This is a genomic window from Arthrobacter sp. FW305-BF8 (genome assembly GCF_021789315.1).
Classification (GTDB): domain Bacteria; phylum Actinomycetota; class Actinomycetes; order Actinomycetales; family Micrococcaceae; genus Arthrobacter.
The window spans coordinates 3208688-3324030 of the sequence record NZ_CP084561.1; the positions used below are offsets into that span (position 1 = coordinate 3208688).

Annotated in this window: 92 protein-coding genes and 2 tRNA genes (2 of these 94 running past the window's edge); 31 read left to right on the plus strand and 63 right to left on the minus strand. The window is 65.8% G+C overall.

All coding sequences use genetic code 11. The annotated features are described in order from the left end of the window. Nucleotides 1–1051: the final stretch of a GH25 family lysozyme gene (locus LFT45_RS14435; RefSeq protein WP_236804072.1), read on the plus strand. Its footprint begins 1418 nt before the window's first position; 1051 of the gene's 2469 nt are visible here — the last part of the coding sequence; the start codon falls outside the window, past its left edge; it ends in the stop codon at nt 1049–1051. 25 nt (nt 1052–1076) lie between these two features. Here the strand turns inward: LFT45_RS14435 and LFT45_RS14440 are convergent, their stop codons facing one another. The 8 genes from LFT45_RS14440 to LFT45_RS14475 all read right to left on the minus strand — a co-directional run bounded on the left by LFT45_RS14440 (nt 1077) and on the right by LFT45_RS14475 (nt 9936). Further along, the gene (locus LFT45_RS14440; protein ID WP_236804074.1) at nt 1077–2315 is read right to left on the minus strand and encodes a hypothetical protein; all 1239 of its coding nucleotides are present in this window, start codon (nt 2313–2315) and stop codon (nt 1077–1079) included. After that, nucleotides 2312–3778 carry a lipopolysaccharide biosynthesis protein gene (locus LFT45_RS14445; RefSeq protein WP_236804076.1) on the minus strand — a complete coding sequence of 489 codons (1467 nt, stop codon included), beginning with the start codon at nt 3776–3778 and terminating at the stop codon, nt 2312–2314. Before LFT45_RS14445 ends, LFT45_RS14440 begins: the two co-directional genes overlap by 4 nt. 4 nt (nt 3779–3782) lie before the next feature. Then, complete coding sequence (locus tag LFT45_RS14450) at nt 3783–4934, minus strand: aminotransferase class I/II-fold pyridoxal phosphate-dependent enzyme (protein ID WP_236804078.1); 1152 nt, start codon at nt 4932–4934, stop codon at nt 3783–3785. A 21-nt stretch (nt 4935–4955) separates the two neighbouring features. Next, nucleotides 4956–5963 (minus strand): SDR family NAD(P)-dependent oxidoreductase, encoded by a 1008-nt coding sequence (locus tag LFT45_RS14455; protein ID WP_236804079.1) that lies wholly within the window; start codon nt 5961–5963, stop codon nt 4956–4958. 5 nt (nt 5964–5968) lie between these two features. After that, nucleotides 5969–7027 carry a nucleotidyltransferase family protein gene (locus tag LFT45_RS14460; RefSeq protein ID WP_236804081.1) on the minus strand — a complete coding sequence of 353 codons (1059 nt, stop codon included), beginning with the start codon at nt 7025–7027 and terminating at the stop codon, nt 5969–5971. Continuing rightward, complete coding sequence (gene neuC, locus LFT45_RS14465) at nt 7017–8192, minus strand: UDP-N-acetylglucosamine 2-epimerase (RefSeq protein ID WP_236804083.1); 1176 nt, start codon at nt 8190–8192, stop codon at nt 7017–7019. The genes LFT45_RS14460 and neuC overlap by 11 nt, the downstream gene beginning before the upstream one ends. Before the next feature lie 2 nt (nt 8193–8194). Then, nucleotides 8195–9133, minus strand: coding sequence for an N-acetylneuraminate synthase family protein (locus LFT45_RS14470; RefSeq protein ID WP_236804085.1), 939 nt, complete (start codon nt 9131–9133; stop codon nt 8195–8197). Nucleotides 9134–9243: 110 nt separating this feature from the next. After that, nucleotides 9244–9936 (minus strand): acetyltransferase, encoded by a 693-nt coding sequence (locus LFT45_RS14475; protein ID WP_236804087.1) that lies wholly within the window; start codon nt 9934–9936, stop codon nt 9244–9246. A gap of 279 nt (nt 9937–10215) precedes the next feature. Between LFT45_RS14475 and LFT45_RS14480 the strand changes: the two genes are divergently transcribed. Further along, nucleotides 10216–10986: an acylneuraminate cytidylyltransferase family protein gene (locus LFT45_RS14480; protein WP_236804089.1), complete on the plus strand. Its 771-nt coding sequence runs from the start codon at nt 10216–10218 to the stop codon at nt 10984–10986. Between the two features lie 95 nt (nt 10987–11081). Here LFT45_RS14480 and LFT45_RS14485 read toward each other — a convergent pair whose 3' ends face one another. The 4 genes from LFT45_RS14485 to LFT45_RS14500 form a co-directional block, all read right to left on the minus strand. Beyond that, nucleotides 11082–12113, minus strand: a complete 1032-nt coding sequence (locus LFT45_RS14485; protein ID WP_236804091.1) for a hypothetical protein — start codon at nt 12111–12113, stop codon at nt 11082–11084. 66 nt (nt 12114–12179) lie between these two features. Then, complete coding sequence (locus LFT45_RS14490) at nt 12180–13076, minus strand: glycosyltransferase family 2 protein (protein ID WP_236804093.1); 897 nt, start codon at nt 13074–13076, stop codon at nt 12180–12182. Beyond that, entirely contained in the window at nt 13076–13486 is a 411-nt protein-coding gene (locus tag LFT45_RS14495) for a DUF2304 domain-containing protein (protein ID WP_236804094.1), read from the minus strand. The genes LFT45_RS14490 and LFT45_RS14495 overlap by 1 nt, the downstream gene beginning before the upstream one ends. 3 nt (nt 13487–13489) lie before the next feature. Continuing rightward, entirely contained in the window at nt 13490–14263 is a 774-nt protein-coding gene (locus tag LFT45_RS14500) for a glycosyltransferase family 2 protein (protein WP_236804096.1), read from the minus strand. Nucleotides 14264–14474: 211 nt separating this feature from the next. Between LFT45_RS14500 and LFT45_RS14505 the strand changes: the two genes are divergently transcribed. Further along, the gene (locus LFT45_RS14505; RefSeq protein ID WP_236804098.1) at nt 14475–16538 is read left to right on the plus strand and encodes a DUF6541 family protein; all 2064 of its coding nucleotides are present in this window, start codon (nt 14475–14477) and stop codon (nt 16536–16538) included. A 70-nt stretch (nt 16539–16608) separates the two neighbouring features. Here the strand turns inward: LFT45_RS14505 and LFT45_RS14510 are convergent, their stop codons facing one another. From LFT45_RS14510 to glf, 5 genes are all read right to left on the minus strand, one after another. Beyond that, complete coding sequence (locus LFT45_RS14510) at nt 16609–17661, minus strand: ABC transporter substrate-binding protein (protein WP_236804100.1); 1053 nt, start codon at nt 17659–17661, stop codon at nt 16609–16611. 71 nt (nt 17662–17732) lie between these two features. Beyond that, nucleotides 17733–18494 (minus strand): ABC transporter ATP-binding protein, encoded by a 762-nt coding sequence (locus tag LFT45_RS14515; RefSeq protein WP_236804102.1) that lies wholly within the window; start codon nt 18492–18494, stop codon nt 17733–17735. Between the two features lies 1 nt (nt 18495). Then, nucleotides 18496–19365, minus strand: a complete 870-nt coding sequence (locus tag LFT45_RS14520) for an ABC transporter permease (protein WP_236804104.1) — start codon at nt 19363–19365, stop codon at nt 18496–18498. Continuing rightward, nucleotides 19366–21354, minus strand: a complete 1989-nt coding sequence (locus LFT45_RS14525) for a glycosyltransferase (RefSeq protein WP_236804106.1) — start codon at nt 21352–21354, stop codon at nt 19366–19368. After that, the gene (gene glf, locus LFT45_RS14530; RefSeq protein WP_236804108.1) at nt 21351–22538 is read right to left on the minus strand and encodes a UDP-galactopyranose mutase; all 1188 of its coding nucleotides are present in this window, start codon (nt 22536–22538) and stop codon (nt 21351–21353) included. The genes LFT45_RS14525 and glf overlap by 4 nt, the downstream gene beginning before the upstream one ends. A 401-nt stretch (nt 22539–22939) precedes the next feature. On the opposite strand from glf, the gene LFT45_RS14535 reads away from it, so the two are divergent. Then, entirely contained in the window at nt 22940–26965 is a 4026-nt protein-coding gene (locus LFT45_RS14535) for an FtsK/SpoIIIE domain-containing protein (RefSeq protein WP_236804110.1), read from the plus strand. Here the strand turns inward: LFT45_RS14535 and LFT45_RS14540 are convergent. Continuing rightward, entirely contained in the window at nt 26962–27459 is a 498-nt protein-coding gene (locus LFT45_RS14540) for a hypothetical protein (RefSeq protein WP_440155269.1), read from the minus strand. The genes LFT45_RS14535 and LFT45_RS14540 overlap by 4 nt on opposite strands. Before the next feature lie 232 nt (nt 27460–27691). On the opposite strand from LFT45_RS14540, the gene LFT45_RS14545 reads away from it, so the two are divergent. After that, the gene (locus LFT45_RS14545; protein WP_003804966.1) at nt 27692–27940 is read left to right on the plus strand and encodes a WhiB family transcriptional regulator; all 249 of its coding nucleotides are present in this window, start codon (nt 27692–27694) and stop codon (nt 27938–27940) included. 95 nt (nt 27941–28035) lie between these two features. On the opposite strand, the gene LFT45_RS14550 is transcribed toward LFT45_RS14545, so the two are convergent. The 4 genes from LFT45_RS14550 to LFT45_RS14565 are packed head-to-tail and all read right to left on the minus strand — an operon-like array spanning nt 28036 to nt 36421. After that, on the minus strand, nt 28036–29505 hold the full coding sequence (locus LFT45_RS14550; protein WP_236804112.1) for a sensor histidine kinase: 1470 nt from the start codon (nt 29503–29505) through the stop codon (nt 28036–28038). 34 nt (nt 29506–29539) lie between these two features. After that, nucleotides 29540–34393 carry an NAD-glutamate dehydrogenase gene (locus LFT45_RS14555; protein ID WP_236804114.1) on the minus strand — a complete coding sequence of 1618 codons (4854 nt, stop codon included), beginning with the start codon at nt 34391–34393 and terminating at the stop codon, nt 29540–29542. Nucleotides 34394–34451: 58 nt separating this feature from the next. Further along, nucleotides 34452–35780, minus strand: a complete 1329-nt coding sequence (locus tag LFT45_RS14560) for an AAA family ATPase (protein ID WP_236804116.1) — start codon at nt 35778–35780, stop codon at nt 34452–34454. Beyond that, entirely contained in the window at nt 35777–36421 is a 645-nt protein-coding gene (locus tag LFT45_RS14565; RefSeq protein WP_236804118.1) for an SAF domain-containing protein, read from the minus strand. The genes LFT45_RS14560 and LFT45_RS14565 overlap by 4 nt, the downstream gene beginning before the upstream one ends. 153 nt (nt 36422–36574) lie before the next feature. Between LFT45_RS14565 and LFT45_RS14570 the strand changes: the two genes are divergently transcribed. After that, entirely contained in the window at nt 36575–36790 is a 216-nt protein-coding gene (locus LFT45_RS14570) for a helix-turn-helix domain-containing protein (protein ID WP_043419585.1), read from the plus strand. A gap of 47 nt (nt 36791–36837) precedes the next feature. Here the strand turns inward: LFT45_RS14570 and LFT45_RS14575 are convergent, their stop codons facing one another. Continuing rightward, nucleotides 36838–37407, minus strand: coding sequence for a hypothetical protein (locus LFT45_RS14575; RefSeq protein ID WP_236804120.1), 570 nt, complete (start codon nt 37405–37407; stop codon nt 36838–36840). Between the two features lie 137 nt (nt 37408–37544). Between LFT45_RS14575 and LFT45_RS14580 the strand changes: the two genes are divergently transcribed. Together LFT45_RS14580 and LFT45_RS14585 are read left to right on the plus strand one after the other, a co-directional pair. Continuing rightward, nucleotides 37545–38360, plus strand: coding sequence for a LysM peptidoglycan-binding domain-containing protein (locus tag LFT45_RS14580; protein WP_236804122.1), 816 nt, complete (start codon nt 37545–37547; stop codon nt 38358–38360). Nucleotides 38361–38453: 93 nt separating this feature from the next. Beyond that, the gene (locus LFT45_RS14585) at nt 38454–38882 is read left to right on the plus strand and encodes an Rv3235 family protein (RefSeq protein ID WP_236804124.1); all 429 of its coding nucleotides are present in this window, start codon (nt 38454–38456) and stop codon (nt 38880–38882) included. A gap of 57 nt (nt 38883–38939) precedes the next feature. Here the strand turns inward: LFT45_RS14585 and secA are convergent, their stop codons facing one another. The 7 genes from secA to mtrA form a co-directional block, all read right to left on the minus strand. Further along, entirely contained in the window at nt 38940–41672 is a 2733-nt protein-coding gene (secA, locus tag LFT45_RS14590; RefSeq protein WP_236804126.1) for a preprotein translocase subunit SecA, read from the minus strand. Between the two features lie 84 nt (nt 41673–41756). Next, complete coding sequence (locus LFT45_RS14595) at nt 41757–42971, minus strand: winged helix-turn-helix domain-containing protein (protein ID WP_236804128.1); 1215 nt, start codon at nt 42969–42971, stop codon at nt 41757–41759. 29 nt (nt 42972–43000) lie between these two features. Then, nucleotides 43001–43726 (minus strand): ribosome hibernation-promoting factor, HPF/YfiA family, encoded by a 726-nt coding sequence (gene hpf / locus LFT45_RS14600; RefSeq protein ID WP_102971985.1) that lies wholly within the window; start codon nt 43724–43726, stop codon nt 43001–43003. A 179-nt stretch (nt 43727–43905) separates the two neighbouring features. Beyond that, complete coding sequence (locus LFT45_RS14605; RefSeq protein WP_236804130.1) at nt 43906–44808, minus strand: ComF family protein; 903 nt, start codon at nt 44806–44808, stop codon at nt 43906–43908. Between the two features lie 103 nt (nt 44809–44911). After that, nucleotides 44912–46621, minus strand: coding sequence for an LpqB family beta-propeller domain-containing protein (locus LFT45_RS14610; protein WP_236809361.1), 1710 nt, complete (start codon nt 46619–46621; stop codon nt 44912–44914). A 5-nt stretch (nt 46622–46626) separates the two neighbouring features. Beyond that, nucleotides 46627–48450: an MtrAB system histidine kinase MtrB gene (gene mtrB, locus LFT45_RS14615; RefSeq protein WP_442863630.1), complete on the minus strand. Its 1824-nt coding sequence runs from the start codon at nt 48448–48450 to the stop codon at nt 46627–46629. A gap of 160 nt (nt 48451–48610) precedes the next feature. Continuing rightward, nucleotides 48611–49285, minus strand: a complete 675-nt coding sequence (gene mtrA / locus LFT45_RS14620; RefSeq protein WP_003804986.1) for an MtrAB system response regulator MtrA — start codon at nt 49283–49285, stop codon at nt 48611–48613. A gap of 194 nt (nt 49286–49479) precedes the next feature. On the opposite strand from mtrA, the gene LFT45_RS14625 reads away from it, so the two are divergent. The 6 genes from LFT45_RS14625 (at nt 49480) to LFT45_RS14650 (ending at nt 55845) form a co-directional block, all read left to right on the plus strand. Beyond that, nucleotides 49480–50820, plus strand: a complete 1341-nt coding sequence (locus tag LFT45_RS14625; protein ID WP_236804134.1) for a DUF7847 domain-containing protein — start codon at nt 49480–49482, stop codon at nt 50818–50820. Continuing rightward, complete coding sequence (locus tag LFT45_RS14630) at nt 50817–51524, plus strand: DUF4129 domain-containing protein (RefSeq protein WP_236804136.1); 708 nt, start codon at nt 50817–50819, stop codon at nt 51522–51524. The genes LFT45_RS14625 and LFT45_RS14630 overlap by 4 nt, the downstream gene beginning before the upstream one ends. Continuing rightward, nucleotides 51521–52708, plus strand: coding sequence for a DUF4350 domain-containing protein (locus tag LFT45_RS14635; protein WP_236804138.1), 1188 nt, complete (start codon nt 51521–51523; stop codon nt 52706–52708). The genes LFT45_RS14630 and LFT45_RS14635 overlap by 4 nt, the downstream gene beginning before the upstream one ends. 86 nt (nt 52709–52794) lie before the next feature. Then, nucleotides 52795–53775 carry an AAA family ATPase gene (locus LFT45_RS14640; protein ID WP_236809362.1) on the plus strand — a complete coding sequence of 327 codons (981 nt, stop codon included), beginning with the start codon at nt 52795–52797 and terminating at the stop codon, nt 53773–53775. A 4-nt stretch (nt 53776–53779) separates the two neighbouring features. Beyond that, nucleotides 53780–55072, plus strand: coding sequence for a DUF58 domain-containing protein (locus LFT45_RS14645; protein ID WP_236804140.1), 1293 nt, complete (start codon nt 53780–53782; stop codon nt 55070–55072). A gap of 53 nt (nt 55073–55125) precedes the next feature. Next, complete coding sequence (locus LFT45_RS14650) at nt 55126–55845, plus strand: DUF4166 domain-containing protein (protein ID WP_236804141.1); 720 nt, start codon at nt 55126–55128, stop codon at nt 55843–55845. 31 nt (nt 55846–55876) lie between these two features. Here LFT45_RS14650 and LFT45_RS14655 read toward each other — a convergent pair whose 3' ends face one another. Together LFT45_RS14655 and LFT45_RS14660 are read right to left on the minus strand one after the other, a co-directional pair. Continuing rightward, a complete protein-coding gene (locus tag LFT45_RS14655; RefSeq protein ID WP_236804143.1) occupies nt 55877–56917 on the minus strand; it encodes a hypothetical protein in 1041 nt (346 codons plus the stop codon). Nucleotides 56918–56920: 3 nt separating this feature from the next. After that, nucleotides 56921–57343: a chorismate mutase gene (locus LFT45_RS14660; protein WP_236804145.1), complete on the minus strand. Its 423-nt coding sequence runs from the start codon at nt 57341–57343 to the stop codon at nt 56921–56923. Nucleotides 57344–57439: 96 nt separating this feature from the next. Between LFT45_RS14660 and LFT45_RS14665 the strand changes: the two genes are divergently transcribed. Continuing rightward, nucleotides 57440–58096, plus strand: coding sequence for an NADPH-dependent F420 reductase (locus LFT45_RS14665; RefSeq protein ID WP_236804147.1), 657 nt, complete (start codon nt 57440–57442; stop codon nt 58094–58096). An 81-nt stretch (nt 58097–58177) separates the two neighbouring features. On the opposite strand, the gene LFT45_RS14670 is transcribed toward LFT45_RS14665, so the two are convergent. The 5 genes from LFT45_RS14670 to mnmA all read right to left on the minus strand — a co-directional run bounded on the left by LFT45_RS14670 (nt 58178) and on the right by mnmA (nt 65137). Further along, the gene (locus LFT45_RS14670) at nt 58178–59893 is read right to left on the minus strand and encodes an ABC transporter ATP-binding protein (protein WP_236804149.1); all 1716 of its coding nucleotides are present in this window, start codon (nt 59891–59893) and stop codon (nt 58178–58180) included. Then, on the minus strand, nt 59890–60912 hold the full coding sequence (locus LFT45_RS14675; protein WP_236804151.1) for an ABC transporter permease: 1023 nt from the start codon (nt 60910–60912) through the stop codon (nt 59890–59892). Before LFT45_RS14675 ends, LFT45_RS14670 begins: the two co-directional genes overlap by 4 nt. Before the next feature lies 1 nt (nt 60913). After that, complete coding sequence (locus LFT45_RS14680; RefSeq protein WP_236804153.1) at nt 60914–62005, minus strand: ABC transporter permease; 1092 nt, start codon at nt 62003–62005, stop codon at nt 60914–60916. A gap of 129 nt (nt 62006–62134) precedes the next feature. Further along, nucleotides 62135–63769: an ABC transporter substrate-binding protein gene (locus LFT45_RS14685; RefSeq protein ID WP_236804155.1), complete on the minus strand. Its 1635-nt coding sequence runs from the start codon at nt 63767–63769 to the stop codon at nt 62135–62137. 246 nt (nt 63770–64015) lie between these two features. Then, nucleotides 64016–65137 carry a tRNA 2-thiouridine(34) synthase MnmA gene (gene mnmA, locus LFT45_RS14690; protein WP_236809364.1) on the minus strand — a complete coding sequence of 374 codons (1122 nt, stop codon included), beginning with the start codon at nt 65135–65137 and terminating at the stop codon, nt 64016–64018. A 187-nt stretch (nt 65138–65324) separates the two neighbouring features. On the opposite strand from mnmA, the gene LFT45_RS14695 reads away from it, so the two are divergent. Next, entirely contained in the window at nt 65325–66581 is a 1257-nt protein-coding gene (locus tag LFT45_RS14695) for an NAD(P)/FAD-dependent oxidoreductase (RefSeq protein ID WP_236804157.1), read from the plus strand. Between the two features lie 9 nt (nt 66582–66590). Here LFT45_RS14695 and LFT45_RS14700 read toward each other — a convergent pair whose 3' ends face one another. Together LFT45_RS14700 and LFT45_RS14705 are read right to left on the minus strand one after the other, a co-directional pair. Further along, nucleotides 66591–67820, minus strand: a complete 1230-nt coding sequence (locus tag LFT45_RS14700) for a cysteine desulfurase family protein (RefSeq protein WP_236804159.1) — start codon at nt 67818–67820, stop codon at nt 66591–66593. A gap of 49 nt (nt 67821–67869) precedes the next feature. Further along, nucleotides 67870–68559 carry a helix-turn-helix transcriptional regulator gene (locus LFT45_RS14705; protein ID WP_236804161.1) on the minus strand — a complete coding sequence of 230 codons (690 nt, stop codon included), beginning with the start codon at nt 68557–68559 and terminating at the stop codon, nt 67870–67872. A gap of 92 nt (nt 68560–68651) precedes the next feature. Here LFT45_RS14705 and LFT45_RS14710 point away from each other — a divergent pair, with 92 nt between their 5' ends. Beyond that, on the plus strand, nt 68652–69098 hold the full coding sequence (locus LFT45_RS14710) for a hypothetical protein (protein ID WP_236804163.1): 447 nt from the start codon (nt 68652–68654) through the stop codon (nt 69096–69098). On the opposite strand, the gene LFT45_RS14715 is transcribed toward LFT45_RS14710, so the two are convergent. Next, complete coding sequence (locus LFT45_RS14715) at nt 69068–69715, minus strand: hypothetical protein (protein WP_336885576.1); 648 nt, start codon at nt 69713–69715, stop codon at nt 69068–69070. The two genes, LFT45_RS14710 and LFT45_RS14715, sit on opposite strands and share 31 nt — an antisense overlap. A gap of 208 nt (nt 69716–69923) precedes the next feature. On the opposite strand from LFT45_RS14715, the gene LFT45_RS14720 reads away from it, so the two are divergent. From LFT45_RS14720 to LFT45_RS14740, 5 genes are all read left to right on the plus strand, one after another. Beyond that, nucleotides 69924–70868, plus strand: a complete 945-nt coding sequence (locus tag LFT45_RS14720; protein ID WP_236804167.1) for a J domain-containing protein — start codon at nt 69924–69926, stop codon at nt 70866–70868. A gap of 59 nt (nt 70869–70927) precedes the next feature. Further along, entirely contained in the window at nt 70928–71395 is a 468-nt protein-coding gene (locus LFT45_RS14725) for a tRNA (cytidine(34)-2'-O)-methyltransferase (protein ID WP_236804169.1), read from the plus strand. A gap of 215 nt (nt 71396–71610) precedes the next feature. Further along, complete coding sequence (locus tag LFT45_RS14730) at nt 71611–72216, plus strand: sigma-70 family RNA polymerase sigma factor (RefSeq protein WP_236804171.1); 606 nt, start codon at nt 71611–71613, stop codon at nt 72214–72216. 2 nt (nt 72217–72218) lie between these two features. Continuing rightward, the gene (locus LFT45_RS14735; protein ID WP_442863560.1) at nt 72219–73067 is read left to right on the plus strand and encodes an anti-sigma factor; all 849 of its coding nucleotides are present in this window, start codon (nt 72219–72221) and stop codon (nt 73065–73067) included. Between the two features lie 78 nt (nt 73068–73145). Next, nucleotides 73146–73919, plus strand: a complete 774-nt coding sequence (locus tag LFT45_RS14740) for a MerR family transcriptional regulator (RefSeq protein ID WP_236804176.1) — start codon at nt 73146–73148, stop codon at nt 73917–73919. Nucleotides 73920–73938: 19 nt separating this feature from the next. Here LFT45_RS14740 and LFT45_RS14745 read toward each other — a convergent pair whose 3' ends face one another. From LFT45_RS14745 to LFT45_RS14760, 4 genes are all read right to left on the minus strand, one after another. Further along, entirely contained in the window at nt 73939–74718 is a 780-nt protein-coding gene (locus LFT45_RS14745) for a PIG-L deacetylase family protein (protein ID WP_236804178.1), read from the minus strand. Between the two features lie 4 nt (nt 74719–74722). Further along, the gene (locus LFT45_RS14750) at nt 74723–75676 is read right to left on the minus strand and encodes an electron transfer flavoprotein subunit alpha/FixB family protein (protein WP_236804182.1); all 954 of its coding nucleotides are present in this window, start codon (nt 75674–75676) and stop codon (nt 74723–74725) included. A gap of 14 nt (nt 75677–75690) precedes the next feature. Further along, a complete protein-coding gene (locus LFT45_RS14755) occupies nt 75691–76491 on the minus strand; it encodes an electron transfer flavoprotein subunit beta/FixA family protein (RefSeq protein ID WP_236809365.1) in 801 nt (266 codons plus the stop codon). A 249-nt stretch (nt 76492–76740) separates the two neighbouring features. Next, on the minus strand, nt 76741–78324 hold the full coding sequence (locus LFT45_RS14760) for a S1C family serine protease (RefSeq protein ID WP_236804185.1): 1584 nt from the start codon (nt 78322–78324) through the stop codon (nt 76741–76743). Nucleotides 78325–78633: 309 nt separating this feature from the next. Here LFT45_RS14760 and LFT45_RS14765 point away from each other — a divergent pair, with 309 nt between their 5' ends. From LFT45_RS14765 to LFT45_RS14775, 3 genes are all read left to right on the plus strand, one after another. Next, entirely contained in the window at nt 78634–80685 is a 2052-nt protein-coding gene (locus LFT45_RS14765) for a TPM domain-containing protein (protein WP_236804187.1), read from the plus strand. A 108-nt stretch (nt 80686–80793) separates the two neighbouring features. Next, nucleotides 80794–81588 (plus strand): PspA/IM30 family protein, encoded by a 795-nt coding sequence (locus tag LFT45_RS14770; protein ID WP_236804189.1) that lies wholly within the window; start codon nt 80794–80796, stop codon nt 81586–81588. Nucleotides 81589–81676: 88 nt separating this feature from the next. After that, a complete protein-coding gene (locus LFT45_RS14775; RefSeq protein ID WP_236804191.1) occupies nt 81677–83101 on the plus strand; it encodes a cryptochrome/photolyase family protein in 1425 nt (474 codons plus the stop codon). A gap of 53 nt (nt 83102–83154) precedes the next feature. Here the strand turns inward: LFT45_RS14775 and LFT45_RS14780 are convergent, their stop codons facing one another. From LFT45_RS14780 to LFT45_RS14800, 5 genes are all read right to left on the minus strand, one after another. Continuing rightward, nucleotides 83155–84090: a cytochrome b/b6 domain-containing protein gene (locus LFT45_RS14780; protein ID WP_236804193.1), complete on the minus strand. Its 936-nt coding sequence runs from the start codon at nt 84088–84090 to the stop codon at nt 83155–83157. Between the two features lie 162 nt (nt 84091–84252). Then, nucleotides 84253–84329, minus strand: a tRNA-Met gene (locus LFT45_RS14785). Nucleotides 84330–84545: 216 nt separating this feature from the next. After that, a tRNA-Met gene (locus LFT45_RS14790) sits at nt 84546–84619 on the minus strand. A 208-nt stretch (nt 84620–84827) separates the two neighbouring features. Continuing rightward, entirely contained in the window at nt 84828–87758 is a 2931-nt protein-coding gene (locus LFT45_RS14795) for a UPF0182 family membrane protein (RefSeq protein WP_236804195.1), read from the minus strand. Nucleotides 87759–87945: 187 nt separating this feature from the next. Further along, nucleotides 87946–89106, minus strand: a complete 1161-nt coding sequence (locus tag LFT45_RS14800) for a YlbL family protein (protein ID WP_236804196.1) — start codon at nt 89104–89106, stop codon at nt 87946–87948. 222 nt (nt 89107–89328) lie between these two features. Here LFT45_RS14800 and LFT45_RS14805 point away from each other — a divergent pair, with 222 nt between their 5' ends. After that, nucleotides 89329–90759, plus strand: a complete 1431-nt coding sequence (locus LFT45_RS14805; RefSeq protein WP_236804198.1) for a zinc-dependent metalloprotease — start codon at nt 89329–89331, stop codon at nt 90757–90759. Between the two features lie 114 nt (nt 90760–90873). Here LFT45_RS14805 and LFT45_RS14810 read toward each other — a convergent pair whose 3' ends face one another. The 3 genes from LFT45_RS14810 to nudC form a co-directional block, all read right to left on the minus strand. Beyond that, nucleotides 90874–91482, minus strand: a complete 609-nt coding sequence (locus LFT45_RS14810; protein WP_236804200.1) for a M48 metallopeptidase family protein — start codon at nt 91480–91482, stop codon at nt 90874–90876. Beyond that, entirely contained in the window at nt 91482–93614 is a 2133-nt protein-coding gene (locus tag LFT45_RS14815; RefSeq protein WP_236804202.1) for an ATP-dependent DNA helicase UvrD2, read from the minus strand. The genes LFT45_RS14810 and LFT45_RS14815 overlap by 1 nt, the downstream gene beginning before the upstream one ends. A gap of 85 nt (nt 93615–93699) precedes the next feature. Next, on the minus strand, nt 93700–94752 hold the full coding sequence (nudC, locus tag LFT45_RS14820; RefSeq protein WP_236804204.1) for an NAD(+) diphosphatase: 1053 nt from the start codon (nt 94750–94752) through the stop codon (nt 93700–93702). A 164-nt stretch (nt 94753–94916) separates the two neighbouring features. Between nudC and LFT45_RS14825 the strand changes: the two genes are divergently transcribed. Continuing rightward, entirely contained in the window at nt 94917–96281 is a 1365-nt protein-coding gene (locus tag LFT45_RS14825; protein WP_236804205.1) for a macrolide 2'-phosphotransferase, read from the plus strand. On the opposite strand, the gene LFT45_RS14830 is transcribed toward LFT45_RS14825, so the two are convergent. From LFT45_RS14830 to LFT45_RS14840, 3 genes are all read right to left on the minus strand, one after another. Next, a complete protein-coding gene (locus tag LFT45_RS14830) occupies nt 96278–99745 on the minus strand; it encodes an ATP-dependent helicase (protein WP_236804207.1) in 3468 nt (1155 codons plus the stop codon). The genes LFT45_RS14825 and LFT45_RS14830 overlap by 4 nt on opposite strands. Beyond that, nucleotides 99742–102990, minus strand: coding sequence for an ATP-dependent helicase (locus LFT45_RS14835; protein ID WP_236809366.1), 3249 nt, complete (start codon nt 102988–102990; stop codon nt 99742–99744). Before LFT45_RS14835 ends, LFT45_RS14830 begins: the two co-directional genes overlap by 4 nt. A gap of 140 nt (nt 102991–103130) precedes the next feature. Then, a complete protein-coding gene (locus tag LFT45_RS14840; protein ID WP_236804209.1) occupies nt 103131–103547 on the minus strand; it encodes an MGMT family protein in 417 nt (138 codons plus the stop codon). A 144-nt stretch (nt 103548–103691) separates the two neighbouring features. On the opposite strand from LFT45_RS14840, the gene LFT45_RS14845 reads away from it, so the two are divergent. The 4 genes from LFT45_RS14845 to LFT45_RS14860 all read left to right on the plus strand — a co-directional run bounded on the left by LFT45_RS14845 (nt 103692) and on the right by LFT45_RS14860 (nt 107380). Further along, nucleotides 103692–104402, plus strand: coding sequence for a 3'-5' exonuclease (locus LFT45_RS14845; RefSeq protein ID WP_236804211.1), 711 nt, complete (start codon nt 103692–103694; stop codon nt 104400–104402). A 296-nt stretch (nt 104403–104698) separates the two neighbouring features. Continuing rightward, entirely contained in the window at nt 104699–105769 is a 1071-nt protein-coding gene (locus LFT45_RS14850) for a methionine ABC transporter ATP-binding protein (RefSeq protein WP_236804212.1), read from the plus strand. Beyond that, the gene (locus tag LFT45_RS14855; RefSeq protein ID WP_236804214.1) at nt 105766–106437 is read left to right on the plus strand and encodes a methionine ABC transporter permease; all 672 of its coding nucleotides are present in this window, start codon (nt 105766–105768) and stop codon (nt 106435–106437) included. Before LFT45_RS14850 ends, LFT45_RS14855 begins: the two co-directional genes overlap by 4 nt. A 97-nt stretch (nt 106438–106534) precedes the next feature. Then, nucleotides 106535–107380, plus strand: a complete 846-nt coding sequence (locus LFT45_RS14860; protein ID WP_236804216.1) for a MetQ/NlpA family ABC transporter substrate-binding protein — start codon at nt 106535–106537, stop codon at nt 107378–107380. A 90-nt stretch (nt 107381–107470) separates the two neighbouring features. Here the strand turns inward: LFT45_RS14860 and hemL are convergent, their stop codons facing one another. The 8 genes from hemL to LFT45_RS14900 form a co-directional block, all read right to left on the minus strand. Then, complete coding sequence (gene hemL / locus LFT45_RS14865; RefSeq protein WP_236804218.1) at nt 107471–108802, minus strand: glutamate-1-semialdehyde 2,1-aminomutase; 1332 nt, start codon at nt 108800–108802, stop codon at nt 107471–107473. 13 nt (nt 108803–108815) lie between these two features. Beyond that, on the minus strand, nt 108816–109928 hold the full coding sequence (locus LFT45_RS14870; protein WP_236804220.1) for an LLM class flavin-dependent oxidoreductase: 1113 nt from the start codon (nt 109926–109928) through the stop codon (nt 108816–108818). Next, nucleotides 109928–110908, minus strand: a complete 981-nt coding sequence (gene hemB / locus LFT45_RS14875) for a porphobilinogen synthase (RefSeq protein WP_236804222.1) — start codon at nt 110906–110908, stop codon at nt 109928–109930. The genes LFT45_RS14870 and hemB overlap by 1 nt, the downstream gene beginning before the upstream one ends. Nucleotides 110909–110918: 10 nt before the next feature. Next, complete coding sequence (locus LFT45_RS14880; RefSeq protein ID WP_236804224.1) at nt 110919–111848, minus strand: uroporphyrinogen-III synthase; 930 nt, start codon at nt 111846–111848, stop codon at nt 110919–110921. A 17-nt stretch (nt 111849–111865) separates the two neighbouring features. Next, on the minus strand, nt 111866–112864 hold the full coding sequence (gene hemC, locus LFT45_RS14885; RefSeq protein ID WP_236804226.1) for a hydroxymethylbilane synthase: 999 nt from the start codon (nt 112862–112864) through the stop codon (nt 111866–111868). Then, complete coding sequence (locus LFT45_RS14890; protein WP_236804228.1) at nt 112861–114093, minus strand: ferrochelatase; 1233 nt, start codon at nt 114091–114093, stop codon at nt 112861–112863. Before LFT45_RS14890 ends, hemC begins: the two co-directional genes overlap by 4 nt. After that, nucleotides 114090–114791 (minus strand): hydrogen peroxide-dependent heme synthase, encoded by a 702-nt coding sequence (gene hemQ, locus LFT45_RS14895; protein ID WP_111905764.1) that lies wholly within the window; start codon nt 114789–114791, stop codon nt 114090–114092. The genes LFT45_RS14890 and hemQ overlap by 4 nt, the downstream gene beginning before the upstream one ends. Nucleotides 114792–114865: 74 nt before the next feature. Further along, on the minus strand, nt 114866–115343 hold the 3' portion of the coding sequence (locus LFT45_RS14900) for a hypothetical protein (protein ID WP_236804229.1). It continues 656 nt past the right edge of the window; the window shows 478 of its 1134 coding nt (coding positions 657–1134); its start codon lies beyond the right edge, outside the window; its stop codon occupies nt 114866–114868.

Sequence of the window (115343 nt, forward strand, 5' to 3'; positions counted from 1 at the left end):
TACGGCTCCTGTTACGTGCGGACTGTATGGCAACGGCTGCTACCAGCCCTTCACCAAGGGCAACCTCTACTGGACCGCCGCCACCGGAGCGCACGCTGTAACGGGAGCCTACTGGACCGGATGGAAGGACGCCGGCTGGCAGCAGGGACTCGGGTACCCCACCGGCCCTGTCACCTGCGGACTCTACGGCAACGGCTGCTACCAGCCCTTCGCCAAAGGCAACCTCTACTGGTCCGAGGCCAACGGAGCCTACGCCGTAACGGGAGCCTACTGGACCGGATGGAAGGACGCCGGCTGGCAGGAAGGTCTCGGCTACCCCACGGGCCCTGTCACCTGCGGGCTCTATGGCAACGGCTGCTACCAGCCCTTCACCAAAGGCAACATCTACTGGTCCCCCACCACCGGAGCCCACGCCGTCACCGGCGCCTACTGGATCGGCTGGCAAGAAGCCGGCTTCCAACCCGCCATCGGCTACCCCACCGGCCCCGTGACCTGCGGGCTCTATGGCAACGGCTGCTACCAGCCCTTCACCAAAGGCAACATCTACTGGTCCCCCACCACCGGAGCCCACGCCGTCACCGGCGCCTACTGGACCGGCTGGCAAGAAGCCGGCTTCCAACCCGCCATCGGCTACCCCACCGGCCCCGTGACCTGCGGGCTCTATGGCAACGGCTGCTACCAGCCCTTCGCCAAAGGCAACGTCTATTGGTCCGCCACCACCGGAGCCCACGCCGTCACCGGCGCCTACTGGACCGGATGGCAAGAAGCCGGCTTCCAACCCGCCATCGGCTACCCCACCGGCCCCGTGACCTGCGGGCTCTATGGCAACGGCTGCTACCAGCCCTTCGCCAAAGGCAACATCTATTGGTCCGCCACCACCGGAGCCCACGCCGTCACCGAACCGTACATGAGTGCGTGGCGGTCTGCGGGCTGGCAAAAGGGTAATCTCGGGTACCCGACCAGCGCTGCCGTCGCCTACCGCGGATATCGCACCGTCTATTTCCAAGGCGGATCGATGACGTGGACGACGTCGGGAGTCACCGTCCGGTGACAATGGACCGGCCGCCTGTATTGCGCTAGAGCGAGTCGGTAGCCGGCACGTCAACGGAAGCTGCCTGCCTCGCCTTCCGGCGCGAACGGACCTCCGCCAAAAGGAGCCCCAGTCCCAAGGACGCTCCAACCCACAGGCTTGAGCCCAGCCGTTCCGCCTGGGAGTAGACAGGATGGGCCACAACGCTCAGGACGCCGTAGAGGGACAGGCCCGCCAGCACCCAGGCTTCCGGGCCGATCGCTTTGGCGCGCAGCGCCAGCACGTAGCCAGTCACGGCAGCGGCAAACACAAGCACATAGAGTGCATTAGCCGGGAGCGCCAAGATGAATTTCCACAGGAAATCTCCCTCAAGCATGAGGAGACGGAGATAGGGGTCGTCCACGGGCGGAAGCCTGAAGTGGTCCGTGAAGGTGTCCTGCAAACTGTGGCTAAGGCCCGGAAACCCGAAGAGCCGATTCACGCCCAGACTCACCACTGCGCAGGCGGCGGTGACAAAGACAGCCAAGCGGACCTGGCGTCGCTGGCGGTAGCTCTTGACCAGGACAAGGCCGAGGCAGACAGCCAGGAAGCTGACGCTGAGGAGAAGCGTGGATGAGTACTTGAAGAAGAATACAAGTGCAAGGCCGGCGCTCACCAGGATTGTTCCGCGAATCGTCGACCCTTTGAATACGTGGACCAGTCCAAGAGCCATGACCAAAGCCGATGTCAGGGTTGCAGCCTCCGCCAGCAATGCCACACCGTGAGGCAGGCTGACAGGCAAGACGTAAAACGCCACTTGGACTGCCGTTGCGGAAAACAGGCCCAGTCCCACAAGTCGCGCTATTCTTGCCATGATCAGACCGCCGATCGCGGTGGCGGCTACTGACACAATCCACAGCCCCTCGCGGTCGCCGAAGAGCGCCATCAATGGAATGGACAGCAGCGGGTACCCGATTCGCGGAGAAAAGATCTCCTGGTATTGCGCATTTCTGTCGATCCAGCCAATGATGGGGCCCCGTCCCGCCATGGTCGTCGAGATACAGTTATCGAGAGTTCCTGTGTACGGGCGCGACGGGTGCTGGCACCATAGCGTGTACGCATCCAGCCATGATTGCTCGACCGGCACGCCTTGGAGGGTATATGCGATGCGGAGATACTGGACCGTGTCGGCCCACACCACCCCTGGACCGAGTACTACAGCTACGACGACGAAGATCAGGCCGGCGAGCGCAGTAATCGCCGGCCCCGACTTCGGGGATGACGCAGCCAATCGGATCAGGCTCACTTCACCACACTCCTATGACTGTCCTTTGTCCCGTCCCCTTTTTTCGTCCCGACGGGCCGTGGCCGACGACGGGACAGGAGCCGCCACGTCAGGCCACCGCCGGCCAGCGCCGTAGCCACAACTGCGACGGTTAGCACACCGGTGAAGATGTTGCGGGGAAGAAGTGTCAGGACAACTACGTATGCGGCAGCGGCGAAGGTGCACGCACCGTAAATCTTAAGCGCCCAGCCGCCTGCCGCGCGCCGTCGGACGATCACAAAATATGCGACACCCAACACCATGAACGTCAGGACGGAGGTGACCGCCATTCCGACAAGGTTCCCCTCAAGCGCCGGCACGAGGGCAAGGGCAGCCCCCACCACCAGAACCAAAGGCGTCACAACGGATAGCCACCATGTGGTGTTGTCTGCGAATAGCAGGGTTGACGCGTTCAGGTAGAGCAGATAGCCCATGGCCACGAGTGGCATTACCTGCGCTACCGGGATCAGGCTCTCCTTGCCCCCGGCCATGATGTGCGTGACGAGGTTTGCCCCTGCCGAAGCGACGACGACGATTCCCAACCCGGCCAAGCTCGCCGTCCGCATCGTGGAGCGTAACCGGGCAACCCGTTCAGCGCCCTTCACGGCCATCAGGGCCGGCACCCAGGCATTGTTCAGCGCACCTAGGAGCGTAATCGTGCCGAGGACGAAGACCTGCACCTTGCCATAGTCGCCAGACACGCCTTCAGCCGCCGTGACAGCCAAGAGGAAAACAGCACCCTGGGTCAGGAGCATGAGGGCTCCTGTGTGGGGAAGCACGGGCAACCCGATGGCGATGCCCTCCCTCACGGCGCCCTGGTAGCTCAGGGGCCAGCTCGGCTTTGTTGTCCACGCGGCGACAAGTGCGCTGACCAGAACCATGAGGCCGTAGCCGGTCATGAAGATGTTGGCTTCCGCACCGTAGAGAAGCATCGCGGTGAGCCCGGCAATGTAGGCCGCCATCGACGAAATCAGGCTGAGAACCACGAACATGGCTGCCCGCCCCTGAGCCCGCAAAATCGCTTGGGCAGCCAGGACACCGGCTTGCAGCCCCATAGCGAGAAGCGCAATGGAAAAACTGGTGGAAGCGCCACCGCCACCGCTGGCGAACTGGCATATTCCGGCTGCCAGTACCCCCAGAACGAGACCGCCCAGTGTCATGAAGCCGCTGATCGCGCGCGCTTTAGCCGGACCGCCGGCGTCGAACCAGGCCTTAGTAATTGCCAGCGGCAGCCCCGCCGCCGCCAGCACGACTCCCACCTGGATGATGGATACTGACAGGAACAGCTCCTGCCATTTCGCATCGCTTTGAAGAAGCTGGAGGGCAAAGGGCTGAACAAGGAAGATACCGAGCCCCTGAAGGAGCGCGCCGGCCAGGTAAAGCAAAGAATTTCGTCCTGTGCGGAGAGCCGCAGGTGCGGCTTCAGCGGGGCCGTTCTCTGGCACGGGGTTACTCACTGCCGAGTTGGAGCCATTCATGGACGCGATCGATAACCCGCTTCTGATCCACTGCCGTCAGGTCGGTGGAGCATGGCAGGGACAATCCTCTCGCGAAGAGGGACTCCCCGACGCTGCCTCCAACGAGAGCCTCATTTGTCAGCGGCGGCTGCATGTGAAGCGGGCGCCACAGCGAACGGGACTCAATACCCACCTCAGCGAGGAAATCCTGCAACTGGTCCCTGGCTCCCGGTCCGCGGTCAGCAGGCACCTGAATCGAGTAGAGCCAGTATGTGGAGTGCTGGCCCGGCAGGTCCGGCGGCGTCTGGATGGCTGTCCCGGCAAAGGCATCGTTGTAGCGCTTGGCAATTTCGCGCTTGGTGGAGACGAAGTCGTCCAGCCGTTCAAGTTGGGCCACACCCAGCGCAGCGGCAATGTTGGTCAGCCGGTAGTTGAACCCGATCTCGTCGTGCAGGTAACCGCGGTCGGGCAAGCGGGCCTGGGTGGACAGGTGTTTCGCCCTGCGGGCGAGCTCCTCGTCGTTGGTGGTGAACATGCCGCCGCCGCCAGTAGTCATGATCTTGTTGCCGTTGAAGGAAAACGCCCCCATGTGGCCCACAGTTCCGACGTGCTTTCCAGCCAAAGGACCTGACGTCCACGTTGCCCCAAGCGCCTCGGCCGCGTCTTCAATAACCGTAATGCCGTAATCCCGGGCGACTTCCATGACGGCTACGGCATCTGCCGGCTGTCCCAGGATGTGCACGATCTCGATTACCTTGGGCAGCTTCTCCCCCGCTGCCTGACGCCGTTCCAGCTCCGAGCGAAGGAGGTCGACGTCCATGCACCAAGAATTCTCCTCTGCGTCAACGAGGAGAAGCTCGGCGAACTGGTACGAGGCGGCATTGGAACTGGCCATGAAGGTGAAATCAGAAACCGCAACCAGGTCCCCCGGCTGTACACCGGCCAGTCGCATGGCGATGTGGAGTGCCGCTGTGCCGGAAGCACAGGCCACTGCATACTTGGCACCCACATACTGCGCGAACCGGTCTTCGAACTCACTGACGAACCGCCCCACGGACGAGACGAAGCCGCTGCTGATGGCTTCGTTCACCAGTTCCGCTTCACGGGCACCAATGTTGGGAATAGCAAGGGGGACGCGGGTCACAATAAGCCTTTCGAGCGGGCGTTAGCGGGAGTATTTAGCGGCCGCAGACGCATCAACGCCCCGGGCCTTGATCCACTCGGCCGTCTGGCGAAGTCCTTCTTCAAGGCCCACCTGCGGGGCCCAGCCGAGTTCCGCCAGAGCCTGGGACGGGTCCGAGAGCAGGTGCATGACTTCGCTGGCCTCCGGGCGGACACGCTCCTCCTGGGTGATGATCTCAGCCGTCGACCCTGTCACCTTGGCGGACATTTCCACTAGGTCGCCGATCGTGACGTCGTAGCCCGTGCCAAGCTGGATTACCTGTCCCTTGAGCGGGATTTCGGCGGTGGCTGCTTTGACGAATCCGTCGGCAGTGTCAGAAACAAAGGTGAAGTCGCGGCGCGGGCTGAGGGATCCGAGGTGGATCTTCTCGGCGCCAGCCACCATCTGCTGCAGAACCGTGGGGATGACTGCGCGGGCGGATTGCCGCGGACCGTAGGTGTTGAAAGGTCGCAGGACTACTACGGGGGTCTCAAAGGAGCTCGCCCAGGCCTCGCACAGCTTGTCAGCGGCGATCTTGGTGGCACTGTACGGCGACTGGCCACGCAGCTCATTGTCGATCGTGATCGGCACGGTCTTCGGGGTGCCGTAGACCTCGGATGTCGACGTGTTCACCAGACGGCCGACGCCGTGGCGGCGCACGCCTTCGAGAACATTCAGAGTACCGACAACATTCGTTTCAACGTATGACCGGGGTGCCTGGTATGAGTAGGGAATGGCGATCAAAGCCGCCAGGTGCAGCACAACGTCAGAGCCCTTGACCAGGTCCGAGACGAACTCTGAATCCCGGATGTCGCCGAGTTGAAGGTCAACCGCGTCACGCTCGGCCGGCGTCAGGTCATCGAGCCAGCCGTAGGAGCCGTTGGAGTTGTAGACGCAGAGCGCGCGCACGTTAGCGCCCTCTGCAATCAGCCGCTGCGTGACGTGGCTGCCGATAAACCCGTCGGCGCCCGTGACGACTACTGTCTTGCCTTTTATGTCTTCGTAGTTCACAGCTGTTACTGGCCTTTCGCTGTTGCTAGGTCTTTGGGAGTACCGACGTCGATCCAGTCGGACTCTATGGGCCACGCGGCCACATTCTTGGAATTGTCGATGCAAGCCTTGACCAGCTCCGGCATGGAGAAGGGCTCCATGTAAGGCACCATCGCCAGGGCTTCAGGTGACACCGCATAAATGCCGGTACTGATTTCGAACTCCACCGTCGGCTTCTCGACCACCGAAGTGATGGAACGCCCGTCGCCTATTTCCAGTACGCCGAAGGGTACCTGGTGAGTGTAGGGGCGGGCCGCCACGGTCACCGCAGCCTTCTTCGAGCTGTGGAACGCCAGCAGGTCGGCGGCAGAATAGCGGACCATGAGGTCAGCGTTAGTAACAATGACCGGCTCGCTGATTTCCGGGACCTGGCGGGAGAGGAGCCCGAGAGCGCCGGCGGTGTTTAGCGGCTTTTCGGGGTCTTCGTGCAAGTAATTGATCTTGCACCCCAGCTTCGAGCCGTCGCCCAGATGGTTCTCGATCTTCTCAGCCAGATATGCCACGGAAATGTAGATGTTGGTAATTCCCGACTCCACCAGGCCAAGGATGATCCACTCAATGATGGTCCGGTCTGCCACTTTCATCAGCGGCTTGGGCGTGTCCTTGGTGAGCGCGCCAAGCCGGGTACCCTTACCACCGGCCATGATGACGGCTATGTTGCTCAGCGGCCTGTGGCCGACAATGTCCGTCAGTGTATGCAGTCCAACCAACGTCCCGGCCTCATCCACCACCGGAACTTCGCTGATCCTCAAGCTGCGCATGAGGTCGAGGACGGCGGCCCGAGTGACGTCCGGAGTGACTACGTGCGGCTGGTCATTGGCGAACTCCAGGATCGAGGATTCAAGGCCAGCGCCACGCAGGAGTCCCCGGCGAATGTCGCCGTCAGTGATCACACCGTGAAGCCGCCCGTCATTGCCCGTCACGAGCGCGATGGCGGAGGCCCCACGGTCGATGGCCTCAAGGGCCTGGCGGACGGTAGCTTCTGGGCCGATGCAAACGTTTCTCAGCGGTCCGTCAATGCTCATAGATTCGGTTCTCCAGCGGTAGGTCAATGAAGGCCTTGGTCAGTCCCGTTGCCGGGCTATCGACGACAACCCGTTCGATCAGAGCGGCAGAACGCGAATTTCCGTAGGGGTTGACGACGCCGCGGCAAATCAAAGCAAAGTCCGGGCTCAGGGCCTTCTCAATACTAGCGCGAATCTCTTCTCGCTCATCCCGGCACTGGATGACATTGGCTCCGTACTCCCGTCCGCGCTGCCTGTCGCCGATGTTCACGACCGGTACGTGGAAGGACGCAGCTTCAAGGATCCCTGAGGACGAGTTTCCCACCAGGGCCCGAACGGTGGCCATCACACGGGGGTACAGCGGACCGAGGCTTTCCCGTACGATCACGCCGGGCAACCCCTGGTCTTCAATGTCCTGCAGCACCTTGACGATGTCCTCGCGGCCGGCGTCGAAACCTGGATACGTGAGAATAGCGGTCCCGGCCTGCGCCAAGGTTTCCTCGAAAACCTGCCGGGCCAGCGGTCCTGCGTTGGTGCCCATTTCGGCTGTGGGCGGATGATAGGTGGCCATCAGCAAGGGCTGAACCAGGGGAATGCCGAACTCCGCCAGGAACTCCTCTGCGCTGAGCGGCACGGGGCTGGCGAAGCGGTCCAGCCCGGGGGCGCCGGTCTGGTGGATGCGGTGATCGGATTCGCCCAGCTGGGCGATGCGCCGAGCAGCACCGGCAGTGCTCACACAATGCTGGTCTGCCAGCTTGGTAACGGCATGGCGCACCCTTTCATCCAGTGCTCCCTCCGTCACCTCGCCTCCATGCAGGTGAACGAGCCGTATGCCGCTAACCACCACGGGCGGAAGCACATAAAGCAGCTCCCACCGGTCACCGAGAACCACCACCGCATCGGGTTGAACCGCAGGAAGGAGCTCAGCCGTGGCCGAGGACAGGCTGGCTCCGGCCTGCGTCTGTCCTGCAGCGGTTGCCTCAGCCAAATAGAGCCCCAGCTCATGATGCATGAAACTGCCCGGCCTGAGTCCTGCCTCCAGCAGTCTGTCCAGCGCTGTGCCGTCTGGAAACCCGATCGCCGTAGCCACGTGCAGGTCCACGCCCGGGTTTTCGGATAGGGCGACGAGGACCGGCCCGAGGGGGAAGAGGTCCGCCCTCGTACCGGCAAACGCGAGAACCCGCATGCCTAATCCAGGTCCTCAGCCGTCAGCGGAGACCCCGCGCTGACTGCCCGGGAGGTCTTTTGGCCAATTACCAGCGAAGACGGGGTCAGCCCGCCTTCGGGACGAAGGATGGCGACATCGGCGGCACTAACCACGGAACCGGCGGCCATGTCGCGGACAGCGTGGTAGGAGCGGCGAACCAGTGCAGCATTGGCTTCTTCACTAGGCATGCGGCGCTTCCTTCCGTCACCGAGGGAAGCGTGGGCATCCCGAACGGCACGCACATAATCAGCGAATTCTGCCTTCTCCAACGAAGCTGAGTGGTCCGGCCCGTTTCTGGTCTTGTCAGTCGTGATGTGTTTCTCGAGCAGCGTTGAGCCGAGTGCAGTTGCGGCGACGGCAGTCACAGATCCGGGAGTATGGTCCGACCAGCCCACCTCGACTCCGAACTCATTGCGCAGGGCCGGGATGGCCCGAAGGTTGGCTTCTTCAAGGGGCGCCGGGTAAGCCGAGACACAGTGCAGCAGGACGGTGGCCGGCGCAGCAGCCGTCGCTTCGAGCGCTGCAGCGATTTCCGAAAGCGTACCCATGCCGGTTGAAACGATCATGGGGATACCAAATTCAGCGATTGCCGAAAGGTAGGGGGTGTTGGTGAGCTCACCCGACCCGATCTTGAGCCCTGGCACGCCCAACTCGGCAAGCATCTTGGCGCTGTCGTAGTCGAACGGAGTCGAAAGGAAGGTGATGCCACGATCTGTGCAATGATCGCGCAGCTCGGACCAAGCGCTTTCCGGAAGTGTAAGGCGGGCGAGCATCTCAGACTGCGACTCCGCGAAGCCGGCCTTCTTCTGATAGGGAGTGGTGTCAGCCGAACCGGTGACTAGCGCCTCAGGTTTGAACGTTTGAAACTTGACCGCGTTTGCGCCAGTGTCGGCCGCCAGATCGATGAGTTCATGTGCCACGGCGACGTCACCGTCGTGATTTACGCCCGCCTCCGCGATGATAAAGATATCTTCTTCCGGTCCTATGCGGTGGCTTCCAAACGTAACCGGGGCGGAATTAGGGTCATGAGTCAATGGGCTGGACCTTTCTTAGAGACGAGTGGCTGCGCGGGCACTCCCACATATGTTGCCATACCGGCCAGCGGCCGCGTTGCCACTGCCCCGGCGCCCAGGACCGCGAAGTCCCCCACCACGACGCCGGGGAGCAGCCGGGCTCCGGAACCCACAAACACCTGCTCGCCCACTTCCGTTGCGCCGAGCAACACAGCCCCCGGAGCGATGTGGGCGCCATTTCCAACAACTGAATCGTGCTCGACGACGGCGCTGGTGTTAACTATCGCGCCGTCGCCGACTGTGGCCAGCGGGCCTACGTGAGCGTGTTCGCAAATCTGGCTCAGTGGGCCGAGGGCAGCAGTCCGATCCACGGTGGCCGTTCGGGCCACCAATGGATCGGCCCGGAGAGCCAAGCGGGTCTCGGCAAGGATACCCGCAGCGATTCTTGATCGCAGGGCGTTATCGCCGATTCCTATGGCGATTGACAGCGCATGCTCAGCGGCGAATGCAAAGGCGTCTGAGTCCTCGCCAAAACAACGCGGAGTTGAGCCGGAGTCACCGCGGAAAGGAGCAAGATCGGGCCCGGCACCGGTGGACAGGTCACCGAACCGACTGTCGCTTAGCGCGGCAACGTCTTCGCCGCGTCCTCGGATAATGGCAGCCAGGCTCTTGCCGTGACCTGACGCTCCCACAATCAGCCAACGCGTCATTGGACCACCAACCGGTTCAGCATGCCGTTAAAGCTTCCGTCTTGCTGTGGCGGGTGCGGGCACCGGGAAGGCGCCGCTGGCTGGTTCCGAACCGGATCTTCATTTGCAGCTGCAGCACCCCAATGGTCTCTTTCCCTGATAACAGTTGAAATCATACGCGCCAGCATTATTGAGCATGTGCCAGCATCCCCGGCCGGGCGGCATGCTCGCGACGGTAGTGTAGTAGTACTGCTTCCGGCGACCTCCGATCGCCACCAGACTATGAGGTTGATACTAACGATGAACGAGAACTCGTCTGCGCCCAAGATACTGGCCGTCATTCCCGCACGAGGCGGCTCAAAGGGACTGCCCGGCAAGAACATTCGCCCTCTTCTGGGCAAGCCGCTTATCGCGCATACAATCACGCTGGCTTCCCAGCTCAGCACAAACGTTCGCTTCATTGTGTCAACGGACGATCCGTCAATCGCAGAAGTTGCCCGGGACGCAGGAGCGGACGTCCCCTTCATCCGTCCGGCTGAGTTGGCCAACGACACAGCCCCCATGAGCGTAGTGCTCCGCCATGCACTCCAAACCATGGAGGAGATTGATGGCGTCACCTACGACATGGTCCTGTTGTTGGACCCAACCAGCCCGACCAGGCTGGCAACCGACATCGAGGAAGCCATCGATTTGCTTGGCAAGAGCCAGGAACTCGACGGCGTCATCGCCGTTTCTGAACCCTCCTTCAACCCGATCTGGGTGGGTGTCAAGCCGCAGGCTCAAGACAGTTCCACGCTCGAACGCTACTTTACGGAAGGCACCGGCGTCATCAGGCGCCAGGACGTCCCCCGATTCCTGAGGATCAACGGCAGCTTCTACGTGTGGTGGGCCGATTACATCCGGCGCCTTGAGAACAGCTGGTTCGACGAAGGACGCCACGGCTACGTTGAGATCCCGGAATCACGGTCCTTCAGCATCGATGACGAGACCGAGTTCCGTCTGCTCGAGGCCGCCGTCAAGAGTGGCATCGCCCCGTTGCCCGGCTACCATCAACCGGCCGGCACGCAGTGACGGACGCAGAGCTTCGGTCAGCTTAACTGGATGTGGCCCCAACGGCATGCTGTTGGGGCCACATCTCTTGGTCCCGAGAACCAGATCTGGGTCCGTCAGGCGTGAAGTGGCTCTACCGGCACCATGGCAGGAAGCTGTGGCAATGGGGACGGCAGGTGCTTCAACGGATGCCGGATCCAGTGCCAGGGCGAAAGGCCCTTTTCAGTCGCGTGAGCCCCCTCCGGGACCTTCTTCAGCCCGAGAACAGTCTGAACCTTGGTGAGTGGTCCGCTCGCCCAGTACTCCAGGAACGGAACCACGGTGTGGGAATCCCACCCGAGCAGGTGCGACAGTTCCTGCGGGGAACGCATGTCTCCGCGCCCCAACTCCGCTTCCGCCAGCTTGGTCAGCACGTCCTGTGGAGTCGACTCGTCGTAAAACTCCGGCCACAGGTCACGCATCAGCAGACCCGGATCCGCTGCCGCGTTATGACCCAGCTTGAAATCAGGGCCGTAAATAGCAACGTCAGCGCCACTAACGGCGGCGTACATGAGCGACGTGGAGAGCCGGTTGGAAACGACTCTATCGGCCTCCAACATCATGCAGAGAATCCGTCCTATAAACTGCGGGTCCCTGCGGTCACCGGCACTGACAACCTCGTGTCCGGCCGACTTCCACGCCGTCAGTATCTCGTCGTTATGCAGGTCGTCAACATGCAGACACACGACTGCCGGGCCCTCCCGGTCCCTGACCATGCGGGCAAAGGCGGCATGGTCGCCGTCGACCTTCAACAAGGCTGTACCGTGAAGCGGCAAGACAAGAGCCCGGTTCCCCCGGTGGGGAACAGTGCCTTCTTTCATGGCGGCGTCCAGAAGATACAGATAAGGGGCGCCGACAGCCGTGAGCATCGGAGTGCCGTCCTCAAAGAAGTTGCCGGCGTCCTCCGGGCTCCAGGCCCTCGACGTACTTGTCCAGGAAAGCCTGCGCCGGCTAGGGCCCCAGCTCGCGAAGTCGCCGAACTGGGCTGTGACGGGGCTGCTAACGGTCCATCCATGCTGGATCAGACCGGACACGTGCCGCAGCCGCTCCAAACCGCAATAGCGGGCAAAAACCGCCGAGTGACCGTAGTAGTGGTTCTGGATGTCCATATTAACTCAGTGGCACCTTTTGTTGCAGGCTTGAAGTTTGGGTTCTATCCGTGAGCGGCTGCCGGATCAAGGACGCACAGCGTGTGTAACGAGCTTGCGCAGCCCGGGCCACATGCGCTTTGAGACCACCTTGGGGGTGAGGGAAACGGCATTCAGACGCGACGTCAGGTGCCAGCGCGCCGATCGTGCAGCGTTGTTCCAGCCCCTGACGGAGAAGTCGCGAACGCACTCATCAAAGAAGGCCCGTTCCTCAGCGAAACGGCGTCCATCCAGAGCCCGGACGGAGGAGTCCGACTCCCGGTGCCTGCGGTACTGGAAGCATACGGTGTCGACGACGGCCATCTTGCCGCCAGTCAGGATGATGTCGATTGCGAGAGCCAGATCCTGAACGACGTCATACTGGGGCCGGAAATCATGCTTCTTGATGGCTTCCGCACGCCACGCTACCGACGGAAAATACAGCCAGTCTCCAACCAGGAGGCTTTCGGCCACCGCCTCGTCGGAGACGATTGCCTCAGAGGCCTTGCCTACCAGCCTGTGCCGCAGGTACTGCTTAACGTTGTCGCCGAGCGGCGTGTACACAGCACCGTTCTCGTCGATGACCTCGACTCCGGGCTGGACGATGGAAACAGCCGGATCCCGGAAGGCTTTCCGGACAGTGCCAATGTAGTTCGGAAGCATGATGTCGTCGGCGCCCATGATGACGACAATGTCGTGCTCCACGAGGCCAACACACTTCTTGTAATTTCCGTTGGCGCCAAGGTTCACGTCGTTGCGGAAGTACCGCACCCGGTCGTCGCCTTCAACCAGGCCACGGAAGTACTCCGGAAGGCTTTCATCAGGGTAGCCGTCATCAACGATCGTGAGGCGGAAGTCCGTGTCGTCCTGTGCAAGGACTGAGGCAACCGCGGCCTTCATCATCGCCACGTCGCCGTAGTACGGGAACATCACGTCAATTGTCATTATCTTCTCTCGGTAGGCGGCGTCGGGGAATCTGTTTGACCGTCGTCGGTCGATGGTTGTGACGGGGTGAGCTGGCTCTGCAACTGGTCCACACCTGCCCGCAGAATGGCCACTTCCTCGGCAAGGATCCGCGTTTCATCCTCCAGGATGGTCAATTCGCGCGAGACGTGCAGGCTTACACCGACCAGCAAGAGGATGGAAAGCGAAAAGAGCAGGTTGGCCGGGACAACGATACCCACAACGGAAGCCGCCCAATTGAGGAGCCTCGGAAAGAGGCCGAGAATGATCGTCAACCCGCCGATGACCAGCCAAAGAATGGCGTACTTTTCCCGGAGCCGGCCGTTCCGGAGCATAACCAGAACAACCAAGACCATAACAATGGCCAGAATTAATGAACCTGCGACGTTCATTCCTTAGGCACTTCCCTCTCCGGCAATGTCGCCGGACAACGGCGTATGTAGTTCAGCGGCACGCGGCGTTCGCCGGCGCGCAAGGGCAAAGCAGAGGACGAGGCCGGACCTGGCCAGGTAAATGGACGCCTTGATTGGCCCCTGGCTTGGAGTCCCCGCCTGCCTGGCTTTCATGTCCACGGGTATCTGCGTAACAGTGCAACCGGACTTGATCGCCACGACCAGTGAGTCAATGGTGTCGCCCAAGTATTCGGCTGGAAAGTGAGAGATGTACTGGCGGATTGCACGTGAGTTTGCCGCACGGAACCCCGACGTCACATCCGTCAGACGCGTTCCCGCGATGCCTGAGATCACTCTGGCAAGGAAGAACATGGCCCAGCGCCGCGGCCCCTTCGCCCCGTAACTTCCCCTGCCGGCGAACCGGGCACCAATGGAAATGTCAGCATGCTCCAGGCCAGCCAGCACGCGGTCAATATCGTGCGGATCGTGCTGCCCGTCGGCATCCACCTGGATCACAGAGGTGTACTTATTCCGTAGTGCGTACTTGAATCCCGCTCGCATGGCTCCGCCGACACCGAGGTTGAACGGTAGCCTCAGCACGGTCGCACCAGCCTCCGCGGCGATCCTGGGAGTATCGTCCTTGGATCCGTCGTCCACGACAAGAACGTGGTGTTGGGGGGTTACGGAGAGCACATCACGGATGGTCTGGCCAATCGCTTCTGCTTCGTTCCAGGCCGGCATGATTATGAGCACGCCAGACCGCTGTGAGTTACCCATGGTTGGCAAGTATACCAACGGTAACGGACCCGGATTACGGTGCACCTCCGCTTCGGAGACTCAAGGTCTCCTTCAAAAACGGCGGGTCACAGGCCCGTGTGCACTTGGTCCTGCACCCGTCGCGCGGTGGCCGGCCAACGCCGGTCACCCGAATACCGAGGGCGATGGTCCTACTTGTAAGGTGGGGTGTGACTTCTGAGGAGCTTGATAGATGACTTGGTGGGAAACTTTCCCTACGTTCGCCGCAACAATTCTGGTGTATTTCCTGCCCGGCTTGTTGATACTTGCAGCCGCCGGCGTCAGGGGGCTAAGCCTCGCAGCGCTTTCAGCGCCGGTATCAGCGTCCGTAGCCGGATCGGTGGCCGTGATTCTGCCTTACCTGCGCCTGCCCTTCAACCCGGCCGTCTATTTCATCGTCTCGGCTCTGGCCGCCGCCGCCATCCTGGCTGCCCGCGGACTGCTGCAACGGCGCCGCAGCCTCACGGGAGCCGGCAAGAAGTGGCGCCTTGATGCCAGTGAGTCGCTGCCGGCCACGTCGCTGGGCATCAGACTGACACAATTTCTGATCCCGCTCGCCGTACTCTTTCCCGCCATAATCATCGCGGCCCGGTACATCTCAGGTTTTGGTTCGCCCGAAAGTTTCTCAGAGTCTTTTGACAACATCTATCACCTCAATGCTGTTCGGCACATCGCGGAAACGCAGAACGGCTCGACCCTGACTTTGGGGAACCTGACGGATGCCTCGCAGGCACTCTATCCCGCCGCCATGCACGACGCGATGGCGCTTGTCGTCATGCTTGGTGCACCGTCGGTAATGGTCGCAGTCAACGTGGGCACCATCGTCACGGGAGCAATCGTCTGGCCCCTGTCGTGCATCTTCCTAATCAGCAGGGTCGCAGGATACCGTCCGGCGCCCTTGCTTGCCGCCGGTGTTCTATCGGCCGGGTTCAGCGCTTTCCCCTATCTCATGGTCGCCTACGGCGTTCTCTATCCGAACCACGCAGCGATTGCGCTCCTGCCTGCTGTTTTGGGTCTCGCTATCGAGGCACTGGGCATGTCACGCGCATCCCATGGTGTGACCGACAAAAACTGGATACCCGCCACTCTTGCCCTGGCAGCTACCCTTCCCGGCCTGGCTCTGTCGCACCCGAGCGCTGCCGTGGCGCTCCTGGCCTTTGCAGGACCGGCAGTAATCGCTGCGTGTATCAAGTCTTGGCAGGCCAATAGTGGGGACTCTGACCATCGAGCGGCTCGCCGCTGGGTGATCTTCGCAACAGGTTATGTATTGCTTACCCTCGTAGTCTGGGTGGCTATCCGACCGAGCTTGGCGTCATCGGGCTGGCTTGCATTCCAAAGTAATGCCCGGGCCATAGGCGAAATTTTGGGAAGCGCCCCAATGGGAACTACCACTGCCTGGGTCTTGCTGGTTCTGACGGTCATCGGACTCTACGTTATTGTCCGGCACCTGCAACGAATGTGGTGGATTGCCGGAATGTATCTCGTCGGCGCCCTCCTGTACCTGGTCGCTTCAAGCTGGATCGACGGCGACTTCCGGAATTTCCTGACCGGAGTTTGGTACCGTGACAGCAATCGCCTGGCCGCCCTGCTGCCAACGGTCACGTTGCCTGTAGTCGTCATCGGCAGTGAATGGATTATCCTGCGCGTGCGGCACGTCGTAGGGTCACTCGCACGGGCGGATTCGAGCCGTTCCCGGGGACAGCGCATCCTGAGCCGGCTCGTAAAACGGCTCCCTGGCAACCCGGGTGTGGCAGCTACATGTGTTGTTCTGCTGGCCCTTGGAGCGGGGGTTCAGGGCGGTTCCCTTTATGCCGTCCAAGACCGGCTGGCAACTGTTTTCTCAACGACGGAGAATTCGAAGCCGCTCACCAGGAACCAAGTCGACCTGTTCTCGGAATTGGCGAATATCGTCCCGAGCACGGATGTGATAGTTGCGAACCCGCGAACGGGCGCGTCGCTTGCCTACGCTTTCAGTGGCCGCCGCGTCCTTGCACCCCACATCTTCGGCACGCGGACGGAGCAGGAACAATTGCTTCTTGACCACTGGGCTGAAGCGTCCTACAACCCCAGAGTTTGCCCGGCTATCCGGGACTTGAAGGCGTATTGGGCCTTGGACTTCGGCGCCCAGGAAATTTTCACGCCACGGGGGGAAACACTGCTGGGGCTCCGTGATCTTGTCGATGATTCTGCGCCAGGTGTTGAGTTGGTGAAAGCTGTCGGTGACGCGAGACTGTTCCGCGTAACTGCCTGCGGCTAAAGCGGAACGGTTGTTGCAGAGCCTTGAGCTTGCAACAACCGTTCGTTTTTTGGGGGGGTATTTCAGACGCCTATTTTTGACCGGAGAGGTAGGCGGCCTTCGCCAGTTCCGGCACAAGATTTCGGCTGGCCCATGCCATGCTGAGAGGTGTGCCGCTTTCCATCGCCAGCGTTTCATTTCCCGTGATGAAGTACGGTTGTCCGTTGCCAAAACGCGGAAGCCCAGGGACCTTACCGGTCGCCCTATAGTCCGTCATATCAACGGCACCGAGAGCAATCACCATGATATCGGCGCTGAGCTCAAGGGCGCGCTCGTGCGGCCATATGAATGAAGGCTGCGCCGTGGGATCTGTATAGCTCTTCCCTTCTGCCTTGACTACTTGCAAGCAAGGGGCAGCGACCGATCCAAACTCTTCGGCCAGCTGCATGGGATTCGAAGCCTGCGCGAACACTCGCACATCTGCACCGGCCACTGAAGATGCCCGCAGGTAGATAACACTTGTCCCCTTCAACGCGGCATAGTCCCGGACAGCGTCTTTCATGGACGTCTCGGTCTTTCGCACAAGCTCCGTTGCAGCGTCCTGCCTGCCCAAGGCCCGGCCAATAACTGTGACAGCACTACGCCAGTCGCCGTCCTCAGCGGTCGCTTCAGGCACGACGACGGGAGCAAGGCCTGAGAGGGCATCATAGTTTGCTTTGGACAGCGTGTTGGTCAGGGAAAGGATGAGATCGGGCTCAAGCTTCTCGATCTCGGAAACGGGAACCCCGCGGCCGTCATTGAAATAGCTTGGAGCTGGAGCGCTGATGTCATTCAACGCCACCTGCAGCCAGGGAGACTGGTCTCCCTGTGGCATCCCTACCGGGCCCAACCCGAGCGCTGCACACGTGTCTGCCTCGAGGGCTCCAAGCACCACAACGCGTGTCGGCGGGGCATCGATGGTGGTCGACCCAAAGGCATGGCGCATCGTCACCGGGAAGGCGTCCGCTCTGGGCGTGACTGCGGGTACGGCTTGCTCATCACCCGAGCAGGCCGCCAATGCAAGCGGCAACGCACCGACGGCCGCCAGGAAGCTACGGCGTCCGATTGCACGCACGGTGTGTCCACTGTCCTTGGTCCTGGCCATCTATATGTTCCTCAGTACTAGTTCGGTTCGTTTCCCGGCGGCACCGGATGTTGAGTCGGGCGCTTCCATCCTTAGGCAGCAGAGCGCCGGCGAAGTTCTGCCACCACATCGCGGACAGGGCCGTCCATCTTTACCTCGCCGTGTTCCAGCAGGACGCCCCGCTCACAGACGGTTGCCACAAGGTCCAGGTCATGGCTCACGACGAAAAGGGTCTTGCCCTTGGCGGACAGCTCCTTGATCTTGGCAATGCATTTCCGTTGGAAAGGCTCATCCCCCACCGCCAGGATCTCGTCGATGAGGAACACTTCCGGGTCGGTATGAACGGCAATCGAAAAGGCCAGCTTCAAGTACATCCCCGAGGAGTAGAACTTCACTTCGGTGTCGATGAACTCCCCGATCTCGGCAAATTCGACAATCGAATCGAACATATCGGTGATCTGCCGCTCGGTCATTCCCAGGATCGCGCCATTCAGATAAACGTTATCCCGTCCGCTCAAGTCGTGGTGGAATCCGGCACCGACCTCGATCAGGCCCGCCACCCGGCCACGGGTGTGAACAGTTCCCTCATCCGGCTGCAGAACCCCGGAGATGAGTTTCAAGAGTGTTGACTTCCCGGATCCGTTGAGGCCAAGGAGCGCCACTGTCTCCCCTTGTTCAACGTCCAATGAGACATTCTTCAGAGCGTCAAACTTCTTGGACAGGTCGCCCTTGCGGCCCGTAAGCAGCCAAACAATGGCTTCCTTCATGCTCCGGGTATGCCTCAGGACAAACTTCTTCCGGAGATTCCGGCAGGTTATAGCGACGGTATCGGATGTGACTGCAGGCACAGTCATACTAAAGCTCCTGGGCAAAGTGGACGGAAAGCTTCATAAAGACAACCTGGCCAATCGCAAGGACCAATGCCGCCACGCCGAACGACGCCGGGAACCACACTGACAGGAGGTCAGGCGGCATAGCGACGGCGGCAGACTGTTCGGCGCTGAGCGTCGGCGACCAGAAGGCCCAGTGGAAGATCTCCACGGCCACCGTCACCGGGTTCAGCATGTAGACAAAGAACCAGCCGCGCATGACCTCCTCCACCATTGTCCAGAGGTACAGAACTGGCGAGGCCCAGGTGACTACCATCAGAATCATGTCGACAATGTTCTCGGAGTCGCGAAAATAGACATTGGCGGCACCGAAAAGCAGCCCCAGGCCAGTGGACAGGATGGCAACGAGCAGCAGCGCAGCAATGACCGCAAGAAGCTGCAGGATCGAGGGGCGCCATCCGCCAAGGAGGCATGCCCCCATGAGGACAACCAGTTGCGGGAAGAGGTGCACTGCCGACACCCATACGGTGGATACCGGAAAGAGTTCCCTGGGCAGGTAGATTTTCCGGATCAGGTCCCGGTTGTCCACGATGGAACGGGTCGCGTTGCCAAGCGATTCCGTGAAGAAGTTGACCAGCACAATGCCGGAAAAAAGGTATATCGCATAGTTTGGCGTGCCGCGTTGCATCCCGAGAAAGATGCCGAGCGCGACGAAATAGATCGAGAACTGCATCAGGGGCTTGACGTAGGACCAAAGAAGTCCCAGCACTGAGCCGCGGTAGCGGATCTTGATTTCCTTGCGAACCAGCAGTTGAAGCAGGAACCTATGTTGGAAGACGTCGACGATCCCGCGGCCGCGCCCGGGCCGCGTCAGTTCATCCGGGCCAGCAGACACTCAGCTGTCCTCCCCGGCACTGATCCCGAACGTCTTCCGCCATGCATCGAACGAGGTGATCTGCGGTAGCGCGCTGCGGTACTGCTCGCCGAGCTCTTCCCAGCGCCGGTACAGGCGGGCATGCTGCTGGCCTGCTTCGACCAGCATCTTCTTGAACTTCTGGGGGTTTCTCCGGTACCAGGAGGCAGCAGTTCCATCCGCGTTGGACACCACCACGCTGTCGTAGTGGGCCAACCTGAACCACCGGTTGTCGCGGTGGGCCAGGAAGCCCTGCGGCCGCTCCGCGGCCTCCGCATCCGGCCTCTTGACCAGTTGCCGGGCTACGGTCCTGACGCCCCACTTAACCAGGTCCTTCCGGTTGGGAAGGCCAATCGGTTTCACCCCGGACGGCCCGCGGCCCGCGGCCGGTGCGGGGAAATCGTCGATATCCTCCAGCATCTGCGCATCGGAATAGAGCTCACGCCGTTTGTTGATCTCCGCCAGCTTTGTGGCGAGGTTCTCATGCAGCCCCGCTGGCCCTTCAAACAGGTCTTCCAGAGCATCCAGCCGCCCGTGCTCCGTGAAGTACTGCATGGACACGAGGTGTTTAACATCGGACTGGAATGACTCACGGATCATGCGGCCGCCCTTGGCGTGCGTGCTGTACATGAGCCCCACCATGAGGCGGTTACGGCCGTGGAAGTAGGCCTGCCACCCCACGAGATCGTCTTTGTCCACCCATGAAACGTGCCACACGGCCGCCCCGGGGAGCGAGACCGTAGCGAAGCCTGCCTCGCGGGCTCTCAGCCCGAACTCGATGTCGTCCCACTTGATAAAAATGGGAAGCGGCAATCCGATGCTACGGATCACCGAGGTGGGGATCATGCACATCCACCACCCGTTGAAGTCCACGTCCACCCTGCGGTGCAGCCAGGGCGTCTGGCGGAGATTGGCGAGACTGAAGTCGTGCCGCATCTCCATATCATCGTGCGGATGGGCAGGCAGGAACCGGTATGAATCCACGACTTCACCGTAGGAATGCAGGACGGTGCGGCTGTGCAGGTCAAACATGTGTGCGCCGACAATTGTGGGCCGCTTGCAGTAGTCAGCAAACGTCAGCATCCGAATGATGCTTTCCGGCTCGATCACTACATCGTCGTCCAACAGCAGGGCGTAGTCGCTGCCGTTTTCTACGGCTTCAAACATTCCCCGTGCGAAGCCGCCGGATCCGCCCAGGTTGTCCTGGTCGATAATGCGGAGCTTGCCGCCCAACTCTGCAGCAACCTCAGCAAACCCTGGCTGGTCCGCGACCTTTTGCGTTCCCTGATCCACGATCAGGACTTCCCGCACATGCTTCAGCGCGTCAGTATTCTCCGCCAGGATTCGGGCGTTGTTCAGGCAGAAGTCAGGCTTGTTCATGGTGGTGATCTCAAGGGTCACCGCGCCGGGCTCGCGGCCGTGATCCTCACCCAGCCATTCCGCGGATTCCAGCGTGAGGTCTTTGCGACTGGAGGCCAGGTCGAACCAGAACCATCCGCCGTCTCCAAACGGCTTTAGCGAAAGATCAAAAACGGTGACGGCGTCGCCGTCAACACGCGCTCCGTCCACACGCTGCAGCGTCCCCCGCGCATTCGACTTATTGACCGTGATGGTTCCGTGGCCGCTGGTTCGCACGACGAGCCGCACGGACCGCAAGGGGGTCCAGCGCCGCCAGTAACTGGCCGGGAAGGCGTTAAAGTACGTTCCGAATGAAAGCTGCTCCCCCGCCCGGACTTTCAGCGAATGCCGCGAGAGTATGTCTTCGAAGTGGACTTCGCGGCCGCCCGAGCTCACCAGGTGGAGCTTCTCATCCAGTGCTTTTGGGTTTCGCGCGAACTCATCTGTTTCGCTGAGCCGTATTCCGCTGGCTGGGCCGGCATCCACGTACAGCGAAAGAGTGTCCGTCTGGGACTCAGGCGGAAGAATCACCCGCTGCAGCATCATCCACTGTTGGTCAGCGGCTGCGCTCATGCGTCAACGCCCCCGCTTTCAAGGTTGGCTCCGCTTTCGAAATGGGGCCGAATCTGGTTGTCGAACATTGTTAGCGCCGACCCGATGGCCATGTGCATGTCAAGGTACTTGTACGTACCGAGCCGGCCGCCGAAAAGAACGTTCTTTTCGTCTGCAGCGAGATCGCGGTATTTGAGCAAACGCTCGCGGTCTGCGCTCGTGTTGATCGGGTAGTAGGGTTCATCGCCCTTTTCCGCGAAACGTGAGAACTCGCGCATGATGACGGTCTTCTCGGCCTGGTAGTCGCGTTCCGGGTGGAAGTGGCGGGGCTCGATGATGCGGGTGTAGGGCACATCGGCATCGTTGTAGTTGACCACTGAAGTGCCTTGGAAATCACCTACGTCGAGCACTTCTTCCTCGAAGTCAATGGTGCGCCAGGACAGGTCGCCCTCAGCGTAGTCGAAGTAGCGGTCCACGGGTCCGGTGTAGACCACCGGGATGCTGCCGACCACTTTGCCTTTGCTGTACTCGTGCGACTCGTCGAAGAAGTCCGTGTTGAGCCGGACCTCGATATTCGGGTGTTCGGCCATCTTTTCGATCCAGGCCGTGTAGCCGTTGGTCGGCAGACCCTCGTACTTGTCGTTGAAGTACCGGTTGTCGTAGTTGTACCGGACGGGAAGGCGGGAAATGATGCCCGCCGGCAGGTCCTTGGGATCCGTCTGCCACTGCTTGCCGGTGTAGTGCTTGATGAAGGCTTCGTAAAGCGGACGCCCAATGAGCTGAATGCCCTTGTCGTTCAGGTTCTGGGGATCGGTGCCGGCAAGTTCCCCGGCCTGTTCCTGGATGAGTTCCTTCGCCTCGCCCGGCGTCATGTTGGCGCGGAAGAACTGGTTGATCGTGGCCAGGTTGATTGGCAGGGAGAAAACCTCCCCGCCGTGCACGCCATAGACCTTGTGCACGTAGTTCGTGAAGGCGGTGAAGCGGTTGACGTACTCCCAGACGCGCTCGTTCGACGTGTGGAACAGGTGCGCACCGTAGCGGTGAACCTCGATCCCGGTCTGCTCTTCCTTCTCGCTGTAGGCATTGCCTCCGATGTGGTGGCGGCGGTCGAGGACGACTACCTTCAAGCCCAGCTCACTGGCGGCCTGTTCTGCGATCGTCAGGCCAAAGAAGCCTGATCCTACGATGACGAGGTCAGCAGTCACTAAATCTCCTGTTTCGAATTCGGGCAGCCCAACGTTGTGCATTGTCTGCTGACCTAGCCTACCCGAGTCTCCCCCGGCGGCAGTGACCGCAGTCCGGCGGGGGTTTGTCCACATACCCGGAAATGCAGGATCGGCTCGCATGTGAAGAGGACTAGCGTTTCCACCAAAAGGGCCCGGGAAGGAGGATACGCATGGAACTGCAGTGCACTCTGGTACGCGCTCCCGGGTCCCTATCCCCAGGCGGACCGGTCGAGCTGACGGTCTCGGCTCCGGACGGGTGCCCAGGGTCCGATCTGGAAACCGAACTCTCGCGCCGGTTCCAGACCGGCAGGCTGTCAGTGGAGGGCAGGCGCCTGGGTCTGTTAACAGTCGGCAGAAGCCCCTTGGTCGACGGGGCTGTTGTGGTTGACGGTGCTTCCACCGGTGGCGGGTCCGACGCCGCCGTGTCCGAGGCCGGAGCGGACGGCGAGCTTCCCGCTGCCGTGCTTCTCGTGGTGGACAGCGGTCCCGCCGCAGGCTCTGTTCTTCCGCTGCGACGGGGAAGCTACAGAATCGGCCGGACCAACGCCGAACTGACGATTCCGGATGCCGATCTCTCCCGCGAGCACGCCAGACTCGAGGTTACGGACAAGTCACTAACCCTGGTAGACCTTGGCAGCATTAACGGAACCGAGGTCGACGGCAAACGGGTGTCAAAATCAGCCGTCGCGATCGGTTCCCGTATTCGCTGCGGCAATTCGTCCATGTCGGTCGTGCTGGCGGCGCCGTCAGGGGCACGGGGCGCCGAGCTTGGGTTCGCCGGAAGCTCTGTGGCGGAGCCGCTGACCGTGTCACACCCGGCTGTGCCGGCGGGCCGGTCCATGCTGCTCCTCGGGGCGGTTCTCCCGGTGATCATAGGGATGGGGCTCGTGCTGGTGACCGGGTCGTGGATGTTCCTGGCCTTCACCGCTGTGTCGGCAGTGTCACTACTTGTCCCGGTGTTCTCGGGCGCCCGGCAGCGCCGCGAGCTCAGATCGGCTGTCGCGGCAGCAGTTGCGCAGGATCTGGATCGACGACGGCGGTCCGCACCGTCCGCTGCTGATCTTGCGCTGAGCGCTGCGGTTCCCGCGCGGAGCCCCGCCGGCGCCGGCCGGAGTACAGAACGGGAGACGTCAAAGCACAAGGAAGCGCCAAGGCCTGCACCGGGCGTCTGGCTGAGACTCGGCCTGGCTGAACAACTGGCCAATGTACGCCTGGAGCCAAACCCGCCGGGCTTCAAACCCCCTGGGCTCGGCCCAGTGCCGCTGCTCCTTGATCCTGACCTTGGGGTCCTTTCCGTCCGGGGGCCAGAGCCGGAGGTACGCGGTCTGGTCCATTCGTTCCTGATGCAGCTCACTGGATATCCGCTGGCCAGGGGCACCCGGATCGCGATTCACGGACCGGCTTCCGCCCTGCCGCTCGCGGCGCGGTTCCTTCCCGGGGTCTCACTCCATTCAAGGATTCCCGACACCCTGGCGGCCGTAACGGACGCGTCCGGCGGACAGGATGCGTCCCGCATCCTCCTGCTCTTCGGCGAAGCAGCAGACGGCACCCCGGAGGCAGGCATCATCGCAACTGCCCGCGGTCTCGGATGGCGGGTGGTCCATCTGCCGGGCCGCGGACAGCAGCCGGCGGAAACCGACATTGAACTCGGCGAGCGCGGAGCCATGCTTCGGGCGCGGGCAAGGCACCACCGCTTCGTTGCAGACCTGGTGCCCTCCGCCGTTTTCGACCGCTACTGCCGGACATACCGCCGGTCCCACCCAGAGTCGCCGGCCGGCGGGCACCCCCTCCCTGCGAGCTGCGGGCTGAGCGATGTCCTTGACATGTCGGCTGCTGCGACCGCCAGACGCTGGGCGGCAGGCAGACTGGAACCGGGACTCACCATCCCCCTGGGCCGAGCCGACCGGGGAGCGCGTGTCCTGGATCTTGAGGCGGATGGCCCGCATGTCCTCGTTGCGGGCACCACCGGCGCCGGGAAATCGGAACTCCTTCGCACTATTACCGCCGGGCTCGCCCTGTGCTACCCGCCGGACCGCGTCAATGTTCTTTTCTTCGACTTCAAGGGCGGGTCCGGACTCAGTCCTCTGACCGGCATCCCCCACTGCGTCGGCATGCTGACAGACTTGGCCAGCAACCAGCTGGACCGCACGATTATGTCACTGCGGGCGGAAGTCCGCAGGCGTGAGCAGGTGCTTGCCGCAGCTGGCGCCCCGGACCTGGCCGCCTATCGCATGGCGCCTGCGGACGGACCGCCCCTCCCCCAGCTGATCCTCATCATCGACGAGTTCCGGATGCTCGTCGAGGACGCTCCGGAGACCCTGACCGAGCTAATGAGGATCGCTGCCATTGGCCGCTCCCTGGGCGTCCACCTGATCATGGCGACCCAGCGTCCGCAGGGGGCTCTTACAGCGGATATCCGGGCGAACGTCACTACTAGCATCGCCCTTCGGGTGCAGTCCGCGCACGAGTCAGCCGACGTGATTGGCACCAATGCGGCATCGGCAATACCCGTCAACCGGCCCGGCCGCGCCTATCTGGCGAGGGGTACCGAAACTGCCGAGGAGTTCCAGTCAGCATCTATTGCCGGCACCGGCGAGGACCCTGCGACGTGCCGGGTCAGGGCGCTTGAGGCCACCGAGGCGCTGGCGATGCTGCCTTCTGTCACCGGCAGCAGCCTTCCGCCGGCAACGCCGTCGGACGCTGCCACGCCTGTGGTGGAACTGACTGCCTCCCTTTGGGCCGGAATGAGTGGTCTTCCGGTGCGCCGTCCGCTGGCTCCACCGCTTCCGGACGTGCTGACCGATTCCGCCGACCTGGCCGCACTCACCGCAGATTGCCCCGTCCTTGCAGACGCCGTCCCGGCGACTGCCGGGGACGCCGCACTCACCGCAGATTGCCCCGTCCTTGCAGACGCCGTCCCGGCGGCTGACGGGGACTTGGCCGTCGGGCTGGGCTTGCTGGACCTGCCCGAGGAGCAGCGGCTGGCCCGCCTCACCTGGCGGCCCGGAACCGATGGGCATCTGGCGCTGATCGGCGCAAGTTCCCCGGATGCCGCCCACGCCATGTCAATGGCGATGCAACAGCTGCTGGCCCATCCTGCGGAATGCCACCTCTATGCCCTCGATGCGGACGGGTCCTTGGCGGGAATGGCGGGCGCGCACCGCGCAGGGTCCTTTGTAAACCTCGACGACCTCCGCCGCGGTGTGCGCCTCCTGGAGCGCCTGGCGGCCGAAGCGTCCGGGCGGCTCAGCCGGCTCCCGGCCGCATTGGGGCCGCCGCTGGTGCTGGTCATTTCAGGCTGGGGCTCCTGGCTATCGGCCCTCCGCTCTGGTCCTCTGACCCGCGCCGAGGACCATGTCCAGGACATCGTCCGGGACGGTCACCGTGCCGGAATCACCCTGGTGATCTCCGGCGACCGGGAACTCGTGACGTCACGGTTCTTCCCTGCCATCCCCAACCGCATCTACTGCCCGCGGGGCGCCAGCGCCGAGAGCAGGCTGGCATGGCCCAAGATGCCCGACCTTCCACCAATTCCGGGCCGTGCCGTGGCATCCGGTACTTTGTCGGCCGGGCGCCAGGCGGTCTGCCAGCTCTATGGTCCAGAAGGTCCACGTGCCGGTTCCGGAACTGTCATTGCCCTCGGCGAAGCGATGCAGGGGCCGGTGCGGGTTAGGCCCTTCCGCGTGGATCCTCTTCCGCTGCAGCTCTCTGTGGCGGACGTACTCTCCCGGATGCCCAGAGCATGTCAAGCTTCAAGCGACGCTGCTTCCGATGGGCCTGCTTCAGACGTCCCTCTGCACGGATCAGATCACGCGGCGGCCAAACCGGTGCTTACAGCCGCCCGGTGCCTGGTGGTCGGCGTGGGCGGGGATGAACCCGCCCCTGCCGGGGTGCGCCTGCCCCAAGGCGCTGTCCTTGCCGTGCTGGGCAGCGCCGGGTCGGGCAAGTCCTCGTTCCTGGCTTCCCTGCCGCTGCTCAATCCCTTCGTGGCCAGCTGGCTGCACCCCGGCCCGGCGTCCCATCCCGGCGACTTTTGGGGTTCGGTCCACCGTGACGCGGTAGAAGGAAGCCTGCCCAAGGACGCCATTCTCCTCGTCGATGATGCCGACATGCTGCCTGCCATTTCCCAGCAGCAACTCGTGGAGCTGAACAGCCGCGGTTGGGCGACAATTTTCTCAGCCGCGTTCAGCCAGTCACTGATGCAGCGTGTCCCGCTCGCAATGGCAGCCCGCAGTGGCGGCAGGGGCATCCTCATAGCGCCCCGCAGTCCGCTGGATGGCGACATCTTCGGCCTGCGGATCGAGCCGGATCCCCATCCCCCACCAGGACGCGCCCTGCTCGTGGCGGACGGCACGGCGGTGCCCGTTCAGCTGGCGGTGGCCGACGACGAAGTCAGAAGGCCTTAAAGTGCCGGCGGAGCGGAAGCGGCGCGGGAGGCGAAGCGGATCACGCGCTTGTCGAACAGCAGGACGATGGCCGTGGCGGCCGGAATCAGCATCGCGGCGCCAGCCACCGGGAAACCGCCGGTGAGCGTAGGGAAGCCGATGGTCAGCACGAACAGCTGGGCCACCAGCGCACCGGCCCTCGGCCAGCGGAAGCCCCGGAACAGGAACACGGCAACGGCATACAGCCACGACGCAAAAGCCAGGAGCAGTCCGAGCGTGAAAACGGCACCCCAAAACGACATGACAGGCGCCCCGCTGACCAGCTGGAAACCGTACCAGGCTGCTGCGCCCAGCAGGGCCGTGGCCTCCGCTGCCACGATCCCAGAGATCACGGCGACGGCGCGGGGACGGACGGGACCTGAAGGCTCCGTTCCCGGGGCGGCCTGGTCCTCCGGCAGTCCGCCGTCTCCGGCATCAGCGAACGGGCCGGAAGGGTCTTCTGGGGGTCTTGACACACTGGCACACTACCCGAGATAGTCGACTCACGGCGGGACAGCCCGCTGATGTGATGCATCGCTCACGTTTCTTGGGGATTTCGTGGTCCACTACCCCTTGTTTACACAGCGTTAACATGAAACGCTTGATCCAGATGACCAAGGGGGCCCTCCAGGGCCCCTTTCCTATGTAAGCCCTAGTGAATATTTTCACAAGGGTATTGACTTCCCAGGAATGGAGTGACTGATCAGCATGGATTGGCGTAACCGCGCGGCCTGCCTCGACAAGGACCCGGAGCTGTTTTTCCCCGTAGGCAATACTGGCCCCGCTCTCTTGCAGATCGAAGAAGCCAAGAGCGTCTGCCGCCGGTGCCCGGTCGTTGACACCTGCCTGCAGTGGGCGCTGGAGTCCGGACAGGACGCCGGCGTGTGGGGCGGCATGAGCGAGGACGAGCGGCGCGCACTGAAGCGCCGCGCCGCCAGGGCCCGCCGCGCGTCCTAACGCGCGCCTCAGCAACGACGGCACCCGAGCAAAAGCTCCGCAAGTAAAGGCGACTGCCACGGACCCTATGGTCCGCAGCCGTCGCCTTTGTCGTGTTAGCGGCTTGCCAGGCTCAGGACAATCTGCACCGCCGTGCCGCCGCCCTCGCGGGGCTGCCACTGGATGGTGCCGCCGAGCTCGCTCGTGACCAGCGTCCGGACAATCTGCAGCCCGAGGCCCTCCACATGGGGCGTCTCCGGCAGGCCAACACCGTCGTCCGCCACCGTGACAGTGAGCAGCTCCTCATCGTCGTCGCCAGCGGAACGGTCGGCAAGCAGCCACACCGTGCCGGTGCGCCCCTCCAGTCCGTGCTCGACGGCGTTGGTGACGAGTTCGTTGATCACCAGTGCCAGCGGTGTCGCGAAGTCGCTGGGGAGCTCACCGAACAAACCCGACCGCTGCGTCCGGACTTGCTGGGACGGTGAAGCCACTTCGGCGGAAAGGCGGAACTGCCGTCCAATCAGTTCATCAAAGTCGACGCTTTGGGTCAGCCCCTGCGAGAGCGTCTCGTGTACCAGGGCAATCGTCGCCACGCGCCGCATGGCCTGTTCCAGCCCCTGCTTTGCCTCGTCACTGACCATTCGACGGGACTGCATGCGCAGCAGCGCGGCAACGGTCTGCAGGTTGTTCTTGACCCGGTGATGGATTTCACGGATCGTGGCATCCTTCGTGACCAGCTCCATCTCGCGGCGCCGCAGCTCGGACACGTCACGGCAGAGGACCAGGGCACCGAAACGCTGCTGCTCGTCGCGGAGCGGGATCGCGCGTAGTGACAGGCTGACGCCGCGGGATTCAATCTCGCTTCGCCAGGGCATCCGCCCTGTGACAACAAGAGGCAGCGTCTCGTCCACCATGCGGCGGTCCTTCAGCAGACCCGCCGTGACTTCAGCCAGCGAGCGCCCTTCGAGGGATTCTCCGTCGCCGAGGCGCCGGAACGCGGAGACCCCGTTCGGGCTGGCGTACTGCACGATGCCCTCGGCGTCGAGGCGGATCAGCCCGTCACCAACGCGCGGGGCTCCGCGGCGGGAGCCGGTGGGCGAGGCGAAGTCCGGCCAGAGGCCCAGTGTGCCCATGCGCAACAGGTCATAGGCACACTGGCGGTACGTCAGCTCCAGCCTGGACGGCATCCGCGAGCTGGAGAGGTCCATGTGTGAGGTGACCACCGCCAGCGTCCGGCCGTTCCTGACCATCGGCACGGCTTCGACCCGCAGTGCCATGTCGCTGCTCCAGTTCGTCTCACTGGAACGCTCAATGGTGCGGGTCTCCCACGCCTTGTCAACCAGCGGCTGCAAGTCCGAGCGGATGCCCTCCCCGACGAAGTCGGCGTGGAACACCGTATGCGTCGTGGAGGGCCTCACGTGTGCCAGGGCAACGTAGCCGTGCTCCGGGTGGGGGAACCACAGGGCCAGGTCGGCAAATGCAAGATCGGCCACCATCTGCCAGTCGCCCACCAGGAGGTGCAGCCACTCGGCATCCCCCGGCCCAAAATCAGCGTGCTCCCTGATGGGGTCCGTAAAGATTGCCACTGCACCTCCAGTTTTTCGACGGCGGGACCTTGTCCTAGCGTCGGACGATTGACCTCAAGAGCCTCAATGCTACCGAGAGCGAGGCCATGTCGTCCGCTTCGAGGGCGTTGACCTCATCAAACATGCTCTTCGCCCGGCCCAAATGTTCCGCGTTCAGCTGCTCCCAGGCCTTGAGCCTGTCCTCGGCCGGCGACCCTTCCTCGGTCGAGTCCAGGACCGCCGTCGTCATGTCTGAGACCGTCGAGTAGAGGTCATCGCGCAGAGCTGCACGGGCCAGGGCCTGCCAGCGGTCCGCCCGAGGCAGGGAACTGATCCGCTCCAGTAGGGAGTCCACGTGGAACCGGTTGAACACCGTGTAGTAGACGTTGGCGATGTCCTCCACCGGCTCCTTGCGGCTGTGCGCGATTTTTGCGATGTCAAGCAGGACGAAGCTCTCGAACAGTTCTGCCCAGCGGTGGCCCAGGTCCTCGGGCACACCCCACGACCGCGCCTTCTCAAGCCAGGAGGCCACGCGCTTGCGGTCGTCACCGCGCAGGTAGTCCAACAGCCTGGCCCGCATGGGTTCCATTGGCGGCTGGAACTCGGCGACGATGTCGGCGATGGGCCGCGACGCGTTGCCCTGGGCAAGGACCCAGCGCACCGAACGGTCCAGCAGCCGACGGACATCGAGGTGGACGGTGCTCCAGTGCTCAGTGGGGAACGACGCAGGCAGGTCGTTGAGTTCGGACACCATGACGTCCAGCTCGTAGATTTCCCGCAGTGCCACGAACGCCTTGGCCACAGCCACCTCGCTCGCCGAGGTCTCCTCCATGGTCCGGAAGGCAAAGGTGATGCCGCCCAGATTGATCATGTCGTTGGCCACGACGGTTGCGATGATTTCCCGCCGCAGCGGATGGGTGTCCAGTTCGGCGTCGAATTTCTCCCGAAGCTGGACCGGGAAGTACTGCCGGAGCGTCGTGCGGAACCACGGGTCGTCGGCCAGGTCGCTCTCGCGCAGGGCCGTCCCCAGTTCGATCTTGGCGTAGGCGGCCAGCACTGACAGTTCCGGTGAGGTCAGGCCCTGCCCCTGCTCCAGCCGTTCGCGCAGGACAGCAGTGGACGGCAGCGCCTCCAGGTCCCGGTTCAGGTCAGCCGTCTTCTCCAGCCAGTCCATCAGCCGCTCGTAGCTCGGGCTCCATTCGGCGACCTTCTGCCGGTCATTCAGCAGCAGGATGTTTTGGTCGATGTTGTCTTCAAGGACCAGCCGCCCCACTTCGTCGGTCATCGCCGCGAGGAAGTCCGAGCGCTCGGCGGCGTCGAGCTTGCCCGCGGCCACCATCCGGTCCACGAAGATCTTGATGTTGACCTCGTGGTCAGAGCAGTCGACGCCGGCGGAGTTATCGATGGCATCGGTATTCAGGATGACGCCTTGCAGCGCCGCCTCGATACGGCCCCGCTGCGTCATGCCGAGGTTTCCACCCTCGCCGACGACCTTGACCCGAAGGTCGCGGCCATCCACCCTGATGGCGTCGTTGGACTTGTCGCCCACCATGGCGTTCGTCTCGGAACTGGCCTTCACATACGTGCCGATGCCGCCGTTGTAAAGCAGGTCGGCGGGTGCGAGCAGGATGGCGCGCAGGAGTTCGGGCGGGCTGAGCTGGGTCGTGTCCTCGGGCAGCCCCAGCGCGGAGCGGACCTGAGTCGATACCGGAATCGACTTGGCCTGCCTCGGGTAGACCCCGCCGCCTTCGCTGATCAGGCTCTTGTCGTAGTCGTCCCAGGACGACCGGGGCAACTCAAACAGCCGCTGCCGCTCCGTGTAGGAGGTCGCCTCGTCCGGGTTCGGGTCGAGGAAAATGTGCCGGTGGTCGAAGGCCGCGAGCAGCCGGATGTGCTTGGACAGGAGCATGCCGTTGCCGAAGACGTCCCCGGACATGTCGCCGACACCCACAACGGTGAAGGGCTCGGACTGGGTGTCCAGGTCCAGCTCGCTGAAGTGCCGCTTGACCGACTCCCAGGCACCCCGGGCGGTGATGCCCATGGCCTTGTGGTCGTAGCCCACCGAACCGCCGGACGCGAAGGCGTCGCCCAGCCAGAATCCGTAGTCAGCGGCCAAACCGTTCGCAATGTCAGAGAAGGATGCCGTGCCCTTGTCCGCCGCGACCACCAGGTAGGAGTCGTCGCCGTCGTGCCGTACAGCGTTCGACGGCGGGACGAGCCGTTCGCCGTCGGCTTCCGTAACGAGGTTGTCAGTAATGTCCAGCAGTCCGCGGATGAACGTCTTGTAGCTTTCGACGCCCTCCGCCATCCAGGCCGACCTGTCCTTGGCAGGATCCGGCAGCCGCTTGGCGAAGAACCCGCCCTTTGCGCCCGTTGGAACGATGACGGCATTCTTGACCGTCTGCGCCTTGACCAGACCCAGGATCTCCGTCCGGAAGTCTTCCCTGCGGTCCGACCAGCGGAGCCCGCCGCGGGCCACCTTGCCGAAACGCAGGTGCACGCCCTCCACCCGGGGAGAGTAGACCCAGATCTCGAACATAGGCCGCGGGAAGGGCAGCCCTTCGATGGCCGAGGGGTCAAGCTTGAAGCTCAGGTGCGGCTTGTCCTGGTAGAAGTTGGTGCGCAGCGTTGATTCGATCAGGTTGGTGAACGTCCGCACCACGCGGTCGGCGTCCAAAGTAGCGACGTTGTCGATCGACGTCACCAGCTGGGCGCGGACGGCCGCCTGCTTTCGCGCCCGCTCGGCCTCGGGCAGGCTGGGGTCGAAGCGTGCCTCGAACAGGGAAATGAGTCCGCGGGTGACCTCCGGATTGGCCAGCAGCGTATCGGCCATGAACTCAAAAGAGTTGGTGTTTCCCATTTGCCGCATGTACTTCGCGTACGCCCGCAGCACGATGACCTGCCGCCACGTCATGCCCTCGCGAAGCACCAGCCGGTCAAAACTGTCGGATTCGACACCGCCGGAAACCGCCGCCCCGAAGGAATCCGCCAGCAGCCGGCCCGTGGACACCGGGTCCACCCCGGCCGGGTACTTCAGTCCGAGGTCGTAGAGGAAGAAGTCCCGCCGGTCGGCAGTCTCGATCTCGAACGGCCGCTCGTCCAGCACTTCCAGCCCAAGGTTGTGGAAATAGGGAAGGATCTGGCTCAGGCTCTTCGGCTCCAGCATGTACAGCTTGACCCTGGCATCCTCCTCGAGGGTGGCACCGGCGCCTTCGGGAAGATAGACATGGACTCCCGGCCGTTCCTGCCGGGCGCCAACAGTTCGCTCCGCCTCGGCCCCGTACTGTTCAAACCGGGCGATGTCCTCGAGGGCATCTTCGATCTCGTAGTCGACGCGGTAGCCCGGCGGGAAAGCCTCGGCCCAGATGGCCGCCAGTTCATTGGCGCCATCGTCGGCGCTCCGCTCGCGCAGTACCTCGGCGATCCCTTCGCTCCAGGACCGGGCAGCACGGACGAGCCGCTTTTCCAGCGCATCGGTGTTGACGTGGCTGACGTCCTCGCCCTTCGGCAGGCGGATGCGGAAGAACAGGCGGGCGAGGGCGGATTCGGTCATCCTCGCCTCAAAGTCAATCGACTCAGCGTGGAATGTCTCCCGGAGTTCCTGCTCGATCCTCAGCCGGACGTTGGTGGTGTACCGGTCACGAGGGAGGTAGACGACGGCGGACATGAACCGTCCGTAGATATCCGGCCGGAGGAACAGACGGGTCCGGCGCCGTTCCTGCAGCCGCTGGATCCCCGCTGCCGTCGCGGCAAGGTCGGGAATTTCAATTTGGAAGAGCTCGTCGCGGGGGTACGTTTCCAGGATGCCCAGCAGGTCCTTTCCGGAGTGCGAGTCGGGCGGAAATCCGGCACCGCGCAGCACGGCCTCGACCTTTTCCCGCACAATCGGGATATTGCGCACCGAGTCGGTGTAGGCGCTGGTGGCAAACAGTCCGATGAACCGCTGCTCGCCGTTGACGTTGCCGGCGGCATCGAAGCTTTTCACGCCGACGTAGTCCAGGTATGCAGGCCGGTGCACTGTTGAGCGGGAGTTGGCCTTGGTGATGACCAGGGCGCGCTTTTCGCGGGCCTTGCGCCTGCCCGCGTCGGTGAGATGCTGCACCTGATGGGTATCGTGGTGCGCCCGCAGCAGGCCCAGGCCGCTGTCCTCGCGCAGTTCCAGGACATCCTCGCCTTCTTCGTTGACCAGGTCATATTCCCGGTAGCCGAGGAAGGTGAAGTTGCCCTCGTCGAGCCAGCGAAGCAAGTCCTGGGCCTGGCGCAGCTCTGCGATCTGGGCCGAGTGCGCCACCTTGTCGAGGTCCTGGGCGATCTGCAGTGCCTTGTTGCGCATTTTCGGCCAGTCTTCGACGGCTGCCCGGACGTCCCCGAGGACGCGTTCCAGCCCTTCCTGCAGGCGGTCAGCGGCTTCATCACTGGCGCGGCCGATCTCGACGGCAATCCAGGATTCCATGTGGGACGCATTGTCGCCCTGGGCGATCAGGTGGGACAGGACGGGCAGCGCGGCTGTGTCGCCGCTGGAGAGGCCGATGTTGGAGGGGACCCTGTCCACCTTGACGAGTTCGTTGGTTTCGCGGTTGCGCGTGACCACGAACATGGGATGCTGAACAAGGTGAATGGCCGAATTCTGCCGGACCAGCTCGGCGTTGACTGAGTCCACCAGGAAAGGCATGTCGTCGGTGACGATGTACACAACGCTGCGGTCGCCCTCCGGAACGATCGAGATGTTGGCACTCCCCGGCCGGCGTTCAAAACCGACTGCGCGGTGGGTCTCAGCCCGGGCTGTCAGCAGCTCGTGCGGATAAGTGCGCGCGTCCTCCTCCGCCAGATGCTCGTAGTAGTCCGCAAAGAAGCCTTCTTCGGCTCCGATTGAACGGGACTGATCCTCCACGCTGGACCCAGACGACATCGACACACGCCTCCATCACACAGTTTGCGGCTGCTTCCTTGCAGCCCTCACGGTGAGCCTAGCCCGTCAGCCTGCGCCTTGCTGTGGAGGAGAACACAGTGGATCTGCGCTTTTGCTGGACAGGTGCACAAACCAATTCCGCAATGGCCGACCGGAGCCGGGAGTCCGGAGCCGATTCCAGCAATAGCGACCCAGATTGCAGCGCCGCATCTGTTGCGCCCGGGTCCCACGGAAGGAAGGCTTTGATGCTCGCGGACGGGCCAAACCGGTCCCACGCCTCCCGGAGCTGACGTTCCGGCGAACGGCCCACAGCCGAGGCACGGACCTTGTTGAGCACCACCTCGGGGCTGACCCCCGGCACTGCCCCTTCCAGTTCCGCCAGCCCCCTGACCAGGCGGGGAACACCGACCGGATCCGCAGAGCCAACCGCAATCACGGTATCGGCCAGCTCAAGGCTCCTGAGCGTCGCGGCGTTGCGTCGCGGTGCCATGGTGTCGAAACTCAGCTCCTCGTCGGCCTCAAGGCAGAAGCCGGCGTCGACCACGATAAAGTCGGCCACTTCCCGCGCCCGGTCCAAAACAAGCGCCAGCGCGGCCGCCCGCAGCTCGGTCCAGCGGTCGGCTCGGGTAATTCCGGTCAGAACCCGGAAAGTCCCGGCCGTGGCAGTAACCGGTACGGCGACTCGGAGCAGTGCCTTCCGGTCCAGGAGGCCCTGGTCGGCCAGCCGGCAGGCCTGCGCCAGACCCGCCGCGTCGTCCAGCAGCCCGAGGACGCCGGCGACGCTGGCCCCGTAGCTGTCGGCGTCAACCAGCAGGACGGACTTGCCTTCCGCAGCCAGCTCCCCCGCGACGTTGACGGCAACCAGCGTTCTGCCGGGTGCACCGGCCGGCCCCCACACCGCCAGGACCCTGCCGGTTCCGGCAGGAGCCGGCTCCGATTCGACGTCGGCAGCCTCCGGGTGCAGGGCCGCCCCGGCATCCGCGAAACCCGTGCTGTAACCGGGACCGCCGCCGGGAGTCGGCCCTGCCGGGCTCGAGCTCGCGTGCCTGCCGACGGCGTCGGCAATGGTCTCCGCCAGTGCTGTGGATTCGACGGTCAGAGGTGCCGCGGTGACTCCGATCCCCCGGAGCCTCAACCGCTCCTCAGGGCTGTCCGTCAGGGCAATGATCACTACGCCTACTGCGGCGAGCCTGTCCACCAGCGAGGCAGTCAGGTCCTGGCTTCCCTCGGCTACAACAGCCGCCCGGGCCAGCCCGCTCTGGCAGGCAGCCAGCAGTTCTGCGAGCTCCGCGCAGCGCCGGACTACTGTGACGGGACCGTGGAGCCGCTCCAGTCCGCCCACCAAATCTTCCTGCGACTCGCCGACGGTGACAACCGGAATACTCACTTGGCGGCCCCGCCAGGATTCCACACCACGGAGATTTTGGCTTCGTTCGCCTGCGCGCCGAGGAGGGAAGCCATCTGCTCGTTTCCCACCAGGACCATCAGGACCGTCGATTTCGAAGCGCCCAGGGCGGTGGATCCCTGTGAGACCTCCGCGATTTCTGCGCCCGGGAGCAGCAGCTTCGGTTCGGCAAAACCGTTCCGGGCGTCGGGCATGGAGACCCAGACGTCAACCCGAGTGCCTGCAACGGCCTGCTCCGGCAAGGCCTCCTGAACCGTGACGGCCACGGGTTTCCGGTCCAGGGCGTCGACACTGCCCAGGCTTTCACGGGGAACCAACTGATCCTTGGCAATTCGCTGGACGGCCACCTGGCCGTCGGGAACGCCAGAGGCCGCTGTGACATAGTGCGCTTCGACGTCGCCCAGGCGCACCTTCACGCGGCTGATGTTTTCAGGAGTGAGTTTCTGACCGACCGCGATCGCCTCACGGGCAGCGAACACCTCTGTGGTCCGGTCTGCGCTGCCGACGAGCGCAACGACTCCGACAACGGAGGCGAGGACAAGCAGCACGCCCACCAGAAGCCTCGGGTCCTTCCAGGAAGGCTTCTTCAGCCGGGCTCCGGTGGCCGCCGTGCTTGCACTCATGCGTACTGCTCCCCCTTGACGCCTGGGCGCTTCAATCGCGCCGGTCATGATCATTGTTACGGCATGCCTGCTCAATCGGAAAGGTATTCAGGCAAACAACATCAAACTGTGGATAACGGCATCATCCACGACCAGCGGTGGCACAATTGGACTATGCCCCGATTCCTTACGCTTGCAGATGTAGCCGAGCAGCTTCAGATCAATGCGCCGGCAGCGTATGCCCTCGTCCGCAGCGGCGAACTGAAGGCGATCCAGGTGGGTGGCCGCGGCCAGTGGCGGGTTGAGGAAAAGATGCTCGAGCAGTACATCGAAGAGCGTTACGCCGAGGCAAGCCGCATGATCCAAGAGGCCAAGTCCAAGTCGGTTTGAGCACGGGCGGTTTCCAGGCCGGACGCTTCATTCCCCGCCTCGGGCGGTCAGAGTTCCCCTCCGCGCCGTGACCGGAGCGCGCCGAGCGCCCGAAACGGAACCGTAGCCACGTCGGTGACCCGGCCAGCCCTCCGCGCTTCTCCGGGCAGCGTCGTGGCGAGGTCGAAAAAGTCCCGCCCCACCCTGTCAATCACACCTGCGAGCTGCACATCGGGTGACGGGCCCGCCATCAGCACAGTGAGTGCTGCCCTGTCCCGCGCCAACCCCCGCAGCGCGCTGGCAAGGCCGAGTCTGCGGCGCACGGGGGACGCCTCGCCCACCGCGAAGCGCCCAAGTCCGGTGTAGTGGCCGACGGCGGCATACGGAACCAGCACCTGGTGCGATGCCTCGTCGATGACGAGGCTCTCGGACCCGGCATGGCTGAGGGTGCCGGCAAAGACCGGTCCCGCGCTCAGATGGATGCCAATGCGGCAGCCCAGGGATCCTCGCAGCCTGTCATCGAGCGCAATGGCAGCAGTGTCCGCCCGGGAGCGCTCGGCGATCTCGGACTCCAGGCCCAAGACCCCGGCCTCGGCGAGCTGCATTTCAAGATCCTGAAAGAGTGCATTCCATCGCATGGCGACAGCGTAGGCGCGCCCACGGGGACGGTCAATTAATCCAGAAACTTTTCTATCTTCATAGACAAGCCAGATAAACGTGCTGCAAACTTGCTCCAACGGGATCAATCACATCAAAGTCTATCAAACTGCATCAAATGCGTCAGTTAGGGGAAGTCATGGGGGCAGAGGTACAACGTCCGGTGAGGGCAGAAGCCGCCCTGGCGGCCGTCACCCTGGGGCTCGGAGTCTTTCTGGCTTTCACCGGGGCCGGGATCGTCGACAAGTGGACGCGGTCGGCTGCACGCCAGCAGGCTTTGCACTTCGATGACCTCATTGGCCTGCTGGCCCTGGCGGCCGGGCTGACAGTCACCGCCTGGTGGCTGCTGTCCCTGGCTACGGCCTTTGCATCGGCACTCCTGGAACGGACCGGGCACCATGCCGCCGCCCGCGCCACGGGGCGGTGCACCCCTGTTTTCATGCGGAGGCTGGCGATCGCCGCGGTGGGCGCGCAGCTTCTCGGCGCACCGCTCGCCCATGCGGATGCCTTGGCCGCCGCGGCCGCTGCCTCGAACAACGGATCGTCCCTGTCCGCGGCGTGGACGCCCCTGGCTGAGGGGCGGCCGGGCCTGCCCGCCAACCGCTCCGCTGGCTCCGGCCTCACCGAAAGATCCGTCGCGGACGGCAGCGAACTCCAGCCTCAGTGGAAGCCGCGCGTTTTGGTTGTGGAACCCGGCCTCGTCACCCCATTGCCCGCCCGGGCAGCGGCTGAGCCGGTCAGTGCCCACCGCGAGGTACCCGTGCGGGCCGGAGAATCCCTGTGGACCATCACCGCGCGCGAACTCGGGCCCGGCGCTTCCGACGTGGATATAGCAGCCCGCTGGCCGCTCTGGTACCAGGCCAACCGGAACGTCATCGGAGCCGATCCCAACATCCTTCTCCCGGGCCAGCTCCTCAGCCCTCCGCCGCCGTAAGCGGCGTTGGCATGTTTTCCTTTCGCGCCACCGAACCCGCGACGGCCGCACTCCCGCGGCCTTCCCAAGCCAGCCTCTACCGAAGGACCGATCATGACTGCAGTAACCCCGATACGGCGTGCAGGAAGCGCTGTTCTTGAGCCCTCCCCGGCGGCTGCTCCCGGCTCCGGAGACGAGGCGCGCGAAATTTGCGCCATCACCAGGGCAACAGTCCAGGCCGCCGTGGAAGTCCTTGCGGGAACAAGGCCAATCCACCAGCTGGCACGGCGGCTGGACCAGCGCTGCCTCACCGTGCTCCAGCACCGGGCGGTCCTCACCCGGCGCGTGGCTGCCCGGGCTCCCCGGAAAATGGGGCTGCTCCACCGCAACGCATCAGTCCGCTCGGTCCGCGCCTGCGAGGTGACGCCGGACGTGTATGAGGCCAGCGCGGTGGTGATCGATGAAGTGCGGGTCCGGGCTGTCGCAGTGCGGCTGGAACGCAGCAAGAGCGTCTGGCGCGTCACTGCGTTGGAGATTGGCTGACGCGAAAAGGAAGGGACCGGAGCTCCTGCTCCGGTCCCTTCCTGCCATATCCTCTGGCTAGCGCTTTTTCTTCTTCCCGTCGCGCCGTTCCTGGGAAGCGGCCTTGGCGGGGTTGCCCGAGCGGCCCGCAGCCCGGCCCTCGATCCGGGTCTCGGCTCCGCCGTCCTCCCGGGGCGCGGTGTACTGCAGCTGGGCGGGCTTCTCCGGGGCTTCAAGACCGGCGGCGCGGATTTGCGGCTCGTGGTGTTCGGTGTGGCCGCCCGCGGCGTCGGCAACCACGAGGTCCTCGGCCGGGGTGACCTCCACTTCGAGGTTGAAGAGGAAGCCGACGCTCTCCTCCCGGATGGCTTCCATCATGGACTGGAACATCGTGAAACCTTCACGCTGGTATTCCACCAGCGGATCACGCTGGGCCATGGCGCGCAGGCCGATGCCTTCCTTGAGGTAGTCCATCTCGTACAGGTGTTCCTGCCACTTCCGCCCTATGACGGAAAGCACAACACGCCGCTCGAGTTCGCGCATGCTCTCGGAACCGATGGCTTCCTCGCGTGCCTGATACACCAGCTTGGCATCAGACATGATTTCTTCCTTCAGGAACTCCACGGTGATCCGCGACTTGCCGCCTGCCTCGTCGATGACGTCGTGCGGCGTCACGGTGACCGGGTAAAGCGTCTTGAGGTTGGTCCAGAGCTGGTCGAAGTCCCAGTCGTCGCCGTTGCCCTCGGCGGTTGCTTCGTCGATCAGTGCGTTGATGGTGTCTTCCAGGAAGAACTGCACCTTCTCGTGGAGGTCGTCGCCTTCCAGGATCCGGCGGCGGTCGCCGTAGATGGCTTCGCGCTGGCGGTTGAGGACGTCGTCGTACTTGAGGACGTTCTTGCGCTGTTCGGCGTTGCGTCCTTCAACCTGACCCTGGGCGGAAGCGATGGCACGCGAGACCAGCTTGGATTCCAGGGCCACATCGTCCGGCACGGAGCTGTTCATCAGCCGTTCTGCTGCACCCGAGTTGAACAGACGCATGAGGTCGTCGGTCAGCGACAGGTAGAAGCGAGACTCGCCGGGGTCGCCCTGGCGTCCCGAGCGGCCGCGCAGCTGGTTGTCGATCCGGCGGGATTCGTGGCGCTCAGTTCCCAGCACGTACAGCCCGCCCAGGCCCAGGACTTCCTCGTGCTCGTCCTTGACGGCCTTCTTTGACGCCTCCAGAGCACCGGGCCAGGCTGCCTCGTACTCGTCGGAGTTTTCCTCCGGGTCGAGTCCCCGCTGGGCGAGTTCAGCGATGGCGGTGAACTCGGCGTTGCCGCCCAGCATGATGTCCGTGCCGCGGCCGGCCATGTTGGTGGCCACGGTGACCGCGCCCTTGCGTCCGGCCTGGGCCACGATCGCGGCTTCACGGGCGTGGTTCTTGGCGTTGAGCACCTCGTGCCGGATGCCCTCCTTCGCCAGCAGGCGCGAGAGGTACTCGCTCTTTTCGACGCTGGTGGTGCCCACCAGGACCGGCTGGCCATTCTCGTGGCGTTCGGCGATGTCCCGGACGACGGCCTCGAACTTAACGACTTCGTTCTTGTACACCAGGTCGGACTGGTCGATCCGCTGCATGTCGCGGTTCGTGGGGATGGCCACCACCCCGAGCTTGTAGGTGCTCATGAATTCGGCGGCTTCGGTCTCGGCCGTGCCGGTCATGCCGGAGAGCTTGTCGTACATGCGGAAGTAGTTCTGCAGCGTCACCGTTGCAAGAGTCTGGTTCTCCGCCTTGATCTCGACGCCCTCTTTGGCCTCGATCGCCTGGTGCATGCCCTCGTTGTAGCGGCGGCCGGCCAGAATACGGCCGGTGTGCTCGTCAACGATGAGGACTTCGCCGTCGAGGATGACGTAGTCCTTGTCCCGCTTGAACAACTCCTTGGCCTTGATGGCGTTGTTGAGGAAGCCGATCAGGGGGGTGTTGGCGGATTCGTAGAGGTTCTGGATGCCCAGGTAATCCTCAACCTTTTCGATGCCGCTTTCAAGCACACCGACGGTGCGCTTCTTCTCGTCGACTTCGTAGTCCTTCTCCGGCTGCAGGCGCAGGACGACCTTAGCGAACTCGCTGTACCAGCGGTTGGTGTCGCCCTGGGCCGGGCCGGAAATGATCAGCGGCGTTCGGGCCTCGTCGATGAGGATCGAGTCGACTTCATCGACCACCGCAAAGTTGTGGCCCCGCTGCACGAGCTCGGTTTTGTCCCAGGCCATGTTGTCGCGGAGGTAGTCGAAGCCGAATTCGTTGTTGGTGCCGTAGGTGATGTCGGCAGCGTACTGCTCGCGGCGGACGGACGGGTCCTGGTTGGCGAGGATGCAGCCGCTGGTGAGCCCCAGGAAGCGGTAGACACGGCCCATGAGTTCGGACTGGTATTCCGCCAGGTAGTCGTTCACGGTGACAACGTGGACGCCCTTTCCGGTGAGGGCGTTGAGGTAGGCCGGAGCAGTGGCCACCAGCGTCTTGCCTTCACCGGTCTTCATTTCGGCGATGTTGCCCAGGTGCAGGGCAGCGCCACCCATGAGCTGGACGTCGAAGTGCCGCATGCCGAGCGTCCGCGATGACGCCTCGCGCACGGCGGCAAAGGCTTCCGGCAGGAGGTCGTCGAGCTTCTCGCCGTCCTGGTGGCGTGCCCGGAGCCGGTCTGTTTCTTCACGCAGTTCCGCATCCGTGAAGGTTTGGAACGAGTCTTCAAGGGCGTTAATGGAATCAGCATAGTTCCGCAGTTGCCTCAGGAGTTTTTTGTCACCTGTGCGGAGAATTTTTTCGATTAGTGATGCCACGTGAAGTTGCTCCCAGTCTCAAGCTGCCGAATTCTGGCGTGATTTAGTCTACGGGAGAGACACACGGCACGTTGCCCTGTTCCCTCACAGCGGATAGCCGTTACTGGCGGCCGCCACCGCGGGGGCAAGGTCCCCCACCGGCGAGACGGCTACGCCGTCCAGTCCCAGCCAACCTGCCATCAGGTGCAGTTCGGCAGCGAGTTCGACGGCGGTGTCCGCCGGAGCGTCCGGCTCACCGAAGCACGCCTTGGCAAGCAGCAGCCCCGCTGCCCGGTCTGCCTTAAGGTCCACCCGGGCCACAATCCGGTCGCGGAGCAGGAATGGGAGAACATAATAGCCAAAGCGGCGTTTGGCCGCAGGGGTGTAAATCTCGATCCGGTAGTGAAACCCAAAGAGCTCCTCAAGCCTGCGCCGTTCAAACACCAGCGAATCGAACGGGCTGATCAGCGCCCTGCCGGCCGCCTGGCGCGGCAGCCGCGCCTGGGCGTGGCGGTACACCTTCCTGTCCCACCCCGCCACCGTCACCGGTTCCAGGCGTCCGGCATCAATTAAGCGCTGGACAGAGTCCGCGGCCGCCTTGACCGGAGTCCTGAAATAGTCCGCGAAGCACCGCACCGTTCCGATGCCGTGCGCCTGCGCCGCCGCATCAATGAGCCTGTCCATGGCGGCCGAGGGGTCAGGTACCGCTTCAATGTCATGGCCGGGCAAAACCTGCCGCGTCAGGACATACTGCCGTTCGAACTGGTCCGTCCTTGAAGCCGACGAGACGACCCCCTCTTCAAACAAGTGCTCCAGCACGCGCTTGACGGCGTTCCAATTCCAGCCCCAATCGACGTGCTTGCGGTCCTCAACGTGCCCGAGCCTGGCGGTCAGTTCGGCCGCCGTCATGGGCCTGCCGTCGGCGAGCGCGGCCAGGACCCTGCCGGTCACACCGGAACGCAGCCCTGGATCCATCCCCGAAGCCCCGACCCACCTCCGGTTCTGCCACACCACCAGGTCCGGGAAGTGTTCCGGCCGGATGTAGCTGGCTTCGTGGGCCCAGTACTCCATCATCCGCCGCGGGTGCCGGCCTGCCAGCTGCTGGAGGATGGCGCGGTCGTAGTCGCCGAGCCTGGAAAAGAACGGGAGGAAGTGGCTCCGGGCCAGAACGTTGACGGAATCGATCTGCACGAGCTGTATCCGGGCAAAGGTCCGGCCCACCGCCCGTGAGGTCACGGGGCCGGCGGGCCGTCCTTTGTCCAGTCCCTGGGCTGCCAGTGCGATCCGCCGGGCCTGGGAGAGGCTCAGCGATGCACCCATGTCAGCCCTTTCGTTGCCTGGGCACCATCTTAGGCAGTTGCGGCCGCATCATCCGAGCGGTACGCAAGGATTTTCTCCTCATGCGTGTTCTCGCCGGGTTCGCAGTAGTGGTCCAGGGTGATAACCCCGTATGTCCAGCCGCGACGCCGGTACACAACCGATGGCGCGTTCGTGGCCTTGTCCACGAAAAGGTAAAAGTCGTGACCGATAAGTTCCATGTTGTCCACGGCGTCGTCAAGGGTGAGGGACGCGGCCGGGAACACTTTGCGCCGGATCAGTACCGGCGAGTCGCCGGCGGGGATGTCGTTATCGACGTCGTACGGCGATTTCTCAGCCGGTTCCGGAGCAGCCTGGGTGTTGTTGCTCGCTTCGACGTAGATGGGCTGGTTGGAGCTCGCGGGCTCCAGTGTTGCAGTTGCCTCGCGTACGGCTTTGGGCGTGTGCCGCCCGTGGTGGACCTTCTTGCGGTCCTTGGCCCTGCGCAGCCGCTCAAGCAGCTTGTTGTAGGCGAGGTCGAACGCGGCGAACTTATCTGCGGCGCTTGCTTCGGCACGGATCACGGGGCCTCGGCCCAGGACTGTCACTTCAACCGTGAGCTGGTCACCGGTCTGCCGCGCATTTGTTTCCTTGGAAACCTTCGCGTCGACCCTCTGGACCTTGTCCCCAAGCGATTCGATCTTTGAGATCTTCTCGCCGGCGTATTCGCGGAATCGGTCCGAGACCGTCAGATTTCGTCCGCTGATCATGAACTCCATGGTGCCCTCCAAATGACTTCGGTGACACGACGGCGGCACTTCCGGGGGACGATCTGATTGACAGTCGAGCCCCTTTCCGAGCCGCTATCGAAAGGTACAACTGATCTTGGTACCCATATCCGACGTTAGTTCATAGCAACAAGTTATTCATCCTTTCGCAGTTTATTTTTTTCTATGTCTCAGCTACGTCCCAGGTAGTCCCCAGGATGCCGGAACTGCGCCGGCCCGGCCGCCGCAGCGGGTGCGCGGGTGGCGGCCAGGACCACGGCGCCGCGCACAACTCCGCCGGCTTCGTGGATGGCCCGGGCAGCCTCCGCCAGAGTGGCGCCGGTAGTCAGAACGTCGTCGACAATGATGCACTGCCTCCCCCGCAGAGAGCGTCCGCGGGAGCCCCGCGCGGTGCGCATGGAGCCGCGTACCTTTCGCGATCTGTCTCCCCTGCCGAGTCCCTTCTGCCCACCGGACAGGCCGTTTCCGGCCAAACCAATGCCAGTTCCCGGGTTCCTGACCTTGCGAAGCGCATCAGTGCATTCCGGGCGTCGTCCGTCGAAGCTCCGCCTGACGCCGGCCAACAGCAGATGAACGGGACTGAACCCGCGTTTCCGGTAGGCGCTGCCGCTGCTTGGGACCGGAACGAGCACCATAGTGTCCGTTCCCGCATACGCTGCCGCGAGTGCGCCGGCCAATACCTTCGACAGCACGCTCTGCAGCTGGCCCTGCCCGTGGCGCTTGAAGGCCAGGATCGACTGCGAGAGCTCCTCGCGGTAGATGCCCGCCGCCACGACAGGAAGGATGACTGAGCCGTCGGTGTCCATGAGCGCGGGCGCACCGGTCTCTGCCCGGAAGGGATAGCGGGTGAGCATCCGGAGCCTGCGCTCGCAGCCGGCGCACAGCGCCAGGTCCTCCCTGCCACAACAGACGCATTCCACGGGCAGTGCCAGGGCCGCAATGTCGGCCACAGCCCCGGCCAGCAGGTCCCAGGCCTGCAGGAGGCGCTGACGGTGCTCCCCCCGGTGGCGGGCGCGCCACAGCGGCTGGGCCTGGAGGTCCGGATCTGCCGAAGTCCTCTGGCCGTCTCGCATCCTATGGCTCCCCACGGTTCAAGGATGGTCCGGCACCGCCGGCCGGAAAAGAGGCAAGGTACCCCATGTGGAAAAAGCCTCACGCAGGACGGGTGGGGAACGGTCAGCCGGGGAAAGACGGGTCGGTGGGTCCCCTCAGCTGCGCCGACCACCCGTTGCCGAGCCGCTGGAAGATGCCGTCCCTGGACTGGGCGTAGATTTCCTCCGGGCCGTTGCCGGCGCTGAGGGCAACCAGCCCCGGCCAGGGGGCCAGCTTCTGGGGCTGGGGGGAGGTGAGCGAGAGAAGTTCCGGGGTCACGTTGGACGTCGACGCGCCCTTCATCACCACAACGGTGGTGTCGTTTACCCATACGCCCTGGTCGGGGTTTCCGCTGGACTGCAGCGTGACGGGCGCCGTCAGTTCCTTAGGCGTGCCGTCGGTACTGCGGATGATCCCCGTCACCTGCACGCGTGTCTCCCCGTTCTGCTCGGAGATGACCAGTGCCCGGACCCCTTCCCGGGACACCCGGAAATCCTTCACGCTGCGGCCGGCCAGCCAGGAGGGTGTCAGCGTGACGGCGGGCACGGGTGCGCCCTGGGCCACGCCGGTGGGACGGAAGGCCGTGATTTCGGTGACGCCCTGGGCTCCGGGACCCGCGGTCCACAGCCAGTCGTGCAGGCTGAACGACGGGTGCGTCAGCGTGCTGCGCGTGGTCAGGGCCCGCGCGGGCTGGCCCGGCACCATCGAATAGAGGGTGCTGCGGCTGCCGTTCAAAAACGCGACCGTCTGCGAGATGGGCGATTCGGCGGGCGAACGCGGCTTCAGCCCGGCCACCGGCTGCATGTCGGGCAGCGGCGACACCCTGTTGTTCTCGTACCGCACCAACTCGTTGTTGCTGATGGCGATCTGGCGCGCGGGGGCATTTCTGTTCTGGACCGGCGGCAGGACTGAACCGTTGTCCTCCACGCGGACAAGGTCCTGGTTCGCCCGCAGCTCCACATTGATGACGTCCGGCTGGCTGCGGAAGGTCAGGGCCAGCTGCGTCTGCATCCTCAGTCTGTCCTCGGTGGAGGCCTCGGTCAGCTCCTTGGCCGACAGGTCCACCTGCGCTGCCCCCGAAACAACGGGCACCGATTCCCTGGCAAGTTTCATCCCTGAAGGGAACGCACTGACCACGGCGCCCTTAAGATACGGGGCGGGTCCGCCGAGCAGGGCGCTCGTCATGGCCTTCACCGTTTTCTTCTTGATAAACCAGCGCACATCCGGAACGGCATACGTGAAGCTGGGGTCGTAGAAGTAGATGGGATAGGCACCGTAGATGACCTTGAAGGTCTCCTCGGGAATGGCGGTGCCGTCCGGGATCTTGGAGATGCGCCATTCACCGTCAACCTGCACCAGCGTCACGGGAATGTTTTCCTTGGTTCCGTCCGGCATCGGGGTGGCCACGCCGTCGGAATCCACTGAGTATGCGACGTCCAGTTCGTAGTTATAGACGCCCTCGACGCCGGTTTTCACCACGCGCTCGGAGCGGAACACCAGTGTCCGCTGGTCCGGCTTCCAGGCAACGGACGAAGCCTGGGTCAGGTACTGCCGCGCCACCGCGTAGTCGTCCTCATACCCGCTGCCGGCCAGGTAGAAGTCCTCAATGACCGCTTCGGGACTGGACCCGGTGCGCGGCGCGACAGGAAAGAACACGGGAGCGTTGGGATTTCCCGCGCTTTCGTCCGTGCTCTTCCCGACAGGCCCGGACCGCGGAATCTGGGCGCATGACGCCAGGAACAGCAGAATGACGGCGAGCAGCCCTGCGGCAAGCCCGCGGGCCGCCGGGCGCACCCCGCTCACGAACGCTCCCCCGTGCGCGCTGTCTCCGGTTCCCCTGCCACGGCGTCGGCATTACCGGCAGCGGAGTCCTCCGGGGCAGAGTTCCTGGCCGCGGATCCCTCCAGCGCAGGGGTGGCGCCGGGACCCAGCACAAGGACGCTGTGGCCGCCGGGCCTGCCGAACCCTACGTCTGCAGGTTCAAGCGGCAGCGGCGACTTTGTGATGGTGCCGCCCTGTTTAAGCGGAAGCGTGAGCCTGAAGTTGGAGCCGACCCCCGTGTTCCCCCAGGCCTGGAGCCAGCCGTTGTGCAGTTTGGTGTCCTCAGTGGCAATGGACAGGCCCAGCCCGCTGCCGCCGGTGGTGCGGGCCCGGGCGGGGTCGGCGCGCCAGAAGCGGTCGAAGACGCGGGCCGCCTCGGCGGGACTCATACCGATTCCGTGGTCCCTGACGGTGACGGCGACAGCGTCCGCGCTGGAGGCGACGGAGATGTTGACGGCCCGGCCTTCGCCGTGTTCGAGTGCGTTCAGGATCAGGTTCCGCAGGATGCGGTCTATGCGCCGGGAGTCCATTTCGACCACGACGCTGCCTTCCGGCGCATTCAGCTGCATCTTCGAGCCGTACTCTTCGGCGACGGGGGCCGCGCCCTCCATAACGTGCGAGATGAGCTGGACTATGTCCGTCGCCTCGGCATCGAGCATGGCCACGCCGGCGTCGAACCTGGAAATTTCCAGCAGGTCCGCCAGCAGCGACTGGAATCGCTCGACCTGGTTGTAGAGCAGTTCGGCCGACCTCTTGTTGATGGGGTCGAAGTCGTTGCGGGCGTCGTACAGCACCTCAGCGGCCATCCGGACGGTGGTCAGCGGGGTCCGAAGCTCGTGGGACACGTCGGAAACGAACCGCTGCTGCATCTGGGACAGCGTGGCCAGCTGCGTGATCTGCTCCTGCAGGCTTGCCGCCATGTGGTTGAACGAGGCCCCGAGGCGTGCCACCTCGTCCTCCCCCTTGACCACCATGCGTTCCTGCAACTGGCCTGCTGCCAGCTTTTCCGAGACCACGGCGGCGTGGCTGACGGGACTCACCACGTTGCGCGTGACGTACCAGGCGATGCCGCCGATCATGAGGATCAGCGCGGCGCCGCCGGCCCAGAGGACATTCTGGATTTCATTCAGGGTCTGCTGTGCCGTGTTGAGGTCGTAGATCAGATAAAGTTCGTAAACCGTGCCGTTGAACGTCACCTTGTTGCCGACGGCGATGCCGGGCCGGTCTTCGGTTCCCACCGGGAACTCCGTGGACGCCCAGAACTGCTCCTTGCCGGAGTCCTGGACTGCTGCCCGGAGGTCCGGCGGGATGACGCTGATGGTCAATTGGTCGGAGGCGCGCGACTCCACCCACCGGTTGCGGGGCTTGGTCTGCTCCGGCATCGCCTCAAATACGTAGCGGCGCTGGATCACCGAGCCTTTGCCCTCAACGGCATTGAGGGTGTCGTAGACGAGCGTGATCACACTGGACTGGTCGGTGACCTGGGCGCCGTCGAACGTGTCCTGCACCTGCTTGACGTTGTAGCGCGTCTCGGACTCTGCCTGCGTCAGCCGTTCGTGGAACAGGTTGTTGGCAATCTGGTTGGACAGGTAGGCGCCGACGATCGCGAACGAACTGATGGACAGCAACAGGGTGGTCAGGACGGTGCGGAACTGCAGCGACCTGCGCCACCGGCGCTGCAGGGAATGCAGCAGGTACCGGATGCCGGGAAAGATGCGGTCGAAGCCGGTGCGCACCAGGCGGCCGACCCGCAGCACCACGATGAGAGCGCGGCGCCGCCAGATCCGGGCCCTCAAAGGCAATCCCGCGAGCCCGGCTCCGAAGGCGTCGGTGTGCTCCGGGCCTGGACGCGGACCGGGTTTGCGAGCGGCGTCCCGAGGGTTCCCTGCCACGGGCGAGTTGCCGCGGGGACCGGATCCGGATCCCGCGGGCGCCTCAGTAGGGGGATTCTGGCCCTGGGGTTCAGGACCCTGCTTTGTAGCCGACACCACGAACCGTCATTACAACTTCCGGAGCTTCCGGATCACGTTCAATCTTGGACCGCAGTCGCTGGACATGGACATTGACCAGCCGGGTGTCAGCCGCGTGCCGGTAGCCCCAGACCTGCTCAAGAAGCAGTTCACGGGTGAATACCTGCCAGGGCTTGCGTGCCAGGGCAACCAGGAGATCGAATTCGAGCGGGGTCAGTGAAATCCGCTCGTCGCCACGGCTCACCAGGTGGCCGGCGACGTCGATGGTGATGTCCGCGATGCGCAGCGTTTCAGGTGCCTTCTGGTCACCGGGGCGCAGGCGCGCCCGCACCCGGGCAACGAGTTCCGCCGGTTTGAAGGGCTTGGGCACGTAATCGTCGGCGCCCGACTCCAGCCCCCTGACCACATCGGAGGTGTCAGATTTGGCCGTCAGCATGACGATCGGCACGTCCGACTCGGAGCGGATCTGCCGGCATACCTCGATGCCGTCCGTTCCCGGCAGCATCAGGTCGAGGAGCACGAGATCCGGCTTTGATGAGCGAAAGACGTCCAGAGCCTGTCCGCCGTCCGCGCAGAAGACGGGCTCAAAGCCGTCGTTGCGCAGGACAATGCCGATCATTTCTGCGAGCGCCTCGTCATCATCAACCACCAGAATGCGTGCCTTCATAGTTATATATTCCCTTATTGCTGTTGCTTTGTCCTATTGATGGAGTTTTCGGCGGGGCGCGTCCCGGGGCGCCGGACGCGGCGGCCAGCGGTCCGCCGCAGCCCGAACCGGCGGGAAGCTAGGATGCCCGACGGCGGAACTATAGTCTGGAGGTGCCGGGCCGTTGGTCTGTGCGCACCTTGGGGAGGAACAGGTTGTCAGAGCAGGATCCGCAGCACCCGCCGTCCGGGCACCGGCTACCTGAACACCGGCCGCCTGAACAGCCATGGGGCGCACCCCCGCAGTGGGGCAGCCAGCAGCCCGGGCCCTACCAGCCCGGACCGTACCAGCCCAGTGCCCACCAGCCATTCGGGCCGAACCCCGCCGTTCCCTATCCCATGTACGCGGCCCCGCCGAAGCCCGGCGTGGTGCCGCTGCGGCCACTGATGTTCGGCGAAATCATGGACGGTGCCTTCCAGACGATCCGGCGCAATCCCAAAGCGATGCTCGGCGCAGGCCTGGTGGCACAGGCGCTGGGCGCCGTGATCGCCGGCGTCGTCCCGCTGGTCACCCCGGCCTCCGATGCTTCCGCTGAAGCCTGGCTGGCAAACCTCAGTTCTTCGGAGATGACCAGCATCGTCGCGGGTGTGGTGGGCGGCTTTGTGGTTTTCGGCCTGGTGTCCGTGTTTATCTCCGTGGTGATGCAGGGGGCCATGGTGGTCCCCGTGGCCAGGTCCATCCTCAACCGGCAAACCGGCTTCCGGCAGATGTGGCTGCTGGCGCGCGGCCGGGCGTGGGCCCTGGTTCGCCTGGCCGGGATCGGGGTGGCAGCCGTGCTGCTGGGCGGGGCCCTCATCGTCCTGGCGACCGTGCTGCTGGCCAATTCGCTGGGTACAGGGTCGCTGGTCATCGTTCTTCCGCTGTTCCTGGCTTTTATCGCCACCATAATCTGGGTGTCCGTCAAGCTGACCGTCGCACCTGCGGTCATCGTCGTCGAGGACGTGGGAGCGCTCGATGGCATCCGGCGTTCCTGGGCCGTCACCCGGAAAAGCTGGTGGCGGGTCTTCGGCATCGTCCTCGTGGTGTCACTCCTCGTCGGCATCATCGGCCAGATCGTCCTCATCCCGCTCACCCTGCTCACCGGACTCCTCACCACCGTGGCCGGCCCCCAGGACCCGGCCAGCCAGGCGGCTGCCCTGCAGGTGGTGGTCGGTGTCGCCACGGTGATCGTGTCCGCCGCCGTCGGCGCCGTCGCGTTCGCCTTCCAGACGTCGGTCATGGCTTTGCTTTACATGGACTTGCGGATGCGCAACGACGGACTGGACATCGCGCTGTTCCGGCTGCTGGAAACGGGCCATGACGACGGCGGCATCCCGGGCCGGGGCGTACCCGTCTACAGCCCGGGCCGGAACGGCGCGGGCCCTCACCAGTCCTGGCCTTACCAACCCGGACCCCATCGGCCACGCCCCTACCAACCCGGCCCCCCTCAAGCAGGCCCATACGGGAATTCAGCGGGCTGGCCGCCGCCCCCGGGACCGCCGACGATGCCGGGATGAGCCCCGTCGGCTTGGTTCCGGTCCTGCAGCACGCCACGGCACTTCTGAACCGGACCCTGGAACCACCGGTGCAGCCTGGCCGGGAAGAAGCGCGCCGCTGGGCGGCGGAAGAGCTCTCCAAACGCGAGTACAGGGAGGCGGCGCCAGGCTGGCTGGAAACCCTGTGGCAGCAGTTCCTCGACTGGCTGCAGTCCTTGACCGATGGCCAGTCCCCTGCCGAAGGACCTCCGGTGGCACCCTTCATCGGCCTTGGCATCGCCATTCTGATAGCTCTGGCCATCATCCTGGCGCGGCCAAGGCTGAACGCCCGCCGCCGCACTCCGCAAGAGATCTTCGACGCCGAAGCACCCGCCACCGCAGCCGACTACAGGGAGCGCGCAAAAGCCGCAGCCGCACGCGGCGACTGGGCGGCCGCCGTCGTCGAACAGTTCCGCGCGCTGGTGAGTTCGGCGGAAGACCGCGCCGTCCTCGACCCCCAGCCTGGCCGGACAGCGGACGAGGCTGCCGGACAGCTCAGCCGGGCGTTCCCCACCGCCAGTGACCAGCTCGAGGCCGCTGCCCGCACGTTCGATGCCGTCCGCTACGGCGGCGGGAGCGCCCAGGCAGCCGACCATGCCGCGGTGGCTGAGCTGGACTCGGCCCTGGAAAGGCTCGTCCCTTCCTACGCAGGGGCCCCATCCGGCGGACTGGCGGTGCCGAGGTGACGCATCCCCTCATGGTCGCAGCCCGGCGCGAGAAGACAGGCTGGATCCGCAGGCACCGCGCTGGAGTGCTCTTCGGCTTGGCCATGGCTGTTGCCCTTGCGGTGGTCCTCGCCTTCCAGTCGACGCAACAGGGTGACAACCAGGAGCTATCCATCCGCAACCCCGGCCCGCAGGGTGCCAGGGCAGCAGCCCAAATCCTCGGTGCGCAAGGCGTCAGCGTTAAACAGACGGCGTCGTTCGAGGAAACTCTGGCAGCGGCGCGTGCAGGCCGCAACAGCGGGTCCGGCTCCACGGTCCTGGTCTACGACCAGCGCGGCTTCCTTGCTCCCGATCGGCTCCGCCGGCTGCTTGCAGAGACGGACCGGCTGGTGGTGGTCTCGCCGCGCCTGGCCACACTGACCGGCCTGGGCAGCACCATCCGGCAGGCCGGGGTGGTCCCCGGCTCGGAGCGGACCCTCCAGCCGGGATGCACCGTTGCCGATGCCCGAGCCGCCGGCGACATCAGCGCGGACGGAGGCTTCCTCTACACCGGCGGCACCGTCTGCTACGGCGCCGGCGGGAGCGGGCGGGGACTTTACGCCTCGGCAGAGGACGGCAAGCTCGTGGTCATCGGCAGCACAGCCGTGATCAGCAACCAGTTTCTGGCCGTCAACGGCAACGCCGCCCTCACCCTGCGGACCCTGGGCAGCCAGGGAGACCTCGTCTGGTATCTGCCCGGTCCCGGGGACCTCGGGGGCAGCCCCGCACCGAAGACCCTGGCCGAGCTTGCACCGGCGTGGTCGGCGTTTGTGACCCCGTGGCTCATTGTGGTGGCCCTGTTTGCCGTGCTGTGGCGCGGGCGCCGTCTGGGCCCGCTGGTCTTCGAGCCCCTGCCGGTGGTAGTGAAGTCCGCGGAAACCGCCGAAGGCAGGGCCCGCCTGTACCACGAGGCCCACGACGTTGCACGGGCGGCGGATACCCTCCGTGCCGGCACCATCGTCCGGCTTGCCTCGGCACTCCGGGTGGGCACCGCAGGGTTTTCTGACGTGGCCGGCTCTGACGTGGCGGCCGCCGCGGCCCGGCACCTGGACCGGAACGCCGCGGACATACAGCAGCTCCTGCAACACCGTCCCGCGACCGAGGCCCAGCTTGTCCGCTGGGCCCAGGACCTTGTCCGACTAGAGAAAGAGGTACAGGCCAGATGAGCCAGCAGCCAAGCGGCCACCCGCACGGGACCCACGGCAACGGAGCCAACGGCAACGGGACCTACGGCGAAGCGCCGGTGGGCACCATGGCCGCTCCGCACACCCCGGATCAGGTCTGGGATCCGGTCCGGCAGGCGCTGCTTGACGTCCGGCATGAGGTGGCCAAGGCAGTGGTGGGCCAGGATTCCACGGTCACCGGCATGCTGATCGCCCTGCTGTCGCGCGGACATGTGCTGCTCGAAGGCGTGCCGGGCGTGGCGAAGACACTCCTGGTCCGGGCCCTGTCCGCTGCCCTGAGCCTGGACACCAAGCGCGTGCAGTTCACACCGGACCTCATGCCCGGCGATGTCACGGGGTCCCTGGTGTACGACGCCGCCAATTCGGACTTCAGTTTCCGTGAAGGCCCGGTCTTCACCAACATGCTCCTGGCCGACGAAATCAACAGGACGCCGCCCAAGACCCAGGCCTCCCTGTTGGAAGCCATGGAGGAACGCCAGGTGTCCGTGGATGGCGTGTCGCGCCGGCTGCCGGTGCCCTTCATCGTTGCGGCCACGCAAAACCCCGTCGAGTACGAGGGCACCTACCCCCTGCCCGAGGCCCAGCTGGACCGGTTCCTCCTCAAGCTGACCATGCCCCTGCCTGACCGTGCCGCCGAAATCGAGGTCGTCCGCAGGCACGCCGCCGGCTTCGATCCGCGTGACCTCGCCGCGGCGGGCATCCGGCCGGTGGCGGGCGCCGAGGAACTGGAACGGGCACGGCGGGCAGTATCCGGCGTCGAAGTGGCGCCGGAGGTGCTGGGCTACATCGTTGACGTGGTCCGGGCCACCCGGGCGGCCCCGTCCTTCCAGCTTGGCGTCTCGCCGCGCGGCGCCACGGCGCTGCTGAACACCTCGCGGGCCTGGGCCTGGCTGTCAGGCCGGAACTTTGTCACCCCGGATGACGTCAAGGCCCTGGCCCAGCCGTGCCTGCGGCACCGCGTGGCGCTCCGGCCCGAAGCCCTGATGGATGGTGTCCAGGTGGACGACGTGCTGGGCAGTATCCTGGCCTCCGTGCCGGTCCCCCGCTGATCCCGTGGCCATTTCCGGACGGTTGGTACTCCTGGCGGCGGCCGGGCTGGCACCGGTGCTCCTCTTTCCCGGCTGGCTGACCGTGCTGGCCGTGCTCCTGGTTATTGGCGCCCTTATGCTGCTGGACCTGGTGCTGGCTGCGGCGCTGCAGCAGGTCTCGGTGGAAAGGTCAGCGCCTGCCAACGTCACCCTTGGGGGTACGGCAGACTCCCTGCTGACGGTGCATAACCGTGGCACGCGCAGGCTCAGGGCCGTCGTGCGCGACGCCTGGCAGCCCTCCGCCGGGGCTGAAAATCCGGTCCAGGCCACAGAAGTTCCGGCCGGTGAACGGCGCCGCCTCGGCGTCAGGCTCAGGCCGGTCCGGCGCGGTGACCTTAAGGCGCCCCACATCACCGTCCGCTCCTTCGGCCCGCTCCGGCTGGCCGCCCGCCAGAAAACGGTACACGCTCCCGGATCCCTTCGGGTGCTGCCACCTTTCAATTCCCGGCGGCACCTGCCGTCAAAACTGCACCGGCTGCGGGAACTCGACGGTAAGGCCGCAGTGCAGATCCGCGGCGCAGGAACCGAATTCGATTCCCTGCGCGACTATGTCCGGGGCGATGACGTCCGCTCCATCGACTGGCGCGCGACGGCGAGACGGTCCGCCGTCGTCGTCCGCACCTGGCGGCCGGAGCGCGACCGCCGCGTGGTGATCATGCTGGACACGTCGCGAACCGCCGCTGCGCGCGTGAACGACGAACCCCGGCTGGATACCGGGATCGAGGCCGCACTGCTGCTTGGTGTCCTTGCCGAACGCGGCGGTGACCGCGTCGACTTCTTCGCGTTCGACCGGAGGATGCGCGCCCGGGCAGGTACCACGGCGGGCGGCAACCTGCTGGGCCAGCTGGTGCAGGCGGCGGCGCCGTTGCAGGCAGAACTCATCGAGCTGGACTGGGCACAGGTGCCCGCGCAAGTACGTGCGGTGTCGGCGCACCGTTCGCTCGTGGTGCTCCTGACCGCGCTGGATAGCGGCGCGCCGGAGGAAGGGCTCATTCCGATCGCTGCGCGCCTCGCCCAGCGGCACGTCGTGGTGGTGGCGTCGGTCCGGGACCCGCTGCTTGGCGAGATGCTCCAGGACAGGACAACAGCGGCCCAGGTGTTCCGCGCGGCGGCCGCGGAACGGGCCCTGCTCGAGCGGGAAGCCGTGAGTGCCCAACTCCGCCAACTCGGCGTCGAAGTGGTGGACGCCGAACCGCACCAGCTGCCGCCGGCGCTGGCCGATACCTATATCCGGCTCAAGGCGGCAGGGCGGCTGTGAGTGCCAGCCGGAACGCAGAATCATCAGGCCAAGACCAAATGCCAGGAGCCGCCGTGAATGCCCCGATCTACCGCCAGGCGCTGGGCGCCGCCTTCTTCCGGCTGCAGCCGGAACTGCAGGAGTACTTTTCGCTTGCCCCGGGTTCGGGCAGTTATGGCGTCGGCGAGGGCGTTTTCGACGTGGTGGGCTGCAGGCAGCGGTGGCTGCGGCCGATGCTTCAGCTGACCGCCGGTGAACAGGCCTTCTTTCCGGAGTACGGCGAGGGCGTGCCGTTCCGGATCGAAAACCATGCGCATCTCGACCCTTTCGGCCGCTCCAGCCTGACAGCCCGGCGCGAGATATTCTTCCCGGGCCGGACCAGGGTCTTTCAGGACACCACCAGCGCGGAAACGGGCGACGCCGGTGGCCAGGCACGCCTGGTGGACTACGTGGGCAGGTACCGTCGGCTGGTGACGGACCTGAATCTCGACGTGACAGCGGAGGGTAGGTTGCGCGGAGTCTCCGAAGTATCGCGGCTGTTCCTCGGCCCGCTCAGGTTGCCGCTGCCCGCCGCCCTTGACGCAAAAGCGTACGCGGAGCAATGGTGGGACCCGGACGCGGGGGAAACCGGGCGGCACAGGATCCAGGTGAAGGTGATCCAGCCGCAGCTCGGCCTCGTCCTGGTTTATGCCGGCCACTTCGACTACCGCCTGGAACCCCATCCGTCCGGAAGTTCTTCAGCGGGTTTTCTTCCGGCGTACGCCAGGCCCGACCACTGGGAGCGGCGAAGCTAAGGAAGCACCAGCCTGCTCACCCTGGCGCTGATCAGCCGAGCGCCAGCTGGTTCAGGCCGTCGGCAACCTGGGTCAGGCGGGTAAGGACTTCCGTCGCGGCGGCTGGTGACTGCCTTTCAAGGCCGCCCGACGGCGTGACCCGTACGGTGCCGAGCGACGCCAGCGGCAGGCCGAGCTGCTGCCATGGACGCCGGACAGATTCAACAACGTCCGACGCCTTCGGAACGCCGCCCGGCCCGTCAGCCTGCAGGGCACCGGCCCAGAGCCGTTTGCCGGCTTCGACTGCCTCAGCGAGCTGTTCCCATTGCCGGGTGGTCAGGGCCCGCAACGGAACCGCAATGGCGTCCGCGCCCGCAGCCACGATCCTTTCGAACGGCGCCTCAATCTCCGGCACCGCGACGGCGATCTCGGAGGCGCCGGCCTCGCGGAGGGCGTCAACCACCACGCGCCAGAGCTCCGTGACCTCGTGTCCGGCGACGGAGCGCAGGGTCCGGTAGCCGCTGGAGGTCGGGATGGTGCCGGCGAGGACCGAGGCAATGTCCGGTTCGTCGAGCTGCACCACGAGCCTGGCCCCGGGAACGGCGGCGGACACTTTTGTCAGGTGCGCGCCGACCCCGGCGGCGAGGGAAGCAGCGATGTCGCGGCGGGCGCCATAGTCGATCAGGGCACGCTCGCCGTTGTGGAGGTGCAGGCCGGCGGCCAGGCTCAGGGGGCCCCGGAGCTGGACCTTGATTTCGTCTGCAGCGCTCTCCTCTTCGCCAGCGATGTCGGCCAGCACATTGATGTCCGTGGAGAGGGCGGACCTTGCCCGCACCAGGTCACGCCCGGGCCGGTCAACGATCCGCCAGCCGTGCGGCTGGACGTCCACTGCCAGGTCCACCAGGAGCGAGGCAGTGCGGCCTATGGCGTCGGCACCGACGCCGCGGTCAGGCAGTTCAGCAAGAAAAGGAAGGTGCGGGCTGCCGAGCTCACCGCGGATGATGCGGGTGGCCTCCACCGGGTCCTGGCCCGGCCAGGGTCCCAGGGCGGTGGCCGTTACCTGGGCGGGCAGCTGGAAGTCTGTATCCGGCACGGCTTAGGCGGTAAGCGGTGCGGAGGGGCTGGCCGACCCGTTGGCCGTTCCGCCGGCGGCGTTGTGGTCCTCGGCGATCGCCTCGTGGTGCCGGATCACCTCGCCGATGATGAAGTTCAGGAACTTTTCCGCGAACGCCGGGTCCAGCTGGGCATCCTCGGCAAGGCGTCGGAGCCGGGCGATCTGGGCGGTTTCACGGCCGGGATCCCCCGCCGGAAGACGGTGGGCAGCCTTGAGGAAACCGACCTTCTGGGTCGCCTTGAACCGCTCCGCGAGAAGGTAGACGAGGGTTGCATCAATGTTGTCGATGCTTGACCGGATCGATAGCAGCTCCGCCATCACCGCAGGATCCACATGCCCGGCCAGGGAGCTGGCGGCAGGATTGTAGGAGTCGGTGTTAGGCAGATCATGGTTCAGCTCGGTCATGGTTCCAGTCTATGGGCACCGCAGGACTCCCTGCCCGTGTTAAGGATGCTGGCGCAGAATGTAGGTGCTTGAACATTCCGATCAGGGAGGATGCACATGAGGATCGCAGTTCTTGGTACCGGCGTGGTGGGCAGGACCCTGGCGGGAAAACTCGTGGAGTGCGGGCACGACGTCGTGCTCGGATCACGGACCGCCACCAACGAGGCCGCCGTGGGGTGGGCTGCGGGGGCGGGGCCGCGGGCCAAAGCCGCGACGTTCTTGGACGCCGCGGCGCAGGCCGAGGTGATCATCAACGCGACGCCCGGCGCCGTTTCGCTGGAGGTGCTGGCTGCGGCCAGCACGAAGAATCTCGCCGGCAAGGTGCTGATCGATGTGGCCAACCCCCTGGACCATTCGGCCGGGTTCCCGCCGTCGCTCTCCATCTCGAACACCGACAGCCTGGCGGAGACCATCCAGCGGGCGTTTCCCACGGCCCGCGTGGTGAAGGCCCTGAACACCATGCGCGCCGATGTCATGGTGGCGCCGGACCGGCTGGCCGGCGGGGATCACGACGTGTTCATGGCCGGGGACGACGAGCGAGCCAAGGAAGTGGTGGCCGGGATCCTGCGGGAATTCGGCTGGCGGGCTGAACACATCAGGGACCTTGGCCCGCTCGATGCGGCGCGGGGCATGGAGATGTGGCTGCCGCTGTGGCTGCGGATTTTCCTGAAGCAGGGAGGCAGCCCGTTCAACATCAAGGTTGTCTCTGACTAGAACAGCAGGCCCGTATCCACCCTTGCCGAAGGTGGGATACGGGCCTGCCGCGCAATTTCCGGTGCCTGGATACTCCGCGTTCTAGATGCCCAGCAGGGCGCGGTGGTCCTCCCGGCGCTTGGCCTGCTCGGCGGGATCCGGGACAGGCAGCGACGCGATCAGCCTCTTCGTGTATTCATGCTGCGGAGAGCCCATGACGTGGTGGCCGATTCCCTGCTCGACGAGCTTGCCCTTGTACAGCACCCCAACCCAGTGCGACAGCATGTCCACCACCGCGAGGTCGTGGCTGATGAACAGCGCCGCGAACCCGAACTCCTGCTGGATCTCACGGAAGAGCTCCAGGACTTTCGCCTGCACCGAAACGTCCAGTGCGGACGTCGGCTCATCAGCGATGAGCAGTTTCGGGTTCAGGATCAGCGCACGCGCCAGCGATGCGCGCTGGCGCTGCCCGCCGGAGAGCTCATGCGGGAATCGGTCGGCGTACGACGCCGGCAGCTGGACTGACTCCAGCAGCTCTCCCACGCGCTTGCGCGCCTGCGCCGGTGAAGGGTTGGTGTGGATGACCAGCGGTTCGGCGACGCAGTCGCCGATGGTCAGCTGCGGGTTGAAGGACGCTGCCGGGTCCTGGAAGACGAACCCGATTTCCTTGCGGAGCGGCTTGAAGGTCCGTTCCTTGAAGTTCAGCATCTCGTAGCCCAGGACGTTCAGGCTTCCGCCAGTGGTCCGGTTAAGGCCTGCGATGGCCCGGCCGATGGTGGTCTTCCCGGAACCGGATTCGCCAACGAGTCCGAACACTTCGCCTTCGGATACCGTGAAGCTGACGCCGTCGACGGCCTTGAAGGCGGGGCTGCCCAGCCTGCCCGGGTACTCGATGGTGAGGCCTTTGGCCTCCACCAGCACCTGTCCGCCCTGGTGCGCCCGCTCCGTCATTCCTGCGGAGGCCGAGTGCCGGCCAAGGTGCGGGACGGCGGCCAGTAGCTTCCGGGTGTACTCCTGCCGCGGCTCTGCGAAGAGTGATTTCGCGCTGGCTTCCTCGACGACGTCGCCCCGGTACATCACCACGACGCGGTCCGCGAGGTCGGCTACAACGCCCATGTTGTGCGTGATCAGCACAATGGACGTCCCGTATTTGTCCCGCAGGTCCCGCAGGAGCTCCAGGATCTCCGCCTGCACGGTGACGTCCAGGGCGGTGGTGGGTTCGTCGGCAACGATCAGCCCCGGGTTCAGGGCGAGCGCAGCGGCGATGACCACGCGCTGCTTCTGGCCACCGGAGAACTGGTGGGGGTAGTAGTTGACGCGAGTTTCGGGGTCCGGGATGCCCACCTTGCGCAGCGCTTCGATGGCCCGGGCCTTCGCCTCTTTCGCGGTGACCCGTTCGCCGCCGTCCCGGCCCGCGTGGGCAAGGATCCCTTCGGCGATCTGCCAGCCGACGGTGAACACGGGATTCAGTGCCGTGGACGGCTCCTGAAAGACCATGGCCACGTCACGGCCCCGGATCTGGCGGAGCCTGCCCGGGGAGACGCTGATGACGTTGCTGCCGTTGATCACCACCGCGCCGGAGCTGATGGCGGTTTCCGGCAGCAGGCCCAGGATGGTCTTGGCAGTCACGGTCTTGCCGGAGCCGGACTCGCCGACGATGGCGAGCACTTCCCCCGCCTTCACTTCGAGGCTCACGTCCTTGACGGCGTGGACGTCCCCGGCGTCAGTGGCGAACGTGACCTTGAGATGGTCGATGTTCAGCACCGGTTCGGCGCCGGCGGCGTGCCGGTCAGAAACAGATCCGATATTGATGGTCATGAGCTTCTCACATCTGCAGAAATGGCTGCCTGGGCCGCCGCGGTCGAGTCCGGTCCGCCCTTGTTTCCGGCGCGCTTGCGCCCGCGGAGGCGGGGATCGTTGAGGTCGTTGATGCTCTCCCCCACCAGCGTGAGGCCAAGCACCGTCCAGACGATGGCGAGGCCCGGGAACACACCGGTCCACCAGATGCCCGAGGTGGTGTCCGCCAGCGCCTTGTTGAGGTCGAAGCCCCATTCGGCGGCGGACGAGGGTTCGATGCCGAATCCCAGGAAGCCCAGGCCTGCGAGCGTCAGGATCGCCTCGGAAGCATTCAGGGTGAAAATCAGCGGAAGCGTGCGGGTGGCATTTCGGTAGATGTGCCGGCCCATGATGCGGATGCTGGAGGCGCCCACCACTTTTGCCGATTCGACGAATGGTTCCGCCTTGAGCCTGATGGTCTCCGCCCTGATGACCCGGAAGTACTGCGGAATGAACACCACCGTGATGGAGATCGCCGCGGCGAGCACGCCGCCGAAGAGACTGGACTCGCCGCCGCTGATGACAATGGCCATGACGATGGCCACCAGCAGTGACGGAAATGCGTAGATGGCGTCTGCCACCACCACGAGGACCCGGTCGAGCCAGCCGCCGAGGTATCCGCTCACCAGGCCGAGGATGACGCCGGCGAAGATGGACAGCACCACGGCCACCACGATCACGAGGATGGCGGTCTGGGAGCCCCAGATGACCCGGGACAGGACATCATAGCCGCCCACAGTGGTGCCCAGCAGATGCTTTCCGCCGGGAGGCTGCTGCGTGGGAAAGCTGCCGTCGGCGTCGGAAAGTTGCGCAAAACCGTAGGGGGCGAGGAGCGGGGCGAAAATGGCGGTCAGGAGGAACGTGCCGGTCAGGACGAGGCCGACGACGAGCATGCCCCGCTGGAGTCCGACGCTTTTTTTAAAGTGGGAGATCACAGGCAGCCGTTGGAGAAGCGGTGCCTTGTGGTGCATGGTGGCGTCCACTGGAGTGGGAGTGCTCATGTCAGTACCTCACACGGGGATCGATCAGCGCGGCCACAATGTCCACGATGAAGTTGGTGACGGCGACGATCACGGCCAGGAGCACCACGATGCCCTGGACCGCCACGAAGTCGCGGGCGGTCAGGTAGTTGGCCAGCTGGAAGCCCAGCCCCTTCCACTCGAAGGTGGTCTCGGTGAGGACGGCGCCGCCCAGCATCACGGCGATCTGCAGGCCCATCACGGTAATGATGGGGATCAGGGCAGGCTTGTAGGCGTGCTTGGTGACCAGGCGGAATTCGCTGACACCGCGCGAGCGTCCCGCCTCGATGTAGTCCCGGCCCAGGGTGCCGATGACGTTGGTGCGCACCAGCCGGAGGAAGATGCCGGCCGTCAGCAGGCCCAGGGCAAGGGCGGGCAGGACGGCATGCGCCATCACGTCACCCAAAGCGGCCATGTTGCCGCTTCGGAGCGCGTCGAGCCAATAGATCCCCGTCGGTGCCTGGAGTCCCGTGAGGGCTAGTTCGGTGGAGGTCTTCGCCCGGCCCGCCACGGGGAGCCAGCCAAGCCAGACGGAGAAGGTCAGCTTCAGCAGGAGCCCCGCAAAGAAGACGGGAGTGGCGTAGCAGAGGATGGCAAAGACGCGCAGCACGGCGTCGGGCAGGTGGTCACGCCGGTGCGCAGCGATCATCCCGAACGGAATGCCCACCAGCAGTGCAACGATCAGCGCATTGATGGTCAGTTCAAGGGTCGCCGAGCCGTAGGTGGTCAGCATCTCCGTGACCTGGCGGTTGTCGGACAGCGTGGTTCCGAAGTTGCCCGTGACAAGCTGCCCCAGGTATTCGAAGTACTGCACGGGAAGCGGGCGGTCATATCCGGCCGCGTGGATCCGTTCCTGCAGCTGCTCCGGGGGCAGCCGGCCGCCCAGCGCGGCCGTGATGGGATCGCCGGTGATCCTCATGAGGAAGAACACCATAGTGACCAGGATGAAGATCGTCGGAAAGATCAGGAGGAACCTGATCAGGAGGTATTGGCCCAGTCCCCCGCCGGACTTCTTTTTCTTTGTCGGCAAAAGGCCGTCGGCGTCGCTTGGCGGCGCCTCGATGAGAGTTGTCATTACTGCCTGATTCTGTGTTTCCGGATCCGTCGCCGGACCTGGAATCGGCTGTTCACTGGCCAGCAGGAAGGCGGGACGCCGGGAAGGCGTCCCGCCTCCTTGGCTGGTCAGGACCTGATGGGTGAAGCCCTACTTCGAGATCACTCCGAGGCGGGTCTTGAACGACGCGTCGAGGGTCTGGTCCACGCCCTTGACCTCGGCCCCCGCCACCATGAGCTGCGCGCCCTGCAGCAGCGGCAAGGTGGAGAGGTCCTTGGCGACGGCGGTCTGGGCATCACCCAGCACCTTCTCGCGTTCGGCCTTGTCCACCGTGGTGAGCTGCTTGGTCACCAGGTCGGTCACGGCCGAGTTCTCGTAGTGGTTCTTCAGGAAGTTGCCGGGGATGAAGAACGGCGTGAGGTAGTTGTCGGCGTCGGAGTAGTCCGGGAACCAGCCGAGCTGGTAGACCGGGTAGGCGTCGGCGGTACGGGCCTTCGAGTAGGTGACCCATTCGGTGGACTGGAGGTCCACCTTGAACAGGCCCGACTTTTCGAGCTGTTCCTTGATCATGGCGTACTCGTCGCCCGAGGACTTGCCGTAGTGGTCGGGGTTGTACTGCAGCTTGATGTTGACGGTGCCGGTGATGCCGGCGTCGGCGAAGGCCTTCTTTGCCTTGTCCAGGCTGGGCTTGCCGTTGCCGTCGCCGTACATTTCCTTGAGCGGCTGGATGGCGCCGTTGAAGCCGTCGGGAACAACGGAGTAAGCGGGCAGGTAGGTGCCCTTGTAAACCTGGGTGGCGATAGCCTCGCGGTCCACAACGTTCGCCATCGCCTGGCGCACGGCGAGCGCCTTCTTGGCATCGGCGTCGGCCGTCTTTGCACCGAACGGCATGGTGTCGAAGTTGAAGACGATGTAGCGGAGTTCGCCGCCGGGGCCCTTGTGCACCTTGACCTTCGAGTCCTTCTCAAGGTCTGCGGCGTCGGTGGCCGTCAGGCTGCGGCCGGCGACGTCGATGTTGCCCTGCTGGACGTCCAACTTCAGGTTGTTGGAATCTGCGTAGTACTTGATGTTGGCGCCGTCGTTGGCGGGCTTGCCCAGGAGCCCCTGATAGTCCGGGTTGGCCTTGAGGCTGACAAGCTCATTCTTCTTGTAGCTCTCGATGGTGTACGGCCCCGCGAACGGCTTGCCCTTGACGATCTCGTCGTCGCTCAGCACCTTGTCCGCCGGGAAGACCTCTTCGTCGACAATCGGTCCAGAGTTGGCGGCCAGAACGCCGGGGAAGACCTGGTCGTTGCCGGCCTTGAGGGTGAAGACCACGGTTGAGTCGTCCTTGGCCTGCACGGACTTCAGGTTCGACAGCAGCGCCGCCGGGCCGTTGGGGTCGGCAATCCTGACCACGCGGTCGATCGAGAACTTCACGTCGGAGGAGGTCAGGGCGTGGCCGTTGGCGAACTTGAGCCCCGGCTTAAGCTTGACCGTGTACTCGGTGGGCGTGGTGAAGGATGCCGATTCCGCGATGTCGGGGACAGAGTCAGCGCTGCCCGGCTTGGAGTTCATGAGGAACGGATAGACCTGGTTCATCACCATGAACGAGCCTGCGTCGTAGGAGCCAGCGGGGTCCAGGGTGACAACTTTGTCCGTGGTGCCGTAGGTGATGGTCCCTCCGCCGGCGTCGCCGGTGGACGTTCCCCCGCCTCCGGACGGGCCGGTGCAGGCTGTGAGTGCGAAAGCGGAAACGCCTGCCAGCGCGATAGCGCTCTTCAAGGCCCTCTGATTCATTGCCATCTGTGAACTTTCTGTTCGATGAGTACGCGCGGGGTGCCCGAACTGACTCGTGCGCGGGCAGCCCGCTGATGCCTCTGATTCAACCAGAAGGTTGCCCGGTGAAACATTGCATCGTGTGAGTTGAGACACAAAATTTACCAGAACGGCTGGCGGTCCGCTGACCGAACGGTCGGAAACCGGGAAAGGGCACAAAAAACGGCCGGCGGAAATCCGCCGGCCGCTGTCACTCCGGAGAGCGGAGCACGGTCAAAGTTGTGCCCGCTGCAGGGACCGCGCAGCGTCGATGGTCGCCTGGCCGAGGACCCTGCTGCCCTGGTAGAGCACCACGGTCTGGCCCGGCGAAACACCGCGCAGCGGATCGGTCAGGGTCACCACGAGGCTGTCCCGCGCAATCCCGGCGTCGTCGGCAACCCGCTCAATGCGCGCAACGGCAGGAACGGGGTCGCCGTGTGCACGCACCTGCGCATGGCAGTCAAAGTCGGCTCCGGAGTCAACCTCGCCGATGGGCAGGCCGGCCCAGGAGACCTTGATGCCGCGGATCTCGTCGATGGCCAGCAGGGCCTCGGGCCCCACCACCACCTTGTTTTCCTTCGGCCGGATCTCCAGCACGAACCGCGGCTTGCCGTCCGCGGCGGGCCGGCCAAGCTTCAGCCCCCGCCGCTGCCCGACGGTGAACGCGTTCGCTCCGGGGTGTTCGCCCACCTTGGCGCCGGTCTCGTCAACGATGTCGCCAGTGGTCATTTCGATCTTTTCCGCGAGCCACCCTGCGGTGTCACCGTCCGGGATGAAGCAGATGTCGTGGCTGTCCGGCTTGTTGGCCACTGACAGTCCGCGCCGCTCGGCCTCCGCGCGCACCTCAGCCTTCGACGGGGTGTCCGCGAGCGGGAACATGGAGTGCTTCAGCTGCTCATGGGTGAGCACGCCCAGCACGTAGCTCTGGTCCTTCGCCCAGTCGGCGGCACGGTGCAGCTCGCGGTTTCCGTCGGCGTCCTCGATGACCTTGGCGTAGTGGCCCGTGCACACGGCCTCGAACCCGAGAGCGATCGCCTTTTCGAGCAGGGCGGCAAACTTGATGCGCTCGTTGCAGCGCATGCAGGGGTTGGGGGTGCGGCCGGCGGCGTACTCGTCGATGAAGTCCTGGACCACATCCTCCTTGAACCGCTCCGAGAAGTCCCACACGTAGTAGGGAATCCCCAGGACGTCGCAGGCCCGCCAGGCATCGCGGGAATCCTCAATGGTGCAGCAGCCCCTGCTGCCGGTGCGCAGGGTGCCCGGCATCCTGGACAGGGCGAGGTGAACGCCAACGACGTCGTGCCCCGCCTCGACGGCGCGGGCGGCGGCAACGGCGGAGTCAACTCCGCCGCTCATGGCTGCTAGAACTCGCATTATGGCTTTCTGTTGGATTTGGACCCATGACGCACGGGTTGCCGGACTATTCTACTTGCTGCCGGAATCAGGGCCTAAATTTCCTTGACGGTTCCGGCCCGCCCTTCTAAAGTCACGAGTACCATTTTTAGAACGTGGGCCACTGGCCTGCCGGGCGAATCGAGTAGCCATGAATCCTGAAAGCATCATCATCGCCGGCGCAGGACTGGCCGGAGCGACGGCGGCCCGCACCCTGCGCGCCGAAGGGTACGCCGGGAACATCACCATCGCAGGAGCCGAGCCGCACCCGCCCTATCTCCGGCCGCCGCTGTCCAAGGAATACCTGCTCGGCAAAGCCGGGGAGGACGCCGTCGAGGTCGCGCCGAAGGGCTGGTACGCGGACAACAACGTCAGCCTCAGGCTGGGCAACCCTGTGGCATCGGTCGATCCGGCGGCCCACACCGTCCGCTTCGCCGATGGGACGGTCCAGGAGTATGGGTCACTGCTGCTGGCACCCGGAGCCACGCCCCGGACGCTGCCCCTGAACGGTGCGGAACTGGACGGCGTCACCACCTTCCGCACGCTCGATGACAGCCGCCGCCTGCGGGAACAGCTGTCGCCAGGAGGTCGGAGCATTGTGCTCATCGGTTCCGGCTGGATCGGGATGGAACTGGCCGCGGCGGCAAGCACTTCCGGCAACCAGGTCACACTACTCGGGCTTGAGGACATCCCGCTTGCAGCGGCGATCGGCCCGGAGCTGGGCAGCTTTTTCCGTACCCTGCACGAGGACAACGGAGTCCGCTTCCGGCTACCCGCCTCGGCCAGGGAAATCACCGGAAACAACGGACGGGTGACGGGCGTGCTGACCGACACCGGCGAACTCCTGCCCGCGGACATCGTGGTCATCGCCGTTGGAGTGGTTCCGGAAACGGCACTGGCCGCCGAGGCCGGGCTGGAGGTCCGCAACGGTATTCTCACGGACGCTTCGCTGCGCACCAGCGCCCCGGATATTTTTGCCGCCGGCGACGCCGCCAATGCACTGCACCCATTCACCGGCGAGCACCACCGCAGCGAACACTGGTCCAACGCGCTCAACGGCGGCAAGGTCGCGGCGAAAGGCATGCTTGGCCAGGACGTAGCGCTGGACACGGTCCCCTACTTCTATACCGACCAGTTCGACGTCAGCATGGAGTACTCGGGTTTCCCGTCGCTCGCAGCGAAGGCGGCTCCGGTCATCCGCGGCTCGCTGGACAGCAAGGAATTCGTGGCGTTCTGGCAGCAGGACGGACGGGTCGTGGCCGGCATGAGCGTTAATTGGCCGAGGTCCGTCAAGCCAACTGCCCAGAAGACCATCAAGACGCTCATCAGCGGCCGGATCGAGGTGCCTGCCGAGCGGCTGGCCGATGAGACTGTTCCGCTCGACAGACTGCCGCCGGAAGCCAGCTGACACCGGAAATCAGTTGATGCCGGAACCCTGACGGGCAACGGTGGCAGCCGTCTGAATGGAGGACTCGTGTCCGGCCATTCCGGCCTGCCGCGCCCGGGCGTAGGCACCGGGCAGGGCCGCGAGGAGTGCGTCGACGTCCGCTTCCGTCGAAGGATGCCCCAGGGTGAAGCGCTGTGCACCGCGCGCCGCCTCCTCGTCCAGGCCCATGGCAAGAAGGACATGCGAGGGACGGGGAACACCTGCCGTGCACGCGGAGCCGGTGGATGATTCGACGCCGGCGAGGTCCAGGAGGAACAGCAGGGAGTCGCCCTCGCATCCGGGAAAGGTGAAGTGGGCGTTGCCGGGCAGGCGCCCCTCCCCCTCTGGCCCGCGCAGCACGGCCGCCGGAACTGCGTCACGGACTCCCGCGATCAGACGGTCGCGCAGCCGGGAAATCCTCCCTGCCTCGGCGTCGAGGTTCCTCGCCGCGGAGTCGGCTGCGGCGGCGAAGGCCGCTATGGACGCGGTGTCCAGTGTTCCCGAGCGGACATCGCGCTCCTGGCCGCCGCCGTGCTGCACCGGTGTGAGTTTCACCGACCTCCCCAGGATGAGCGCACCGACGCCAACCGGCCCACCAATCTTGTGGCCTGAGATGGACATGGCATCCAGCCCGGAGGCCCGGTAATCCACGGGGACGGAGCCAAACGCCTGCACCGCGTCCGAATGCACCGGGACGCCGGCGGCGTGCGCAAGCTCCACCACCCGCTGGACGGGCTGGACGCTGCCCACTTCGTTGTTGGCCCACATGACCGTCACCAGGGCGATGGACGCGGGGTCACGCTCAAGTTCTGCCTGCAGCGCTTCGAGGTCCAGCACGCCGTCCTGGCTGACAGGAAGCCAGGACACTTCCGCACCTTCGTGGCGCTCCAGCCACTCGACGGTGTCCAGCACGGCGTGGTGCTCGACGGCGGAACACAGGATCCGGCGCCGGCGCGGGTCTTCCGCGAGCCGGGACCAGTACAGGCCCTTGACGGCCAGGTTGTCCGCTTCCGTGCCGCCCGAGGTGAAGATGACCTCCGAGGGATGGGCGCCTGCCGCGGCGGCAAGGGTTTCCCGTGCGTCCTCCACGGAGCGTCTCGCCCGGCGTCCGGAGCCGTGGAGGGACGAGGGGTTCCCGGTCCGGGACAGCTCACGCGTCAGTGCGGCCAGGGCTTCGGGGGCGATGGGCGTGGTGGCGGCATGGTCCAGGTAAACAGGCACGCTTAAATTCTAGACGCCGCTAAATTCCGACGCCGCGTTTCAGCCGCCCTTAGGGCCTGATCCGTGCGCAGCAGCGCCCGATCGTCCTGTCCTCCACCACTTTCTCCTCGGGCACCCCGCAGGCAGCAGCGGCACCACTCAAAAGCGCGCCGTTCATGGCACACACCACGTCAGTGTGTCCGTCAGCGAGCCGGTGGAAAGGACAGTTCATCAGGATGGTTCCGCCCTCGCTGTCCTGCTCCGGCATGTAGCCAATGCTGCCGAGCACTTCATCGAGGGATGCTCCGTTCCCACCCAGGGCGCGGCCCCGGGAATAGGAGGCGTCGGTCAATGCCTCGCGGACCCCTCCCCCGCCGGTCATGGAGGATTCAATCGCGGTGGCCATCAGCTCGCCGGCCAGGTCGTAGCTCCGGTCCGGTACCGACGCACCCACTTCTTCCAGCGCCGGACGGTACAGCTTCGCCGGACGGCCCGACCCTGGGCCCGCCTTTTCGCCGAGCTTGCGGAACTCGACGGCGAGCAACCCGTCGCGGACCAGCCTGTCCAGGTGGAAGGACGCCGTAGACCTGGGCATGCCCAGCGCAGCAGCAGCGTCGTCCCGCCCCACCGCCGAGGGCTCCCCGGCGACGTACTCAAAAAGGCGCCGCCTGCTCGTGTCACCCAGCGAGGCCAGGGCTGCCAGGCGGCCGGTCCACGAAAGAGCGGTCCTGGATTCGCGGTTCTCGGCTGTACTGCTCATAGGTCCAGCGTAACTCTAAAATCAAGATTTGTTGCTAAACAAGGGATGAGGGTTCTAAAATCAAGTTATCAACTTTTAGAAAGGAGCTCGCCATGAAAACCACAGCCCTCAGGGAGTCCGCAGGCCAGCACACGCTTGCGGCGGATCCGGCCCGCCAGGCGTTCCTGCTACTGCGCACGGTGTTTACCGTCGCGCCCATCCTGTTCGGCCTGGACAAGTTCACCAACCTCCTGACCGGCTGGACCGGCTACCTGGCACCGATGGTTCCGGATACCTTGCACCTGCCGGCGCAGACGGTGATGTACGCCGTCGGCGTCGTGGAGATCATCGCCGGAATCCTGGTAGCCGTGCGGCCGCGCATCGGCTCGCTCGTGGTGGCTGCCTGGCTCCTGGGGATCATCGTGAACCTGCTCGTCCTCGGGGCCTACTACGACGTCGCCCTGCGCGACTTCGGCCTGTTCGTGGGTGCGCTGGCCCTCAACCGGCTGGCCACCGCCGCAACGGCTCATCAGGCCGGCGGAACCACAGTCAGCCACTGAGCAATGTCTGCCCGGGCGGCGGCGAGCGACGCCGCCGTCGGGCACGCCGCCGACACATACACGGACGAGCCGGCCGTACCGAAAACCCGGGCCAGCACCGCGGTGGCCCGGCCGGCTTTCTGACCTGCCGGCTTGGCAACACGTTCCAGAACCAGTACATCAACGGCCGGCCCCGGTTTGCCCCGCTCACCGCCCCACCGCAGCGATGCCGACGTCAAATAGGCGGGCAGGACAGTGGGGTCCAGATAGGCAAACAGCGCCGCCGTCGATGCCCTGTCATCAGCCGCCACCAGGGGCCACTGGTTCTGCCGCACCTCGGCCGCCACCTGGCAGCCGTCGGATTTTTGATAGCTGCTGGCACCACCCGCGTTACTGACCACCTGTTTCCATTGCGGCGCTTTGGCCAGGTCCTCCGACAGCCCGACGGGAACCCCATGGGCCAGCGTGGCCCCTGCCGCGAACGGCATGTCGCGGGCGGCCACGGCACCGGCGTCGTGTCCGGGGGTAATGGTCGGCGTGCCCGGTCCGCTGCTGACAGGCCGGTTACTCGTGGCAGCCGGATCCGGTACGCCAACGCTGCAACCGCCGAGAAGGGCAGCGGCCGCGACGGCTGCCATCACCACGTGTATACGGCGGGCATCACCGCGACCTGTCCGAACTCCCATTCCGAAAAGTCTAGACGCCCCGGGTTCCTCCAGCGTTTCCACCGGCGGGAACCCGCAACCCTGCTGTGGCCGTTGTTCCAGAAGACCGCCAAGACCGGCTTATATGCTTGGCACACCGGACAGCGCATGCACGCCGGCAACAACGACTTAAGGACCATGCTTGACCAAGGGCAGCAGTTCCCACTACGAAGTGCTCCGCGTGGCGGTGACCGCGACGGAGAGGGAGATCAAGGTGGCCTACCGCAAGGCTGCCCGCGCTTCGCATCCCGATCACGGAGGTGACGCCGCGACGTTCCGCCAGGTCACTCTTGCGTATGAAACGCTCATCGATCCCCAGCGGCGGGCCGCCTATGACCGCTCCTACGCGACCGGCCCGCGCAGGAGCCGCGCAGACGGCGACGAAGCGCACTTCGACGCCCCGGCCGCCGGCAGCCACGCCTCGGCGACCATCCACAAGCCGGGAACGCCCCGGAACACCTCCGGCGATGCCCCTGTCTACGTCCCGCCCTTCGACACGCCGGGCACTGTTCCGCTCCTCCCGCCGGAGCTGGCCAGCCAGCAGGTTCACGGCATGCCCAGGAAGCGCGGCATCTTCGGCGCGGAAGCCCGGATCCAGCGCGAGCTGCGCACGGTACAGCTAATCAGCCGGCAGGTCCTGCCGGCGATCCCGGCGGCGCGCCTGATCAACGGCCTGCAGTCGCCGGCGGACAACAGCCACATTGACCACGCGCTGCTCTCGGGCTACCGGCTTGCGCTGATCGGCTCCATGCTGCTGCCCAAGGGGGCTTACGCCTGGGACGGAAACACGCTCAATCACGGCGGCAGGTCGGTCGCCCCGCCACAGCTGGCCCACGTGGTCTGGCAGATGCAGGACATTTTTCCCGAGCTGAACGTGACCGGGTGGACCGTGGTCCACAGCCCGGACGGCAACCTCCACGAACCCGTCATCGACCGCCACCGCCGTTCCCGCGGCGGCTCCGACGTCGTCCAGGTGGTCAACGCTGCCGGCCTGTCCCGCGGGCTCAAGGATTTCCTGGCCTCCGGCCCGGCGCCGAACACCGTCAATGTCCAGGTGCTCGCCCGGCTGCTCAGGGGCATGCACTAAAACCATGCACTCAGGTCCTGGCCGAGGAGTGCCGGATTTTCCGACGCTAGGATTGAACCGTGTTCCGCATCCTCTTCCACATGCCCGAAATTCCCGGCAATACGGGCAACGCCATCCGCCTCGCCGCCATCACCGGCGCCGAACTCCACCTCGTGGAGCCTTTGGGCTTCGACTTCTCCGATGCCAAGCTCCGCCGCGCCGGCCTGGACTACCACGACCTTGCCGTGGTTACCGTCCATCCCAGCATCGAGGCAGCCTGGGAGGCGCTGCGGCCGGAGCGCGTCTTTGCCTTCACCTCTGACGGCGAGGTGTCCTACACGGACATCGCCTACAGACCGGGCGATGTCCTGCTGTTCGGCCCGGAGTCGGTGGGCCTGCCGGATGCCGTGAAGCGCGATCCCCACGTCACGTCCCGGGTCCGACTGCCCATGCTGCCGTCGCTGCGGTCGCTGAACCTGGCAAACGCGGCATCCATCGCCGTCTACGAGGCCTGGCGCCAGCAGGGTTTCACCGGCGCACAGCTCTGAGCGCAGCCCGCGGGCACGGGCACCCATCCAAAGCCGGTGCTGCCCCGAATCCCTCCTGAGCACGTCCCAGGGCGCGCACATCCACAGGGCGTAAGGAGCGGCAGGTGAAAACACTCCAACCGGGCAACGCGGCGTTCCGTTTTGCCCGGCACGATGCTGCCATAGCCCCAACTCCTGTGCAGCCCCCACCGGCAGGCAACCTATGCTTGAGAGTGATGGAAACTCCCAACGCGCCGAACTTCGACGCCCCCGCGCCGCCCGGCACCGCCGTCGACCTTAACCAGCAGCTGGCACAGCTGCTGGAGCGGATTGCGGACGGCGACCAGGCGTCCTTCGCCGAGTTCTACCGGCTGACGTCGCGGCGGGTGTTCGGCATGGCGCGCCGGGTGCTGATCGACCCGGAGCTCAGCGAGGACACCACGCAGGAGGTCTTCCTGCAGGTCTGGCAGAACGCCGGCAAGTTCGATCCGGCGAACGGAAGTGCCCTGGCCTGGCTCATGACCATCTCGCACCGCAGGGCCGTGGACAGGGTCCGGTCCTCGCAGTCCGCGAGCGACCGTGAGGCCAGGTACGGCGCCAACAGCCAGGACATCGACCACGACTCGGTGTCGGACGAGGTGGACAGCCGGCTGGAAGCCGAAGCCGTGGTGCGCTGCCTGGAGACCCTGACCGAGACGCAGCAGGAATCCGTTCGGCTCGCCTATTACGGCGGCCTCACCTACCGCGAAGTGGCTGAAAGGCTGAACGCGGCCATTCCGACCATAAAGTCCCGCATCCGCGACGGACTGATCCGACTCAAGACCTGCCTGGGGGTGAGCTGACAATGACCGATATGAATGATTCCCGCGGGCGCCAGCTGCCCAGGGCCTTTGCTGCCGATATTTCCACCGACCTTGCGGCCGGGCGGGCAGTGGAACTCGCCGAAATATACGCTCTGGACGCCGTCAGCGACGCTGAGCGGGAGGCCATCGACGCCTACATCAGCGGCGCTCCCGAGGCCGAACGCGAGTCCTTCAACGACCGTGTCCGCCAGGCCAGGGAGACACTGGCATTGTCCTTTGCGGCCGAGGAGGAGCCTCCTGCGGACCTGTTCGCCCGGATTGTCGCGCAGCTTCCCGCTGCTGCACCGGCGGCGGAGCCGGCCGCGGCACACGCCGCTGCGGCCGAGCCGGCCCCCGCTGCCGACGAACTTTCCGCTGCTCGCCAGCGCCGTGAAGTACGACGCCGGACGTCCGGGCTCCGTAACTGGCTGATCGGTGTTGCGGCTGCTGCCGTGATCGCGCTCGGCGGTGTTGGGGTGGGGGCCTACCTGGCAAACCAGAACGATCCCTTCAACCAGGTCATCGAGGCACAGGACGCGCGGCAGGCGACTGTCGATGTCAACGGCGGAGGCACGGCGACTGTTTCGATCTCGCAGTCGCATGATGCGCTGGTGGTGCGGATGAAGGATGTGCCGCCGCCGCCCGCGGGCAAGGTCTACCAGATGTGGCTGATTCCCAAGGACGGCTCCACCCCTGTCTCGCAGGGCCTGATGGACGCGGAGGCACTGTCGAAGCCGGCCCTGGTCAAGGGCATCGGCTCCGCGGCCTCGCTCGGCATCACGGTCGAACCCGTCGGCGGATCCGCTACGCCGACGCTCCCCACTGTGGCCGCCGCCCCGCTGAACACCTGAGCCTGGCTGACCCACCTGGACCAGAGCCACTTCATGCAGGCTTGACGTTGACGCTGCGTCAACTTCTACGCTCGAGGCATGAAGCAGGAAGAACTCAGGAGCTGGTCGATCGCCGAACTGGCGAAGCTGGGCAGGGTCTCGTCCAGGACCCTCCGGCATTACGACCGGGTGGGGTTGCTGCCGCCTGCCTACACCGGGCACAACGGCTACCGCTACTACACGCAGCCTGAATTGCTGCGTCTTCAGCGGATACTGCTTCTCCGCGAACTTGGCCTTGGCCTGGAAACCATCAGCCAGGTTCTGGACGGCCAGGCAGACCAGCTGGATGCGCTGAACGTGCACCGGAAGTGGCTGCTGGCCGAGCGCGACCGCCTGGACCGCATGGCCAGGACCGTCGGCGCCACCATATCGGCACTGCAGCGAGGAGACGCCATGTCAGGCGAAGAAATTTTCAAGGACTTTGACACCAACCCGTACGAGGAGGAGGCCCGAGAGCGCTGGGGCGATAAGGCAGTCGAGGACAGCAAGGCGCGGAACGCCGCGCTGAGCGCTGCCGACAAGGAGGCCTTTCTGGCTGAGGCCGGTGCAATCAACGAGGAGCTGGCCCGGTGCCTGGACGCCGGCCTGCCGGCGGACGACGCCCGGGTGCAGGCCGCCGTCGAACGCCACTACCGCTGGGTCTGCGTCAGCTGGACCCCGGATGCGGACAGCTACGTTGGCCTGGGCCGGATGTACGTCGAAGATCCCCGGTTCAGCGCCTTCTACGACAAGAGCCGCGCAGGCCTCGCCCCGTACCTGCTGGAGGGGATCAAGGTCTACGCGGCGTCGCAGCTCAGTTCAGCCGGAGGCTGACAGCACGCCGGAAGTCAGCTTAGAAGCCTGCGATAGTCCCCGGCCCGTTGACCATGACCACGTGGAACGCCTCGGCGCTCCGGCCAGTGGGGAGCCCGGAGCGTTCGGCGTTCACTTGCATGCCGCGCCTGACAGTGGCCTCCATGGCCTCGGCGTCAGGATGCTGGCTGACGTGCACGTGGATCGCCTCGAGCTTGCTCTCCACATGGTCTGTGACGTCCACAAAGTGGTTCTCCCGCTCCTCCGGACCGGCGTAGAGCCACAGCCACGGAAGCTTGAAGGCCTCGAGGCCGGCCTCTGCGAGGTCCGCGTAAGCGAAGGGGTTTTCCACTGCCGGGTAGACGGCACGGGTCACCGCCTCCCCCACCGCCAGATGGTCCGGATGGCTCTTCTGGATGCGCTTCCAGTTGCGCTCCGGATGCATGGAAAGCACGACGTCGGGCCGGATTTCGCGGATCAGCTTCACGACTCCGCGCATCACCTCGTGGTTCGGTTCAAGGTACCCGTCCCGCTGGTGCAGGTAGTGGATGTCCGTGACGCCGACCAGGGCGGCGGCACGCTCCTGCTCGGCCGCCCTGAGGGCGATGATTTCGGCGCGCTGCGCAGGGTCGAAGCCGCCGGCGTCGCCGTCGGTCATGATGCAGTAACTGACCTCGACGCCGGCCGCCGTCCACGCGGCGATGGTGCCGGCGGCGCCGAAATCGATGTCATCGGGATGGGCTGAGAAACAGAGCACCCGCTCAACCCGGTGCTGTTCCGGATTGAACGGGCTCTGCGCTGGTGCAGCGTTTGGGGTCAAGGATTCACGCCTTGCGCTTCTTGATTTCTTCAGTTGCCTGCGGCAGCACCTGGAAGAGATCGCCCACGATGCCGAAGTCCGCGATTTCGAATACCGGAGACTCGGCGTCCTTGTTAACGGCGACGATGACCTTGGCGGTCTGCATGCCGGCCTTCTGCTGGATGGCGCCGGAGATGCCGGCGGAGATGTACAGCTGCGGCGAAACGGTCTTGCCGGTCTGTCCGACCTGCGCGTCGTGGCTGATCCAGCCGGCGTCAGTTGCCGCGCGCGAGGCGCCCACGGCCGCACCCAGTGCATCCGCCAGTTCCTCCACGGGGCCGAAGTCGCCGTCGAGGCCGCGTCCGCCGGCCACCACGATGCGCGCATCGGTAAGATCCGGGCGGCCGCTGGCGACCTTCTGTTCCCGGGAGGTGATGCGGGCTGCCGCGGCAGTTGCCTCGGCGGGGACATCAACAGTGAGCGTCTCCGGTGCGCCCGGAGCCGTCGCGGGTTGTGGCTCGACGGTGTTGGCCTTCACGGACAGCACGGTGACCGGGGTGGTGGCCTTCGCCGTCGTGGTGTAGGAACCGGCCAGCACCGACTTGTGGGCGGTGCCGTCGGCGTCCACCGCGACGACGTCGGTGATGACGCCGGCGCTCAGCCGGATGCCAAGCCGGGCCGCTATTTCCTTGCCCTCAGGCGAGTTCTCGAGCAGCACGGTGGTGGCACCGGCCTTATCCGCTACGGCAGCGAGGAAGGCGGCCTTCGGCGCGACCAGGTAGTCGTCGAGGTCCGCTGCGGACGGCCGGAAGACGGCGGCCGCACCGTAGGCGCCCAGGGTGCCGGCGACGTCGTCGGACAGTTCACCGTTGACTGCCACGGCAGTTTCCCCAAGGGAGCGGGCGATGGTGAGGAGTTCCAGGCTGCTCTTCTTGAGAGCCTGCCCGGGGTTGTCAATGAATACCAGTACGTTTGCCATGTTGTGGGGTCCCCTTAGAGCAGCTTCTGGGCGGCCAAAAAGTCAACCAGCTGGATGCCGGCGTCGCCTTCGTCCGTGATGATGGTGCCGGCAGTGCGCGGCGGACGTTCCTCGGCCGCCGTCACGCGCGTCCAGGATCCGGTGTGGCCCACCTGGGAGGAAGCCACGCCGATGTCGGCTAGGGACAGGGTGGTGATGCTCTTGCGCTTGGCCGCGATGATGCCCTTGAAGTTCGGGTAGCGCGGCTCGTTGATCTGGTCGGTCACGGAAACCACTGCGGGCAGCGACGCCTCAACCGTTTCCGAGTGGGTATCCGCATCGCGGCGTGCCGTGACCCGTCCGCCGTCGACCTCCAGGGAGGAGGCGAACGTAACCTGCGGAAGCCCCAGACGCTCGGCGAGCTGTGCCGGCACCAGGGAGGTCTCGCCGTCGGTGGAGGCCATGCCGGTCAGTACGAGGTCCACGGGGGTATCCGCGCCGAGATGGCGGACGGCGGCCGCGAGCGCCAGGGACGTGGCGGCCGCATCAGAGCCGGCGAGGGCCCCGTCGGTGAGGTGCACGCCTTCGGTGGCACCGATCTGCAGGGATTTCTTGATGGCGTTCACGGCGCCGGCCGGTCCCATGCTCAAAGCGATCACCTTGTTGCCGGCCTTGGCACCGCCGCGGGCTTCGGCCAACTGCAGCGCGGCCTCCAGGGCGTACTCATCCAGTTCAGACAGGATGCTTTCGTCGCGGTCCGTGGTGTGGCCCTCGCCGCTGAGGTGCCGGTCGAACTGGGCGTCCGGCACATGCTTGACCAGGACGACGATCTTCAATGTCTCTTCCACTGTGTTTACAGCAGCCTTCCGTGCTTGTGGATAGCCAGCCGGGTGAGGTCGTGGCCGTGGAACGCCCGGGATACGGGTAGCTCCTAGCTAACCATATTGGGCCCGTCATATGACGTCCCGTTAACGCCTGTGTCAAAGGCCTCGGCAAAGGCAAGGACGACGACGGCGGGCCGCACCTCAGGTGCGGCCCGCCGTCGTGCTGGGCGCAGTTACTGCTCTATGCCTACTGCTCTGCGGCTACTGCTCGGCGGCTGCGCCGAGCGTGACGTCCAGTTGCTGCTCACGGTTGTTGCGCAGGACCGTAATCTTCACTGACGAGCCGGCTGGCTGCTCGCGGACGGCTGCCGTCAGCTGGTTCGGGTCACTGATGGCCAGATCGTTGAAGCGCGTCACCACGTCGCCCACCTTGATCCCTGCCTTGGCCGCCGCCGAGCCCTGCTCCACCGAAGCAACATCGGCACCTGTCGAGAACCCGGCGTCCGATGCCGACTTCGGCTGGACGCTCACGCCCAGCTGGCCGTGCGTGGCCTTGCCGTTGTCGATGATTTCCTGCGCCACGCGCCTTGCATTGTTGATCGGGATGCTGAAGCCCACGCCGATGTTGCCTGTTCCTCCCGCGGCGGAGCTGCCGCCGGCGGAGGCGATGGCGACGTTGACGCCAATCACTTCACCCTTGCTGTTCACCAATGCACCACCGGAGTTGCCCGGGTTGATGGCCGCATCCGTCTGAATGACGTTGATGGAGATCGAGCCCTTGCTGGCCGAACTCTGGCCCTGCCCCTGGCCCGGAGGAGCGAACTCGAAGCCCTGGTCGCCGCCCTGCGAGTTGTCCGTCCCCTCTTTCGGAGCTGCCGAGGACGCAACGCTGATGGTTCTGTTCAGCGTGGAAACGATGCCGTCCGTCACCGTGCCGGTGAGGCCCAGCGGCGAACCGATGGCAACAGCCGTGTCCCCGACGTTCAGCTTGCTGGAATCACCCAGCGCCGCCGGCGTGAGCCCTGAAGGGTTGTCCACCTTGATGACCGCCAGGTCGGAGAGCGGGTCGGTTCCAACCACCTTGGCACTAAGGACGCGGCCGTCGTTCGTGCGGACCTGAATTTCCGCGTTGGCGGTGGCGCCGTCCAGCGTCACCACGTGGGTGTTGGTGAGGATGTGGCCCTGGTCGTCGAGGATGATCCCTGAGCCCGTGCCGCCGTCGCTGCCGCTGGTGGCTTTGATGGTCACAACGCTCGGTGACGCCTTGACGGCCGCGGCCGTGATCTCGTTGACCGAGTCCTGGTTGTTCACGATCACGGTGCCGGGCTGGCTGCCGGAGCTGACGGCCGGCGCGGTGCCGCCGGCGTCGAACAGGTTGCCGGAGCCAACGGTGGCAACACCGCCGCCCACGAGGCCTGCGGCGAGGATACTGGCCACGAGGGTCCCCACACCGAACGTCGCCTTGCGCTTTGGCTGGCTGCCACGGGTGCCCTGGAACGCGGAATGCGCGTTGTGCTGGGAGTACTGGGTACCGATCGGCTGGGTAGCCGGTGCCGACTGCTGCCCGTAGAAGGGCGCGTGCTGCGGGTAGACGGGGTGCGGGCCGCCGGGACGCTGCTGCTGGTTCGGCTCGGGCGCGGGCCGGTACAGCGGCATGGTGGGGTTTCTATCGGAGTCCAGGCGCACCGTCGGGTTCTCGGAGGCGTTAGCGGTGCGATGCTCGCCGTCCTGCTGCGCAGGAGGCTGGAGACCCTCGGCGGACTCAGGCCGAGGGCTCGGATCAACAGGCCGCCCTGCAGGATCTCGGTTCTCAGGTGCTGCGCCCGGTACTGGGTGCTCAGTCATTGGACTTCCTTTCATCCTCGTCTCTATTAACTATGGACGATCCGACTGAAACTAAAGCGGACGTTTGCTGGGAGGTTCCTGAATGGCTTCCGGGATGGTGTTCCTGACCAGCTTTCTGGACGGCCACCAAGGTCTCCAGCGCTTTTCGCTGGTGGCATATTCCCCGCCGTGGACGCTCCCGCTGGTGCACCATAGAATCAAGAAGAATTGCCACAGCGACCTGCGGCTTTACACCCGGCGTGGGGGCGCTGCTGCATTCTATGACGGCTGTTTCGTCCCGAACCAGCCGCGGCGTGCTGAAGGGTTGCCATGCGGTCAATGTTGAAACGTGTTCTCGCCGTGATCGGCCTCACGGCAATGCTGGCGGCTCCGGCCGCGGCGGCCTGGGCCGAAGATCCGGTAACGCTCGATCCGGTAACAAAAATTGTTGACAAGGCCGGCGTCCTGGGCAACCGGGAGGCCGACGTTGAAGAGGCAATCAAGAAGCTCGGAACCGACCACGCGATGACTTTGCACGTCGTCTACGTGAAAAAGTTCGAGAATCCCACTGACGGAACTGCATGGGCTGCCGACGTCGCCAAAAAAGCCAATCTCGGCTCCAATGCCATGGTGCTCGCCGTTGCTACCGAGACTCGCAAGTACCAGCTGAGCAAGCCCTCCAGCAGCAAGATCACCAACGCCCAACGCGACACGATCGTGAAGAGCGCCGTGGACCCGCAGCTTCGCAACGGTGACTACGCGCAGGCTGCCATTGACGCAGCGGCCGCCGTCGGCGACGCCGCAGGTGGCGGCAGTGGCAACGTCCCCTCAGGCGCCGGAGCCGGAACGGCGGTCCTCGTGGGCGCCGGCGTCGTCGCCGCCGGTGGCGCGGGCACGTACCTTTACCTGCGCAACAGGCGTAAGAAGGCAGGACAGGCGTCCAGCGCAAGCTACGGCCCGCAGGGCGCGGAACTCGATCCCCTGGCCGGCATGAGCATCGAAGACCTGCGCAGGAAGAGCGGCTCGCTCCTGATTGAAGCCGACGACGCGATCAAATCGAGCGAGCAGGAACTGGGCTTCGCCGAGGCGCAATACGGGGAAGCGGCCGTGGGCAACTTCACCAAGGCACTTCAGGAGGCCAAGGCGCACATGTCCGAGTCGTTCAAGCTGCAGCAGCAGCTGGACGACCACATCCCCGACACCGAAGAACAGCAGCGCAGCTGGCTCGGCGAAATCATCAGGAGGTCGGAAGCGGCTCTGGCGTCGCTGCAGGAGCAGAAGGCCGACTTCGACTCGCTGCGCGAACTCGAGAAGAACGCGCCGCAGGCCCTCGCGGCAGTGGACGCCGGCGCCGCAGACGCTGACGCCAAGATCGCCCGGGCTGACCAGACCCTGGCCGAACTGCGCGGCAAGTACGCGGACAGCGCGCTGGCCCAGGTGTCGGACAACATCAGCCAGGCCAAGGAACGGCTGGCCTTCGTGCAGAATGCCAGCAAAGCGGCGCGTGAAAAGCTCGCTGGCGGAGAGGGAAGCCTCGCGGCCGTGGCTGTCCGGGCATCGGAGGAGAGCCTGCACCAGACGCACGTGCTGCTCGACGCAATCTCCAAGGTGGCCGGCAACCTGGACTCGGCCCGTCAGGGACTGGAATCCGCTGTGGTGGACACCTCCCAGGACCTTGCCCAGGCGAAGGCCATGATCCAGTCCGGCGCCCATCCGGAGCTCGAGGGGCCCGTGGCCGGCGTCGAAGCGGCCCTCGCGCGCGTGAAGAGTGAAATCCAAAGCGGCAAGATTGACCCCATTGCCACTCTGGAGCGGGTCGAGTCGGCACATCAGGCCCTCGACCATGCCTTGGGCGGCATTCGGGACCAGCAGGAACAGGCCCGCAGGGCTCAGGCGTCGCTGCAGCAGACCATCATGTCGGCCCAGGCGCAGATCAGCGCGACATCGGATTACATCACCGCCCGCCGCGGCGGGGTCGGCACAGAGGCCCGGACCCGTCTGGCGGAGGCCCAGCGCAACCTCGATTACGCGCTGTCCATTTCGCGCAACGACCCCGTCACCGCGCTGACCTACGCCCAGCAGGCACACGCACTGGCGGCCCAGGCGGCTCAGCTGGCACAGTCTGACGTCGACCAGTTCGGTGGCTACGCCAACCAGGGCTACGGCCGGGGCGGCATGTTCGGCGGCGGCGGAGGCGGCGGCCTGGGCGGCGCCATCCTTGGGGGCATACTCATCAACTCCATCCTCAACGGCGGCAGCGGCGGCGGCTGGGGCGGCGGCCACAGCGACGGCGGCGGCTGGGGCGGCGACTCCGGCGGCTTCGGCGGTGACTCCGGCGGCGGCGATTGGGGCGGCGACTTCGGCGGCGGAGGCGACTTCTAGCCGGCAAAACTAAGCGCCGGCCCGGCCACCGGGCCGGCGGATAGAAGCGGTATAACAACAGTTCACTGTATTCAGTGGCACACACGGAGCAGGACGAAAGGTAACACCATGGTTAAGCAGTCCATTTTCGGCCGCATGGCGCAGCTGGCGAAGGCAAACATCAACGCCTTGCTGGACCAGGCCGAGGACCCGCAGAAGATGCTGGACCAGATGGTCCGGGACTACTCCAACAACATTGCCGAAGCCGAGTCCGCGGTGGCCCAGACCATCGGAAACCTGCGCATGCTCCAGGACGACTACAACGAGGACATCAAGAACGCGCAGGACTGGGGCAACAAGGCCCTGGCGGCTTCCCGCAAGGCTGATGAGTTCCGCAGTGCCGGCAACGCAGCCGATGCACAGAAGTTCGACAACCTGGCCAAGGTGGCACTGCAGCGCCAGATGTCATCGGAAAATGAGGCCCGCGCCGCGGAGCCCAACATCGCCTCCCAGTCCGACGTGGTGGACCGCCTCAAGACCGGCCTGGACCAGATGAAGGGCAAGCTGAACCAGCTCACCAGCAAGCGCAACGAACTGGTGGCCCGCTCCAAGACCGCGGCCGCGCAGTCCCAGGTCCACGACGCGCTGCGCAGCATCGACATTCTGGACCCCACCAGCGAGGTGGGCCGCTTCGAGGAAAAGATCCGGCGCGAAGAGGCCAAGGTCCGTGGCCAGCAGGAGCTTGCCGCCTCGAGCCTCGATGCCCAGTTCAACCAGCTCGAGGATCTCGGCGAACAGACCGAGATCGAGGCCCGGCTGGCGGCTCTGAAGTCAGGCACCGCCAAGCCGGCCATCGGGGCCGGTGGCAATGCGACGTCCTCTTCGTCGTCCACCGTTGACGAGGCGGACTTCGACAAGCTGTAACGGGCGCTCAAACCGGGCACACCGCTGCGGGGCCGGGATCCACAGGGATCCCGGCCTCTGCCGTTTCCGGGACGTGTAGCGTGAATCCATGGCTTCCACCATTGTCTGGCTCCGCGACGACCTGCGACTCGACGACAATCCCGCCCTCGCGGCCGCGGCTGCACTGCCGGATCCGGTGACGGTGGTGTACATCCTGGATGAAGACTCCCCCGGCATCCGCCCGCTGGGCTCCGCAGCGAGGTGGTGGCTCCACCACTCCCTGTCCGCCCTCGCCGGCAGCCTCGAAGCGCACGGGTCCCGGCTGTTGCTGCGCCGGGGCACCGCCGCTTCGGTCATCGAGGATTTGGCGGCTGAGACCGGCGCCGGCCAGTTGTTCTGGAACCGGCGTTACAGCCAGCCGGAGCGCAGCATCGACGCCGGCATCAAGGAGTGGGCCGCCGGGCAGGGCATCGAGACCACCAGCTTCCAGGCAAACCTGCTGTTCGAGCCGTGGACGGTGCGCACCGGTTCAGGCGGGCCATACAAGGTCTTCACACCGTTCTGGCGTTCCTGCCTGGCTGGTGCGGAACCCCGCCTTCCCGCCGATGCCCCTGGCCACTTGCCGCAGCCCGCAGCCGGAACGTCCGGCCGCCCGCCGGCCGGTGACCGGCTCGACAGTTGGCGGCTCCTCCCCCGCAAGCCGGACTGGAGCGGCGGTCTCGCCGCGACTTGGACCCCGGGCGAGGACGGCGCCCACAACCGGCTGGACAATTTTCTCGACGGGCCCGTAGAGGACTATGGCAGGGGCCGGGACCTGCCGGGCGTCGAAGGCACCAGCCGCCTCTCGCCGCACCTGCGCTTCGGCGAGATCAGTCCCTTCCGTGTCTGGCATTCCCTGCGGGAACGCTTTCCCCGCCAAGCACCGGCCGACGTCGGGATCTTCCGCAGCGAGCTCGGCTGGCGTGAGTTCTGCTGGCAGCTTCTGTACGAGAATCCGGACCTGGCCACCCAAAACTACCGCCGCGAGTTCGACCACTTCGCCTGGCAAACGCCGTCGGACGCCGAACTGGAGGCCTGGCAGCAGGGGCACACCGGTTATCCCCTGGTGGACGCCGGCATGCGGCAGCTGTGGCAGACCGGCTGGATGCATAACAGGGTCCGGATGGCTGCGGCGTCGTTCCTGGTGAAGAACATGCTGGCGGACTGGCGCGTGGGCGAAGCCTGGTTCTGGGACACCCTGGTCGACGCGGACGCAGCGAACAACCCGGCCAACTGGCAATGGGTGGCGGGTTCTGGCGCGGACGCGTCGCCTTACTTCCGCATTTTCAACCCGGTGACGCAGAGCAAGAAGTTCGACGCCGGTGGCAGTTACCTCCGCGGCTACATACCGGAACTCGCGGACCTGGATGACAGGACGGTGCACGAGCCGTGGAAGAACCCGGCGGCGGCTTCGGGCTACCCCGAACCGCTGGTGGGCCTGCAGGAATCGCGGGAAAGGGCGCTGGACACTTACCAGCGGCTCAAGGACCGGTGAACAAGCAGGTGAACAAGCGGGCGATCAACCGGGCGCGCAGCGACGCCGCTGAGCTAGCGGCTGGTGACCTTACCCATGAGGGACGCAATCGGACGCAGGAACAGGGGCCGGGCCAGGAACCATGCCGCAACCATCACCGCAACTGATGCGACGAAGAACCAGAAACCGACCCAGCTCACGTCGTCGCTGCCGCCGTACATGTGGTTGAGGTTGCGGAGCGCGCCCGTGGCCAGCACCAGGAAGACGTGGACCACAATGAAGGCCACAAAGTAGATCATCACGGGGAAGTGCACTGCACGGGCCGCTTCGATGGGGAAGGCCCTGTTCAGCACGGAGGCCTTTTTGGGCCACGCGGCGGACATGCGCAGGCCCGTGATGAAGGCCAGCGGAGCCGCAACGAACACCGTGGCGAAGTAGGTCAGCAGCTGCAGGGCGTTGTAGTTGACCCAGCCGTTCTCCGTGGGCCAGTTCAGTGAAGCGTACTGCAGGGCGGCCGAGACGGCGTTCGGGAAAACATCCCAGGATGTGGGAACGATCCGCGTCCACTGGCCGGTCGCGAACAGCAGGATCACAAAGACTAGCCCGTTGAGGATCCACAGCGCATCAAGCGTGAGGTGGAACCAGAGCTCCAGGCTGATCTTGGTGGGAGCCGTCCGGGTTTTGATGAGGCCCTTGTTGTTCCGGGTCCAGTAGCCGCCGGGGCGGGTGGTGGTACGGACCTGCCAGCCCGAACGGATGATGAGCAGCAGGAAGAAGGCGTTCAGGAAGTGCTGCCAGGCCAGCCAGGCCGGGAAACCGACGGGGGCGCCGGCGGGAAGCTCGGAATGTCCGGGGTAGTCCTCCATGAAGGAGGCAACGGCGGACAGTCCGGTGATCCACTTTGCGAGGAGCACCACAAGCACCAGTGCCACGAGCGCTGCAGGCACCCCCCAGTACAGCCTGGCGCGCTTGCCCCTGGCAGTGCCGGACTTGTTCTTCGTTGTGGACATCGAGCTATCCATTCCTCTCGAGAATGACTGACCAGTGGAGGCGCCCCGCGCCGGCCAGGAATTCCGGGCCCTGCGAAAGAGAATACTAGGAACCCCGAGCACATGAACAAATGCTCCGGTAATGCAGAAAGCCCCGGCCACATTGTGGCCAGGGCTTCCCTCTGGTTGCGGGGACAGGATTTGAACCTGTGACCTCTGGGTTATGAGCCCAGCGAGCTACCGAACTGCTCCACCCCGCGTCGCTTGATCAACAATACCCTACTTTTGCGGAGGCTTTGACCACTGCTGTTTTTGCGGGGTCCCGCGCCTGTTTTATGGGCACCCCGCCGGACCGGGAGGCGCCCTCCCAGGCAAAACCCCCGCGCCACCAAGATGGTGCTATGAAAATCGGGCACCGGAAAAGCAGACAACAAAAGACCCGGACCACCATACGGTGATCCGGGTCTTTTCTTCAGTTGCGGGGACAGGATTTGAACCTGTGACCTCTGGGTTATGAGCCCAGCGAGCTACCGAACTGCTCCACCCCGCGTCGCAAGAACTACTCTACCGGCCGGTGAACAGGGGGCCAAATCCAAACGACGTGATCTGCGTCTCGGGACCCCTGGGCCCCTCCCATACGCGAAAGGCCGGTCCTCCCCGCGGACCAGTTCAGTCGCGGGGAGGGCCGGCCTTGCACTCCATCAGTTGCCGCTCGGTTAGCGGCTCTCAGTCAGTGGCTGTCAGTTAGTGGCTGCCAGTCAGCTGCTGGGTGTCGGCGTCGGCGTCGCGGACGGCGAGGTCTGGCTGCTGGCCGTGCCTGTACTGCCAATCCTGGCCTCGGCGTCGAGCGCCTTCTTCAGTGCCGCTGACAGCTTCTTCTGCTGCTCGCCGTACGCCGCAAAGTCACCCTTGGCCAGCGCCTCCTGGCCGGCCTTGATGGCCGCGTTTGCTTCATCCAGCGCCGCCTTCAGCGCCGCCTTGGCGTCCGCCGCGGGAGCCGGAGTGGCGCCACCGCCCCCGGGTGGTGCGGGCGTCTGCCCGTTGTTGTCGGAGTCACCGGCCGTCGCCCCGGACCGGCCCCCAAACAGCTGGTTGAGAGCCTCGTCCAAGGTGGGCGCGAACCCGATCTTGTCGCCAAAGGCCACCAGCACCCTCTGCAGCGTCGGATAGGACGTTTCACCCGTGGACTTCAGGTACACCGGCTGGATGTAGAGCATGCCCCGGCCGGCAGGAAGCGTCAACAGGTTGCCGTTGAGCACATCCGATGCGCCCTGCCGCAGCAGGTTCAGCGCCTGCGAGACGGTGGGATCCGAGTTGAATTTGTTCTGTGCCTGGCCGGGGCCCGGCACCTGGGCTTCGGGCGGAACCTGCAGCAGCCGGAGCTGCCCGTAGCTGTCCGCCTTGACGCCCTTCTTCGAGCCCGCGTCCGAATCCGCCGCGAGGAAGCCGTAGAGGACGTTGCGGGCGTTGTTGTTCACCACCTGCGGAATGTAGGACGACGTCAGCTGGAACGCCGGTGCCTTCTGGTCCGGCATCTGCAGCGACATGTAGAACGGCGGCTGCTTGACCTCCTCGGACACGGTGGGATCGTTCGGAACGCTCCACGCGTCGTCGTTCTTGTAGAAGCTCACGGGGTCCGTCACGTGGTAGCGGCCCAGCAGCTCACGCTGCACCTTGAACAGGTCCTCCGGGTAGCGGACATGGCTCATGACAGCGGCGGACATCTCCGAATAGGGCTTCAGGGTGGAAGGGAACACCTTCTGCCAGGCCTTCAGGAGCGGGTCCTGATCGTCCCAGGCGTAGAGAGTGACCGAACCGTCATAGGCGTCAACCGTGGCCTTGACCGAGTTGCGGATGTAGTTGACCGAGCTGTTGGGCAGTGCCACGTTGCGGCCGGCAGTGGTCTGCGAATCCGTGGTGGCGTCGGAGAGCTGTTCCTGCTGCGAGTACGGGTAGTACTGGCTGGTGGTGTAGCCGTCCACGATCCACTTGACCCGGCCGTCAACGACGGCCGGGTAGGCATTGCCGTCCACCGTCAGGTAAGGCGCAACTTTCTGCACGCGTTCACGCGGGTTGCGTTCGTACAGGATCTGGGAGGCTTCGTTCACGCCGTCGGAAAGTAGCAGGTCCGAGGACTGGAACTTGATGGAGTACAGGACCTTGTTGAAGAAGCTTCCAACGTTCGGCCCGCCGTTGCCGGTGAAGGTGTACTGGGTCTCGCCGCCCTCCTTGGACGCCGGCCGGTCCTGCTCACGGTGCGCCGCGCCTTCCGGGGCACCCACAATCGAGTACTCCGGGGAGTCCTCGCCGAAGTAGATGCGGGGTTCGTAGGTCTGGTCATTGCCGAGGACACCGGTGGAGGGTATGCCGGACTGCAGGAACTCCGGCTTTCCGTCGGCCGTGAACTTGTTGCCCTTCGCGGCGACCACGCCGTAGCCGTGGGTGTAGACGATGTGGCGGTTCAGCCAGGACTGCTGGTCGGCGGCGAGGCCGTCCGGGTTCAGCTCGCGCACGGCGATGACGGTGTCCTGCATCTTGCCGTCCACCATGTACCTGTCGACGTTGAGCGCCTTGGGGAACTGGTAGTACGGGCGGAACTGCTCGAGCTGCGAGAAGGCGTCCGAAATGAGGTTGGGGTCCAGGAGCCGGATGTTGGCCGTGGTCTGGGCGTCCGGGGCCAGGGCGCCGGCGGTCGTGGTGGTGGTGGCGTTGTACCGCTCCACCTTCACCTGGTCCAGGCCGTACGCTGCCCGGGTCATGCCGATGTTGCGCTCGATGAACTTCCGTTCAAGGGTCTGCTCGGACGGCCGGACCTGGAACTGCTGGATGACCCACGGGTAGACGCCGCCGGCAAGGATGGAGGTGATGACCAGCATCGCCGTGCCGATGACCGGAAGCCGCCACTTGCCGATGACGGCTGCGACGATGAAGAGGATGGCGACCAGTGCTGCCGCCACGGCCAGGATCGCCTTCGTGGGGATGACGGCGTTGACGTCGGTGTACAGCGCGCCGGCCCAGCGGCCCCCGCTGTTCTGCAGTGCAGAGTAGCGGTCCAGCCAGAAGTTGATGCCCAGCAGAACCAGGAACGAAGCGCCGGTGACAGCGAGGTGGATCTGCGCGGCGCGGCTGGTGAAGATGCCGCGTTCCATGATCCTGATGCTGCCGTAGAGGTAATGCGTGAGGATGCCTGCGATGCCGGCCACGATGGCCACGCTGATCAGGAACCCCGTGACAAAGCCCAGGAACGGCAGCGTCATCAGGTAGAAACCGATGTCCAGTCCGAACTCCGGATCGTTCTGGCCGAAGGACTCCTGGTTGAAGAACAGCATGACCTTTTGCCATTGGCTGGAGGCGGCGCTGCCGGCGAAGAGCCCGAACAGCACAGGCAGCCCGATCATGACCACACGCCGCACGGGTTCGAGTTGCGCCTGGTAGCGGTTGAGGTTATCCCGGATTTCTGAGTCCGGCGCGTAGACGGGCCGGGCGTGGTAGGCGATGCGGATCGCGTAAAACACGGCCGCGAACATGATGAGGAAGCCGGCGGCAAAAATGCCGATCCTCGCCAGGTTCTCCGTCAGGAACACTTCGAAGTAGCCAAGCTGCTGGTACCACAGGACGTCCGTCCACACATTGGCGAAGAAGATGAACCCGACAACAACCAGCGCAACGACGATGAGCGTGGGCGTCAAGGCACCTCGCCTTGTCTGGAGTTTTCCGGGCGGGGTGGGGCTGGCAGGACGGGACAAACTCGTACCTCATAGCTTTTGTCAGTTGCTGGTATTAATTTTAAGTTTTCAGTGGAACGCCTGCATAGCGCCGGCACCGGCTGTCAATAAGTGCCACGAGCGGGCCGGAGCCTTAGTTCCTCGATTTAGTCTAGTTGTTGGTGCAGCCCGGAAGGCCCGACGTGTCGGCGCTCTTGGCGGCCAGCTCGACGGCCGATTTTGCCTCGTCCAGGTTTTCCACCTTGACCACCTGCAGCCCGTCCGGAATATGCCCCACAACTTCTGCGCAGTTCGCCGCCGGGGCCAGGAACAGGGTGGCGCCGTCCGCCCGGGCACCGTGCATCTTCACCGCGATACCGCCGATCGGGCCCACCACGCCGTCGGGGCTGATGGTGCCGGTCCCCGCGATGTGTTTTCCGCCGGTGAGGTCCCCGGGTGTCAGGGTGTCCATGATTCCCAGGGCGAACATCATCCCGGCGCTCGGGCCGCCCACTTTGTCCAGGGATATCTTCACGTCGAACGGGAAGGTGAAGCGGTACTGCAGCAGCACGCCCAGGATGTACCGTCCGGACGGGTTCTTCGCCGGCGTCACAGTTTCCGTGACCTGCTTGCCGTCCCGGCGTACGACGACGACGGCGGGCTTTCCCTTACCGGCGGCCAGTTCGTCCTGGATCACCTCCAGTGAGGTGACAGGTTTGGCGTTGATGGAGGTGAAGGTGTCACCCGCCTGCAGCTTGCCCTGCGCGGCCGAGCCCTCGGACAGGTCCGCCACTTCGAGCTTCTGCCCGTAAGGAATGTCGAGCCCCTTCAGGGCCGCCGCCACCGCGTTCTCCTGCGACGTGGCCATGGCCACGGCACTCTCCTGCTGGGATTTTTCCTTGGTCACACCCGTCGGGAAGATCAGTTCCTCGGGATACACCGCTTTGGATCCGTCCAGCCAGGCCGAGAACGCCTCAAATACGCTGACGGGACCGTTGGGGCCCCCGTCGACGTAGACAGTGGTCAGATCGAGGTTCCCCTTGGCCGGGAACGTCTCGCGGCCGGAAACGCTGATCACTGGCGTCGTATTCTCCGTGCCCAGGGTGTTGAACGTCGGCCCGGGCGATTCCACCACATACGGGACCGGCAGGACGGCGGCCGTCACGCCCAGCCCGAGGGCCAGGAGACCGGACAACGTCATGGCGGAGATGCGGGGATCCCTGCCCCGGGCACGCCGGGACCGGCGGGCGTCCCCGGTTCCGTCGGGATTCCCGCCACCGGCGGCAGGCGCCGGGGACTCCTCTGCGGGCTGGCCGCCCTTGGTAATCGTCACTGAAGGACCTCTCCGCACCGCGTCGTTCAGCGCTGCACCTCGGCCGCGGCCCGGCGGACGGCCGGGGCGCGGCCTACATACGTTCCGGCTTCTAACAGTACGCGTCCGGGCCTGCCGTTAGCTCTTTGCCTACAGCGAACGTCCCCGCTTTCGGCAGACAGCCGCTCCTGCACAGGGGTAGCGTGAAGTTGATTAATAGTCACACCGACGATCGGCGGGATCATGACCTCCAATCCACTCAATCCGTCCAATGGCGACGAAAATCCAAAGGATCCGCTCGCGGAGATGCTGCAGAACCTTATGGGCGGCAAGGGCCTGGGTGACATTGACCCCGCAGAACTGGCCAAAGCCGCCGGACTGCCAAATGATCCCAACCTGCTGGCCCAGATGTTCTCCCAGGTGCAGGCCATGATGAGCGCCCCCTCGGAGGGCCCGGTCAACTGGAAGCTCGCCCACGACAACGCCCGCCGCGTCGCCGCAGGCAGCTCCGACCCCTCGGTCACGTCCGCGCAGTCACGTGAAGTGGATGAGGCGCTGCGGCTCGCCGAACTGTGGCTCGACCAGGTCACGGACCTGCCCGCTACAGGCCTCATCGGCAAGGCGTGGTCCCGCGCCGAATGGGTGGAGGAGACACTCGGCACCTGGAAGCGTCTGACGGAGCCCGTGGCCAACAGTGTGGCCAACGCCCTCTCCACCGCCATGACGGAGCAGATGCCGGAGGAGATGAAGTCCATGATGGGCGGCGCCTCGTCCATGCTGCAGAACGTGGGCGGTGCCATCTTCGGCATGCAGCTGGGCCAGGCCATCGGTGCCCTGTCCACCGATGTGGTCAGCTCCACGGACATCGGAGTTCCGTTGGCCGATCTGGAGATGGCGCTGCTTCCCGGCAACGTGGCCAAGTTCGGCGAGGGCCTCAGCCTTCCCGAAAACGACATCCGGCTCTTCCTCGCCGTCCGCGAGGCCGCCCATGCCCGCCTGTTCGTCCAGGTTCCGTGGCTGCGCGGGCACCTGCTGGGTGCCATTGAGGCTTATGCCCGCGGCATCCACATCGACACGTCCCGGATCGAGGAGCTGGCGCGGGACCTTGATCCCAGCAACCCGGAGGGGATCCAGGAGGCCCTTTCGCAGGGCGTCTTCATGCCGCAGCGCACGCCGGAACAGGACCAGGCCCTGCAGAAGCTGGAGACGGCCCTTGCCCTCGTCGAGGGGTGGGTAGACGAGCTCACCGCTGCCGCCACGGAGAAGGTCCTCCCCTCTGCTGCAGCGCTCCGCGAAACGGTCCGCCGCCGCCGGGCCACCGGTGGTCCCGCGGAACATGCGTTCGCTTCGCTCGTCGGGCTGGAGCTGCGGCCCCGCCGGCTCCGCGAAGCCGCCACGCTGTGGGCGTCGCTCAAGGCCGAGCGCGGCATCGACGGCCGCGACGCCATCTGGAAGCATCCGGACCTGCTCCCCACCGCCGAGGATCTTGACGATCCCCAGGGATTCAGCGAACGCCGCAAGCTGGCCGAGGCCAGTGACAGCGAAGTGGACGATGCCCTCCAGAAGCTGCTGAACGGCGGCTTTGACAGCCCGGCTGAGGGCGCTGGAGACAAGACCGATGAGGACGAAGGCGAAAAGCCCTCCGACGACGGGGACGACGCGCCGAAGAGCTAGTCGAAAACCGCGCTGGTTGAGCTGGCCGAAACTGGTTTCGACAAGCTCAACCAGCGCGGCCTGCTCAACCAGCAGGGCCTGCTCAACCAGCAGGGCCTGCTCAACCAGCGGCCTCTAACGAGCCGGTTCAGGTTCGCCGACCGGCAGGCCGCGCGACGTGGCGAACGCCACGCCCTCCAGGAAAGCCTTGGCGCGCTCCGTTTCGGGGTAGGCCTCCAGCAGCTTCCAGAACGCCGCGTTATGGCCTGCCACCAGCAGGTGCGCCAGTTCGTGCAGCAGCACGTAGTCGATGACCCACTGCGGCATGGGCCGGAGCTTGTCTGAAAGCCGGATGGACCCGTCCGAGGGCGTGGCTGAACCCCAGCGGGAGTTTTGGTTGCTGACCCACCGGACCGATGTCGGGGCTGACCTGCCGCCCAGGTACCTGGCCGAGAGCTGAGCAGCGTGCGCGGCCAGCGCCGCGTCCGAGGAAGGCCGCCGCCCCGCACCGCTGGAACGCTTCTCCCCCTGGATCCGGAGCTTCTCCAGCATCCGGTGCACCCAGTCCGCCTCCTGCGCCCGGGTGAAGTGGGCCGGGATGGCGACGACGGCGGTGCCGTTTTCCCAGAAGGCCGCGACCGTGCGGCGCCGGCGGGCAGAGCGACGGATCTCAACCGGAGCCCCGTCATGGGTGGTTAGTGGCCTGCCGGTCCCTTGCTTTCCGGGCATCTGTTTTCCGGGCATCAGAGGGTGCTGCTTTCCGTCAGCACCGCGAGGACTGCTTCGCCGTACCGCTCCAGTTTGGACGGGCCTACGCCCGCGAGCCCGGCCAGTTCCTCGAGCGAGGACGGCCGGGCTTCGGCGATGGCAGTCAGGGTTGCGTCGGTAAAAACCACGAAGGCCGGGACGTCCGCGGAGTGTGCGACTTCTTTACGCCATTCACGGAGCGCGTTGAACGTCTGCTCTTCATAGCTGGGGGGGCACTGGCTGCAGCGGCCAACCTTCCGCTCGGCTCCGCTGGCCAGCATGCTGCCGCAGACCCGGCAGGATGCGGGGGCGGCCGCCTTGCGGCGCGGCGCGGCGCCCCGTCCCCGTGCGGTCGAGCTGGCCACGGAGTCCGGACGGAGCCCGTCGAGAAAGCGGGACGGTTTCCGGTTGGCACGACCGCCGGGGGTACGGGCGGTGGACCACGAGAGGGACAGGTGCTCGCGGGCCCGCGTGATGCCGACATAGAGCAGCCGGCGTTCTTCGTCCACCGCGGCGGGATCGTCCGCGAAGGAGATGGGCATGAGCCCTTCGCTCAGCCCCAGGAGGAAAACCGCGTCCCATTCGAGGCCTTTCGCCGCGTGCAGGGACGCCAGCGTGACCCCTTGGACGGTGGGCGCGTGCTGGGCAACGGAGCGTTCCTGGAGCTCGTTGATGAAGTCAGCCAGGCCGAACTGCGGCCCGCGGTTCTGCGCCAACTCGTCCGCCAGAGCCACCAGCGCGGCCAGGGATTCCCAGCGTTCCCGCAGGGCACCGCCGCTGTGCGGGGCGGTGTCGGTGTAACCCAGCGATGCGACGATGTCGCGTACCAGCTGGCCCAGCGGCTGCGGATCGGACTCGGATACGGCACGGGTGGCCGCACGGAGCTGGAGGATCGCGTCGCGGACCTCCTTCCGGGCAAAGAAGCGCTCGCCGCCGCGCAGCTGGTAGCCGATCCCGGCCGATGCCAGAGCCTGCTCGTAGGCCTCTGACTGGCCGTTGGTCCGGAACAGGACAGCGATCTCACTCGCCGGCACGCCGTCGTCGAGGAGTGTGCGGATCTTGCCGGCGACCGTCGCAGCCTCGGCTTCGTCATCCGTGCATTCCGTGAATTGCGGCAGGGGTCCGGGGTTCCGCTGGGCCACGAGTTTCAGCGGCGTGGCCCAGGCAGCATCGGCCGCCGGCCCGCCGCTGCGGCGCGAGGCGAGGAGATCGTTGGCCAGCTTGACCACCTGCGGAGTGGAGCGGTAGTCCCGGACCAGCCTGACCACGTTCGCGTCCGGGTACTGTGCCTTGAACCCGAGGAGGTGCTTCGGGGATGCGCCGGTGAACGAGTAAATGGTCTGGCTGGCGTCACCGACGACGCAGAGCTCGTTGCGGCCGCCGAGCCAGAGCTCCAGGAGCCGCTGCTGCAACGGGGAAACGTCCTGGTATTCATCCACCACGAAGTGCCGGTACTGTTCCCGGACGGTCGCCGCCACCTTGGGGTCTTCCTGCAGGATGCCCACAGTAATCAGGAGGACGTCCTCGAAGTCGATAACGTTGCGGTCGGTCTTCACGTCCTCGTAGGCCTGGAACACGCGGGCCACGGCCGTGAGGTCAAAGCCGCCCGGCGCGCCCCTGTCCTGTGCGTTTTCCAGATAGTTGGCAGGCGTGAGCATGGATACCTTGGCCCATTCAATTTCCGACGCCAGATCGCGGATGGAGGCCCGGTCCGTGCTCAGCCGGAGCCGCCGGGCGGCCTCGGCGATCATCTGTGCCTTGTGGTCCAGAAGGTTGGGCAGCGCCCCGCCCACCGCCTGGGGCCAGAAAAACTGGAGCTGCCGCAGCGCGGCCGCGTGGAACGTCCTGGCCTGGACGTTGCCAACCCCAAGATCGCGGAGCCGGCTGCGCATTTCCGCTGCCGCCCGTGCCGTGAATGTGACCGCCAGCAGCCGCTGCGGACTGTAGACCCCCGAGTGCACGCCGTAGGCGATCCTGTGGGTGATGGCACGGGTCTTGCCGGTGCCGGCTCCGGCGAGCACGCAGAGCGGGCCGGTCAGGGTGGTGGCCACTTCCCGCTGCTCCGCGTCGAGGCCGCCTAGGATCCGGTCCTCCAGGGAGGCGTTGCCATCAGGATTTTCTGTCGTCACTTCTTGCTGCTTGCTTCATGTGGGTGGATGGGCTGCTCCGCCATGGTGGCGTCAACGGTGTGCATGTTGCCGGCCGGGGTGCCGGTCAGTCGTCAGCCGGACGGTCCTGGATCACGCCGCCGTACCAGTGTTCGATGAGGGACCTGGCGATGGAGAGCCGGGTGGAGATGGTAATTTCGCCGCTGAGTACTGCCTCCTGGAGTTCCTCCCGGCTGTACCAGCGCGCCCGGGTGACCTCGACGCCGTCGGGCTTTGCTTCTGTGTCATCGGTGACGGCTGTAAAGCCCAGCATGAGGGACGCCGGGAACGGCCACGACTGGGAGCCAAGGTACTGGCACGCCCGCACCCGCACGCCCACCTCTTCCTGGATTTCCCGGACGACGGCCTGTTCGAGGGATTCCCCGGGCTCGACGAATCCGGCCAGCGTGGAGTAGTTCTTCGCATCCAGCGGACCGCCGCCGCCCAGCAGGACGCGGCCGTCCGGGCCAACCACCGTGACGATGATGGCCGGGTCCGTGCGCGGGTAGTGTTCGGAGTTGTCGGCCGGGCACCGCCGGACCCATCCGCCGGCCTCCACGTTGGTGACGGCGCCGCACCGGGGGCAGTGGGTGTGGGTGGCGTGCCAGTTGGCAATGGCACTGGCCTCAACGAAAAGGGCGGTGTGCGTCGCGTCCAGCTGCGCGGCGACGTCCCGGAAGCCTTCCCAGGTGGCGCCGGCGGGCAGGCCGGCAGTACCGGGCTCCACCGGTTCCGGCAGAATGAAGAGCAGGACTCCCGTTCCGGCAGGCAGGTCTTCGGAGCCGAGGGCCGCGCCGAGATAGATGATGTGCGCAGGGCCGGACGCCGCCCCCTCGAGCTGGTCCAGCAGCGGCCGGGCCTCTGCCAGGACGAGCGCGTCCCCGTGGACCAGCGCCTGCCGGCCGGACAGGAGCATGGCCTTGGCGGTTCCCGCCGCCAGCAGGTCCGGAATCAGGCTTGGCCTCATCCGTTCAACCGACCCCCTGTTGACCATTGCGGGCCGAACCGGCAGCACTGTATCGAAGAGATGGTTAGCCGGCAGTTGGCCTGCCGGCAGCTGGTTTTCCGTGATGGCGCCCGCCGCTTGACCGACCGGCGCAGCGGCCTCCGCATGACTCATGTATCCACCGTACTGACTCGCAGTGACAATTTACATTTCGGAAGGGTAGCGGAAGGCCCGGACAGTGCGTTTCCACTCGCCTCGCGGTACCCATATTTGGGCGGATCTCAAGACTCGCCGCGACACATCATGGTCTTGGACGCCGCTCAATCTACCGTGGAACCGTGAGAAGAGAACCAATCGAACTGGCAGCTGTGGCCACCGCGGCAGTCCCCGGACTGAGCCCGACTGCAGTGAGCTCTGCCCCGGATGACCCGGCAGACTTTGATTCGGCCCTCCTTCTTGATGCCGAAGGCAAGCGCTGGCGCGTCCGCTCACCCCGGCACGCGGAAGCAAGCACCAGGCTGGAGACGGAGTTCCTGGTACTGCGTGCTTTCGCGCCCGCCATCCGGGCCGAACTGCCGTTTCTCATGCCGACCGTGGCCGGCACCGTCCGGCAGCAGGACCTGACCACCTTCGTGTACTCCCACCTCCAAGGCACCACTCGCACCGTCGAAGAGCTGACGGCGGGCCCGCAGGAGCTGGCGAAGGAGATCGGCACCGCACTGGCGGCCATACATGACCTGCCCCGCGCGCTGGTGAGCAACGCCGACCTTCCCAGTTACACCCCGAACGAGTTCCGGCAGCGCAGGCTCAACGAACTCGACATGGCCGCGACCACGGGCAAGATTCCAGCCCTCCTGCTCCGCCGCTGGGAGCACGCCATGGAAGACGTCTCGCTGTGGCGTTTCAACCCCTGCGTGGTGCACGGCGACCTGCACGAGGACAACCTGCTGGTCGAGGATCACCGCGTCACCGCAGTCACCGGCTGGACCGACCTGCGCATCGGCGATCCCGCGGACGACCTCGCGTGGCTCGTAGCATCCAATGAGCACGAATTCGTCGACGCCGTGGTCAAGCACTACACCGCGAAGCGCCGCGATGCGCCGGACAACCACCTGCTGCGCCGCGCCGCGCTCTCGGCCGAGTTTGCGCTGGCCCAGTACCTCGTCAAGGGCATCGCGGCGGCCGACGCCGACATGATCGCCGAGGCCGAAGGCATGCTTTCCACACTGGCAGACGACATCGCCGAATACGGCGGCCAGCCCATCAGCGTGGAACCGCTGCCCCCGGCGAAGCCCGACTCCCCGCCAAGCGGCCAGGCACCGGCCGCTCCCGGTCTGGTGGATGCCCCGGCGGCCACCGACATCTCGGAGGCTATGCCCGCGGTCCACGTCACTCCCATCCCCGTCCAGGTCACGCCCATCCCCGTCGACGTGACACCGGTCCCGGTCGAGGTGACACCCATCCCGGCCGACGGGGGGAACGCCGGGGGCACCACCGACCAGCCGTCAGGGCAGGACGCCTCGGATAACGCACGGGAGGATGATGCGGCATTGGATGACGCGGCGGAGGATGCCGGCGCATCTGACAGTGCCCAATCGACCGGTGCGGAAGACGGGCCGCACGACGAGGCCCAGGCTCCGAAGCCCTCTGGCGCCGACACCTCCACCGTTGCCCTCACGGTGGTCGACGCGAAGACGACCTAGCCTTCCAGGGCGGCGGCCACGATCCCTTCCAGCTCGGTGCCTGACGCGAGGTCGTGCGGGCGCACCACATGGTTGTCCGCCACGTAGAAGAAGGCAGCCCGGACCTCTTCCAGCGGCACGCCCTTGAGCCTGGCCCAGGCCAGCCGATAAACAGCCAACTGGATGCTCTTGGTCTTCAGTTGCCCTGCCGACGGCCGGCGGCCGGTCTTCCAGTCCACGAGGTCCCAGCCGCCGTCGGCGTCCCGGAACACTGCGTCGATTCGGCCGCGGACAACGACGTCGCCGATCCGGGTCTCCACGGGGACCTCCACATACGCGGGCGATCTGTGCGCCCACCGGGAGTTCCTGAAGGTAGCCACCATGTCGTCCAGGCCGTAGGCCTCGTCAATGTGGTTGTCAGAGCCGGGCGCTTCACCGAGATCCAGCATGCCCGCTGTTCCAAAGTACTCTTCCACCCAGGCATGGAAGGCAGTGCCCTTCCGGGCGGACATGCCCGGTTCTCGAGGGACAGGCCTCCTGAGCCGCTGCACCACGGCCTCGGCGTCCTCCCCCAGGTCCACCAGGGTGGACGCTGAAATGTGCCCCGGCAGGTGTACGTCGCGGCTCCTGGCCCGCCTGGCACGGCGTTCCAGAAGGAGGGCGGCTTCGCGTTCCCAGCCTGCCGCCTGGGGGCGGAGCCCCTGGCCCGCGGGGAGCCCCGGCGTACCGGCTTCCACCGCGGCGATCTCGGCGAGCAGCCGCTCCGCGGCTCGGTCCATCGCTTCCCGCCGTCCCGGCACAAGCCGCAACCGGTTCCCGCTGCGGGGGTCCACAGGTCCTTCCAGCGGATCATACGGCCAGGCCGCCACCTCCAGCTCCCGGGTCAGGGGACTTTCCTGTGGCAGGGATTCCTCGTCGACAGAGCCAGGGTGGATTTCCGCAGTTTCTTGTTCTGCCAGGGGCGCCAGCTCGGCGAGGAACGGCGACATCTCCGCTATCCCGCCACGTCCACCCACCCAGGCCCCACTGGATACCCAGAGCACGTGCTTGGCCCGGGTGTAGGCAACGTAGGCCAGCCTCCGTTCCTCAGCCTCCCCGTGGGCCTGGACGTCGGCCTTGAACATCTTCTCGGCGTCCAGCCACCCTTTCTGGTCCGGCTGGTCGAGATCCCACTGCGGAAGGTCGGCACGGTCCCCGCGCAGAGGCCAGGGCAGGGCCGCGGAGCCACTGCTCCACCTCGAGTCACGGCTGCTGGGGAACGCGCCCGAGTTCAGGCCGGGCACGAACACGACGTCCCATTCGAGACCCTTCGAGGCGTGCACGGTCAGAAGCTGCACGGCCTCGTGGTTGACGTCCGCGGGCGGCACGTCCAGGCCGCCCTCCTCCGATGCCGCCGCTTCCAGCCACGAAAGGAAGGCCAGGACGTCCACCCGGTGGGATGTCTGCAGGAACCCGGCGGCCGCGTCCTGGAACGCATCCAGGTTCCGCCGCGCCTGGTGGATGCTGAAGCCGGGCCTCGCGGCGACCTCGATGTCCAGCAGCATGGCCCGTTCGACCTCGCCCAGCAGGGTTGTCAGGTCTTCCCCCATCAAGGCCCGGAGCTGCCGCAGCTCCGTGCCCAGGCGCTGCAGCCGCTCCAGTGCAAGAGGGGTCAGGCTGCGGCCGTGCGCGGACGTCCACCCTTCCTTGGGCAGCCAGTCCAAGGCTTCGACGAGGCTTGCGGCATCGGTGATGTCGCCCTCGATAACGACGTCGGCGGCCTCCGGATCCTCGTCACCGGACGGATCGCTTCCGGCCAGGCCGCGGCCAGAATCAATCATGCCGCGGCCGTTTTCAATCATGCCGCGGCGCCGGGCCAGGAATGCGGACCAGTCCCGGAACGCCATGAGGTCGGCCGGACCGATCCGCCACCGCGCTCCGGCCAGGAGCCGCATCAAGGAATCCGACCGGCCTGGGTCGGCCAGGACCCTCAGCGTGGACACCAGGTCCACAATTTCGGGAGTGTCCAGCAGGCCTCCGAGTCCCACGATTTCGTACGGGATGCCTGTGGCCTCGAACTCCTTGCGGAGGCATTCCATCTGTGCGCGCCTGCGGCACAGGACGGCCATGGCCGGCTGGATGGGCGGTTCCGAGGAGGAACCGTCGAAATCCGTGGCCCTGAATCTGAGGAGGTCCTTGGCGATCGCCGCTGCTTCGTCTTCGTCGGTGGCAAAACGGCCGATGACCACCCGGCCCTGCACCGCCGCGGGGCTGGGCTGCAGCGCAGGCACCTCCACCGCCGCGCTGGAGGACCTTTGCCCGGCGGGCCCGGCCTGGGCCGCGGCGGCGCTGAGCGGCGCCGAGATCAGGTTGGCCGCGGCCAGGATGTTGCGGCCGTTCCGCCAGGCAGTAGTCAAGTATGAAACGGGGGCGGGACGCCGGGACGCCGTCCCTGACTGCCCGTCGTCGCAGACCGGAAACTCGTTGACGAAGTGGAACAGCTGCCCGGCAGACGCCCCGCGGAAGCCGTAGATGGACTGGTTCGGATCACCCACGGCCGTGACGGCGTGGCCGTCCCCGAAGAGCCTGGAGAACAGCACCAGCTGGGCGTGCGACGTGTCCTGGAATTCGTCCAGGAGCACCACCTTGTAGCGCTGGCGCTCCATCTCGGCGGCCAGGGGCACCTCGCGGGCCACGCGTGCCGCGAGCGCCACGAGGTCGCCGAAGTCAAGGGCTCCGCGCGCTCTTTTGGCTTCGGCGTACCGCCCCACGAGCTCCGCCACGCTTGCCCGTGTCCGGAGCATGGCTCCGAGTTCGCCGGCGGCCTGGCTGGGGTTCTTCTTTGCCCCTGCCGCATATGGCAGGGCCTCGAACTCGGCGAGCCGCTGCATCAGCCAGTCCTGGACACCGTCCGGCTCCTGGAGGTGTTCCGCGCACTCCCCCGCGAGCTGAATGACGGCTTTGACGAGGGTGGACTTGGCCACCCTGAAGTGCGAGTACTCGCCGTCGAACGCTTCAACCACCTCACTGGCCAGCTGCCAGGCCTGTGCGCCGCCGAGCAGCACGACATCCCGCTCGATTCCGAGGCGCAGGCCGTAGTCGGAGACGATGCCGCTGGCAAACGAGTGGTAGGTGGAAACCTTCGGTTCCAGGGCATCGCCGCTGAGCAGTGCCCCTGCAGCGGCGCCCCCGGGGTCACCGGGGGTCCGCTGCAGGGCACTGAGCTTGGCGCGGATGCGGCTCGCCAGCTCCCCGGCAGCTTTCCGCGTGAAGGTCACACCGAGGACTTCCTCCGGCCTGACCCAGCCGTTCGCGACCAGCCAGACAACGCGGTCGGCCATGGTGGCAGTCTTGCCCGAGCCCGCGCCGGCGATGACGAGCCGGGGCGCAAGCGGCGAGGAGATGATGGCCGACTGTTCCGCGGTGGGCAGGTTTTTCTCCCCCAGCAGGACGGTCAACTCTTCGGGACTGAATCTGGGCTCGGGCAGCTCCGCCGTCCGGCTCATTCGGTAACCTGCTTTCCCCGCGCACACAGCGGACATACTTCCGGCAACCGGCAGCCGGGGCCGCCGAAACCGGCCTTGGCCGCATCGTGCCGGGCTTCAAATTCGTAGCCGGACATCACCGCGGCTGCGTCGTTCACCATTTCCATCGCCCAGTTGTCCGCCGGATCCAGGGGATCCTGGTGCTGGATACCCGGGCTCTTGGTGGTTGTGCCCAGCTGGGCCAGCACGGCGCCGCCGGGCTGCGGATCGGCCCCGGATGCGGCGGCGGCACCAAAACCGCCGGCCAGAACGGCCGCCTGGTAGGCGCCCAGCTGCGGGTGCCTGCCCAGTTCGGCCTTGCCCGGCTGCCGTTTGCCCGTCTTGAGGTCGACAATCACCAGCCGCCCTTCGCCATCGATCTCCAGCCGGTCCACCTGTCCGCGCAGGACGGCTGACCGGGGTCCTGCATCGGTGGGAACATCACCGCGTGGCACAGCGCCGGGCTCGGGCAGACTCACCTCGAAGTCCTGCTCGACGCCGGCCAGGCGCCGGCCCTCGCTGCGCATGACCAGGATGTACTGCGCGAGTTTCCGGACCATGGCTTCCGCCCTGCGGAAGTCGAGTTTGCCTTCCCAGTTGTCCTTCATGCCCAGGGTGGGCCAGCGCTGGACGAGTTCGGCAAGGTATTCAGCTCCGCTGGCGTCGGGGAGGTCCTGGGCGATGGCGTGCACCAGGGTGCCGAGGCTGCGGGCGAAGTCCGTTGCTGCCTCGCCCCCGGCGGCCTGGACGAACCAGTCCAGCGGCGATTTCTGCACCGATTCCACCTTGGACGGCGACACGTAGACGGTGCCGCCCGGAGGCACAACCCGGTCCACGGACGTCAGTGGGGCCAGCCCCCACCAGGTATCCGGATGGGCTCCGGGAACTTGCGGCTCCGCCGAGGCAAGCCGGGCCAGGACGCGCACGGCCTCGTCCGCTTCTGTGGCCAGCCTGCCGTCCAGCTGGGCGTACTGGCGGAGTTCGGCCACGAGCGCTCGCAGCGTCAGGGGCCGTTCCACCGGGGTGTAGCCGCGCCCCTCCTGGTCCGGCAGCAGCGGCGCGACGTAGTCCAGGAAGGAGGACGGCTGCTCATCTTCCGACGACACGGCGGTGCACAGCAGCACGTCCTTGGCCCGGGACACCGCCGTGGAAAAGCTGCGGAGTTCGTCGTAGCGGATCTCCCGCAGCCGGCTCAGCGGGCCGAGCTGGAGCGCATACTCCACGCCATGTTCTACGGCGTCCGCGAACAGTGTGCTGCCAAGGAGCTCGCCGCGGAGGCGGGTATTGGGCCAGACGCCCTCCTGCAGGCCGGCGACGATGACGAACGGCCATTCCCGGCCTGCGGCGCTGGCAGGCGTCATGAGCTCAACGGCGTCGTCAACCTGGGCACGCGCCGCGAGGGTGTCCATGGGCAGTTCCTGGTTGAGCAGGTATTCGAGGAACTGTTCGGGGCCGGATCCGGGCATCTGGTCCACGTAGCGCTCGGCCGTGTGGAACAGCGCCATCATGGCGTCCAGGTCCCGGTCCGCGCGCGCTCCAACCAGCCCGCCGGCAAGGGCGGCGGCCGTCCATGCCGCCGCGAGGCCGGTGGAGTGCCAGAGGGCCCACAGCACTGTCTCTGCATTCGCTCCGGGGGCAGCAACGGCCTTCCGGCCGGCCTGGATCATCCGTGCGATCCTGCGGGCCGAGCGTCCCTCGATGCCGAGTGAGCCTAGCGCGCCGGGTTCAAGGAGCGCCTCCACCAGCAGGGAATCGCTGGAGCGGCCGCCGCCGCCCAGCAGTTCCTCCCGCCGGAGCGACTGCCTGAGCCTGCGCAGCTCGAGGGAAGTTGCCCCGCCGATCCGGGAGGTCAGCAACGACACCGCGGATTCCGGCGTAAGGACTTCCGGATCCAGAGCCACCGCGTAGGCGTCGAGCAGCGGACGGACGGCCACTTCATCGCGAACAGCAGATTCAGCCACCGGGATCCGCACCGGAATCCCCTGGCCGGAGAGATAGCGCTGCAGCTGGCTGAGCTGGCCGCCGTTCCGGACAATGACGGCAATGTCCTCGAACGACCGCCCGTCCCTGAGATGCGCCTCGAGAATCCTTTGGGCCACGTAGCGCAGTTCGTGCACCGCGGAGGGCAGAAGGTGCGCTTCCACGGTGCCGCCTGCCGGCGGGGTGGCGTCAGCGGGCTCCCCGGCAATATCAGCAGGGTCGGACCCAACCGGGTCCAGACGGCGTGCGAGCTGGCCGCCTGCGCGGAGAGAAATCCGGTCCGCCACACCGAGCCAGGCCCGGGCTACTGCCGGCTGATGGCGGTGGGCACGGGACAGCGGCTTCTCAAGGGCTGTCCGTTCCTCGCCGCCGAGCAGGGCCGGGAGCTCAGCCACGAGGTCCGGCCGCGCTCCGCGGAACCCCTGTACCACCGTGTCCGGTGCGGACGTCACGTAGACATCCTTGCCGGCGGCCACATCGGCCAGGAGTTCGAAGACGGCTGGATTGGCTTCCTGGATGTCGTCCACAAGAATCAGCTGGAGACGGTCGCGTTCAGCCGCCAGGAAGTCCGGGAAATCCTGAAAGAGCTGGCGGGCTGCCGTGATGATGCCCGCGGGATCGAACGCCTCCGGCATGCGGAGGTCGAGGACATCGCGGTACTCGGCGTAGAGCGCGGCAGCGGCGATCCAGTCCGGCCGTCCGCAGGCGTGGCCCAGGCCAGCGAGGTCCTCGGCGGTGCGGCCCGACTCTGTGATCCGGTCGAAGAGCTGGCGGACCTCGTGCCGGAACCCGCGCGTAGGCAGGGCGGCCGTGAGGTCATCGGGCCAGGGCAGGCCGAGGCCCGGCAGGGCGTGGCCCTCGAGCAGCTCCTTGATAATGAGGTCCTGCTCAGGGCCTGACAAGAGCCGCGGTGCCTTCGACAGCGGAAGGAGCCCTTCCGCCTTGGCACGGCGGATGAGGTCAAAGGCATACGCTGCCCAGGTGCGGGCCGGGGTGGTGCTCAGGCTCCGGTTCAGCCTGGCAGTAAACCGGTCCCGCAGGGTGTCGGCCGCGAGCCGTCCGGGGGCGAGAATAAGGATTCGCTCGGGGTCCACCCCTTCCGCCTCCACCCTACGGATTGCCGCTTCGATGAGCACGGTGGATTTGCCGGTGCCGGGCGCCCCGGGGACCAGTACGGGGCCAGCTCCCCGGGGCACTTCGACGGCGGCCCGCTGGTCCGCTGTGAGGACCAGAAGCCGGGAGTGCACCTGGCGAGGGGGCAGCAAACGAAGACCCGCAGGGCGAAACGGGGCGGCGGAGAAAGAGTCCGCGTGGTCCCGCTCCGAAGTGAGTGCGGAAGCCTGATCGTCGGTGGTTTGATCGTCGGCGGTCTGATCGAGTGTTGCGGTCACACCGACATTCCATCACCCGGGACTGACAATTTTCGCAGCGACGCTTCCAGCCGCTCTGCAATTCCATCCAGGGCGTCAAAATCGGCGTCCGAGGGCGACCACCGCGCGGCGGTCAGATCCACGCGCCACCGTCCTTCGCCCGTCCTCGCAAACTCGCGATGGTCCCCGCGCAGGGGCGTGCCCTCCTGCAGGTAGTACCTGAGGGCCTCGGACTCATGGCCCTCCGGGGCCAGCCCGCTGGCCCGCAGGACCCGCCACCATGGCACGCCGCTGCCGTGATGACTCAGCACCGACCCCACCTGCCGCGGCCCTCCGGCGCCGAGAAGCTCAGCGATGTCGCCATAAGCCACCGCCGATCCGGCCGGAATGAGGTCAACCACCGCCAAAACCGCTTCCACGTACTCCGCCCGCATGCCCTCAGACTATCGGCCGGCGCGCACCAGCAGCCACGAGGACGGGCGCCGTGTGCCTCTTCCCTCAGCGTGTCTTCCCACACCCTGCCGGACACGCGCGGGGCAAGGACCTTGACTGTCGGTGCCTCCGGGTAATTTGGAGCCATGAGCACTTGGAACACTCTCCCCCGAGCCGCGTTCGACCTCGAAACCACGGGACGCAACTCCCGTGCCGCCAGGATCGTGACGGCTTCTGTCACCGTGGTGGACAGTTCCGGGAACGTGATTCGCGAGCATGAGTGGCTGGCTGATCCGGGCGTCGAGATTCCGGCCGAGGCCAGCGAAATCCACGGGATCACCACCGAACACGCACGCAGCCATGGCCGGCCTGCGGCCGAGGTCACCAAGGAAGTCGCTGCAGTGCTTCAAGGGCTCTTCGACGACGGCGTCCCGGTGATCGCGTTCAACGCCAGCTACGACTTCACCGTCCTGGCCGCTGAGTCGGCCCGCTACGGCGTACCGCAACTGAGCCGGTTCCCCGTTCTGGACCCGTACATCATGAATAAGCAGGTGGACCGGTACCGGAAGGGCAAACGGACGCTGACCGCCCTGTGCGAGGAGTATGGCGTGGACCTGGAGAACGCCCACACATCGGCCGCGGACGCCTTGGCGACGCTGCGCATGCTCGATGCCATGGCCGGCAAGTTCCCCAAGCTGAACATGCCGGCCAGCCAGCTGCACCAGCTTCAGGTGGACTGGGCCGTGAGCCAGGCCGCCGACTTCCAGCAGTACCTCCGCAAGACCAAACCGGCCGCAGTCATCGAGGGCGACTGGCCGGTCCTGCCGCCGGAGGACGCCAGCCGCGGCGGCTTCTAGATCGAGGCAGCAATAAGCCAGAGAACATGGCAGGAACAGAACGGAAGCCACTGGGACGAAGATCACAGCTCCCGGCTAAAGCCCGGGCGGCCACTCCGCCGTCATCCTGATTCGGGAAGTGCATTGAGGGCCGTCAATCACGCGGTCCCCGCGATACAACGTCAGTCAACGGTGCAGCGCAGACCCTGATAGCCGAACAATGTTCGGAAGTGGCTGGGGTTTCCCTGCGCTGACATAATTTAGTTCAGAACCGTGCTTGTGCTATGCCCTGCCCAAGTCCTACCTCCTGAGGATAAATGATCACAGTCACTGACCTGCGCAAGGTCTACCGTCAGGGGAAAAAGGAAGTGGTGGCCCTCGACGGGGTATCGCTTTCTGTCCCCAAAGGCTCCATCCACGGCATCATCGGCCATTCCGGAGCGGGCAAGTCCACCCTGGTGCGCTGCCTGACACTGCTGGACCGCCCGACGTCGGGGTCGGTCAACATTGACGGTACCGAACTGAGCTCTGTCCGGGACTCGGAAATCCGCGCCGCCCGCCGCCGCATCGGTATGGTCTTCCAGCACGCGAACCTCATGGATTCGCGCACGGCCGCCGGAAACGTGGCCCATCCCATGGAACTGGTCAAGGCGCCGAAGGACAAGATCCGGGCCAAGGTCGCTGAGCTGCTGAAGCTTGTGGGCCTCGAAGGCTTCGAGAATGCCTACCCCTCCCAGCTTTCCGGCGGACAGCGCCAGCGCGTTGGCATCGCCCGCGCCCTGGCATCGGACCCGGACGTCCTGCTGTGCGACGAGCCCACGTCCGCGCTGGATCCCGCCACCACCGATGAAATCCTGGACCTGATCCAGGACCTGACCCGACGCCTGCAGCTCACGGTGCTCATCATTACCCACGAGATGCATGTGGTGAAGCGCGTCTGCGGGTCCGTGTCCCTGCTGTCCAAGGGCCGGGTCATCGAGTCAGGTCCGCTCGCCGAGGTCGCCTCGGACCTGGACAGCAAGCTGGCACGGGCACTTTTGCCCCTGCCGGCCTCGGAACCCATCAAGGGTGCGCTCCAGGCCGGGCCGGTCCTGGAAATCCTCTTCTCCGGCGACGGCGCCAAGGAGCCCGTGCTCACGGGAGTGGCACGGCATTTCGACATTGACCTGAACGTTCTTGCCGGCAGCGTTGAAACCCTCGGCGGCCAGCAGTTCGGCCACCTGCGGGTCCAGCTGGGCGACGACGCCGACCGCGACGCCGTCCTGGGCTACCTCCGCAGCCGCGGCATCAGCGCCAAGCTGGCCGGTTCCACCGCCGACGAGGCGGATCTGGCTGAATTCGCCCCGGCGGACACTGACTTCGCCGCCGAGACGGGAGACTCCAAGTGAACGAGATCTTCAGCAACCCTGTCCTGGCCAAGGCGCTGCCGGAGGCCATCGGCGAGACCCTCCAGATGGTGGGAATCTCTGCCTTCTTCACCGTGCTGATCGGACTGCCGCTCGGCGTCTTCCTGCACGTCACCGTCCCCGGCGGGCTGCGGCCCATGCCGGTGGTCAACCGGATCGTCAGCGACATCGTCGTGAACATCACCCGATCCATCCCCTTCGCGATCCTGATGGTGGCACTGATCCCGCTCGCCCGGCTCCTCGTGGGGACCAGCCTCGGGCCGGTGGCTGCCTCCGTTTCGCTGTCCATCGGAACCATTCCGTTCTTCGCCCGCCTGGTGGAGGCGTGTCTTCGCGACGTCCACCACGGCAAGATCGACGCTGCCCAGGTGATGGGCTCCACCCGGATGCAGGTCATCAGCAAGGTGATGCTGCCCGAATCCCTGCCCGCGCTCGTTGCAGCCGCGACCACCACTGTTGTGACCCTGGTGGGCTACAGCGCCATGGCCGGCCTCGTCGGCGGCGGCGGACTGGGCAAGCTCGCCTACAACTACGGCTTCCAGCGCTTCGACGTCACGGTCATGATCGTCACCATCGTGCTGATCATTGTCCTCGTCCAGCTCATCCAGCTCACGGGCGAATGGATCTCCCGCAGCCTGGACCACCGCTAAAAGTCTTCACGGCAGCGAGTAGCCGCTCGCTGCGCCTGAATCGGATCTCCCCGGCGCCGCCGTCGGGATCCAGGTTATTTCGAAAGGAACGCATCCCATGCGTAAATCACTCACCCTCCTCGCCACCGGCATCGCCGCGGCCCTGGCACTGACCGGGTGCGGCGGTTCCTCCGCCCCCAGCGCCGAGTCCAGCCAGGCTCTTGACCCGGCCAAGCCCGTCACCCTCACCGTCGGCGCCAGCCCCGTTCCGCAGGCGAAGATCCTTGAGTTCCTGAACCAGGACCTCGCCCCGAAGGCCGGCCTCAAGCTGGACATCAAGGAGATCGAGGACTACCAAACGCCCAACACGGCGCTGAGCGACGGCTCGCTGGATGCCAACTACTACCAGCACCTGCCGTGGTTCGAGGACCAGGTCAAGACCAAGGGCTACGACTTCGGCCACGGCGCCGGCGTCCACATCGAGCCGTACGCCGCCTTCTCCGAGAAGGTCAAGAACATCAGCGAGATCAAGGACGGCGCCAAGATCGCCATCACCAACGATCCGTCCAACCAGGTCCGGGCGCTCCGCGTGCTGGAAAAGGCCGGCCTGGTCAAGGACATCAAGGATGACACCTCCGTCATCGCCCTGACCGATGCCCAGAACCCGAAGAAGCTGAAGTTCTCCGAGAACCAGCCGGAACTGCTGATCAACGACCTGAAGGATCCCTCCGTGGACCTGGCACTGATCAACGGCAACTTCATCCTCAAGGCCGGGCTCAGCACCACCGATGCCCTGGCCGTGGAATCCACCGAGAACAACCCGTACGCCAACTTCTTGGCATGGCGCTCGGAGTCCAAGGACGACGCCCGCATCAAGAAGCTGGACGAGCTCCTCCACTCCGCCGAGGTCAAGGCCTTCATCCAGAAGGAATGGCCCAACGGTGACGTGACCGTAGCCTTCTAGGCCAGCAGGACACTGAAAACCAAAAAACTCTGGCACCCGCCGCGGCGGGTGCCAGAGTTTTTTTTGATTAGGGGAAAGTCCGACGGCGGTTCAGGCCTTCGCTGCGGCCGCCGCCTCCGCGGCGGCGGGCAATGCCTCGAAGATCCGGTTCATGGCGGCGTCGTCGTGCGCCGCGGACAGGAACCAGGCCTCGAACACGGACGGCGGCAGGTAGACGCCCGACTCCAGCATGGAGTGGAAGAAGGGCGCGTAGCGGAACGACTCCTGCTTCAGAGCGTCGCTGTAGTTGTGGACGCCCTGCTCCGAAGTGCCAAAGGCCACCGAGAACAGGTTGCCCGCGCGCTGGATGGAGTGGTCCACGCCGGCCGCAGCGAGCGCGGAGGACAAAGCGCCGGACAGTTCCAGCGACCGCGCGTCCACAAACGAGTACACCTCACGGGTGGCGTGCGTCAGGGTGGCGACACCGGCAGCCATGGCTACCGGGTTGCCCGACAACGTGCCGGCCTGATAGACGGGTCCGAGCGGCGCGAGGTAATCCATGACGTCGGCACGTCCGCCGAGGGCCGCCGTCGGCATGCCCCCGCCGATCACCTTGCCGAACGTCAGAAGGTCGGGGGTCCACTTTTCGGTGGCGTCTGCGGCGCCGCCGGTGAGGCCCCAGTAGCCCGAGTATCCGGTGCGGAAGCCGGTCAGGACCTCGTCGACGATCAGCAGGGCGCCGTGGGCGGCGGTGATCCGTGAGAGGCCGGCGTTGAAGCCCTCGCCCGGTGTGACCACGCCCATGTTGGCCGGCGCGGCCTCGGTGATAACGGCAGCAATGTTGGGCCCGTGCTCGGCGAAGGCGGCCTCGACGGCGCCGAGGTCGTTGTAGGGCAGCACCAGGGTCTCGGCGGCGGTGGCGGCCGTGACGCCGGCGGACCCGGGCAGGGCGAGAGTGGCCACACCCGAGCCTGCGGACGCGAGCAGCCCGTCGAGGTGCCCGTGGTAGCAGCCGGCAAACTTGATCACGAGGTTGCGGCCGGTGAAGCCCCTGGCGAGCCGGATGGCCGTCATGGTGGCTTCCGTGCCGGTGGACACCATGCGCAGCCGTTCGACGGCGGAGACGCGTTCCTTGACGATGGCCGCCAGGTTGGCCTCATCGGGGGTCGAGGCACCGAAGGAGAGTCCGCGGTCCACGGCGGCGTGCACGGCGTCGAGGACGGCCGGGTGGGCGTGCCCCAGCAGGGCCGGCCCCCAGGAGCAGACCAGGTCCACGTAGTCCTTGCCGTCGGCGTCGGTCAGGTACGGGCCCTTGGCCGCCACCATGAAGCGGGGGGTGCCGCCGACGGAACCAAAGGCGCGGACCGGGGAGTTCACGCCGCCGGGCATCAGCTGGCGGGCGCGGTCGAAAAGTTCCTCGTTGCGAGGGGTACTGGAAGTCATGGTTCCCATTCTTTCAGTCTGCGGGAGTGTCACCGGACAGGAGCTCGGCCACCCGGGGTGCCACCACGGTGCCGAAGAGTTCGATGCAGCGCATCATGGATTCGTGCGGCAGCGTGCCGTTGCCGTATTTCAGGTCGAAGCGGTCCACTCCGAGGTTCCGCTTGAGCAGCGCGATCTTCTGCGCCACCGTCTCAGGCGACCCGACGTACAGGGCGCCTTCGGGCCCGCACATGGCGTCGAATTCCCGCCGGTTTCCCGGGCCCCAGCCCCGCTCGGCGCCGATCCTGTTGCGCTGGGCAAGCCAGTGCGGAAAGAGCTCCTCGCGGGCCGCCTCGTCGGTGTGGGCGATATGGCCCGGCGAATGGGTGGCGATCTGCTGCATGGGCCGGCCGTACTTGGCCATCGCCTCACGATACAGGTCAACCAGCGGCGCGAAGGCGCGCGGCTGGCCGCCGATGATGGCAAAGATGATCGGGTAGCCGTACTCCGCGCAGCGCAGCACGGACTCCGGCGTGCCACCCACTCCGATCCAGGCCGGCAGCAGGTGGTGCTCCAGCGGCGGATAGACACTCAGCCCGGCAAGGGAAGGCCGGGTGCGCCCTTCCCAGTGGACCGGCTTCTGCGCCCGCACCCTGTCGAAGAGCTCAAGCTTCTCTTCGAACAGCACCTCGTAGTCCGCCAGGTCCAGGCCGAACAGCGGAAAGGACTCGATGAACGAGCCGCGGCCCAGCATCACCTCGGCGCGGCCGCCGGAGAGGGCGTCCACCGTCGAGAAGCGCTGGAACACGCGGATGGGGTCATCCGAACTCAAAACGGTCACGGCCGAGCCGAGCCTGATGTTGGTGGTTCTGGCCGCGGCGGCCGCCAGGAACACCTCCGGGGCTGAGACGGCAAAGTCCCGGCGGTGGTGCTCGCCCACGCCGAAGGCGTGAAGTCCGACGCCGTCAGCCAGCACCGCCTGGTCCAGCAGTTCCCGCAGCACCTGGGCGTGCGGCTTCGGCTCGCCGGCACCGTCCACTCCGACGTCGCCGAAGGTGTTCAGGCCCAGCAGGATCTGCCCGGGACCCACCGGAGCGGTGGGTCCCTTGGCCGGTGTTGTGGTCTGGCCCGTGCCCGGCTCCGGCATCAGGATTCCTTGAGCCAGCCGGCGATTTCGCTGGCCCAGTACGTGAGGACCATGTTGGCCCCGGCACGGCGGATGCCGAGGACCGATTCGGTGATGGCGGCACGCCGGTCGATCCAGCCGTTGGCGGCGGCGGCCTCGATCATGGCGTACTCACCCGAGATCTGGTAGGCGGCGACCGGCACCGGGCTCATCGCGGCGACGTCGGCCAGGATGTCAAGGTAGCTCATGGCCGGCTTGACCATCACCATGTCCGCCCCCTCGGCAAGATCCAGTTCCACCTCCTGGATGGCCTCGCGGCGGTTGGCGGCGTCCATCTGGTAGGTCCTGCGGTCGCCCTTGAGCTGGGAGTCCACCGCTTCCCGGAACGGGCCGTAGAACGCCGACGCGTACTTCGCGGCGTAGGCCACTACGGCGGTGTTCACATGGCCGGCGTCTTCCAGTGCCTGGCGGATGACGCCGATCTGTCCGTCCATCATTCCGGACGGGCCAAGCACGTGGGCGCCGGCGTCGGCCTGGGCCACCGCCATCTTCGCGTAGATCTCCAGCGTGGCGTCGTTGTCCACGTAGCCGTCGCTGTCGAGGACGCCGCAGTGGCCGTGGTCGGTGAATTCGTCCAGGCAGACGTCGCTCATGACCACGAGGCTGTCCCCCACCTCGGCCCGGACGTCACGGATGGCCTTGTTGAGGACCCCGTCCGGGTCCAGCGACGCCGTGCCCTCGGCGTCGCGGGTCTCGGGTATGCCGAACAGCATGATGCCGCCGACGCCCAGCTCCACGGCCTCGGCTGCCGCACGCTTGAGGGTGTCGGTGGTGTGCTGCACAACGCCCGGCATGGAGGCGATCGGGTTCGGCTCCGAGAGCCCCTCGCGGATGAACGCTGGAAGGATCAGGTCTGCCGGGGCAAGCCGGTGCTCCGCCGTGAGCCTGCGCATTGCGGGGGTGGTGCGGAGCCGCCGGGGGCGGTGGTGCGGAAAGCTCATGTCTTGTCCTTCACTGTGGGCCTGCTGTTGATGAGTGGATGTAGGGGGCAACGGCCCGGATGACGGCGGCCACGAGCCCTTCCGGTGTGGCCTCCCGCGCCGTGGCAGCCACGGCGAGTCCCAGGGCTTCCGCCTCAGCCGCTGTCGCCGGTCCGATGGCCACAAGGCGGCAGGAGCCGAGCGGCACCAGGGTGGCGCCGATGCGCCGCACCGCGCTGGGTGAGGCGGCGACGACGGCGGCCAGGGCGCCGTCGTCGATCTCGGCTTTCGCTTCGGCGGGCGTCAGCAGCGGCAGCGGGGCGGTGCCGCTGCTGCCGGTTCCGTCCAGTCCTGCGCCGAGGCGCCGCGCCGGCTCGGCCGGGAAGTCCACGGTGGAGTAGGCCACCACAGTGCGCACCCTGGCGCCCTTCGCGGCCAGCCCCCGGGCCAGGGCAGGGGCCGCGATATCGGCCTGCGGCAGCAGCACGGCGGCAGGGCCGCCAGGCCACCCGTTGACGATCCCGGCGGCTGAATGTTCCTGCTCCGGCTCGAAGTGCACGGCAATCCCCGCAGCCTCAAGCGCCTTCCGGCTCGCGGGGCCCACAGCGGCAACCCGGGTTCCGGCCGGAAGCCAGTCGCCCAGTTCCACAGCGCGCTCTGCCGCCTTTTCCTGCAGTGCCAGGACGGTGGTGGCACTGCTGACCACGAGCCACTCAAAGGTGCCCGCGCCCAGCGCCTCGAAGGCGTCGTCAAGCGCCGCCTGGTCCGGGGCGCGTTCGGCGGCCGTCAGCGGCAGCAGGAGGGGAACGGCGCCGGCCAGCCGCAGTGCCTCCGTGAGGGGCCCGGACCGCTCGGGGCTCCGCGTCACCAGGACCCGGCGCCCGTCCAGCGGACGTGCTTCCGGCGGACGTTCTTCCAGCGGGTGTTCGTCCGCCCGGTGCTCCCCGCTCGTCGTTCCCATACGGTGGCCGGCTGCGGTCAGGAAGCCGTCAGGTCCGCGATGTCCGCAGCCCCCGCTGCCAGCAGAACCTCGGCCAGTTCGATTCCGAGCAGGGTGGCTCCCACCTCGGTGAGTCCGTCGGTCGCCCGCTTGTCCCGCACCGACGCGGTGCCATCCACGGCGCAGACCACGGCTTCCAGATGGAGCATGCTGCCCTTCCGGTAGGCGTACGCGCCCACGGGGGCGGCGCAGCCTGCCTCGAGCCGGGCAAGCAGCGCGCGTTCGGCCGTGACGGCAAGCCTGGTGTCGGCGTCGTCAAGGGCGGCCAGCGCCTGGGCCAGCACGCCCTGCGACCCCTCGGTGGAGCCGGCACGGCGCGGCGCCTCGCCGGTGCGGCATTCGATGGCCAGCGATCCCTGGCCGGCTGCCGGGAGCATGATGTCCGTCTCCAGGTATTCGGTGACGGTGTCCAGGCGGCCGATCCGTTCCAGTCCCGCGGCGGCCAGGACGACGGCGTCGAGGTCGCACGACTTCCCGGCAACCACCGCGTCCGTGACGTTGCCGGGCAGCCCGGGCACCCTGCCCAGCCGCGTATCCACGTTGCCGCGGATGTCCACGATGTCCAGGTCGGGGCGTACTGCGCGGAGCTGCGCTGCCCGGCGGGGTGAGCCGGTGCCGACGCGGGCACCCTTGGGAAGGTCGGCCAGCTTGAGTCCGTCGCGGGCGCAGAGGACGTCGCGGACGTCCACGCGTGGCGGGGTGGCGGCCAGCGTCAGCCCCGGGGCGGAGCCAGTGGGCAGGTCCTTCAGGGAGTGGACGGCCACGTCGCACTCGTTCCGCAGCAGCGCGTCGCGCAGCGCGGCAACGAAGACGCCGGTGCCGCCCATCTGGGACAGCGAGCCGGTGAGCACGTCGCCGTCGGTCCGGACATGGACGAGTTCGACGTCGAAGCCCCCGACGGCGGCCAGCCGGTCGGCCGTCTGCTGGGTCTGTGTCAGGGCGAGCTTGCTCGCCCTGGTGCCGATCCGTACCGTCACTTCGCGTCCTGCCCGGCGGCCGGGTAGGGATCGTGCCCCTGGCCGACGGTGGTGTCTGCACCGGCTATGGTGGGCTTTTCGCCGCGGAAGTTTTCGCAGCAGCCGGGACGGCATACGTCGTACCAGGGCCCGAGGCCGGTCACGGCCTGGCGGTCCGGGATGTTGTTGGCCACCGTGCGTTCGCAGATCAGCTCCACGAGCCCCTCGACAAAGCGGCGGTGGGTGCCCGGCGTGGGCACGCGCGTGGCCGCGAGGCCGAGGTCGCGGCAGGTCTGCAGGGCTTCGGTGTCGAGGTCCCAGACCACCTCCATGTGGTCGCTGACAAAGCCCAGTGGCACGATCACGATGCCCGCGACGCCCTGCTTGGCGAGTTCCTCGATGGCATCGTTGATGTCCGGCTCCAGCCACGGGATATGCGGGGCACCGGACCGCGACTGGTAGACGAGGGACCACGGGGCGGACAGGCCGGAATCGGCTTCCACGCGGCGCATGATCTCCGTGCCGTTGGCGAGGTGCTGGGCCACGTAGGCGGAATCCTCCGCGAACTCGCGGGGCTCGTCCTCGGAACGGCCGGCCGCCACAGCATCCCGGGTGGGGATGGAGTGGGTGGCGAAGAGAACGTGGATGGGGGCGTCCGGCTTGCCGGCGGCGGCAAGCTGCGCGCGCACCTCGGCAACTCCCTCGGCGGTACCCGCAATGAAGGGTTCCACGAAGCCGGGGTGGTCAAAGTACTGGCGGACCTTATCCACTTCCAGCCTGCCGTCGAGCCCGGTTTCGGCCAGGGCCATGCCGATGTCCTCGCGGTACTGGCGGCAGCTGGAGTAGCAGGAGTACGCGCTCGTGGTGAGCATGAGCAGCCGGCGGTGGCCGGCGTCGTACGCGTCCTGGAGGGTCTGCGGGATGTAGGGGTCCCAGTTGCGATTGCCCCACAGCACGGGCAAGTTGATCCCGCGCGCGGCCAGCTCAGCCTCGAGGGCGGCCTTCAGCTCGCGGTTCTGCTGGTTGATCGGGCTGATGCCGCCGTTGGCGCGGTAGTGGTGGGATACCTCTTCGAGGCGCTCATCGGGGATTCCCCGGCCGCGGGTGACGTTGCGGAGGAACGGGATGACGTCGTCCTGGCCTTCAGGGCCACCGAAGGAGGCGAGGAGGACGCCGTCGTATTCCTTGGGGGCCAGCCTGCCGGTCTCGGTGAGGTTCGCGGGGTCTTCCTGCGGGGCCAGCGGACTCATGCGAGGACCTCGGCGATCTCGCCCGCGGTGATCCGCCGCCCGGTGTAGAAGGGGATCTCCTCGCGCACGTGGTTGCGCGCTTCGGTGGAACGCAGGTGGCGCATCAGGTCCACGAGGTCCACAAGCTCGGGTGCCTCCAGGCCGAGGATCCATTCCCAGTCGCCGAGCGCGAAGGATGACACGGTGTTCGAAATGACCTGCGGGAAGTCGCGGCCCAGCAGGCCGTGGTCGCGCAGCATCTGGCCGCGCTCGTTCTCTGGCAGCAGGTACCACTCGTAGGAGCGGACGAACGGGTACACGCACAGCCACTCGGCCGGCGCCACTCCGCGTGAGTACGCCGGGGTGTGGTTCTTGGCAAACTCCGCTTCACGGTGCACGCCCATGGCGGACCAGACGATTTCAGTTCCAGCGAACAGCTTGCTGCGGCGGATGTCACGGATGGCCTGCTGCAGCGCCTCGGGCTTGGGGCCGTGCAGCCAGACCATGACGTCGGCGTCGGCGCGCATGGCGGACACGTCATAGCTGCCGCGGTGGGTGACCCCGCCCTCGGCCAGGCGCGCCACCAGGGCGTCGAAATCCTCGGCGGCATCGGCGCTGCGGAGGGCCTCGGCGGAGCGCTTGAAAACGGTCCAGAGGGTGAAGAACTGCTCGGCTGATTCTTCGGTTTTGGTGACAGATTCGGCAGGAGTGTGGCTCATGGTTACTATCCTGCCCCTTCCATGCGGCCTAAGTCGAAAAACTCAACTTCTACGCTGTGTAGAAGTGGTTAATTTCACAGCGACCGCCGGATCCGTACTGCCGCCACACCGGCCGCCCCGGCAAGCGCGAGGAGCCCTGCACCCCACCACACCTGCGGCTCAATGGTTCCGCTCCGTGACACGCCCATGACGGCACCCTCCGCCGGCCCGCGCGTGTAGGGCGAGCTGATCGTGGCCATGTTGGTGGGTCCCGCGAACTGCGCGGAGCCCCAGACTCCGCCGGCAACCCCCCCGGCCGAGCGTCCCCGCTGGCCGGCGCCGGCTGACAGGCCCGCGATCTCCCCGAACGGGCTGGCGGCCGCGGACGGGGCTTCGGTGGTCGCAGCGCTTTGGGAACTGCCGGCGGCCGGCGCCGGGGATCCCGCGGTTCCGCTTGCCGGGGATCCGGCGGGTGCTGATCCGGCGGGGGAAGAGCCGCCGGTTCCGCCCGACGATCCTGACCCATTGCCCGACGGCGACGGTGTTCCCGACGGCGCTGGGCTTCCCGAGGAC

Excerpts from the sequence above, each read along its gene's own strand:
- LFT45_RS14665 (WP_236804147.1), top strand. The coding sequence starts at position 57,440 with ATGAGGATCGCAGTTCTTGGTACCGGCGTGGTGGGCAGGACCCTGGCG.
- LFT45_RS14555 (WP_236804114.1), bottom strand. The coding sequence starts at position 34,393 with ATGTCGTCTGGGTCCAGCGTGGAGGATCAGTCCCGTTCAATCGGAGCC.
- LFT45_RS14860 (WP_236804216.1), top strand. The coding sequence starts at position 106,535 with ATGCGTAAATCACTCACCCTCCTCGCCACCGGCATCGCCGCGGCCCTG.
- LFT45_RS14850 (WP_236804212.1), top strand. The coding sequence starts at position 104,699 with ATGATCACAGTCACTGACCTGCGCAAGGTCTACCGTCAGGGGAAAAAG.
- LFT45_RS14515 (WP_236804102.1), bottom strand. The coding sequence starts at position 18,494 with ATGACTGTGCCTGCAGTCACATCCGATACCGTCGCTATAACCTGCCGG.
- LFT45_RS14780 (WP_236804193.1), bottom strand. The coding sequence starts at position 84,090 with ATGTCCACAACGAAGAACAAGTCCGGCACTGCCAGGGGCAAGCGCGCC.
- LFT45_RS14730 (WP_236804171.1), top strand. The coding sequence starts at position 71,611 with ATGGAAACTCCCAACGCGCCGAACTTCGACGCCCCCGCGCCGCCCGGC.
- LFT45_RS14585 (WP_236804124.1), top strand. The coding sequence starts at position 38,454 with ATGACTGCAGTAACCCCGATACGGCGTGCAGGAAGCGCTGTTCTTGAG.
- nudC (WP_236804204.1), bottom strand. The coding sequence starts at position 94,752 with ATGAGTCATGCGGAGGCCGCTGCGCCGGTCGGTCAAGCGGCGGGCGCC.
- LFT45_RS14890 (WP_236804228.1), bottom strand. The coding sequence starts at position 114,093 with ATGAGTCCGCTGGCCCCGCAGGAAGACCCCGCGAACCTCACCGAGACC.
- LFT45_RS14630 (WP_236804136.1), top strand. The coding sequence starts at position 50,817 with ATGAGCCCCGTCGGCTTGGTTCCGGTCCTGCAGCACGCCACGGCACTT.
- LFT45_RS14710 (WP_236804163.1), top strand. The coding sequence starts at position 68,652 with ATGAAAACCACAGCCCTCAGGGAGTCCGCAGGCCAGCACACGCTTGCG.
- LFT45_RS14735 (WP_442863560.1), top strand. The coding sequence starts at position 72,219 with ATGACCGATATGAATGATTCCCGCGGGCGCCAGCTGCCCAGGGCCTTT.
- LFT45_RS14510 (WP_236804100.1), bottom strand. The coding sequence starts at position 17,661 with ATGGCCAGGACCAAGGACAGTGGACACACCGTGCGTGCAATCGGACGC.
- LFT45_RS14525 (WP_236804106.1), bottom strand. The coding sequence starts at position 21,354 with ATGAGCGCAGCCGCTGACCAACAGTGGATGATGCTGCAGCGGGTGATT.
- hemQ (WP_111905764.1), bottom strand. The coding sequence starts at position 114,791 with ATGAGCCACACTCCTGCCGAATCTGTCACCAAAACCGAAGAATCAGCC.
- LFT45_RS14680 (WP_236804153.1), bottom strand. The coding sequence starts at position 62,005 with ATGACAACTCTCATCGAGGCGCCGCCAAGCGACGCCGACGGCCTTTTG.
- LFT45_RS14570 (WP_043419585.1), top strand. The coding sequence starts at position 36,575 with ATGCCCCGATTCCTTACGCTTGCAGATGTAGCCGAGCAGCTTCAGATC.
- LFT45_RS14810 (WP_236804200.1), bottom strand. The coding sequence starts at position 91,482 with ATGCCCGGAAAACAGATGCCCGGAAAGCAAGGGACCGGCAGGCCACTA.
- mnmA (WP_236809364.1), bottom strand. The coding sequence starts at position 65,137 with ATGAGCGGCGGAGTTGACTCCGCCGTTGCCGCCGCCCGCGCCGTCGAG.
- LFT45_RS14685 (WP_236804155.1), bottom strand. The coding sequence starts at position 63,769 with ATGGCAATGAATCAGAGGGCCTTGAAGAGCGCTATCGCGCTGGCAGGC.
- LFT45_RS14565 (WP_236804118.1), bottom strand. The coding sequence starts at position 36,421 with ATGAGTGCAAGCACGGCGGCCACCGGAGCCCGGCTGAAGAAGCCTTCC.
- LFT45_RS14495 (WP_236804094.1), bottom strand. The coding sequence starts at position 13,486 with ATGAACGTCGCAGGTTCATTAATTCTGGCCATTGTTATGGTCTTGGTT.
- LFT45_RS14660 (WP_236804145.1), bottom strand. The coding sequence starts at position 57,343 with ATGACCGAGCTGAACCATGATCTGCCTAACACCGACTCCTACAATCCT.
- mtrA (WP_003804986.1), bottom strand. The coding sequence starts at position 49,285 with ATGAAGGCACGCATTCTGGTGGTTGATGATGACGAGGCGCTCGCAGAA.
- LFT45_RS14695 (WP_236804157.1), top strand. The coding sequence starts at position 65,325 with ATGAATCCTGAAAGCATCATCATCGCCGGCGCAGGACTGGCCGGAGCG.
- LFT45_RS14775 (WP_236804191.1), top strand. The coding sequence starts at position 81,677 with ATGGCTTCCACCATTGTCTGGCTCCGCGACGACCTGCGACTCGACGAC.
- LFT45_RS14715 (WP_336885576.1), bottom strand. The coding sequence starts at position 69,715 with ATGGCAGCCGTCGCGGCCGCTGCCCTTCTCGGCGGTTGCAGCGTTGGC.
- LFT45_RS14595 (WP_236804128.1), bottom strand. The coding sequence starts at position 42,971 with ATGGGTGCATCGCTGAGCCTCTCCCAGGCCCGGCGGATCGCACTGGCA.
- LFT45_RS14765 (WP_236804187.1), top strand. The coding sequence starts at position 78,634 with ATGCGGTCAATGTTGAAACGTGTTCTCGCCGTGATCGGCCTCACGGCA.
- LFT45_RS14490 (WP_236804093.1), bottom strand. The coding sequence starts at position 13,076 with ATGACAATTGACGTGATGTTCCCGTACTACGGCGACGTGGCGATGATG.
- LFT45_RS14575 (WP_236804120.1), bottom strand. The coding sequence starts at position 37,407 with ATGCGATGGAATGCACTCTTTCAGGATCTTGAAATGCAGCTCGCCGAG.
- hpf (WP_102971985.1), bottom strand. The coding sequence starts at position 43,726 with ATGGAGTTCATGATCAGCGGACGAAATCTGACGGTCTCGGACCGATTC.
- LFT45_RS14580 (WP_236804122.1), top strand. The coding sequence starts at position 37,545 with ATGCGTCAGTTAGGGGAAGTCATGGGGGCAGAGGTACAACGTCCGGTG.
- LFT45_RS14605 (WP_236804130.1), bottom strand. The coding sequence starts at position 44,808 with ATGCGAGACGGCCAGAGGACTTCGGCAGATCCGGACCTCCAGGCCCAG.
- LFT45_RS14505 (WP_236804098.1), top strand. The coding sequence starts at position 14,475 with ATGACTTGGTGGGAAACTTTCCCTACGTTCGCCGCAACAATTCTGGTG.
- LFT45_RS14545 (WP_003804966.1), top strand. The coding sequence starts at position 27,692 with ATGGATTGGCGTAACCGCGCGGCCTGCCTCGACAAGGACCCGGAGCTG.
- LFT45_RS14480 (WP_236804089.1), top strand. The coding sequence starts at position 10,216 with ATGAACGAGAACTCGTCTGCGCCCAAGATACTGGCCGTCATTCCCGCA.
- hemB (WP_236804222.1), bottom strand. The coding sequence starts at position 110,908 with ATGAGCTTTCCGCACCACCGCCCCCGGCGGCTCCGCACCACCCCCGCA.
- LFT45_RS14770 (WP_236804189.1), top strand. The coding sequence starts at position 80,794 with ATGGTTAAGCAGTCCATTTTCGGCCGCATGGCGCAGCTGGCGAAGGCA.
- LFT45_RS14460 (WP_236804081.1), bottom strand. The coding sequence starts at position 7,027 with ATGAGCATTGACGGACCGCTGAGAAACGTTTGCATCGGCCCAGAAGCT.
- LFT45_RS14670 (WP_236804149.1), bottom strand. The coding sequence starts at position 59,893 with ATGACCATCAATATCGGATCTGTTTCTGACCGGCACGCCGCCGGCGCC.
- hemL (WP_236804218.1), bottom strand. The coding sequence starts at position 108,802 with ATGACTTCCAGTACCCCTCGCAACGAGGAACTTTTCGACCGCGCCCGC.
- LFT45_RS14870 (WP_236804220.1), bottom strand. The coding sequence starts at position 109,928 with ATGCCGGAGCCGGGCACGGGCCAGACCACAACACCGGCCAAGGGACCC.
- LFT45_RS14740 (WP_236804176.1), top strand. The coding sequence starts at position 73,146 with ATGAAGCAGGAAGAACTCAGGAGCTGGTCGATCGCCGAACTGGCGAAG.
- LFT45_RS14880 (WP_236804224.1), bottom strand. The coding sequence starts at position 111,848 with ATGGGAACGACGAGCGGGGAGCACCGGGCGGACGAACACCCGCTGGAA.
- LFT45_RS14640 (WP_236809362.1), top strand. The coding sequence starts at position 52,795 with ATGGCCGCTCCGCACACCCCGGATCAGGTCTGGGATCCGGTCCGGCAG.
- neuC (WP_236804083.1), bottom strand. The coding sequence starts at position 8,192 with ATGCGGGTTCTCGCGTTTGCCGGTACGAGGGCGGACCTCTTCCCCCTC.
- LFT45_RS14750 (WP_236804182.1), bottom strand. The coding sequence starts at position 75,676 with ATGGCAAACGTACTGGTATTCATTGACAACCCCGGGCAGGCTCTCAAG.
- LFT45_RS14805 (WP_236804198.1), top strand. The coding sequence starts at position 89,329 with ATGACCTCCAATCCACTCAATCCGTCCAATGGCGACGAAAATCCAAAG.
- LFT45_RS14675 (WP_236804151.1), bottom strand. The coding sequence starts at position 60,912 with ATGAGCACTCCCACTCCAGTGGACGCCACCATGCACCACAAGGCACCG.
- LFT45_RS14830 (WP_236804207.1), bottom strand. The coding sequence starts at position 99,745 with ATGAGCCGGACGGCGGAGCTGCCCGAGCCCAGATTCAGTCCCGAAGAG.
- LFT45_RS14500 (WP_236804096.1), bottom strand. The coding sequence starts at position 14,263 with ATGGGTAACTCACAGCGGTCTGGCGTGCTCATAATCATGCCGGCCTGG.
- LFT45_RS14845 (WP_236804211.1), top strand. The coding sequence starts at position 103,692 with ATGAGCACTTGGAACACTCTCCCCCGAGCCGCGTTCGACCTCGAAACC.
- LFT45_RS14840 (WP_236804209.1), bottom strand. The coding sequence starts at position 103,547 with ATGCGGGCGGAGTACGTGGAAGCGGTTTTGGCGGTGGTTGACCTCATT.
- LFT45_RS14705 (WP_236804161.1), bottom strand. The coding sequence starts at position 68,559 with ATGAGCAGTACAGCCGAGAACCGCGAATCCAGGACCGCTCTTTCGTGG.
- LFT45_RS14475 (WP_236804087.1), bottom strand. The coding sequence starts at position 9,936 with ATGACGCGTTGGCTGATTGTGGGAGCGTCAGGTCACGGCAAGAGCCTG.
- LFT45_RS14760 (WP_236804185.1), bottom strand. The coding sequence starts at position 78,324 with ATGACTGAGCACCCAGTACCGGGCGCAGCACCTGAGAACCGAGATCCT.
- LFT45_RS14485 (WP_236804091.1), bottom strand. The coding sequence starts at position 12,113 with ATGGACATCCAGAACCACTACTACGGTCACTCGGCGGTTTTTGCCCGC.